The following is a 108,982-nucleotide window of genomic DNA, read 5'->3' on the forward strand; positions in this document are numbered from 1 at the left end:
GAAACAGAAGTTCAGCAAGATCATGCCGCGCGTTGATGTCGCGCGGATCGCGAACTGCTTGCAGGATCGACAAAACAAGCCGCACTCGGGCCTCCTCTGCTACGAGAAAGCCTCTCAAGAATCCTTCTTTTGCGGCTTGGCAATAGCCAATCAACTTATCTGCGATTCCCCTGCCCTTGATGGGGAGGTCGCGCCGCAGGCGCGGGCGGGGTGCTGCGCCAACCTACGCCGCTTTCGCCACCCCATCCAACTCGCGCAGCACATCCGCCGACAGCTCCAGCTCCGCTGCCGCAAGGTTCTCGCGCAGATGCCCGACCGACGACGTGCCCGGGATCAAAAGGACGTTGGGCGAACGCTGCAACAACCACGCCAGCGCAACCTGCATCGGCGTCGCGCCGAGCCGCTCGGCCACGCCGGACAGCGTCGACGATTGCAACGGGCTGAAGCCGCCAAGCGGAAAGAACGGCACATAGGCGATGCCATGGCGCGCCAGTTCACCGATCAGCGCGTCGTCGTTGCGATGCGCCAGATTGTACTGGTTCTGCACACAGACGATGTCGCAAATCTTGCGGCCTTCCTGGATTTGCGCTCGGGTGACGTTGCTCAAGCCGATATTGCGCACCAGGCCCTTGCGCTGAAGCTCGGCGAGCTTGGTGATCTGCGCCTCGATGGAGCCCTCCGCTGGACCATGCATCCCGAACATGATGCGCAGATTGACGACGTCCATCACCTCGCGGCCAAGATTGCGAAGATTATCATGTACGGCCTGTTCGAGCTCATCGGCTGTGAAGGCCGGCAGCCAGGAAGCATCTTCGCCACGACGGGCGCCGATCTTTGTGACGATGGTGAGGTCGTCGGGGTAGGGCGATAGCGCCTCGCGGATCAGCTTGTTGGTGACGTGCGGGCCATAGTAATCGCTGGTGTCGATATGGTTCACGCCTTGCGCTATCGCTTCGCGCAGCACGGCGATGGCCGCGTCATGGTCTTTCGGCGGACCGAACACTCCTTTGCCTGCGAGCTGCATGGCGCCGTAGCCGAGGCGGCGGACCGACCGCTCGCCGAGTTTATAGGTGCCGGATTTGTTTACGCTGGACATCGGGTTCTCCTTCATTGTCGGCGAGGGAGATAAGACATAGCCGCTGTTCCGATAACCAGCTATATTCGGCACAGCTTGTACGAAATTTAGGACAATGGCGGCCGAACTCAACGATCTCCAGGCATTCATGGCCGTGGCCCGCGCCGGCGGCTTTCGCGAAGCAGCTCGCGCCACGGCCGGCAGCGCGTCAGCCCTCAGCGAAGCCATCCGCCGTCTGGAAACCCAACTCGGTGTTAGGCTCTTCAACCGCACCACGCGCAGCGTTGCTTTGACCGAGGCTGGTGCCAGCCTGCTGGCGCGGCTCGGCCCCGCATTGGGCGAGGTAGAAGCTGCGCTCGATGTGGTGAACGGCTTTCGCGACCGGCCCGCCGGAACGTTGCGTCTCAACGTGCCGATAAGCGCCTCGCGGCTGGTGCTGCCCAAAATCGTTCCGGGATTTCTCGCGGCCTATCCCGCCATTCGCCTGGAGGTGATCGCCGAGGAGAACTTTGTCGATGTGCTGGTGGCCGGCTGCGACGCCGGAATCCGCTATGACGAGCGGCTGGAGCAGGACATGATCGCGGTGCCGATCGGACCGCGCGCGCAGCGCTTCACGACCTCCGCCGCGCCGTCCTACCTTGACCGGCACGGTCGGCCGCAGCACCCGCGCGACCTGCTTGGCCATGCCTGCGTGCGCGGCCGCTTTCCGAGCGGGGTCATGACGCCCTGGGAGTTCGAGCGGGACGGCGAGGTGGTGCGGGTCGATCCCACGGGGCCATTGGTCGTCAGCATCGGTGGAGGCGTCGATCTAGCTGTCGATGCGGCGATCGCCGGCGTCGGCATCCTTTGGCTCTTCGAGGACTGGGTGCGCCCGTATTTCGACAGCGGCGTTCTGGAACCGGTGCTCCAGCCCTGGTGGCAAAGCTTCTCGGGGCCGTTTCTTTATTACCCTGGCCGGCGCTTGGTGCCGGCACCGCTGCGCGCCTTCATCGACTACATAAAAACCCCGGCCGGGCACTGGTGACGGAAACAAAAAAGCCGCCCGGAGGCGGCCTTTTCGAAATGCTTGGACTTCGCAGCGCTTAGCGCTTCGAGAACTGGAAGCTGCGGCGGGCCTTGGCCTTGCCGTACTTCTTACGCTCGACCACGCGGCTGTCGCGGGTGAGGAAGCCGCCCTTCTTGAGCACCGAACGCAGGCCCGGCTCGTAATAGGTCAGCGCCTTGGAGATGCCGTGACGCACGGCGCCCGCCTGGCCGGAGAGACCGCCGCCGATGACGGTGGCGACGATGTCGTACTGGCCGGCGCGGTTGGCGGCGACGATCGGCTGGTTGAGAATCATCTGCAGCACGGGACGCGCGAAATAGGTCGCGAATTCCTTGTCGTTGACGATGATCTTGCCGGAGCCTGGCTTCACCCAGACGCGCGCGATCGCGTTCTTGCGCTTGCCAGTGGCATAGGCGCGGCCCGACTTGTCGAGCTTCTGGACGTGGACAGGCGCGGCCGGCTGCGCGGCGGTCGTGACAGTCCCGAGTTCTGCGAGCGAGGAAAGCTCAGCCATTACGAGGCCCTCTTGTTCTTGGAGTTCAGCTTGGCCACGTCGAGCGTGACGGGCTGCTGGGCCGCGTGCGGATGCTCAGTGCCTGCATAGACGCGGAGATTCTTCATCTGGCGGCGGCCAAGCGGGCCGCGCGGGATCATGCGTTCGACAGCCTTCTCGACGACGCGCTCGGGGAAGCGGCCCTCGAGCAGCTGGCGCGCGGTGCGCTCCTTGATGCCGCCGGGATGGCCGGTGTGCCAGTAATAGACCTTGTCGGTGTACTTCTTGCCGGTGAACACCACCTTGTCGGCATTGATGACGATGACATTGTCGCCATCATCGACATGCGGGGTGAAAGTGGGCTTGTGCTTGCCGCGCAGATGGTTGGCGATGACAGTGGCAAGGCGGCCGACGACGAGACCCTCGGCGTCGATCAGCACCCACTTCTTCACCACATCCGCAGGCTTCTGCGAAAAGGTAGCCATGTTTTGCTCTCAGGTTGACCGTCCTGTCCGCGAACGGCAGGAACAGGCGTTTTTTGTTGCTTGAATTGACGGAGAGGCCAAGCCGTCCGGCAATAACAAAACGGCGGCCCTTGCGGCCGCTGTTTCGTGACGGCTTATAGGCGAGGGTGCCGGATGCGTCAAGCCAAGCGGAAACTCTACTGGCGCTGAAAATAAAGCAAAAACAATCAATTGGCGAAACGGTATTATTTTACCTCATCCATTCGCTTCGGCGGGATCGAATAGGTCCCGGTGGCGTGGGCCACCGTGTGCCGGTCGGCCCCGGCGACGATGTCGATGTCGAAGACCATCAGGCTCTTTCCGAGCTTAAGGATACGGCAATGGCCGTCGATCGGTCCGGCCTCGGCCTTGCGCATGAAGTTGATGTTGAGATTGATCGTCACCGAAAGCGCATCCGGCCCGGCATGGCTGAGCACGCACACATGACCGCCAATGTCGGCAAGCGTGAACAGGGCTGGACCCGAGACGGTGCCGCCGGGGCGCAGATGGCGCTGGTCGGCATTGAGCCGCACCGTGCAGCCGCCCGGAAACACTTCCAGCGCCTCATAGAAGGAGAACTGTTCGTTGAGCTGCGGATAGACGTTTGCCATCAGCGCGTTGACTTCGGCCGCGGTCAGCACCGGCTTGAGATTGCTTTGAGCGGGCATGCGCGATTCCTATATACGGGAAGTTCCAGACGGCGCGCCTGGACCAAACGGTGCCACGGAGAAAACACGTCTCGCGGCTGTTCTTCAATCGGCAGCATGTTAGTTCTGTTGCTCCATAACCCGGGACCGCTGATCGAGAGGTTCAAAAATGGCCGAAGTCGTTGCCATCAAGTCCGCCGTCGCCGACGGCCCGGTTCTTGTCAGCCAAGACAAGGGCGTGCTGCGCCTCACCCTTGCAAGCCCGCCGGCCAACGCGCTGTCGCTGGCGACGATGGCGGCGCTGCAGGCCGAGTTCGACCGCGTGAAGGACGACAAATCCGTACGCGTCATGATCCTGGCAGCGTCAGGCAAAGTGTTTTGCGCCGGCCACGACCTCAAGGAAATGACGGCGCACCGCGCCGAACCGGATCGCGGCCGCGCCTTCTTCGAAAAGACCTTTGTCGCCTGCGCAAAGCTGATGCAGACCATCGTTCGCCATCCGAGGCCGGTGATCGCCGAGGTCGACGGTCTGGCTACCGCGGCCGGATTGCAGCTTGTCGCGAGCTGCGACCTCGCCATCGCCTCGCACGAAGCGACCTTCTGCACGCCCGGCGTCAATATCGGCCTGTTCTGCTCGACGCCGATGGTTGCGCTGTCGCGCAACGTCTCGCGCAAGCAGGCGATGGAAATGCTTCTCACCGGCGAGACGATCGATGCGGCGACGGCCAAGGAGTTCGGTCTCGTCAACCGGATCGTGCCGCGCGAATATCTGAATCAGGTTGTCAACAAATACGCGCAAACCGTTGCTTCAAAATCGTCTTTGGTGGTCAAGACCGGCAAGGAGGCGTTCTACACCCAGGCCGAAATGGGGCTGGCCGACGCCTACGCCTATACCGGCCGTGTGATGGTGGAAAACATGCTGGCGCGCGACGCCGAGGAAGGCATCGGCGCCTTCATCGGCAAGCGCAAGCCGGAATGGGCCGACGAATAATTGACCCGAGAATGCAGCGCGCTTTTTCATGATTGAAGGTCCGACGTGGCTGCCCGCAAGCAACTGACGCGGCTGAAAGCGCCCTATCTCAAGCGCATTCTGCTTGAGTCTTCGCGCGTCGCGGATTGGGACGGATATCCATGGAGCCTGCCGATCTTCCGGGATCGCGAGTTCGAGTTCGAATTCACGTCGGCTATCACCATCATCGTTGGCGAGAACGGCACCGGCAAATCGACGCTGCTCGAAGCCATCGGCGCGCTGGCCGGCTATGACGAGGCCGGCGGCGGCAAAGGCTATATGCCCGTCGACCACTCAGGCGCCATCGACAAAAGTGGTGCTGCACTTGCCGCTGCGCTGCGCTGCCATTGGCTGCCGAAGGTCACCGCGGGCTGGTTCTTTCGGGCGGAGTCCTTTTACTCCGTGGCTCGTTATCTTGACCAGGCGGCGCTGGAGTCTGGCGGAGCGCCGCCGGACTTCCTGTCATGGTCGCATGGCGAAGGGTTCATCCGCTTCTTCGAGGAACGCTGCCGACGACAGGGCATCTACATCCTCGACGAGCCCGAAAGCGCGCTCTCGCCGACGCGCCAGATCGAGTTGCTGAAGCTGCTTCAGCGCATGGAGCGGTCCGGCACCGCGCAGGTGATCATGGCGACGCACTCTCCGTTGCTGATGGCCTGCCCGAACGCGCGGCTCTTCCGCATCAGCCGCATCGGCCTCGATCTGATTGATTTTCAGGACACCGATCATTTTCGCATGATGCGTGACTTCTGCAGCGATCCGGCTGCCTTTCTCGCCGATGCGCTGTATGAGGACGAGCCATGAATCACGACGCCTACGACAACAGCTACATTGCCGGCATTCTGAACTCGGTGAAGACCATTGCCATGGTCGGCGCCTCGCCCAACGACGTGCGGCCGAGCTATTTCGTGCTGAAATATCTGCTGGCCAAGGGTTTTTCGGTGTTGCCGATCAATCCCGGTCATGCCGGCAAGCAGATCCTTGGACAGACGGTCTATGCCAGCCTGGCCGACCTGCCGCATCCGGTTGACATGATCGACATTTTTCGCGGCTCGGCCGCTGTCCCTGGCATCGTCGAGCAGGTACTGAAGCTCGATCCGCTGCCGAAGGTCGTTTGGATGCAACTCGGCGTTCGCCATGACGAGGCCGCCGCGCGCGCCGAGGCAGCCGGCATCAAGGTGGTCATGAACCGCTGTCCCAAGATCGAATATGGCAAGCTGTCGGGCGAGATCGGCTGGACCGGCGTCAACTCCGGCGTGCTGTCGTCGAAGAAGCCATTGATGCGCAAGGGTTTCCAGAGTTTTGGCGTGCGCCAGAAATAGACGGACAACCAGGCGCGCAAAATTATTCCGGGGAGAAATGGATTTTCCCGGGCGTTCGCCGCAGATCGCACGCCGAAAGGTATTTTGTTCTTTGCATTCACGACCGCGCTTGGCCAAGAATGCCCGGCGATTTTCGCAAGTTTGAGAGGGAGGCTTCGATGACCCGTACGCCCGGTTTCAACACGCTCGCCGTCCATGCCGGCGCCAAGCCGGACCCGGCGACCGGCGCGCGCGCCACGCCGATCTATCAGACCACCTCCTATGTCTTCGATGACGCCGACCACGCCGCCTCGCTGTTCGGGCTGAAGGCCTTCGGCAACATCTACACCCGCATCATGAACCCCACGCAGGCTGTTCTCGAGGAGCGTCTCGCCGCGCTCGAAGGTGGAACGGCCGCGCTGGCCGTCGCCTCCGGCCACGCCGCCCAGGTCATCGTCTTCCACAATCTGATGCGGCCGGGTGACAATTTCGTATCTGCCACAAAGCTTTATGGCGGCTCCATCAACCAATTCGGCCACGCCTTCAAGAATTATGGCTGGGAGGTCCGCTGGGCCGATACCAACGATCCATCGACCTTTGAGAGCCAAATCGACGACAACACCAGGGCGATCTTCATCGAAAGTCTCGCCAATCCGGGCGGCATCTTCGTCGACATCGAGAAGATCGGCGACATCGCTCGCAGGCACGGCCTGCCGCTGATCGTCGACAACACGCTGGCCTCGCCCTATCTCGTGCGGCCGATCGAGCATGGCGCCGATATCGTGGTGCATTCGCTCACCAAGTTCATCGGCGGCCACGGCAATTCGATCGGCGGCGCCATCGTCGACGGCGGCACCTTCGATTGGTCGAAGTCGGGCAAATACCCGATGCTGTCGGAGCCTCGCCCTGAATATGGCGGCCTCGTCCTGCACGAGACTTTCGGCAACTTCGCCTTTGCCATTGCCGCGCGCGTGCTCGGCCTGCGCGACCTCGGCCCGGCGATCTCGCCCTTCAACGCCTTCCTGATCCTGACCGGCCTGGAAACCTTGCCGCTCAGGATGCAGCGTCATTGCGACAACGCAGCGAGCGTCGCCGCCTGGCTTTCCAACCATCCGAAAGTCGCCTGGGTGAACTATCCCGGACTGCCGAGCGACAAGAACAATGCGCTGCAGAAGAAATACTCGCCGCAGGGTGCCGGCGCCGTTTTCACCTTTGGCCTCAAGGCCGGCTACGAGGCCGGCGTCAAGTTCGTCGAGGCGCTGGAACTGTTCTCGCACCTCGCCAATGTTGGCGACACCAAGTCGCTGGTCATTCACCCGGCTTCGACCACGCACCGGCAACTGTCCGACGAGCAGAAGGTAAAGGCCGGTGCCGGCCCGGACACGGTCCGCCTGTCGATCGGCATCGAGGACGTCAACGACATCGTCGCCGACCTCGAACAGGCGCTGAGCAAGGTCTGAGCGCGATGTCCGCCTTTCTCGCGGTTGATCCCGAAACTGTCGAGCCGGAGGCCGGCGCGCCGGCCCCGGACCGCTTGATCTCCGGCGATCCGAAATTCCGCACCTGGAATGTCGAGGAGCGGGACGGCAGCCTTTATGCCGGCATCTGGGAAGCGACGCCGGGCAAGTGGCGCATCGTCTATGACGAATGGGAATTCTGCCACATCCTGTCCGGCGTCTCGGTGATCGCCGAAGACGGCGGCGACGCGCGCACGGTCAAGGCCGGCGACAGTTTTGTGCTGCGGCCGGGTTTCAAGGGAACCTGGGAAGTGCTGGAGACGACGCGGAAGGAATATGTGATCAAGCTGTGAAGCGCGCTTGCCGGCGGTTAGAGCAGCCGGTCGACATCCGCATCGGAGAAACCGAATCCGGCCATCAGATCGCGGTGCCAGCGGCTTCCAAGCAGGTCGCCCAGACCGTCATCGACACGCCGCCTCAACGCGTCGTTGCCTTTGGCAACCGCAAACGCGCCGGTGGCGGGCAACCGTTCGGACGCGGGAACGTCAATGACATCGGCCAGCGCAGCCGGTCGCCGCGCGATGTAGCCGCGATGCGCCATGGCAACGCTGGCATAGGCCTGCACCCTGCCGGTAGCCACCGCCTGCGCTGCCTCGGCCTGCGTGGCGAACACACTGATCCGCTCCGGCGGCACGCCATTCTCAAGGGCCGTCCGATGCTGGATCTGGTTCGATATCACGCCAAGCCTCGCGGAAGGGTGGCCTGCAAGAGAGCGATAGCCCTCAAGGTCGAGCGGGTTGCCCTTGGCAACCATCAAGCCGTCCGGCAGCGACCAGATCGGGCGACTGAAGTCCACCAGCTTGCTGCGCTCTTCGGAGATGAACAGGCCGGTGGTCATGTTCCAGCGGCCGTCGGCCAGTCCCGGCAGCAACTCGGCGAATTCGGTCTCGACGGGCGTGAAAGCCGTCGTTTGGGACATCGCGAAGATCTTCTCGGCCAGCATCGCGTCGCAGCCGCCGACTTTCCCGGATGCATCGGTGAAGCAGAAGGGCGGTTCCTGCAGAAAGGCGAATCTCATTTTCAGATCTTCGGATTATTGCGGTTCAGAAGCGCACCGAGAGCGCTTCCAATCCATGAAAATGATAGGTGTCGCGGAAGCGCGGCTCTTCCGTCAGGCCTAGATCCGGCAGCCGGTCGAACAGCGTCTTCAGCGACACCTGCAACTCCAGCCTGGCCAGCGGCGCGCCGATGCAGAAGTGGATGCCGGCGCCGAACGACACGTTCTTTTGGTCGGTTCGCGCCGGGTTGAATGTGGCCGGTCCGGCGAAAGCCAGCGGGTCGTGATTGGCCATGCCGAGCAGCAGCGCCACCGTCTCGCCGGGCTTGAGCAAAATGCCCGGAGCAGCTTCCATCTCTTCATAGGCATAGCGCAGGAACATGTGCAGCGGCGCATCGTAGCGCAGGCATTCCTCGACCGTGGCGGCATTGGCCTCCGGTGTTGCGAAGAAGCGGCGCGCATCGCCGCCCTGCGCGAGGATCGTTCTCACGGCATTTCCGGTCTGATGCACGGTCGCCTCGTGGCCGGCATTGAGCAAGAGGATCGCCGAGGAAACCAGCTCGTCCTCCGAGAGCTTCTGGCCGTTGTCCTGGGCCTCGATCAGCAGCGAAAGCAGATCGTCGCCGGGTCTCTTGCGCCGCTCGGCGACATAGCCGCGCAGGAACGCCGCGAAATCGCGCGCGGCGCGGTTGGCCGTCTCCTCGGTCTCGCGCGTGCGGCCGTGCATGTACATGGCGACCATCTGATGCGACCAGTCGAGCAGTTGCGGCCCCATCTCGACCGGAACGCCGAGCATCTCGGCGATGATGGTGATCGGCAAGGGCGAGGCGTAAGCGGGCAGAACATCGGCGGAGCCCGGCTCGAAGCGGTCGATCAGCTCATTGGCCAGAGCCTCGATGCGCGGCCGCAGCCGCTCGACCTGGCGCGAGACAAAGGCTCGATTGACCAAAGTTCTCAGCCTAGTATGCACCGGCGGCTCGAGCTCAAGCATCGAATTGGCTTCGATGGCGTCGAAGGCTGTCAGGTGCGAACGGTCGTCGCCAACCCCGCGGCTGTCGGGAATGCCGGCCGGGTTCTGGCGGCCGAAGCGACGATCGCGAAGCAGGCGGTTGACGTCGTCGAAGCCGCCGAAACACCAAAAACCGTAATTCTCCCAGAAGAAGGCGTTCGAAGCGCCGTGCAAGAAGGCGTAGGCCTCATACGGGTTCTGCACAAAGGCAGGTTCATGCGGGTCGAGGCGCAGTCGGCGGCTGACGGGATCGAACGTGAGATAGGGTGGCATCATGTTCGACCAATAGCGCGCCTTGCCGGCCCGATGCCAGACCGCATCGCCGAGCCGGTCGTGCCGATATATTGAGCCAGGCTAGCCGCTGGAGAGGAAGAGCGGGGTGGCGCGCCATGGCTCCGGCGGAGCGCTTCAGCGTCCCGTTTTCAGGATACCGGCCACCTTGGTGGCTATCGCGGCATCGAGCGCCTGCCAGTTCCCGAGCAACTCGCGCGGGAAGCGGTAGGTGAGGCTGAGATCGTCGCCGACCTGGATGTCGCGCTCGCAGGGGGCGAGCGATTCCTCGGCAGTTGGGCCGCTCAGGCAGCGGGCGACGAACGGGTCTTTGCCGGGGCGCTCGGCGACCGCCAGGACCTCGTTGAGATAGCCCGATTTCTCGGTGAAGCCGTAGAGCCTTGTACCGCCCGGGCCGGGCGTGCCCGGCGTGACGATCAGGGCGCTGTAGATTGGGGCGAAACGGCCGCTCATGTCGCGCGACATCATCCGCGGCTCGAATGACAGGAAGATGATCTTCCTGGTCGTGACGTGGTTGAAGTCGTCGCGCGCGGCGGTGCTGTAGCCGTCCATTTCGGGATAGCGCAGATAAAGGTCGAAGCGCGAGGCGATGCCGTCGCGCCTGGCCTGGTCGAAGCGGATGAAGTTGGCCGGCACACTGATCACATTGTTGCCCATGACGACCTGGCGCACGGTCGTGTCGTCGGTATAGCCGGCCATGGCGATCGACCGGCCGAGCCATTTGCCGCCGAGACTGATAGCCACTGAAAGCAGGGCGAGCGCCGCGAAGACGTAGAAGACCCGCTTCATCAAGGTCGAGTCGACAACCTCGAATTCCTCCGCGGCGGCTGCCTCTCTCATCGCGATTCCCCGATCCGCTCACCTGTCCTCAGGTGGCACAACTGGCGCGGCATGGCTCTTGCAGCGCGTCGGCACGACTGTGCGGTCTCATGGTAAACGGTTGGTAAAGATGGATCTCATGCTGCTCCCTCTCTACGCTTTTGCGGTCGGCCTGACGGCTTGCGGCCTCGCCGGCTCGGCGATGGAAATCGTCTGCGGCCGCCGGCTGGCCTTCGCCGATCCCTATGTCACGCCTGCCCATATTGTGCGCTCGCTCGCGGTGACCGCCTGCGCCGGCCCGTTCATGCTCACCAATGATGCTCTGGCTGCGCGGCGCGAGGGGCGCATCGGCACGCTTGCGCTGCTTTCCTGCGGCTGCACGGCGATTGCGTGGGCACTGGCGCTCGGGATCGTGCTGATCACCATTGCTTCCTGGGCAACGGGTCTCCTAAGCTCCGCCGAATTCTCGGCTTGAGACGAATCGGAGAAAAGATGCCGATCTATGCGATCGACGGGAAGGCGCCCCGGTTCGAGGACGCTGAAACCAATTGGGTGGCGCCCGACGCCACGCTGATCGGCGATATCGCGATAGGCCGCAATGCCGGCTTCTGGTTCGGCGTCGTCATCCGCGGCGACGGTGAACCGATCACCATCGGCGCCGACACCAATGTGCAGGAACATACGGTCATGCACACCGACCCGGGCTATCCGCTCACCATCGGGCAGGGCTGCACGATCGGCCATCGCGCCCTGCTGCATGGCTGTACGGTCGGCGACAACAGCCTGATCGGCATGGGCGCCATCGTGCTCAACGGCGCGAGGATCGGCAAGAATTCGCTGGTCGGTGCCGGCGCTTTGGTGACGGAAAACAAGGCTTTCCCGGACAATTCGCTGATCGTCGGCTCGCCCGCCAAGGTGATAAGGGTGCTGGATGACGCGGCAATCGAGAGGCTGCGGGTATCGGCCGCGCACTATGTCGCCAACGGCAGGCGCTTCAAGGCCGGATTGAAGGAGCTCTGAGAGCGGTTCGGTCTGCCGTTTCGCCTGCGGCCTATTAATTGCGTCTGGACATCGCCTCACGCAGCAGCGACGCGCCCGCTTCGAAACCGGCGTGGTCTGCACCTTCCAGGGCGGTTTCATAATCATCGATGCGCGTCCTGAGCGACGGATCCGCGCCCGACGCCAGCAGCAGGCGGATTGCCTCGGCGTCGCGCAGCGCCACGGCGTAATGCAGAGGCGTCCAGTCGTTGACCCCGCGCATGTTCGGGTCGGCGCCCTGCTCGAGCAGGATTTGGATAAGCTGCAGCCTGTCCGGCCGCTCGGTGGATAGCGCGGCGATGATCGACGGGAAGCCGGCGGGATCCTCGTAATTCGGATTCGAGCCTGCATCAAGCAGCGTGGCGATGAAGCCGGTCGGGCTCCAATAGATCGCATATTCCAACGGATGGCCGAGGCCGAGCTCGAACGGCATCCTCTCGTCGTACCATCGTGCGGAGCCGCCCAGCGCCTTGCCAAGCCCCTCGAAATCGCCCGCCTTGAAGGCGTCGTCTATCGCCTTGAACAGCTTGGCGCGCTCATAGCGGTCGTCAGGGATTTCCAGCATCGCCGTCCATCCAAAAATAAACGGCGATATTGCTCCGGTCTGCCGCTACGAGAAAGGCCCGCAGGCGGCGGCAAAAAAAGCGGAGCCGGCCCGGGGACAGGGCCGGCTCCTAAAACCCGGTCGTTGGGGACGGGGAGGGTGGGGACTCGACCGGGCTTTTTCTAGGCACGCCATATGAATGCGGCGTGCTTAATCTCTTCGTGTGTGCCGTTGCCCAAAAGCCCTGCGCATCTTGGGGCAGCATGCATTGGGGTCCTAGCGGACGCTGGCGACCGCGTCCTCGCGGCCGTCGTTGATCGAAACCCAAACGCCTGAATTCTCCGTCGATTGACGTTTGAGGTAGGTGTAGACCGTGTCGTTCCAGGCGAGCACTTTCGGCTCGAGATTGTCGAGGATGAACTCGCCGAGGCTGGTGCGCACCGTCAGCACCGCGTGGCCGTCGCCGTTCGGCTGGCGCACGACCGTCATCAAAAGGTCGCCCGCGGGGACACCGGCGGCCATCAATTCGCGGCGCTTCTCCAGCGCGTAGTCCTCGCAGTCGCCGAAACCGTTGTCGGGATAGGCCCAGTATTCCTCGACCCCGTAGATCTCCATATCGGTACGTGGCTTGACGCGGGTGTTGACCGAATTGTTGACCTTGATCATCGTCGCCCACAGCTTGCGGGTCAGCTCGACAGGAGACCCATTCGGCGTCGTCTTATTGCATTCGATGGGGATACGCTGGCAGAGTTCATAATGGCCGACGGGCTGGGTGGTGCGGCCACCCGTATGCATGAACAGCGGTCCCGCGCTTGCCGTGCCCCAGGCGGAAAGCTGCATCGCCATTGCCAAGAGCAACAGCTTGCCCCTCGTCATTTTCATTATGGTAGTCTCCCCGTTTGAGAGAGACTGTCCCACGTTGGGATTTATTTGACGCAAAAACCGGAAGTAGAGATTGAGTAAAACGCCCGTAGATTAAATATAAAATTTGAACTATCTCGACTGCGGATTGTTGAGAATTTAAACCGGCCGCCGCACCCGGATCACGTGGCGTCTCGACATGCCGCCCGGCTGCTAGAAGGCCCTGATCCGGCCAACAAAAAACCGGCCGCTGGAGGCCGGTTGGATGCATGTCCGCATCTAAGCGGTCAGGACCGCGGCGCGTTGAATTCCGAATCCAAGGTTTCCGGCCGCTGGATGACGGCGAACTCAATGGCGACGCCGTCCTCGAAGTGACGCACGACCTGGCCGCGCATCGTTCCCAGCATGACCTGCACGCCGATTGCTGGTTTGACGTCGATCTCGATCGCCGCGCCCGAGAGCGACAGGTCGATGATGCGGCACTGATACTGTCGCCCGTCGGTGAGCTGCAGCACGCTCATCGGATTGCGCGGCGCGACGCGCTCGTGGCGGCGGTCTTCCGGCAGGTCGAGCTCATGCTTGTTCGCAAGCCAGGTGAGCTGCGCGGCGAGCTTGTCCTTCTTGCGGTCCGAAGCGATGACGGTCATGGCGAAACCGTCCTGCGAGGTGCGCGTCACGATGCCTTCGATGCGACCGATGTGATCGATATAGGCAATGACCTTTTCCCCCGGCATGCCGACGCGATCGGTGCGCAAGGCGACATTGCCTGGCGACATGTCTATCACCTGGCACGCGTGTTCCGTGCGGTCCTCGAGCATGAAGCGTCCGTAGATTTTCACCCGGACACGCTGAAAATTGCGCCGCTCCACACGGGCCGGCGCAAATTCCGCCGCTGACCTCATGACTGCCTACACCCCGTTGGCATTCCGCGCGACGTGCGAGGAATTTCACCGGAAAAGCTACAGCAAAGCAGGTTAACAAACGGGAAAAAGCCGGCCCAAATGGGCTGGGGGCGGCCCCGCACGCAAGGCAAAGGCCTGGACCAGATCGGGGCAAAATCTCGCGATCCGCTCTACTCGTTGCGCCCGCCGTCGAAGACGACGAGATGCCGTATCCGGCGTACGCGGCCGAGCGCCGAAATGGTCTCGGGCGCGTCGAACTCCGTCGGCACGAGCGACGGAACATCGATCGCCGGCCGGTTCTTCAGGAACATCGGGTCCTTGTCGGGATCGATGACCCGGATCGCGTCGATCAGGGCGTCGGCGAGCGGGTCGGCACCAAGCCAGAACGGCCGATCCGCGGCGCTGACGATGCCGAGGCAGCGAGGGCTCTCGACGCCGCCATCGAGCGGCAGCGCCAGCAGCTCGAACTTGCTGGAACGACCGTTTCGGCTGAATCCTTCATAAGTCAGAAGCAGCACCGATTTCTGGTCGAAGACGCCGTGGATGAGACGCGACATAAGCCGCTGGTCCTTCTCGCGCCAGAGCGAGGGGAAGGAGAACCCTTTGAGCTCGCGGCCGTAATAGGCGCAGAGCCTGGTGCCGGCCAGCCGGAACACGGCCTCTCCGCGTGTGTCGCGCTCCAGGATGAACGTATCGGCCAGGAGCGTCTTGATGTCCGCCGGCTCCACTTCCGAGCGTTTCGGAGCAGGGCGGCCATCACGCAGCCGGTTCCAATATTGGAACAGCGCGATTGATCCGTTCTGATTCATTTCCATTCCGCTCCGGCAATCTGTCTTTCTTGTTGTCCCATCGGCGAACAGACAGGGCGCCCTCCGATGACTTTCATGCGGTGCGGAGCAGGATGCGTGCCAGCATCGTTAACATTTGTTCACGTCTCGGGGCCGTTAAGGTTAACAAGTGGTTTACGTTGCACGCCGACGGGGCCTGTGGCACATCAAAAACCACTCCAAAACGGTCGTTTCAGCAGCGATCGGCAGCACTTCAGTCAGTTTTCGGGGAGCAGGGGACTCGACCGGCCGTTCAGGGAAACCTGGACGGCTTTCTTTTGATTCGCGTCGCCGATCCAGGCCCTATCCGATTCAGCTTGGGGCGATTCGCGATTTGTGATTCGATCAGGCGTGAACTACATGCTCGGCCGAAATCGAGTCACCAGCCAGCTGCGAAGAGCGCCATGAGCGAGCCGGTAACACCGACCGAATCCGAATTGCAACCAGACGACGAAGCGCCGGAGCCGCGCCGCGAGCCGGTGTTCAACTTGCCGCCGGTTGTGCTGGCGGTGATGGGGATCTGCGCGATCGTCTTCCTGCTGGAGCGATATGTGCTGAACGACGACCAGCAAATGACGCTGCTCTACGACGGAGCCTTCATTCCGGTGCTCTACACCGGTCAATACGGCTTCGACTGGTTTCTGTTCACGCGCCCCTTCACCTACGCCTTCATGCATGGGGGCCTCGCCCACATTGCCGTCAACATGGTCTGGCTTGCCGCTTTCGGCTCACCGCTCGCCAATCGTTTCGGCGCGGCCCGGTTTGCGGTGTTCTACGCCGTAACCGGGCTGGCTTCGGTCGCGCTGTTCTGGGCCATGCACCCTTATGGCGAGATGCCGCTGGTCGGCGCTTCCGGCGCGATCTCGGGCATGATGGGAGCGGCGGCGCGCTACGGGTTCCGGATCGATCGCTCGTCAGGCCAGGCGGCCTTCGCCGGCGAGCCGTTGCCGATCGCAATCGTGCTGCGTTCGCGCGGCGTCATGACGTTCCTCGGCGTCTGGATGGTGATCAACCTCGCGACCGGCCTTCTCGGCTTTGCGCCGGGGATCGAAGGACAGATCGCCTGGGAAGCCCATATCGGCGGCTTTGTCGCAGGCTTTTTCGGCGTGCGTTTTTTCGATCGGCCCCAGCCGTCCGAGTAGCCCTGCGGCGCACTTGAAATGCAACCAATCACGGCGCACCATGTTCACCGGAACGTGAATGCCGGTCAGGGCAGGAGCCGGCGGGCAAGGCACAGGAGGACGCCATGACTGTGAAGGCAATTCTTGAGCAAAAAGGCCATGACGTGTTCACACTCGGGCCTAATGAAAAGCTGAGCGAAGCCATTCGCATCCTGACCGAGCATAGGATCGGCGCGCTGGTCATCACCAATGGCGACCGCAAGATCGTCGGCATCCTTTCCGAGCGCGACATCGTGCGAGTGCTGGCCAGGGAGGGCGCGGCCGCGCTCGATATTCCGGTCCGATCGGCCATGACGCCGAAGGTCAAGATCTGCAACGAGAACCACACGGTCAACGAGGTCATGGAGATCATGACGAAGGGTCGCTTCCGCCACCTGCCGGTGGAGAAGGACGGGATGCTCGACGGCATCGTGTCGATCGGCGATGTGGTCAAGCGCCGGATCGAGGATGTTGAGCGCGAGGCTGAGGAGATCCGAGCCTACATCGCCACCGCCTGATACAGGCGGAAAGGAGCCGCCAGCACAGCCCGTGGGCTTACAAGCGCAAGCTGCCTGGAGGCCTGCGCGCGGCTTTGGACTTGTCTCAAGGAACGGTTTGCACTAGCGAGTGATGCGATTTTCGCAACGCGATAAGCAAAATCGCGCCAGCCACAAATGCGACCCATAGGCCTCCATGAGTATCATCGATACCCGCACGCCCGACCCGAAACGCCTGATCTCCGGCGCCACCGGCGACTGGGAAATCATCATCGGGCTCGAAGTGCATGCGCAAGTGACGTCCGAGGCAAAGCTGTTCTCCGGCGCCTCGACCTCTTTCGGCGCGGCGCCCAACGCCAATGTCAGCCTGGTCGACGCGGCGATGCCCGGCATGCTGCCGGTGCTCAACGAGGAATGCGTCAGGCAGGCGATCCGCACCGGGCTGGGCTTGAAGGCCGCGATCAACCAGAAGTCGGTCTTCGATCGGAAGAACTATTTCTACCCGGATCTGCCGCAGGGCTATCAGATCTCGCAGTACAAGCAGCCGATCGTCGGCGAAGGCAAGGTGATCGTCTCGGTCGGGCCGGACCGGCAGGGCGAGTTCGAGGACATCGAGGTCGGCATCGAGCGCCTGCATCTGGAGCAGGATGCCGGCAAGTCTATGCACGACCAGCATCCGACAATGTCCTATGTCGACCTCAACCGGTCCGGCGTTGCGCTGATGGAGATCGTCTCCAAGCCGGACATGCGCTCCGCCGACGAGGCCAAGGCCTATGTCAGCAAGCTGCGCACCATCATGCGCTATCTCGGCACCTGCGACGGCAACATGGACGAGGGTTCGCTGCGCGCCGACGTCAATGTCTCGGTGCGCCGCCCGGGCGGCGCCTTCGGCACGCGCTGCGAGATCAAGAACGTCAACTCGATCCGCTTCATCGGCCAGGCCATCGAGTCCGAAGCGCGCCGTCAGATCGCCATTCTCGAAGACGGCGGCGCGATCGAGCAGGAGACGCGCCTGTTCGACCCCAATAAGGGCGAGACGCGCTCGATGCGCTCCAAGGAAGAGGCGCATGACTACCGCTATTTCCCCGACCCCGACCTTCTGCCGCTGGAATTCGACCAGGCCTATGTCGATGATCTGGCACAGCATCTGCCGGAACTCCCGGACGAGAAGAAGGCGCGGCTGATCGGCTCGCTCGGCCTATCGCCCTACGACGCCTCGGTGCTGGTGTCGGAAAAGCCGATCGCCGACTACTTCGAGAAGGTGGCCTTGGGGCGCGACGGCAAGCTTGCCGCCAACTGGGTTATCAACGACCTGCTGGGCGCTCTCAACAAGGCTGGCAAAGATATTGAAAACGCTCCGGTTTCGCCTGAGCAGCTCGGTACCGTCGTCGACCTGATCAAGGAAGGCACGATCTCCGGCAAGATCGCCAAGGATCTGTTCGAGATCGTCTGGAACGAGGGCGGCGATCCGCGCCAGCTGGTCGAAAGCCGCGGCATGAAGCAGGTGACAGACACCGGCGCCATCGAGAAGGCGGTCGACGAGGTCATCGCCGCCAATCCGGACAAGGCCGAGCAGGCGCGCGCCAAGCCGACCATGGCCGGCTGGTTCGTCGGCCAGGTGATGAAGGCGACCGGCGGCAAGGCGAACCCGCAGGCGGTCAACGAGCTGGTCAAGGCCAAGCTCGGCATCGAATAGAGCGATGTTCGTCCGCACCGCCAGCGAGCGCGATCTTGTTGCGATCCGCGCGCTGCTGGTCGAAACGTGGCATGCGACCTATGACGCCATTTACGGCGCCGAGCATGTAACGGCGATCACCGACGACTGGCATTCTCTTGCTTCGCTCAAGGCGCAGCTGGCCCGGCCGAATTCCGAATTCCTGGTCGCTGACGATGGCAAGCGGCTTGGCGGCATGGCTTTCGCGGCCGCCACCACCGACCCGAAGATCGTCCTTCTGAACCAGCTCTACGTATCTCCGGATTGTCAGCGGCAAAGGATCGGCCAGGCGCTGCTCGACGAAGTCGAGGCCAGTTTTCCGGAGATGCGGACGCTGCGTCTGGAGGTCGAGGAGGCGAATGCGGCGGCGATCGCCTTCTACGAGGCGAACGGATTTCGGACGGCAGGCAGGACAGCGGATTGCGGCGGCAGTTCCGGATGGCCCGCGCTCATCCTGGAGAAGCGGCTCGGCTAAAGCGCCGGCGGAGCGGCTGGGACTTCCACATTGTCGATCAACCTGGTGGTGCCGAGCCAGGCCGCCGCGAGCAGGCGGCCGTCGCGGTCCCGTCGCCAGGGCGCGAGCGTTGCGGCCTCCCGCGCGGCGACGTAGTCGACCTTCCGAAAGCCCGCGCTGACGAGCGCTTCCGCAGCCGCATTCACCGCACGTGCCTGATCCGCGCCGGACGCGAGTTCGGCCGCGGTCTGACGCAGAACCACGTTGAATTTGCGCGCGATCTCGAGCTCGGCCGCGCCGAGATAGGCGTTGCGCGACGACATGGCGAGGCCGTGGGAATCACGCACGGTCGGCGCGCCGACGATCTCGACCGGCAGATCGAGATCACGGCACAGCTGCCTGACAACGCAAAGCTGCTGGTAGTCCTTCTCACCGAACACGGCACAGTCGGGCGCTGCCTGCAGGAAAAGCTTGGCCACGACAGTGGCGACGCCGTCGAAGAAGGCAGGCCGAAAATCCGTCTCCAGGCCGGAGGAGGGGCCTCCGACCGAGATTTTGGTGGCGAAGCCGGCCGGGTACATTTCCGCCACGCCTGGCGTGAAGGCCAGATGCACGCCTGCTTCCCGCAGTTGGTCGAGATCGCGGGCCAATTGGCGCGGATATTTGTCCAGGTCCTCGGTCGGCGCGAACTGGGTCGGATTGACGAAGACGGAGACGACGCAGCGCTCCGCCTTTTCGAGCGCGATCCTGACCAGCGAGATGTGGCCGTCATGCAGCGCGCCCATGGTCGGCACCATGGCGATCTTGAGGCCAGCCCGGCGCCAATCCCGGATCTGCGCGCGAAGGGCCGCAACGCTCTCGACGACGATTGGCCCGCTCATGCCTGGTCCTTACCCGATGCCGCCGAAAAAACGTGGTCAGGTCCGGGAAATGCGCGGCTGCGCACCTCGTCGGCGTAACGCGCCGCCGCATCCGCAATGGTGTCGCGCAGCTTTGCGTATTCCTTGACGAATTTCGGCACGCGGTTGACGGTCATGCCGATCATGTCGTCTACCACCAGGATCTGGCCGTCGCAGTCGCCGCTGGCGCCGATGCCGATGGTCGGGATCGCGATATGACGGGTGAGGTCCGAAGCCACCGCCTCGACCGTGCCCTCGATGACGACCGAGAAGGCGCCGGCCTTTTCAACCGCTTCGGCGTCGCGAAAAAGGGCGGCGACGTTTTCCCTGCTCCTGCCCTTGATCTTGTAGCCGCCCTCCTTGTCCACCGACTGCGGCTGCAGGCCGATATGGCCCATGACCGGGATGCCTTCCGCGACGATTGCAGCGATCTGCGCGGCCATGTCGACCCCGCCCTCGAGCTTCACTGCCTGGCAGCCCGTCTCGCCGATGATGAGCCTTGCCGAGGCAACGGCTTGCGCCACCGAGTCCTCGTAGCTGCCTGCCGGCATGTCGACCACCACACAGGCCTTCGCCGAGCCGCGCATCACCGCTTGTCCATGCGCGATCATCATCTCCAGCGAAGCGCCGAGCGTCGTGGCATGGCCATGCAGCACCATGGCGACGCTGTCGCCGACCAGAAGCAGGTCGACATGCGGATCGAGCATGCGCGCAATCGGATAGGTATAGGCGGTGAGACACACGATCGGCACGCCGCCCTTGCGACGGCGAATGTCTTCGGCGCCGATCCGATTGCCGGTGGATCGTTCTGGGGCCAATCGTCACCTCCCTCAACCGGCACGGGCCGGCCGCCAGCTTTGCCGGGCGTGCGAGCTTTAGAAACTGCGCAAACGCTTGGCAAGCCGAGGTGGCGATATCTCCACGCGTGTATCGATTTAGCGCACGAAGCATTTACATCGCAGGCTGGGCAAAACCCTTGCCTTCGCGTTGACCTGACGCCATAAGCAGGAAACGGCGCGGCCGCTGCCGCAACGAGGATCTGGATGAAGACTTTCCTGCTGCAGTTTTTCACCTGGTGGAACAGCCAGACACTTGGCACGCGCTTCCACACCTGGCGCTTCGGCAACAAGGTCGGCGAGGACGAGGTCGGCAACGTCTATTACGAGGGCGGCATCGATTCGGAAGGTCGCACCCGCCGCTGGGTCATCTATCGTGACTATTCCGAAGCCTCGAAGATCCCTCCGGGCTGGCATGGCTGGATGCATCATCGCGTCGACACGCCTCCGTCGAGCGAGAGCTATAAGGCTCGTGATTGGCAGAAGCCGCACCGGCCCAACCTTACAGGAACGCCGAGCGCCTATCGCCCGCAAGGTTCCATTCTGACCAACCAGCATCGTCCGCAGGTCACCGGCGACTACGACGCTTGGACGCCCGGTTCGTAAACGCGTTTTCGGTCTTTTGTCGCCACAATTGGCGTTTAGCTGCTTGCTGATAGCGCAGCCCTGACTAGCCTTGGGCGATTGAGAGAATCCCCGGGCGCAACCACCGGTATCCCTGCATGAACTCTTTCGGCCGACTCTCGACGGGACTGTTCGCGGCAGCGTCCGTTCTGGCTGCCTCGACGGCAGGGTTCGCCGCCGCGCAGACACCGGCGGCACCGGCGGTTTCCGACCGCATCACCAATCCGGTCGCCGAATTCGCCGGCATCGACAAGATCACCGGCCGCATCATCACCTTCGACGTCTATATCGACGAGACGGTGCAGTTCGGCGCCCTGCAGGTGACGCCGCGCGTCTGCTACTCTCGGCCCGAGACCGAACAGCCGAAGACCGATTCCTTCGTCGAGGTCGACGAGATCACGCTCGATCGCAAGATCCGCCGTATCTTTACCGGCTGGATGTTCGCCGAAAGCCCCGGTCTCAACGCGGTCGAGCACGCCGTCTATGACGTCTGGCTGAAGGGCTGCAAGCAAAAATCGGACGTGCCGCCGCCGACCGCCGCCAAGGCCGATACGGGCAAGCCGAAGACGAATACCGCCAAGCCGAAGCCGTCTGCCGAGGCAGCGCCTGAGCCGTCGGACGCGGCGCCCGCGCCGGATGGCGCCGACACCACAGACACGAACTGATCTCGGAACTCTCGGAACCCTCTTTTTCGCAATCCGTTGGATAAACGGTGATGGCGACGGGAGATTTCCATGGCAACGATCAGGCCGATCACTGCCAGCAAGAAAGAGCTTCTCGATATCGAGAAAGGCTTCTGGACTGGCGATTCCGCCTATTTCGCGGCCCACGCCGATGTGGATTGCCTCGTCGCCTTTCCGGAGATGGCGCAGGCGATGACCAATGCCGATCTGGCCAAGACCGCCACCAAGCCCAATCGCTGGCGCGATCTCGACATTCGGCTGAAAGGCATGGTCGAACCCGGCAGCGATATCGTCATGCTAACCTACGAGGCGCGCGCGACGCGGGAAAACGGCGAGCCCTATGCCGCTCTCGTCAGCACCGGCTATGTTCATCGCGCCGATGGCTGGAAGATGATGTTTCATTCCCAGACGCCAATCGAAACTGCGAGCGGGTGACCGCTTACCTCAGGGATAAAAGACCGCGTCGCCCTTCAGGGCCTCGGCCAGCATTTTTTCGTAGCGGCTGCGCGGCACGTCGATGGCGCCGAAGCGCTTCAGGTGCTCGGTGGTGAACTGCGTGTCGAGCAGCGCGAAACGGCGTTCGTTCAGCCGCTCGACCAGATAATAGAGGCAAGTCTTCGAGGCGTCGGTTTCCCGGGCGAACATGCTTTCGCCGAAGAAGACGCGCCCGAGTGACACCCCATAGAGACCGCCGGCCAGCCGGCCCTCGCGCCACGCCTCGACGGAATGGCAGTGGCCCAGCCGATAGAGCTCGACATAGGCTTCGCGGATCGGGGCGTTGATCCAGGTCGAGCGGCGCTCGTCGCGCCTTTCCGCGCAGCCGTCGATCGTCGCCTCGAAGTCGAAATCGTAGCGGATGTCGAAAGGGTGCCTGCGGATCGTCTTCTTCAGACTGCGCGGCGTGTGGAATCCGTCGAGCGGGATGATGCCGCGCGTCTCCGGCCGCACCCAGAACACTTCCGGGTCGGTGGCGCTCTCTGCCATCGGGAACACGCCCGAGGCATAGGCTTTCAGCAGCAGGTCGGTCGGGATGCGGTAGCCGGGCGCGTAGGGACGAGTCATTGCGCCATTATAACCGCAAGATCCTATTCCTCCTTGGCCAAATATTTCTCAAGCCAGTGGATGTCGTAATCGCCGTTGGCGATATCCGGATTTCCGACGAGGTCGCGGAACAGCGGCAGCGTCGTCTTGATGCCGTCGACAACGAATTCGTCGAGCGCCCGGCGCAGCCGCATCATGCATTCGACGCGGTTGCGGCCATGCACGATCAGTTTGCCGATCAGGCTGTCGTAATAGGGCGGGATCCGGTAGCCGGAATAGACGCCGGAATCGACGCGGATGCCGAGGCCGCCCGGCGTGTGGAAATGCGTGATCGTACCGGGCGACGGCGTGAACGTGCGCGGATCCTCGGCGTTGATGCGGCACTCGATGGCGTGGCCGTTGAACTTGATGTCTTCCTGCTTGACCGACAGTCCGCCGCCGGAGGCGACACGGATCTGTTCATGCACGAGGTCGATGCCGGTGATCGCTTCGGTCACCGGATGCTCGACCTGCAGGCGTGTGTTCATCTCGATGAAATAGAATTCACCGTTCTCGTAGAGGAATTCGATCGTGCCGGCGCCGGAATAGCCAAGATCGGCGATCGCCTTGGCGCAGATGCCGCCGATGCGCGCACGTTCCTCGGCGTTGAGAGCGGGGGAGTTCGCTTCCTCCCACACCTTCTGGTGGCGGCGTTGCAGCGAGCAGTCGCGCTCGCCGAAATGCACGCCGCGGCCGGCGCCGTCGCCGAACACCTGCAATTCGATATGGCGCGGCTTTTCCAGATATTTCTCGATGTAAACGGCGTCGTCGCCGAAGGCAGCGCCGGCTTCTGATCTGGCGGTCTGCAGCGCCACTTCGAGGTCGGCTTCGGTGCGGGCGACCTTCATGCCGCGGCCGCCGCCGCCGGCCGAAGCCTTGATGATCACCGGATAGCCGATCGCGGCGGCAATGCGCTTTGCTTCCTTCTCGTCGCTGATCGCGCCGTCCGAACCAGGCACCACCGGGATGCCGAGGCGCTTTGCCGTGCGCTTGGCTTCGATCTTGTCGCCCATGATGCGGATATGGTCGCCCGAAGGGCCGATGAAGGTGATGTTATGGGCGGCGAGGATATCGGCGAACTTGGCGTTTTCCGACAGGAAGCCGTAGCCCGGGTGCACGGCATCGGCGCCGGTGATCTCGCAAGCGGCGACGATCTGGTGAATGTTGAGATAGCTTTCGCGCGACGGCGGCGGGCCGATGCAGACGCTTTCGTCGGCAAGCCGCACATGCATGGCGTCGGAATCGGCCGTCGAATGGACCACCACCGTCTGGATGCCGAGCTCCTTGCAGGCGCGCAGCACCCGAAGCGCGATTTCGCCGCGATTGGCGATGAGGATTTTTTGGAACATCTGCCCGCTGTTCCCGGCTCTACTCGATGACCACGAGCGGCATGCCGTATTCGACCGGCTGGGCGTCCTCGATCAGGATCGCCGTCACCGTGCCGGCGCGCGGCGAGGGAATCTGGTTCATTGTCTTCATCGCTTCGATGATGAGCAGCGTCTGGCCTTCCTTCACCTTCTGGCCGATCTCGATGAACGCCTTGGCGTCGGGCGAGGGCGCCAGGTAGGCGGTGCCGACCATCGGCGAGGGCACGGCGTTCTTGGAAGGATCGGCTGCCGTCGCGGGCGCGGCCGCTGCCGCCTGAGCCGGCCCGGCAACCGCCGTGGACGGCATAGGAAGCGGAGCAGCGACCGCGTGGACGGCCTGCGATTGACGCGACACGCGCACTTTCAGGTCGCCGAGCTCGACCTCGATCTCGGTCAGGTTGGTGTCGTTCAGTATGCCCGCCAGGTCGCGGATCAGCTGCTGGTCAACACCGTTCTTCTTTATCGACATTTTCGAGCCTTCTGTTTGGGAGCCGGTCACAGGCGCGCCGCCAGTGCCTGCAGCGCAAGCGTGTAGCCGAGTGGCCCGAACCCGCAGATCATGCCGACGGCGACCGGCGCGACCATGGAGACGTGGCGGAAAGGCTCCCTCGCGTGGATATTGGAAAGATGGACCTCAGCGACGGGCAGCGGCGCGATGGCGCGGATGGCGTCGTGAATGGCAATCGAGGTATGGCTGTAGGCCCCGGGATTGATGACGATGCCTGCGGCCTTTTCACCGGCTTCCTGGATCCAGTCGACGAGATCACCTTCGTGATTGGACTGACGAAAATCGATCTCGAGCCCGAGCGCCGTGCCGGCGGCCTTGCAATCCTCGGCGATGGCGGCAAGCGTCTTGCCGCCATAGATCCCCGGCTCGCGCTTGCCGAGTGCATTGAGATTGGGACCGTTCAGGACGAAAATCGTTTTCAAATATGCCGACCTCTTCGGCGCCGGCCTCAAGCCGGCGCGCCGGACCTCTATAATGGGCATATCCGCCCGCGAAAAGAGCGCAAGTACGTTCTTTCGCTGTCCACAACAGGCGGAAAACCGCCTGTTGTCGCGACTCGCAATCGCTTAGAGCATGATCCCGAAAACTGTGCAGCGGTTTTCGGAAAAGACCATGCCCAAACCTAGAGCGCGCTCTTGGCCTGCTCGATCTTCTCCGCCAGAACCTGCTGTCCGAGCGCGCCGAACACCACCTCATTTCCGACCACATAGGACGGCGTGCCGGTGATCGACAGCTTGGTGGCGAGATCGTAGGTGCGCGAGAGCGCTTCGTTGATGCTCGGATCCTTCATCTTCTCGCGCAGCTTCGCCTCGTCGGCACCGAGCGAAACAGCGACCTTCATGGCGGTGGATTCGGTGGCACGGCCCTGGCTGCCGAGCAGCGCAGTGTGGAACTCGCTGTACTTCTCCGGCATCATCAGATGGAAGGCCATCGAGACCACGCTGGCCTTTTGCGAATCCGGGCTGAGGATTGGAAACTCCTTGAGCACGAAGCGCAGGTCCGGATCGGCCTTGGTCAGCGCCTTCATGTCCTCAATGGCGCGTTTGCAGAAGCCGCAATTGTAGTCGTAGAACTCGACGATGGTGACTTTGCCCTTAGGGTTGCCGACCACGCCGTCGAAGGTGGAGTTGAAGATCTCGTCCTTCGCGTCCTTGATGACGCCGAGTGCGGCGAGCCGCTGCTCTTCCTTCTGCTTGGCCTCGAGCGCGTCCTGGACCTCGAGCAGGACCTCGGGGTTTTTCAACAGATAGTCGCGGATGATGCCTTCGACCTCCTTGCGGTCGATCTTACTGTCCGCCGAGGCCATCTGGATGGCTTGCGTCGTGTCGGCCCTAGCGGCCTGCGGGCTTCCTGCCACGAAGCCGAATGCCAGCATGCCGAGCGCCACCGCCACGCCGGCGCTGCCGAGCAGGATTGCCTTGTTCATGATCAGTTCCTTCTGCCTGTCCCGGTCCAACCTGGTCGCCGCGCGCGCCCGGGAGGTTCACTTGAGTTTGTTAGATGGCGTGTAGTTTATGATATCCTGCGCGCGAAGCCAGCGGGGCTCGCCGCGCTTCAATTTCTGTTGAGCGCGCATGGCGAAGATCTTCGCGTTCTTATAGTCGGCCGAATAGAAATGGCCCTCCGCCGTCGCAAGGTCGGCGGCCGGGATTTGCCCCAATTCGCCATAGGCTTGAGCCAGATAGCGGTAGGCTACGGAGTTTTCCTTGTCGCGCCCGATCCCGTTGTTGAGCTGCGCCACCGCTTTGTTGATTGAGTCCGGCGTGCCGACCGCCATCAGCGCCTGGCCGAGCGAGACCAGCAGCAAGCCGGACCGCGCCGCGTCGAGGCTCGCCGCTTTGGCATAGGCATCCGCGGCGTCCTTGGGCCTGTTGGCCTTCATCAGGATGTCGCCGCGAAGTTCCTGGAAATAGGGGTTTTTCGGCTGTTCCTTGATCAGCGCCGCGGTTTTCGTCAGCGCGGTGCCAGGGTTGCCGTAGAGATAGGTCTGCTGCGCGTCGCCGTAGCGCGAGGCCAGACTGGTCGGGTTCTTGCGCATCAGCCGCGCCACCGCCGCCTGGCCTTGCATATAGGCCGCGATCTTGATGCGCATCATGTCATGCCGCTGCTGCAGCGCCGGCGCGTCGACCTGGCTGACATAAGGGCTCGCCTTGACCAGCACCTCGAGATTGGCGATGCGCTCCCGGGGCATCGGATGGCTGATCCGGTAAGGATCGAGCTGGGTGCCCGACAGCGAAAGCGCGCTCTGGAATCGCCCGAAGGTCTTCAGCATGCCCATGCCGGACTGGCCGGTGGCATTCAGGTAGGTGATCGCCGAGCGGTCGGCGGTGATTTCTTCGCCCCGCTGATAGGCAAGGATGCTGCGCTGCGCCATCTCGCCGCCGCCGGCCGCGACGCCCATGCCGGCGCCGGCAAGGCCGCGGCTGTTGGTGGTGGCGCCGGCCACGATCGCGCCCGCCCCGAGCAGCGTGGCGATGATGGCCATGGTCTTGGCGCGATCGAGTTGATCGCGCAGCTTCTGCTGGTGGCCGCCGGCAATATGGCCGGCCTCGTGCGCGATGACGCCGATGATCTCGTTCGGCGTCTCGGCCGTCACCAGCGCGCCGGTGTTGATGAACAGGCGGCGGCCGGTCACGAACGCATTGAAGCTCTGGTCGTTGACGAGAACGATGTCGATCCCGTCATTGGCGAGGCCCGCCGCCTTGAAGATCGGTCGGGCATAGTCGCGCACCAGCGCCTCGATCTCGGCGTCGCGCACCACCGGCACGCCTTGCGCGAAGGCGCTCAGCGAAGTGGACACCGCGACGGCGGCGGCAAGCAGGAGCGTCGCAAATCCGCGCGCGGTTCGCCCTATTGCGGTCGATCTATCCATCATCGTTCGGGTCGGCTCAACATGACAGGTCCACTGGTAGACGAGCGGGCGAAGGATGAAAAGTCGGCGCCAATAACTTCCTGCGCGCTTGTGATCCCCACACCAATCGGGCATTTGTGCGGCGCTGCCGTCGAACTCCCGGCAGTTCCAGGGCAAGCGAGCGATGGTTTGCCTGTGGATTTGCCAACCAAAGGCAGGCTGAAGAGTCAGATGGTCGTTTCGCTTTCACGCCGCGGCGAGGTCGAGCCGTTCCACGCCATGGATATTCTGGCTGAGGCCAACCGGCTGAAGGCGACCGGGATTCCCGTGGTGTCGATGGCGGTCGGCCAGCCGTCGGACCCGGCGCCGGTCGGCGTCCGCGAAGCCGCCGCTCTCGCGCTGAAGCACGGCCGCATCGGCTACACCGATGCTCTGGGCCTGGCGGAGCTGCGCAAGGCGATCGCCGCGCACTATAGCGAGCATTACGGAATCGATGTCGCGCCCGCCCGTATCGCCGTCACTACCGGCTCGTCGGCCGCCTTCAACCTGGCTTTCCTGGCGATGTTCGATCCCGGCGACCGCGTCGCCATCGCCGCGCCCGGCTATCCGGCCTACCGCAACATCATGGCCGCGCTTGGCATCGAGATCGTCGAGATCGAGCTTGGCTCGGACGCCTATCTGCATGCCGACCACCTGAAGAGCGCACACCCCGAGAAGCCGTTGAAAGGCGTGCTGTTTGCCAGTCCAGCCAATCCGACCGGCGCGGTCATTCCAGCCGACGAGCTTTCCGCGTTGGTGAAGACCGCAGGCGAGCTTGGCATCGCGGTGATCTCGGACGAAATCTACCACCGGCTGGCCTATGCCGCGCCCGATGTCACTGCACTTGCCTGTGGCGCCGGCGTGACGGTGATCAACTCCTTCTCGAAATACTATTGCATGACCGGCTGGCGCATCGGCTGGATGGTGCTGCCGGAGGAACTGGTGCGGCCGGTCGAGCGCATCGCGCAGAGCCTTTACATCTCGCCGCCGGAACTGTCGCAGGTCGCGGCGATCGAGGCCTTCAATGCCACGCAAGAGCTCGAAGCGGTGAAGGCGCGTTATGCCTGGAACCGCGACCTGCTGATGAAGCGTCTGCCGGAGCTGGGCTTCCCGCTCGCAGCGCCCATGGACGGCGCGTTCTACGCCTTCTGCGATGTCACGCGGCACACCAATGACAGCATGGCCTTCGCGCGCAAGATGCTGGCCGAGGCGCATGTGGCGGCCACGCCCGGCCGTGATTTCGATCCGCTCCAGGGCCATCGCACCATGCGCTTTTCCTATGCCGGCAGCCATGACGACATGGTCGAGGCGCTGGCGCGCATCGAAAGTTGGCTGAAATAGACGCTATGCCCGAGCTTGAACAGGCGCTGGCGGAAGTGGCCGCCGAAATGACCGAGCGCAGCGATCGCGGCGATGTCGCCACCTATATCCCGCAGCTCGGCAAGATCGATCCGAAGAAATTCGGCATTGCCGCCGTGACCAATGACGGGCGCATCATCCTTGCCGGCGATGCCGATCAGCCCTTTTCGATCCAGAGCGTCTCGAAGGTGTTCACGCTGACCCTGGCGCTGGGCAAGGTCGGCGATGCGTTGTGGCAGCGTGTCGGCCGCGAGCCGTCGGGCAATCCGTTCAACTCGATCGTCCAGCTCGAGCATGAGAGCGGCATTCCGCGCAATCCGTTCATCAACGCTGGCGCCATCGTCGTATCCGACATCCTGCTTGCCGGCCACCAGCCGCGCGAGGCGATCGGCGAGATCCTGCGCTTCGTCCAATTCCTGGCCGACGACGACACGATCATCATCGACCGCGAGGTCGCGGCCTCGGAACGCGCTACCGGCTACCGCAACTTCGCTCTGGCCAATTACATGAAGTCCTTTGGCAATCTCGACCATGAGCCGGAGCTGGCGCTGGGCGTCTACTTCCATCATTGCGCCATCGCCATGAGCTGCCGGCAGCTCGCCATGGCCGGCCGCTTCCTCGCCAATGGCGGTCGGAACCCGGCGACCGGGCTGTCGGTAGTGTCGACCGAGCGTGCGCGCCGCATCGGCGCGCTGATGCTGACCTGCGGCCACTATGACGGCTCCGGCGATTTCGCCTTCCGTGTCGGCATTCCGGGTAAGAGTGGCGTCGGCGGCGGTATTCTTGGCATCGTGCCGGGCGTCGCCTCGCTCGCCGTCTGGTCCCCCGGCCTCAACGAGAACGGCAATTCCAAGCTCGGCTCCATAGCGCTTGAGAAGCTCGCCAGGATGATGAACTGGTCGATCTTCGCGCCTTAGCAGGTGCTGGGGCGCAAGATTGGAAGGCCAGAAAACGAAAATCCCGCGCCGGGCGGTACGGGATCTTCTGTTTAACAACTAAGCCTAATGAGCTGACAGAGCTTAGAAAAAACCCTTCCGCTGCCACCAGCCGGCACGCTTCGGCTTTTCTTCGGTCTTGGCTTCCTCGCTGACGTTGGACGAAACGACGGGGACAGCCGGCGTGTCGATCGACTGCGGTTTGCGCCGCGTTGGATGGGCATTGACGGATGCTTCAGCCTCGCTCGGAGCAGCAGCGGCCGCTGCCAGCTCCGGTTCGGCCGCCACAGGTTCAGCGGGAAGTTCCGCCGCCGGCTCGGGCGCTTTTTCGGAGACGGTTTCCTCGGCGGCCTTCTTCGATCGCGACGCACGTCGCTTCTTCGGCTTCTCGGTCTCCGCGACATCGTCATTGTCGGGCGAGGGTGCGGCCTGCTCTTCCGCTGCAGCGACCGGCGGCGCGCCTTCCGGAGCTTCGACTTCCGCTTCTTCGCCTTCGAAACCATCGCCGGCATCGGCATCGGCAGGGATTTCGCCTTCCTCGCGGCGATTGCGCTTGCCGCCGCGCTTGCCGCGACGGCGCTTCTTGCCCTGCCCCTCTTCGGCTGCTTCCGCCCCGGCCGGTGCTTCAGCCGTTACCTCGGCTGTCGCTTCGCCTGCAATCGTGCCGGCGTCCGCAGGTGCAGGGGCCGAAACGGCATCGCCATGGCCTTGATGCTCGCGGTCGCGATCCTTGCCGCCGCGCCGCCGACGGCGTTTGCGGCGCTTGCGGCCGCCTTCGCCGTCCTCGGACCGCTGCGGATGCTGTCCCTGCTGTGGATGGCGCGGCTGTTCGGCCTGAATCGATACCTCTTCTTCCTCCTCGACGACGATCTCGTCCTCGGGCTCTTCCGGCTCGACATAGGTCGGAAGGCTGCGCACCTCGACGAAGCCTTCCGGCTTCTCAGCCACCGCGCCGCGGAAGATCGCGTAGTGTTGCGCGCCCAGCGTCTCGTCGGCTTCGAGCGTGATGGTCAGGCCGAAGCGGGCCTCGAGCTCGACCAGATTGGCGCGCTTGTGGTTGAGCACGTAAAGCGCGGTCGCCGCCGGCGTGCGCACCGTGATGTGACTGCGCGAATCCTTGAGCAGGAATTCTTCGATCGCCCGCACCACCATCAGCGCCACCGAGGAGTCCGATCTCACATGGCCCGTGCCGCCGCAATGCGGGCAGGGCTTCATCGTCGATTCCAGCACGCTGGCACGGATGCGCTGGCGCGACATCTCCATCAGGCCGAAATGCGAGATGCGACCGACCTGGATGCGGGCGCGATCGTTCTTGAGGTGATCCTTCAGCCGCTTCTCGACCGCGCGGTTGTTGCGGTTCTCCTCCATGTCGATGAAGTCGATGACGATCAGGCCGGCAAGGTCGCGCAGCCTGAGCTGCCGCGCGACTTCCTCGGCGGCCTCCAGATTGGTGTGGAGCGCGGTGTCCTCGATCGAATGCTCCTTGGTGGAGCGGCCGGAGTTGACGTCGATCGAGACCAGCGCCTCGGTCTGGTTGATGATGATGTAGCCGCCGCTCTTCAGCGTCACTTGCGGCTGCAGCATCCGGTCGAGCTGCGCCTCGATGCCGTTGCGCACGAAGATCGGCGTGGTGTCGCGGTAGGGCTGAACCACCTTGGCATGGCTCGGCATCAGCATCCGCATGAAGTCCTTGGCCTCGCGGTAGCCGTCCTCGCCGGAGACCAGGATCTCGTCGATATCCTTGTTGTACAGGTCGCGGACCGAGCGCTTGATCAGGCTGCCTTCCTCATAGACCAGGGCAGGGGCCGTGGACTGCAGCGTGAGATTGCGGACATTCTCCCAAAGCCGCATCAAATATTCATAGTCGCGCTTGATCTCGGCCTTGGTGCGGCTTTCGCCGGCGGTGCGCAGGATGACTCCCATGCCCTGCGGCACCTCGAGATCGGCGACGACCTCCTTCAGCCGTTTGCGGTCCTGGGCATTGGTGATCTTGCGCGAGATGCCGCCGCCGCGCGCCGTGTTCGGCATCAAGACCGAATAGCGGCCGGCGAGCGACAGATAGGTGGTCAGCGCCGCGCCCTTGTTGCCGCGCTCTTCCTTGACGACCTGGACCAGCAGGATCTGGCGCCGCTTGATGACTTCCTGGATCTTGTACTGGCGGCGCACCGGCTTGCGGCGGTTGCGGACCTCTTCAAGCGCATCCTCGGCGCCGACCGATTCGATTTCGTGTTCGTCCGAATGCGCGGACGAAACCTCTTCGAGCATGCCGCGATCATCGTCGCTTGGAGCGGCTTCCTCGGCCGGAGCGACCTCGCTGGTGGATTCGGCCGGCACCGGTTCCGAAATCACATCCGCATCGATGCTCGCGGCGATCGAAGTGGGGCCGCCCTCGGAAGGCTGGCGATTCTCGCTGTCGGTCGCATCGGCTTCTTCGGTGTCGCTGCCGGCTTCGGGGGCCTTGTTCTCCTCTTCGCCGGCTGCCTCGGCTACGGTCTCAACGGTTTCGGAGCCTTCGGTGGCTTCGGTCGAGGTATCGGCCGCATCGCCGGGCTCATCAGCGGAAGCGCTGGAAGCTGCGACCTCATCGGCGCTTTCGCCGCCTTCGTCGGCACCGGCAGCATCGGAACCGCGCTTTTGCTCGGCCCGGTCGCGGTTCTTGCCGCCGCGCCGGCGGTTGCGGCGGCCGCCGCGATCGCGCGCCTGCTGTTCCTCGCCGGTCTCGGCCTCCTCGTCCTCTTCGTCGTCCGCCTCCTGCGCTTCGGCGCGCAGCAGGGCCTGACGGTCGGCGACCGGGATCTGGTAATAGTCGGGGTGAATTTCACTGAAGGCGAGAAAACCGTGACGGTTGCCGCCATATTCGACAAAGGCTGCCTGAAGGGAAGGTTCGACGCGGGTTACGCGGGCGAGATAGATGTTTCCTTTGAGCTGCTTCTTGTCCTGGGATTCAAAGTCGAATTCTTCGATGCGGTTACCGCGAACGACAACAACGCGTGTTTCCTCCGGGTGGGAGGCGTCTATCAGCATCTTGTTGGGCATTATTTCGTTTCCTCCCGGCAGCCATCAGCCGCAGCTGGCGAGGCAGACCCCGCCGCTGTGTGCCTGGATTTGTGTGGCTGCCGGATAATTGAATGTCCGCCGGCCGGAGCTTGAGCGCGATGGCGGTGCCGCCCGCAGCCACAATGGCGCGGTTCGATGCGGACCTTTCCATGATTGCGCTTGAAGCCATCGGCACCCAGCAGAACCTTTTGAACCAAAGCCCGGGCTTGGCCGGACCAGCTTGTTTGCTCGCACAGAGCCGGCGCGGGAGATCCCGGCCGTTTTCATCGCGCAAGCGATTCCCCCGCCACGGGAGCACGCCTGCGAAAATCGTCGCGATCATCTGAAACCCGGAAGCGCCTTGCACATCTTACCCTGGCGGGAAGCTGCAGGGCGGGCGGTTCCAGGATTGCAGTGATCCAATGTCGCTTTTATGATTTGGCGGGTTGGAAGGCAACCCCGATTTCGGATGCCGGCAAAAAGCGCTTCCGCAGGGGAAGGTGGCGCTCCACCTGCTGCATGAAAGGCTTGGTTAACCTTCTCTGGATACCAATCGTTAATCGGGTTGGCCGCCAGACAGGCCGTTCTGCCAAACAGGCCGGCGCGAGGCGCCTAACGGGGAGCGACTGGAATAGAGATGGGACTGGCAGGCACCGCAGACAAGGAGCGTGGCGCCGCCGGATATCTGCGGCTCATGGCAAGGACTGTTTTCCTGCTGGTGATCCTGCTTGGCGCGACCGCCGCCTCGCGGGCCGACGGGTTGCTTGGCGCCACCGGCTACAAGATGGCCGGCGACGCGACCAAGATGCGCATCGTCGTGACCTTCGACCGAGAACCGGACGTGAAGTGGTTCCTGCTGCGCGGTCCCAGCCGCCTTGTCGTCGACCTGCCGCGCACGCGATTCGCCCTCAACGCCAAGGACGTGAAGCCGCGCGGGCTGGTGCGCGCCGTTCGCTACGGCGATCAGGGCAAAGGCTCGCGGCTGATCCTGACCGGCAAGGGACCGTTTGCCGTCGACAAGCTCGAGGTGCTGAAGAATGACGATGGCAGCGGCTATCGCGTCGCCATCGACATGTCGGCCGCATCGGAAAGAGAATTCGACGAGGCTTTGGCCAACCAATCGCTGACGACCGGCTCGACCGTTTCTACCGACAAGGGCGGCCGTGTCGGCACAGGGCCGATTTCGGCGCCTGGGCACCGCTTCACAGTGGTCATCGATCCGGGTCATGGCGGCGTCGACGGCGGCGCGGAGAGCGCCGGCGGCACGGTCGAGAAGAACGTCACGCTCGCCTTTGCGACCGAACTACGTGACAAGCTGGCCGCGGTCGGCAGCTATGATGTCTATATGACACGGGACAGTGACGTGTACCTGCCGCTCGACGAGCGCGTGCGCATCGCCCGCCAGCACGAAGCCGATCTCTTGATCTCCATCCATGCCGATACGATCGCCGTCAGAGGTCTCCGCGGCGCCACGGTCTACACGCTCTCGGACAAGGCTTCCGATCCCGAGGCTCAGGCGCTCGCCGATCGTGAAAACTTCTCCGACCAGTTCGCCGGCCTAAAGATCGAGGACGACAATAAGGAGGTCACCGACATCCTGATCGACCTGATCCGCCGCGAGACCCACGGCTTTTCGATGAGCTTTGCGCACACGCTGGTCGGCCAGTTGTCGACCAGCGTCGGTCTGATCAATAATCCGCAGCGCTCGGCCGGCTTCAAGGTGCTGAAGGCGCCCGACGTGCCCTCGGTTCTGGTCGAGCTTGGTTACCTCTCCAACAGCAAGGACGAGGCGCAATTGCTCAGCGCCGACTGGCGCGGCAAGGCGGCTCAGAGCATAACCAATGCCGTTGCCCTGTTTGCCGCAGCGAAAGCGGGAGCCAGGGCTGGGGGCTGACGGGGACCGAACCCGCCCACAACCTTGAGCCGTCCTACAACCGCAAGCAGCGTTGCGCGACGACAACACGTGGCGTTATTATTTGACGGACGGAGTTCCTGAAACTTCGTGCTGCCGTATTTTGTCCACATGGTCGCGACAATGGGTTTCCATTGCGGATTGGGACCGCCCCTGAAGCTTGCGCGACTGTCGGCTTCGTTTAGGAAATCCCGGACCTCGGACTGGAGCGGGCATGATTCGTCTCATCGGCTATTTCTTCGGCATCGGCACGACGCTGGCGCTGCTGGTCGCTGCGGGCCTTGCCATCTACATCGGCCATCTGACGAAGGATCTGCCCGACTACGAGGTTCTGGCCAAATATGAGCCGCCGGTGACGACGCGCATCCATGCCTCGGATGGCTCGCTGATGGCCGAATATGCTCGCGAGCGGCGCCTTTACCTGCCGATCCAGGCGATCCCGGACCGCGTCAAGGCTGCCTTCATGTCGGCCGAGGACAAGAACTTCTATAACCATCCCGGCATCGACATCACCGGCCTCGGCCGCGCCATCATCGTCAATCTGCAGAACTTCGGCTCGGGCAGGCGTCAGGTCGGCGCCTCGACGATCACGCAGCAGGTTGCAAAGAACTTCCTGCTGACCTCCGACCAGACCTATGAGCGCAAGATCAAGGAGATGATCCTGGCCTTCCGCATCGAGCAGGCCTATTCGAAGGACCGCATCCTCGAGCTCTATCTCAACGAGATCTTCTTCGGCTTCGGCGCCTATGGCGTTGCCGGCGCTGCGCTGACCTATTTCGACAAGTCGGTCAACGAACTCACCGTCGCTGAAGCCGCTTACCTTGCTTCGCTGCCCAAGGGCCCCAACAACTATCATCCCTTCAAGCATGCCGACCGGGCGATCGAGCGCCGCAATTGGGTCATCGACCAGATGGTCGAGAACGGCTACGTCACGCGCGAGGAGGGCGACAAGGCCAAGGCCGAGCCGCTCGGCGTGAAGCCGCGCCGCAACGGCTCCTACCTGTTCGCGGGCGAGTATTTCACCGAGGAGGTGCGCCGCCAGATCATCGCCCGCTACGGCGAGAATGCGCTCTATGAGGGCGGCCTGTCGGTGCGCACCACGCTCGATCCGAAAATCCAGCTCATCGCCCGCAAGGCGATGCAGAACGGATTGCTGAAATACGACACGCTGCGCGGCTATCGCGGACCGGTGACCCATATCGACGTTTCCGGCGACTGGGGCGTGCCGCTCGGCGCGGTCAAGGGGCTGGAGGACGTGCCGGAGTGGACGCTCGCCGTCGTGCTCGACAGTTCTGCCGACGGGCTGACGATCGGCATTCAGCCGGCGCGTCAGGTCTCCGGCGACCTCGTCAAGGACCGCGTCGAGGGCACCGTCAGCAAGGACGACATGGGCTTCGCCATGCGCCATTTCGTCAACGGCAAGTCCGTCAGGGCGAAATCTCCGGCGGAAGTGCTTGAACCCGGCGACGTCATCTTCGTGCAGAAGAACGAGGGCTCCGACAACGCCTATAGCCTGCGCCAGGTGCCCGAGGTCGAAGGCGGCCTGGTTGCCATGGATCCGCATACCGGGCGTGTGTTGGCCATGGTCGGCGGCTTCTCCTACGCGCAGTCGGAGTTCAACCGCGCTACCCAGGCGATGCGCCAGCCGGGCTCCTCGTTCAAGCCGATCGTCTATTCGGCGGCGCTCGACAACGGCTACACGCCGGCTTCCGTGATCATGGACGGGCCGATCACCATCCAGAGCGGCAACACGACCTGGACGCCGAAGAACTATGACGGCACGGCCGCCGGCCCGGCCACCTTGCGCTCGGGCATCGAGAAGTCGCGCAACTTGATGACGGTGCGGCTGGCCAACGACATGGGCATGAAGCTGGTCGTCGAATATGCCGAGCGCTTCGGCGTCTACGATCATCTTGCGCCCTATCTGCCGATGGCTCTAGGCTCCGGCGAGACGACGGTCATGCGCATGGTGTCGGCCTATTCGATCATGGCCAATGGCGGCAAGTCGATCAAACCGTCGCTGATCGACCGCATCCAGGATCGCTACGGCAAGACCGTGTTCAAGCAGGACGAACGCGGCTGCGAGGGCTGCAACGCCGCCGAATGGAAGAACCAGCCCGAGCCGGAACTGGTCGACAATTCCGAGCAGGTGCTCGATCCGATGACCGCCTACCAGATCACCTCCATGATGGAGGGCGTGGTGCAGCGCGGCACCGGCGCCACCATCGCCGAGCTCGGCCGCCATATCGCCGGCAAGACCGGAACCACCAATGATGAGAAGGACGCCTGGTTCATCGGCTTCACGCCGAACCTCGTCGTCGGCCTCTATATGGGCTACGATACGCCGCGCGGCCTGGGCAAGGGGGCCACGGGTGGTGGCCTCGCCGCGCCGATCTTCAAGGACTTCATGCGCGTCGCGCTCGACGGCACGCCCAATGTCGACTTCCAGGTTCCGGAAGGCATGAAGCTGATCGCCATCAACCGCAAGACCGGCATGCGCGCGGCCGAAGGCGACCCCAACACCATCATCGAGGCGTTCAAGCCCGGCACCGGCCCGGCCGACAGCTATTGGGTCATCGGCATGGGCGCGGACGGCTCCAATGGTGCCGGCGGCGCGCTGTCGCCGCAGGCCAATCAGGCCATCCAGGACGGTGGCGGCGGCCTTTACTGACTTCCCCAGGTTTCGAATGGGCCGGCAGCTTAACGCCGGCCCATTTCGCTTTACAGGCGGCGGTGCCGTGCCTATGTATCGCGCCGATTCCAAAAAACGACAAGAACAGGACAGAACGAAGAGCCATGCGCGCGGAAACGCAGAACATTGTCGACGAGATCAGGCAGGCGATAACCCTGCTGAGGAGGCATCTTTGACTGGGATCCGGCCCTCAAGCGGCTTGAATATCTGAACTCGCGCGCGGAGGATTCCAGCCTCTGGAACGACCCCGCGGAAGCGCAGAAGCTGATGCGGGAGCGCCAGAGCCTCGATGAGGGAATCGCGGCGGTCAAAGGCCTGACCCAGGCGCTCGAGGACAATATCGGCCTGATCGAACTCGGCGAGGAAGAGGGCGACGAGGGCGTCGTCGCGGAAGCCGAAGCGGCGCTGCGTTCGATGCAGGGCGAGGCCAAGGCCCGTCAGGTCGAGACCCTGCTGTCGGGCGAGGCGGACGCCAACGACACTTATCTTGAAATCCATGCCGGAGCCGGCGGCACCGAGAGCCAGGACTGGGCGTCGATGCTCTTGCGCATGTACACGCGCTGGGCCGAGCGGCGCCGCTTCAAGGTCGAGGTGCTGGAAGTCCATGAAGGCGAAGAGGCCGGCATCAAGTCGGCCACCGTGCTTATCAAGGGGCACAACGCCTATGGCTGGCTGAAGACGGAATCCGGCGTTCACCGCCTGGTGCGCATCTCGCCTTACGACAGCAATGCGCGCCGCCATACCTCCTTCGCCAGCGTCTGGGTCTATCCCGTCATCGACGACACGATCGAGATCAACGTTTCGGAATCCGACGTGCGCATCGACACCTACCGTTCGTCCGGGTCGGGCGGCCAGCACGTCAACACCACCGACTCGGCGGTGCGTATCACCCACCTCGCGACCGGCATCGCAGTTGCTTGCCAAGCCGAACGCTCGCAGCACAAAAACCGGGCCAAGGCCTGGGAGATGCTGCGCTCGCGGCTCTACGAGGAAGAGCTGAAAAAGCGCGAGGCCGTGGCGAACGCCACCGAGGCGTCGAAGAGCGATATCGGCTGGGGCCACCAGATCCGTTCTTACGTCCTCCAGCCCTATCAGCTGGTGAAGGATCTGCGCACCGGCGTCGAAAACACCAGCCCGTCAAGCGTGCTCGACGGCGATCTCGACGAATTCATGGAGGCCTCGCTGTCGCATCGCATCGAGGGCGGTGCAGGTGAGGCGGTGGCGGACCTCGACTAGGTATTCCGAAAACTTTCCGCCGGGTGGCGGCTGGCAGGGGGTGAGACCTTGGCAAATCCGGAAAAGGCAGGTGCTCGTACGCTTGCCGGGCAATGCTTCTGCGGCACCGTCCGCTACGAGGTGACCGATGAATTCGCCTACGCGGTGAATTGCCATTGCTCGAACTGCCGCCGTACCACAGGGTCGGCTTCAAGCCCATTGCCGGCATCGCGCGCGACAAGTTTCATCTCACCGCGGGCGACGACAGGCTGCTGATCTATGGCGATGCCGGCGGCCACGACGCGCATTGCGGGCAGTGCGGCTCCCTGCTCTACTCCTTGGTGCGGGAGGGTGCCTACGTCCATGTTGCCATGGGGACCCTGACGGGCGATCCGAGCATTCGCCCAAGTGCACATATCTTCGTCGGTTCCAAGGCGCAATGGTTCACGATTACGGACGACCTGCCGCAATATCGTGAACATGTCACCGGCTGACGGTCGGAACTTCCGTCGGCAGAATTTCGTTCTTAGGCACCCCTGGTCGCAGGCTTGTCGTAGTTATTGTTAACCAAGTCGGCGCACCCTTTTCTGCGGCCGCTGCTGAACCCCGGTGCGATTCCGAGGGCACGCCCAGTTCTTGCGCCGGCCAAGGAATCAGCCCAGCATTTGGGCTGGGTATAGAAGCATGTATGGCCGGACGCGGCATATCTGCGACTGACGATCCGGCCACTGGGAAGACACGTTCCGGGAACGGGCAAGCGACAAAACGCTTGATGCTCGAAAGGAACGCTTCGATGTCTGCTGCCAAGTCAAGATCGGCCCGAGCCGTTCGCCCGGCCGGCCGGCTCCTGTTTTCCCTGTTCGCCACCTTCGGGACCATGATGCTGACCGCTACTGCCGTCGCGCACGACGCCAAACCTACGGCGGTGCTTCCGCAGGCCTGGAGCTATCCCTTTGCCTGCTGCGCCAACTACGACTGCAAGGAGGTGCCACAGACATCGATCGGCGAGCGGCCGGAAGGCTATGTAATAAAAGGCACCGGCGAGGTGGTCGCCTACAGCGACAAGCGGGTCAAGGATTCGCCTGATGGCGAATATCACTGGTGCGCGCACCAGGCCGGATTGGACGCCGGCAAGACCATCTGCCTGTTCGTGCCGCCGCCCTCTTACTAGGATTGCCGCGGCCAGGCAGTGCCGAAAGCAGGTGAGCTCTCGACCGGGCGCTGCCGCGCCTGTTGACGGTCGGTTGTCAGGACCACTTCTTTATGTTGGCTTGCTGCCACAGAAGTTCCGCGGCGTCTTCCGCACGGAACTGTGCGGGGCGGGCGGACAACGGAGAGATCCATGATCATCAAGGGAAGCTGCCACTGCAAGGCCACGACTTTCGAAGTCTCCGAAGCGCCGCAGACGGTGACGCAATGCACGTGCTCATTCTGCTCCAAGCGCGGGTCGCTCTGGGCCTATTACGTCCCGTCGCAATTCAAGCTCACCAGCCCGCCTAAGAACGTCTCCTTCTACCGCTGGGGCTCGAAAACCATAAAGCATGGTTTCTGCTCGACCTGCGGCTGCGGCACCTTCACCGAAACGCCGGACTGGTCGACGGGCCAGCCCGACTTCGACAACCCGAGGATCAGCGTCAACTCTCGCCTGTTCGACGACTTCGACTTGGACAGGGTCGAAGTGGTGGTGATCGACGGCAAGAACCTCTGGTAGCTTTGCCGTTCCGCTTTTTGCCGCAATTCATGGTACAACGCGTGCGGAAGGGCTGATTTGGCGCGGCTGCAACGGCCGCGATTTGGAGAGGGACAATCTTATGAAGAAGACCGTGCTCGTCGCCGTGGCGACGGCTGTGCTCGTGAGCGCCTGCACCACCACCGATCCGTATACCGGCGACCAGAAGATCTCCAACACCGCGGCCGGCGCCGGCCTCGGCGCGTTGGCGGGTGCCAGCCTTGGTCTGCTGGCCGGCGGCAACGACCGCCGCAACGCGCTGATCGGTGCGGGCATCGGCGCCCTTGCCGGCGGCGCGATCGGCGCGACGATGGACCAGAACGAGGCCGAGCTTCGCCGTCAGCTGCGGGGCACCGGCGTCAGTGTCACCCGCAGCGGCGACCAGATCATTCTCAACATGCCGTCCGACATCACCTTCAACGTCGACCAGGATGCGGTGAAGCCGGGCTTTTATCCGGTGCTGAACTCGGTGGCGCTGGTGCTGAACAAGTTCCGCCAGACGACCGTCGACGTCTTCGGCCACACCGACTCGACCGGCGGCGACGAGCACAATTTCGACCTGTCGCAGCGCCGTGCGCTGGCCGTCGCCAACTACCTGTCGGGCCAGGGCGTCGATTCCCGCCGCTTCGCCGTCACCGGCTTCGGCAAGACACGTCCGGTTGCTTCCAACGCGACGGCTGCCGGTCGCGCCCAGAACCGTCGCGTCGAGATCCAGCTGTCGCCGCTGACCTGATAGAAGCTGCTGCCAGGAGAACTACTCTACTATGCAAAACGGCCCCGCGAGGGCCGTTTTGTTTTTGACCTCGAGATGGGAAAAGGCGTCGGGGCCTTAGCTAGTTCTAATTGATGCCTTTCCATCGCCTTGGAAAGGACTAGCATCGACGCTGTCCAGCGGGGACGAGGCGGTACAACCGGCCGCGCAATCAGCATTTTTCCGCCTCGGTCTTGCACGGCCAGTTCAAGAATCTGGGAGGAATGCATGACAAGAACGACTCGCCTTGGGCGCTGCGGCGTCCTCGTTTTAACTGGCCTCTTGGGCGCATGGGTTGGAGCCGCCACGGCCCGGGCCGAAGACGCCAACAAGGCCGACATCGAAGCTCTGAAAAAATCGCTGGCCAAATATGAGGACTACACGGCCGCCGTTCGCGACCTCTATCTGTCGACCGTCGGCTGCGTCTATTACTCGGGCGAGAAGATTCCGGGCACGATGGAATATCCGAAGGGCGCCATGGGCATCCATTTCGTCAACGTTCCGAGCGTCGGCCAGAAGCTCGACCCGATGAAGCCCAACGTGCTCATTTACGAACCGACCAAGAAAGGCTTGAAGCTGGTCGCCGTAGAATGGCTGGTGCCCTTGACGCCGGATGTCAAGGAACCACCGAGCCTATTCGGCCAGAAATTCATGGGTCCGATGGAGGGGCATTATCCGCTCATCCCGAAGGAGTTCGTCCATTACGATCTTCACGCCTGGCTGTTCAGGGACAATCCGAACGGCATGTTCAGCCCGACGAACCCGAAGGTGAAATGCAGCGACGCCGAGTTTCCGATGCTGGAGAAGCCGACCAAGATGATGCCCGGGCCGATGTAAGCGGCAGCAGGACAATCCCGGCAAAGCGCTTGTATCCTTCGAGCGAAACGGCAGTAGAGGAACGGCCCCATTCGGGGCCGCCTCGTTGTTGCCGACGCGGTATTGAGGTCAGACCTTCGCGACGATGCGCATGAAGGCGGGCACGTCATCGCCGAAGCCGACGGTCGCGTCGTCCTCTTCATGACGGTGGCGGCCAGGGCGGTTGTGGTCGCGCTGAGGACGGGAAGCCCCGCGCTGCTCGTTGCGGTTGTCGGAACCCTTGCGGTCGTTCTCGGAACGGATCGCATCCTTGCGGGCGCGGCGCTCGGCAATATCGGCAATCTCGGCCACCGGCTGCTCTTCGCGTGCTGTCTCCGGCGTCTCGTCGTCGCTGTGCCTGGCGTGGCGGTCCGCGCCTTTCTTGCGCTCGCCACGGCCCTTGCGGTCCTCGTCCTTGCGACCGGCGCGCCGCGGCGCGCCGCGGCCACGGCGAGGCGCTTCTTCGCCTTCGCTCTCGGCGACCGTCGACAGGTCGCCGTCATGCCATTCGATCTTGGTGCCAATCAGCTTTTCGATGGCGTCGACATATTTGGTGTCGGAGCGCGTCGCGATGGTGAAGGATTTTCCCGAGCGGCCGGCCCGGCCGGTGCGCCCGATACGGTGGACATAATCCTCTGCATGAATCGGCACGTCGTAGTTGAAGACGTGGCTGACGTCTGGAATATCGAGGCCGCGGGCGGCGACGTCCGAGGCGACGAGGTAACGCAGCTTGCCATCGCGGAAATTGGCAAGCATCTGCATGCGGGCGCGCTGATCCATGTCGCCATGCAGCGCGCCGGCGTCGAAATCATGCTTCAGCAGCGAGCGGAAAAGCTCCGATACTTCGACCTTGCGGTTGCAGAAGATGATGGCGTTCTTCAGATCGGACTCTTCGGCCCGCATGAGATTGCGAAGCGTCTCGCGCTTGTCCCACGGCTTGGAGCCTGACTTCACCAGGCGCTGCGTGATGCTGGTCGCGGTGGAAGCGGCTCTGGATACCTCGACGCGCACCGGCGCATGCAGGAATTTTTCGGTGAGCTTGGTGATTTCCGGCGGCATGGTCGCCGAGAAGAACAGCGTCTGGCGCGTGAACGGGATCATCTCGCAGATGCGCTCGATATCGGGGATGAAGCCCATATCGAGCATCCGGTCGGCCTCGTCGATGACGAGGATCTCCACGCCGTTGAGCAAGAGCTTGCCGCGCTCGCGGTGGTCGAGCAGCCGGCCGGGCGTGGCGATCAGCACATCGGCGCCGCGCTCCAGCTTCTTGTCCTGCTCCTCGAAGGAGACGCCGCCGATCAGCAGCGCGATGTTGAGCTTGTGGTTCTTGCCGTATTTGACGAAGTTTTCCTCGACCTGGGCGGCGAGCTCGCGTGTCGGCTCGAGGATCAGCGTGCGCGGCATGCGGGCACGCGCACGGCCCTTTTCCAGCCGGGTCAGCATCGGCAGCACGAAGGAAGCGGTCTTGCCGGTGCCTGTCTGGGCAATGCCCAGCACATCCTTGCCGAGCAGCGCATGCGGAATGGCGCCGGACTGGATCGGGGTAGGCTTGGTGTAGCCGGCATCGGTGACTGCGGAGAGGACCTTCGGCGACAGGCCGAGGTCTGTGAACGTCAACGCTTCTTGAGCGGTCTGAGTGTCTGCGGACAAGTTGTGGCTGTCTTTGGCTGGTTCGGGAAAAATCGCAACACGCGTTGCGGCGGGCGCCGCGCGCCTGCAAGATCGGGTTGCAGTTAGGCGCAAGTCCGCGATTTGTCAACAGAAACGGCCGGGAATCCGGCGGATTGTGAACACGTAACCTTAATTGCGATGCTTAATCGGGGTTATTGTCTTCTACCGGCTCAATAGCGGAATTGCTCGGCAAGAATACGCTCGTTCCATGAATGATTGGGATCGAACAGCAACGTCGCCGTCGCGGTCGGCGATTCCCGCACCGTGACAGAGGCGATCGCTTTGACCTCGGTGTGGTCGGCGGCTGCGTTCACCGGGCGCTTTTCCGATTCCAATATGTCGAAGCGCACGATCGCTTTGTTGGAGAGCAGCGCGCCGCGCCAGCGCCGGGGCCGGAAGGGGCTGACCGGCGTCAGCGCCAAAAGCGGCGCGTCGAGCGGAAGGATCGGCCCGTGCGCCGACAGATTGTAGGCTGTCGAACCAGCGGGCGTCGCGATCATGACGCCGTCGCAGTTCAATTCCTCCAGCCGCACCTGCTCGTCGACGGTGATGCGTATTTTCGCCGTCTGATAGGACTGGCGCCAAAGCGCCACTTCGTTGATCGCCAGCGCCGAGATCATTTCGCCCTCGTGAGTCACCGCCTGCATCTCCAGCGGGCGGATCGTCTCGGATACGGCTTTCGAAATGCGTTCATCGAGGCCGCCGGCGCGATATTCGTTCATCAGGAAGCCGATGGTGCCACGGTTCATCCCGTAGACCTTCTTGCCCGTGCTCATCGTGTCGCGCAGCGTCTGCAGCAGGAAGCCGTCACCGCCGAGCGCGATGATGATCTCCGCCTCGGCGACAGGTATTTGCCCATAGCGCGCCGACAAGGTTTCCAGCGCCGCGCGGGCGTCGTCGGTGTCGGAAGAGACGAAGGCGAAACGGCTGGTTTCTTTGCTCATGGATCCCGAACGGCGACCGCTACCGCCTGCCGGTCGCGCAGGCGACGGCGTAGCATGCGCCGACCGCATCTGCAAAGGGCGGTGCGCCCCGCCATGCGGATAGGCGTTGGCGCTCGCGCTTCGTGACAGCCATGCAACGAATGTGATGGCTGCAATGGTTAAGACCAGGGTTAAACACTCGTAAAGCCGGATCGATCATGTTAGCCGGCAGTGGATGGGTTGGCGGGGGCTGGCCAGTCGAGAGACCTATCTATTGCCAGTGACGCGTCTGATCATAGTCTTCCTGATGATGGGAAGTTTCGCCCTCATGTTCGCCGAGCTTGTGCGCCACTCGGAGGAGATGAGCCAGCGGCCGCATCCGACGGCCTCCCGCTGCGGCGACGCCGCCGGGATGCCCTGTCCGCAAAGGGCGCTTTAAAGCGCTAGCGGTTCTGCAGCAGGTGACAGCCCGCCTGCCGCTTCTGCGCAAGATACTCGTCGATCAACTGGCGGTAGCGCACCTTGCCGAAGCTCGGGAAATGGCCGCCATGCACGACCGAGACGTCGAGGTCGCGCATGGCAAGCAGCGTCTCGACATAGTCGCCGATATCGGAGTGGTAGACGTCGTCGATCAGCGGCCCGTCATAGACGATGTCGCCGGACAAGAGGATGCGGGTCTTTCGCTCGTAGAGCGCGATTCCGCCGGGTGAGTGGCCAGGCGTGTGGATGACCTCGAAGGCACGATCGCCGAGATCGACAACGTCGCCATGCTCAAGCAGCCGGTTGGCCGGCGCAGGCGGGATGCGGTAGCTGGCCGTATCCCATCCGTCGGGCATGCCGTCGAACATATCGTCAGTCGCGTAGCGGTCGGCGACCGTCCGCTCGTTGCGCGGATCGGCGAGGATCTGGGCTTCAGCCGAATGCACGCAGCGATCCGGAAATTCGTGGTGGCAGCCGATGTGGTCGAAATGCGTGTGGCTGGCGACGCAGACAAGCTTGCGTTCGGTGACCAGCGGCACATGGCGCCGCAGGCTGAAATGGCCGAGGCCGGTATCGAACAAAAGATCGCCGTCGCGGCCGCGCACATGCCAGATGTTGCAGCGGAAGAACGGCTTTATCCATGGCTCATGGATGAGCGTGACGTCGTCGCTCATGCGGATGCTCTCGTACCAGTCCGGAGCCTCGATGACCGGAAGCATGCTCATTGGATCAGTCCGCCAGCAGGATGATGTCTTGAGCGTCGCATGAAACCGCGACCGTGTCGCCGGCCTGGACGGTCGCGGGAGCTGGTGCCTTGGCGATGAACTGCAATGCAGGATCCTGCGCCGAGGTGGCGAGCACCCGCTTGAAGCTCCCTTGGAAGACGACGTCGCTCACTCTGGCGGTGCCGAGCGCAACGTCGCCTTTCGCTCCCGCAAGGATGAGGTGCTCGGGCCGGATGGCAAGCGCCACAGCCGCGCCAGCCGGCGCCGTGCCGGGCAGCGAGATCGGCCCGAGCCTGGTCGCCACTGCGAAGCGTCCATCCTGTGTTTCGCCGGCTTTGCCGGCAAGAATCGTGCTTTCGCCCATGAAGGTCGCCGAGAAGCGAGTCTTCGGCCGCGCATAGACCCGCTCGGGCGGTCCTTCGTCCTCGATGCGCCCGTCATTCATCACCACGCAATGGTCAGCCAGGGCCATCGCTTCTTCCTGGTCGTGCGTGACATGGACGAATGCGGTGCCGACCCGCTTCTGGATCGCTTTCAACTCGTCCTGCATCTGCCGGCGCAGCTTAAGATCCAGCGCGCCGAGCGGCTCGTCGAGCAACAGCACCGCCGGCTCGATGACCAGCGCGCGCGCCAGCGCCACGCGCTGGCGCTGGCCACCGGAGAGCTGGTGCGGCTTCTTGTCGAAGGAGTCTGCAAGCCCGACGAGGGCGAGCGCTTCGCGCGCCTTTGCCATCCGCGTCGCGCCATCGACGCCCTGCATGCGCAGCCCGAAGCCGACATTCTTACCGACGCTCATATGCGGGAACAGCGCGTAGTCCTGGAAGACGGTCGTCGTCGGGCGCTTGGCCGGCGGCACGGCGGTGCAATCCGCGCCGCGAATGAACACCTTGCCTTCGCTGGGGGTGACGAAGCCGCCAAGGATCGAAAGCAGCGTCGTCTTGCCGGAGCCGGACGGGCCGAGGAGGATCGTGTAGCTGCCGGGCTCGATCGCGAGCGAGACGTTCTTCAAAACGCGAAGGTGGCCGAAACGATGCGAGACGTTGCGGATGTCGACCAATGGGGCGCTCATGCCGGCTTTCTCCGCAGCAGGGTCAATTCGAACAGCACCACGAGCACAATGGAAACCGCAAAGACCAGCGAGCCGACCGCATTGGTCTTGGGATTGAGGCCGGAGCGCAAGAGGTTCCAGATCTCGACCGGGAGCGTCGTCTCGAATCGGGTGAGCAGGAAGGAGATGACGAACTCGTCCCAGGAGAAGGTCATCGACAGGAAGAAGCCGGCGAAGATCGCCGGCGCCATGACCGGCACCGTGATCATCAGCAGCACCTTCCATTCGGGAGCGCCGAGGTCGCGCGCGGCGCGCTCGATGTTGATCTGGTGGTCGCCCATCTGGCTGTAGATGACGGCGAAGCAGAGCGGCAGGTTGATTACCACATGACCGATGCCGGCGGCGATGAGCGATTTCGGCACGCCGGCCCGGTTGAACAGCACCAGCAGCCCCATGCCGATGATCAGATAGCTGACGGTGAGCGGCAGCGTGATCAGCCCGCGCAGCAGGGCCGAGCCCGGCAGCACGAAGCGCGCGAAACCCCAGGCGGAAAGGAAGCCGAGCGTGACGGATGCGAGCGAGGACAGCACCGCCACCAGCAGCGAATTGACCAGCGCGGACGTCAGCCGCGCATCGGACAGCACCGCCTGGTACCAGCGCAGCGACGGGCCGGTGAAAGGCGGGATGGGGAAAGAGGTCGCCTGCAGCGAGAACAGTATCAGCACGACCACCGGCAGGAAGATGAAGCCGTAGACGGCGATCGCGTAGAGCCAGGCAGCGAGGCGAACGGCAGCACGCATGGTCAAGCCCGCTCGATCTTCAGCCAGCGGGCGCAGGCGAGATAGGCGACGGTGACGACGGCCATCAGGATGATCGAAAGCGCCGAGGCCAGCGGAAAATCGCCGCGCCGGCCGATCTGCATCATGACCAGCTGCGGCATGACCAGCTCGTTGTTGCCGCCGAGGATCTGCGGCGTGATGTAGTCGCCGATGCAGAGTACGAAGGTGAGGAAAGCCCCGACCATGATACCGGGCAGGGTCAGCGGCAGCACGACATGCAGGAAGGTCCGCACCGGCCCGGCACCGAGGTCGGCGGCCGCCTTGCGATAGCTCGGGCTGAGTTGTTTCAGATTGGCGAAGATGGTGAGCGTCAGCAGCATGATGAAGAAGTGGACGAAGCCGGTGACGGTAGCGAACCGAGTGTTCGCAAGCTGCAGCGGCTCCGCGACTAAGCCGGTGCCGGTGAGCGCCCGATTGATGACGCCGTTCTGCGCCAGCACGAGCAGCCAGGAATAGGAGCGCACGACGTAAGACGTCCAGAACGGCAGCACGGCGAGCATCAGTGCCAATCGCTGCCAGCGCTCCGGTACTTGTTCGGCGAGGATCCAGGCGAATGGGTAGGCGAGCACGATCGAAATCACGGTGACGTTTGCGGTCACCTGCAGCGAGTTCACCATCGCCCGCCAGTAGGATGGATCGGTGAAGAACTGGCTGTAATTGGCCAAAGTGAAGCCGCCGCCTTCATGCGCCGTCAGGCTCGACAATCCCATGGCGACGAAGGGCAGCACGAAGAACAGAAGCGTCCACGCCAGCGCCGGCGTGACCAGCGCCCAGGGCAGGGCACGCGGGCTACCTCCGGAACCGCTCATCGGCCGATTACTGCGCCTGCAGCATTTCGGTCCACATGTCCTGCATCTTCTTGTCGAGATCGGCGTTCGGCGCCGGATAGGCCTGGGCGCGGGCGAGGAAGCCGGGCTGCTCGTCGAAGCGCAGGATCTTCTTCTGCTCCTCGGTGAGCGCTGCCTTCTTGTTGGACGGCATGCCCCAGTAGCAGGAGGAGGTGGCAAGGCGCGCCTGGCCTTCCGGGCTCAGAATGTACTGGATGAATTTTAGCGCCATGTCCTTGTTCTTGGATTCCTTGAACATGGCGAGCGACTGCGACCACAGCACCGCGCCTTCCTTGGGGATCGAGAAGTCGAGCGCCGGGTTTTCCTTGGCGAGCCCCGCAGTCACCCACTCGCCGCCGCCGACAAGGACGTCCACCTCGCCGGTCGCAAGCGCGGTCTGGCTGGCGGTGACTTCGCCGACCAGCTTGGCGTTGGCCTTCATCTTGAGCAGCTCGGCTTTGAGAGCGGGCAGGTCTGCCTCGGAGAGGTCGGCGGTCTTCTTGCCGATGGCCAGAGCCGCCATGCCGATGACCGGCAGGTAATAGTCGTAGATCGCGATCTTGCCCTTGTATTTGTCGCTGGTCAGCGAAGCCAGCGACTGCATGTCGGCCGGATCGACCTTGGTCTTGTTGAAGCCGATCGTGTTGTAGCCGAACTTTTCGGTGATGCCGTAGCGCTTGCCGTCGACCACGGTGGACTTGTCCATCTTCACCTCCGGAAAGAGGTCGGCGAAAGGCAACTTGTCCTCCGGCAGCGGCTCGAACAGGCCTTTCTCGACACCGCGCGGCACGTCGATGGAATCAATCACCATCACGTCCCAATCGCCCGGCTGCGACTGATCGACGATCGCGAGCCCTGCGCCTGTGCCCTCGAATTCCTTGACGTTGACCTTGACGTTGTTGGCCTCCTCGAAGGGCTGCAGCAGCGCCGGATCGGAGTGGTCGCACCAGATCAGCGCGTTGAGATCGGCGGCCTGAGCGCCGCCAGCGGCGAGCAGTGCCACAGCAGCGCAGGCGGCTCCGAGACGGGACTTCAGGCTGGAAAGCGGATTCCGGACAGTCATCGAGTGTTCTCCCTGCCTTGCTGGCTTGTTGAGGAAAAGTTGAACCAATTCTAAAATTGAGTCAATTATGATTTTGTGGCAGAGAGGCCGATATGAGCGGATTGCGCGCACGGCAGAAGGCGGACAGGCACCGCCGCATCATCGATGCGGCGACGGAGCTTTTCCGTGAGGCCGGCTATGAAGGCGCCAAGATCGAGGCCATAGCTGCGCAGGCAGAGGTCTCGATCGGCACAATCTACAATTACTACCAGAACAAGGGTGACATCCTCGGCGCCATCGTGGCTATGGAGGTCAACGAGGTGCTGAATGCTGGGCAAGGCGTGGTCGGCAGCCCGCCGGCCGATGTCGGCGACGCGCTCGACAGGCTGATCGGCATCTATATCGAGCACTCGCTGAATTACCTCAGCAAGGAGATGTGGCGGCAGGCGATGGCAATCTCGACCCAATTGCCCGACAGCCCTTTCGGCCAGGCCTATACCGCGCTCGACCGCGCCTTGACCGAACAGATCCGGGCGCTGATCGCCCGCCTGCAGGAGATCGGCCTGGTGCGGTCAGACATCGATGGCCCGGCGGTGGGCGAGTTGATCTTCAACAACATGAACATGATGTTCATCGAGTTCGTGAAGCGCGACGAGGCGAAAATCCCGGAGCTGCGCGCGGCGATAAGGCGGCAGAACCGGATCTTGGTGGCTGCGATCGGCGTATAGAAGATCAAGAGCGAGCAGGTAGAGGGCTTTCAGCAAAGCGCCGCGGCCGAATTACTCAGTGACGGTTGATCAGCCACAGAATGGTCGAGAGAACGACACTGATCAGTATTCCCGTGGTGATGGGAACGTAGAGCCTGAAATTCTCGCGCTCGATCACGATATCACCGGGCAACCTGCCGAGGCCGATCCTGGTCACCCATGGCCACAGCAGGCCAGCGGCAACTATGCTGAGGCCAATGACGATCAGAGTTCGCGACATGGCAGCACCTGCCGGAAATAGCGCATTGCCAGAATATAGTGATGCTCGAAAGCTGGCAGAGCGAAGGATGGTGCCCCCGGCAGGGATCGAACCCGCGACCTTCGGTTTACAAAACCGCTGCTCTACCAGCTGAGCTACAAGGGCACGGCGCTCCGGTAGCACATTTCGTGCGCCAGTAAAGACAAAACTCCGTTTTGAGTTGCTAATGGACCGCTTGGCTTAGCCGGCATGCTGAAAAGCGGCGCGCCGCTTCCTATCTCTCTCTCGGGTGCAATCGCGTCGAACGGGGTGTCGCATGATCAGATTCGTCATCATCCTGCCGCTCATCGTCGTGACCTCGCTTCTCCTGATGAAGGCCGTCAGCGATCTGAAGAAGGCCAACATCGACTGGACGGGCGTCACCACGATCATCGGCTTCATCGTGCTCGCCTTCTGGCTGCGGCACGTCACGGGAATGGGGTGAGGAGAGTGAATGGTGAATGGTGAAAGGCGGCGTTTTCTGGACCATTGGCTATTCACCATCCACTATTTACCCAATCCATCGAACCTTTTGCCGCCGCTCCGCCACAACTGATCGCCAGAGGCGAATGGTCGCCTCGATCAAGGATAAGGGCAGTTCCGAAAGATTTGAGCCGCTTCCGGCCACTCAAAAAAATCAGAAAAAAACTTCGAACCTTTTCCGCGCTGCAACGACAGATGATCAAGAGGCGGATGGATCGCCTCGGTCAGGAAACCAAGGAGATCATCATGTTCAAGCGCACGCTCGTTTCGACCCTTATCGCCACCTCTGTTGCCGCCGGCACGCTGGCCGGCACCGTCCAGCCTTCGGCCGCTCACGACCATCATCACCGCCGCGAGCTCGGCATCGGCATCGCCGCCGGCGTGGGCGGCTTCGTCCTGGGCAACCTGCTCGCCCAGCAGCCGCGTACGGTCTATGTCGAGGATGGCTACCACGGTTCCTGGCATGTTCGCCGCTGCATGGCCCGCTATGCCAGCTACGATCCGGGCTCGAACACCTACATCGGCTACGACGGCTATCCGCATTACTGCCGCCTCTGAGAGCAATTCCAGGAAAAGCGCATAGCGGTTTTCCGTCCGGAATTGCGTAAAACAAATAAAACAGAGGAGAGCCACCGTCTCGCAACCGGAAAGGGGGCTTCGCGGCCCCTTTTTCGCCTGGTGCTAGGAGGTCTTGGCCTCGATCGCCAATCCCGCGCTGCGGCAGGCGCCGGCAACAGCAAGCCCGGCATTCGGCGATTCACCGCTCATCGCGACAAGTTCGAAGCTGTTTCCAGCATCCGGGTAGACCTTGGCAATGAAGGTTTTGCCGTCGCTGGAGCCGCCGGCTGAGCGCTTGTCGTCGACAAAGCCGCAAACCACGATCTCCTGGCGGCCGTTCAACGTCCGCTCACCGGCAAGCATCGCCCCGAACTTCGCCGAGACTGGATCCTTCAAGTGCTGGCGGACGCCGGCGGTAATGATCTCCTCGAGGGCGAGCGAGATCGGTATGGAATCGACGCGCTGCCGGTTCGAGTCCGGCACCGGTGTCGTGGCGGCGCATCCGCAAAGTGAAGCGGCGAGCAAGAGTTGAACCGTTTTCAGCATCCCCGCCCTTTCGCATGCATTCGAACGTCGCGGCAAGATGGCAGGGCCTATCAGCCGACGGTGTACAGCGATACGTTTAGTCTGGCCCGCTTCGAGATAGCGGCCAAGAGCGCGCTGCCCGGCGCATGACGCCGGGGTCATGCGCAAACAAAAGCTGTCGTAGTCAGTAGGCTTTCACGCCGCCAATCATCTTCGTCACCTCGGCCGCGGCTTCGCGCACCAGCGGGCCGATCTCCGCCAGGCGCTCCGGCGTGACCCGCACCGTCGGGCCGGACACGGAAACGCCGCCGATCGGCTCGCCGAACTCGTTGAAGATGGCGGCGGCGACGCAGCGCATGCCGGGATGGCGTTCCTCGTCGTCGACCGACCAGCCGCGATGCTTGATGGTCGCCAGATCGTGAGCCAGCGCCGAGATGTCGGACAGCGTCTTGTCGGTGTAGCGTTGCAGGCCGGCCTTGCGCAGGATGGCGGCGACCCGCTCCGGCTCGAGATGCGCCAGCACCGCCTTGCCGATGCCCGACGCATGGAAGGAACTGCGCGTGCCCGGCCGGAAGAAGGCGCGGATCGCCTGATGCGTCTCGACCTGACTTACGAAAACCACGCAATCGTCTTCGGCGACGCCCAGATTGGCGGTCTCGCCGGTCTTTTCCATCAGTTCCTGCATGACGATGCGGGCGCGGTCGACCAGCTTGCGGCGGCGCAGGAAGGCGGCGCCCATGCGGTAGGTCTCGACGCCGATCGACCAGAGCTGGTCGGTCGAGTCGAACTCGACCATGCCGTGGTTCTCCAGCGTCGTCAGCATGCGGTAGGCCGTTGAGGCGGCGATGCCGCTGCGCGCCGCGATCTCGCTCAAGGACAAGCCGCTGGCGTCCGCGACGATCGCCAGGATGCGCAGCGCGCGGTCGAGCGACTGCACCGAAGCCGCTTCCTGCGGGCCGTTGAAGGCACGCGGACGGCCGCGTTGGCGTTTTTCTGTGGTTTCCATGCACGCATTCTCCGCAATTTCGCGCGGAGCACAATGAAAAAGTTTTTCACTGGCTGCCGTAGCGATTTTCTGGAAAGGAAAAGATCAGTGAATTCAGCAATGTACAACAGTGTTCTAGAAATGAAAAAATATTCTGAAAAAATTGAAAAATCGAGAATGCGCTGGCATTCTGAAGCCAACCAACGAAGTGGAGGCTGAACATGGCCAGGATGCGCGCTATCGACGCGGCGGTTCTCGTTCTAGAAAAGGAAGGCATCACCAATGCCTTCGGCGTGCCGGGCGCGGCGATCAACCCGCTCTATTCGGCGCTGAAGGCGCGCGGTACCATCCGCCACGTTCTCGCGCGCCATGTCGAGGGCGCCTCGCACATGGCTGAAGGGTTTACCCGCGCCAAGGCCGGCAATATCGGGCTCTGCATCGGCACCTCAGGTCCGGCCGGCACCGATATGATCACCGGGCTCTATTCCGCCTCGGCGGATTCCATTCCCATCCTCTGCATCACCGGGCAGGCGCCGCGCGCTCGCCTCAACAAGGAGGATTTCCAGGCCGTCGACATCGCTTCGATCGCAGCACCCGTCGCCAAATGGGCCGTCACCGTCATGGAACCCTATCTGGTGCCGATGGCGCTGCAGAAGGCGTTCCACCTGATGCGCTCCTCGCGACCGGGCCCGGTGCTGATCGACCTGCCGCTCGATGTGCAGCTTGCCGAGATCGAATTCGACATCGAGGCCTATGAGCCGCTGGTTCCCTTCAGGCCGGCAATGACGCGCGCCCAGGCCGAAAAGGCTTTGGCGATGCTCAACCAGGCGCAAAAGCCGCTGATCGTCGCCGGCGGCGGCATTATCAACGCCGATGCTTCCGATTTGCTGATCGAGTTCGCCGAAGTCACCGGCGTGCCGGTCATTCCGACGTTGATGGGCTGGGGCGCGATCCCCGACGATCACCGGCTGATGGCCGGCATGTGCGGCCTGCAAACCTCGCACCGTTACGGCAACGCGACAATGCTTGAGGCCGACTTCGTCTTTGGCATCGGCAACCGCTGGGCCAATCGCCACACCGGGTCGGTCGACGTGTACACGAAGGGCAAGAAATTCATCCATGTCGACATCGAGCCCACTCAGATCGGCCGCGTCTTCGCGCCGGATCTCGGCATCGTCTCGGATGCGGGCGCGGCGCTGAAGATGCTGCTCGACGTCGCCACCGAGTGGCGTACGGCCGGCAAGCTGCGCGACTGGTCGGGCTGGGCGAAGGAATGCCAGCAGCGCAAGAAAACCATGAAGCGCAAGACGCATTTCGAGCAGGTGCCGCTGAAGCCGCAGCGCGTCTACGAGGAGATGAACAAGGCGTTTGCCCGGGACACGACTTACGTGACCACGATCGGCCTGTCGCAGATCGCCGGCGCGCAATTCCTGCATGTCTACAAGCCGCGCAACTGGATCAATTGCGGCCAGGCAGGCCCGCTCGGCTGGACGCTGCCGGCCGCGCTCGGCGTGCGCGCCGCCGATCCCGATCGCGCCATCGTCGCGCTCTCCGGCGACTACGACTTCCAGTTCATGATCGAAGAGCTGGCGGTCGGCGCGCAGCACAAGCTGCCTTACATCCACGTCGTCGTGAACAACGCCTATCTCGGGCTGATCCGCCAGGCGCAGCGCGGCTTCTCGATGGACTACGAGGTGAGCCTCGCCTTCGAGAACGTCAACCGGGCAAACGATCCCGAGGCCGGCTACGGCGTCGACCATGTCGCGGTCGCCGAGGCGATGGGCTGCAAGGCGGTTCGCGTGCGCAAGCCGGAAGAGTTCGCCGGCGCCTTCAAAGAGGCTGAGCGGCTGATGAAGGAACACCAGGTCCCGGTCGTTCTCGAATTCATCCTTGAACGTGTCACCAACATTTCCATGGGCACCGAAATCGACAAGATCACCGAATTCGAGGAGCTTGCCGAAAGCCACGAGGATGCGCCGACGGCGATCGTGATGCTCGATTGAGGTCCGGCGGAAAGAAGGAGCAAAAAGAATGCCGCGTTTTTCAGCCAATCTTTCGATGCTCTTCGGGGAGCACGAATTCCTAGATCGTTTCGATGCCGCTGCCCGCGCCGGCTTCAAGGGCGTCGAATATATCGGGCCGTACGACCATGCGCCGGACGTTGTTGCCGCTCGCCTCAAGAAGAACGGCCTGACGCAGGTTCTCTTCAACCTGCCGGCCGGCGACTGGGCAAAGGGCGAGCGCGGCATTGCCGTGCTGCCCGACCGCGTGCCTGAATTTCGCCAGGGCGTCGCCAAGGCGATCACTTATGCGCACGCGGTTGGCTGCGAGCAGGTCAACTGCCTCGCCGGCATCGCGCCGCAGGGTGCCGATCGCACTGCTTTGGAAAACGTCTTTGCCGAAAATCTCGCTTTCGCGGCCGAAAAGCTGGAGCAGGCCAGCATCAAGCTGCTGATCGAGCCGATCAACACTCGCGACATTCCGGGCTTCTTCCTGAATTATACCGATCAGGCGCTGGCGCTGATCGACCGCATCGGCTCGAAGAACCTGTTCCTGCAATACGACATTTATCACATGCAGATCATGGAGGGGGATCTCGCCCGTACCATCGAGGCAAACCTTGGCCGCATCGCGCATATCCAGCTTGCGGACAATCCCGGCCGTCACGAGCCGGGGACGGGCGAGATCAATTATCCCTTCCTCTACGACCATATCGACCGGCTCGGCTATTCCGGCTGGATCGGCGCCGAATACAAACCGAAGGCCGGCACGGAGGTGGGACTCGGCTGGTTCCGGCAGTTCGCCGGGCAGGGGAGTGCGGCGGCTTAGGCGCTTCTCAACCAGCCTCGGCGCTGCCCCTCACCCTTACCCTCTCCCCGTGAAAAACGGGGGAGAGGGGGGTCGCCAGCGCTGGAGCTTGTCCTCCTTCTCCCCATCCTTCACAGGGAGAAGGTGCCGGCAGGCGGATGAGGGGCGGCGCCAGCCTTCGATCCATTCGGACAAAGATCTTCAGGAGACCGCAAAATGGAAACCATCGGCTTCATTGGCCTCGGCATCATGGGCGCGCCGATGGCGGGGCATCTGCTCGACGCCGGCTACCCGGTCATCGCCAGTGACCATCGCTCGAAGCCGCCAGCCGCTCTCGCGGCCAAGGGGCTGAAGACCGTCACCGGCCACGATGCGGTGGCCAGCGCCGCCGGCATCATCATCACCATGGTGCCCGACACGCCGCAGGTGGCGGATGTGCTGTTCGGCGAAAACGGCGTCGCTTCAGCTCTGTCGAAAGGCAAGCTCGTCATCGACATGAGCTCGATCTCGCCGATCGCCACCAAGGACTTCGCCAAGAAAATCAACGATCTCGGCTGCGACTATCTCGACGCGCCGGTATCCGGCGGCGAGGTCGGCGCCAAGGCAGCCTCGCTTACCATCATGGTTGGCGGCGAGGAAGAGGCGTTCGAGCGCGCCAGGCCGGTGTTCGAGAAGATGGGCAAGAACATCACGCTGGTCGGCCCGAACGGCGTCGGCCAGACCACCAAGGTCGCCAACCAGATCGTCGTGGCGCTCACCATCGAGGCGATCGGCGAAGCCCTGGTCTTCGCCTCGAAGGCCGGCGCCGATCCTGCAAAGGTTCGCCAAGCCCTGATGGGCGGTCTCGCCGCCTCGCGCATCCTCGAAGTGCATGGCGAGCGCATGATTAAGCGCACCTTCGCGCCCGGTTTCCGCATCGAACTGCACCAGAAGGACCTCAACCTCGCGCTGGAAGGCGCCAAGGCGCTCGGCGTTGCGCTCCCCAACACCTCGACGACGCAGCAACTGTTCAATTCCTGCGCCGCCAATGGTGGGGCGAAGGAGGATCACTCGGCGCTGGTCAGGGCGCTGGAGCGGATGGCGGGCCACGAAGTGGCCTAGAAGCGAATAGCGAATGGGGAGTAGCGAATAGGGATTGCAGGCCGACGGGCCGCCGTGTTTCGGCTATTCGCTATTCGCTATTCGCTATTCGCTATTCGCTATGAATTTTCGCGCCGCATAAAGGCTCACCGCCGCGGCATTCGACACGTTGAGCGAGCGGATGGCGCCGGGCATGTCCAGGCGGGCAAGCGCCGTCACCGTCTCGCGCGTCTTCTGGCGCAGGCCCTTGCCCTCCGCCCCCAGAACCAGCGCAATTTTTCCTCCGGCGAAGCTCTTTTCCAGCTCCGCCGATCCCTCGGAATCGAGCCCGATCGTCTGGAAGCCGGCATCGTGCAGTTGACCCAGCGCGTCGGCGAGGTTTTTCACCTCGATCTGGTCGATGTGCTCCAGCGCGCCCGAGGCCGATTTCGCCAGCACGCCCGATTCCTGCGGGCTGTGGCGGGCCGTCGTGATCAGCGCGCCGGCGCCGAAAGCCACCGCCGAGCGCAGGATAGCGCCGACATTGTGCGGGTCGGTGACCTGGTCGAGCACCAGCACCAGCTTTGTGTCGCCGAGCGTGTCAAGGCGCTTGGGTTTAAGCGGTTCCGCCTCGATCAGCACGCCCTGATGCACGGCGTCCGAGCCGGTGATTTTGTCGATATCTTTCGGCTCGACCAACTCGGCCTTGAAGGGCAGGGCGGCAAGATCGCCGATCGCCAGACGCTCGGCGGCATTGCGGGTCACCAGCATTCTTTTGATCTTGCGTCGCGGATTGTCGAGTGCGGCCCGCACCGTGTGCAGGCCGTAAAGCCGCACCAGTCCGTCGGCGGGGCCTTCGCCCGGCGGCACCGGTTGGCGCGGCCGGAATGCCGGCGCGCCGCCCGCCTTCTGGTCGCGATGCGCGCGCCTCAGCTTGGCGTAGTGGGTATCCTTCGGGGTGCCCGGTTTGCTGCTTTTGTTGTCGCTCATGCCGGCCTCTATAACCGTCCCGGCCGGCTAAGGATACGGGCTGCGGCGACGAATGCCGAACATCCTCGAAAAACCCTGGCCGCGCCGGTTGACACCCACCGGCCTTGCCGCCATAAGGCGCATCGCTGATTTCGGAGAAGATCCTTACTCGGGCTCCGGGTCGGCTGAAATGCCTCGTTGCATGGCTCCGGCGGCAGACTGGAGAGGTGCCCGAGTGGTTAAAGGGGACGGACTGTAAATCCGTTGGCTTAGCCTACGTTGGTTCGAATCCAACCCTCTCCACCACTGCCGGCCCGGAAGCCCTGAAACGAAAAGCACCGGAAGTGTGCCACTGTTTTCCGATGCTAGCGCAGGCGGGTATAGCTCAGTGGTAGAGCAGCAGCCTTCCAAGCTGAATATGCGGGTTCGATTCCCGCTACCCGCTCCAGATTTTCTTCGTCGTAGGCCTCAAACGAAAAACGCCGAGCACCCGTGGCGCGCGGCGTGTTCGATCGGCCTTGTGCTTAGCTGTTGAAAGCCGATGTCACCTGATGTTGCGGCGGCACTTGGCCGTTCGGCGTCAGTTTGTCGACAACCCCGGGCAGCGCCGTGGACAATTGCCGCAGCAGCTCCTGCTCGTTCATGCCGGTCCGTTGCGCGATCTCGCGGATCACCGCCGGCCCCAGCGCCGAGCCGAGATCGTTGGCGTTGATCGGCTGGTTCTGGCCGGTGCCGACCCAGGAATCGGCAACGTTGCCGTGGCCGGAGTCTCGCAGTCTGTCGAGCAGCCCGCCCAGTCCGCCGAGCAGGCCGCCATCGGCGGAGGTTCCAGCGGGAGTTGGGGCGGGGGCCTGACCGTCGGCCGGCTGTTCCTCGCTTCTGCCGCTCAGCATCTTGCCGACCAGCAGTGCGCCGAGCGCGATCATCAGGGGCTTGGTGATGTTGCCGCCGGGAACGGCGTTGTCAAAAAGGCCCATCATGGATCTCCTATCAACCAAGTCCACCCGTCGCCAGAATGGCGCAGCCGGGGGGATTTTCAAGCTGTCTTGAGCTTTTCACGATCATATGAAAATGATTGGCACCGGGGGGAATTGGAGGGAAGAAATGGGCATCATCAGCTGGATCATTCTCGGCGCGATCGCCGGCTTCATCGGCAGCAAGATCGTCAACAAGACCGGTCAGGGCTTGATCATGGACATCGTGCTCGGCATCGTCGGCGCTATCGTCGGTGGCGTGATCTTCAGCGCCTTCGGCGCATCGGGCGTCACCGGCCTCAACATCTGGAGCCTGATTGTCGCCGTCATCGGCTCGGTCGTCGTGCTCTGGGCCTATCACCAGTTCTCCGGCAGGCGCACGCTGTAGAACGGTCGAACGATCGGCGAAACCACGGCTCGATCGCCGTGGTGGGATCGTCAGCCGAGCGCTGGTCGTCGAACGCGACCGCGCTGCGTATTGGCATTGGATGGCGTGGGGCGGAACGGCGATGGCGGTCCAGATTCAAGGCCTTCCAGTCACCTATTATCCAATCCCGAAAAGCGGCACCAGCAGCGTCAAATATGCGCTGATGGCGCTCGGCGGCAAGGAAGCCACTCTGCTTGACCCGGACAACGACGTCCACAGTCAAATTGCAACCAATTGGGCCGATCCGTTCGAGCCGGTCTATGACGGCCTCAGCGGTAAATTCACGATCGTTCGTGATCCGCTGGAGCGGCTGCTCTCGGCTTATTCCAGCAGGATATTGGACACCGATGTCCTACGGTCACGCTCGCCCAACCTTGAGTTGCTCGAGAGCTTTGGGCTGCCGACCAACCCGGATCCCGATACCTTCATCCTCAACATCGAAAAATACTGCGCGTGCTCAGGGGACATCCACTTTCACGTCGCCTCGCCACGCCGCTTCATCGGTTCCAGCCTGTTCCTGTTCGAGCACGTCTTCAAATTCGAGGACATGGACAAGGTCGGCGCCTTCCTGTCCACGGTCAGCGGCAAGACAGTCTCTATGCCGCGGCTGCAGGCAGCCCGGGGCAAGGTCAGTCCCTCGGATCTTTCCCCCGCGGCGTTCAGAAGGGCGATGCGCTTCTGCCGCTACGACTACGGTTTCCTTGTCGACTATTACGATCCGGCACGATGGGGAGGCATCCCCCAAGGCGATCCCGATGAGACGTCCTCGCTGCATGTCGCCGGCGATCTGACCGCTTTTCGCAACGGCCGTCTGGTCTACCCGCGCACGCTGCGCAACCTCGTCGGATTCCTTGCCAAACGCCCGTTGAAGAAAAGGGTGGGGCTGTAGCGTTCAGCTTTTCAGTCCGGACGACCTCAGGCCACAACGCTCAAGCGCCTCCTTCGCTCGTCTAGCGAGACAATGGCGAGGCCGCTGCCGATCACCAGGAGAATGCCGCAGACGGCGAGCGCGTTGGGCAGCTGCCCGAACACCAAAAGGCCGGAAATCACCGCCCAGACGGTGAAGCAATAATAGAAGGGCGCCACCGCGCTTGTCGGTCCGACGCGATAGGCCATGAAGATGAAGAAGTGACCGAAGATCAGGAACAGGCCGGCGCCGGCAAGCAAAAGGAGATGACGGCCCTCCGGCATCACCCACCGTTCCGAGACAAGGTGTGCGACACCTGCGCCGAGCAGCACGACAACCACGGCGGAGATGGCGACGATCATGCCGGGCACCTCGGCGCCCACCTTACGTCCGGCGAGGTCGCGCGCCGCGGCCAGGGCCGCGTTGCCCAGCGCCAGCAAGGCATAGATGGAAATGCCCTGCATCGTCGGTTGCGCCACCATGACGGCGCCGACAAAGCCGAGGCTAATCAGCGCCATTCGCGCGGCGCCGATCTTCTCGCCGAATAGGAGCGAGGACCCGACCAGCACGATGAGCGGCGTGATCTGCCCGAGCGCCGTCGAATCGGCGATCGGCATGTTGGCCAACGCCACGACGTAGCAAAGGATCGCCGCCAGCTCGCAAAGGTTCCGGCGCAGCACCTTGCGTTCGAACAGCAGCGGGATCTGCCTGCCATAGCCCAGCATGAAAAGCAGCGGCATGCCCCACAGTGTGGCGGCCGCGCCACGTAGCAGCAGCACCTCATAAGGCGGCAGCCCTGCGGTCGCGAGCTTCATCATCGTGTCATTGACGAGGTAGGAGCCCGTCGAGACGATCATGAACAGCGGACCGCGGATATTTGCCGGAATGAATTGCATTGGCTGAAGAAATCAGAGCCGGATCGGGGCGGCAATGGGCCAGTTCCGGCCGATCGGGCGTCTACCCGCGCGAAACTTGTCGATGAGCTAGCCGAGGCAAGACGCGCGGATTTGAATTCGCCTGTCGCGATCCTATATGCGCGCCATACCCCTGAAATCAGATCATTGGTTCGGCTCGAGCGAGACAACGCTCAACCACAAGGCACTTGTGTTTTGCGGCCGTTGTCGCTAATCGCCCCGCATTCGACTGAACTGAAGGTCAAGGCCGCCCAAGGAAAGAGACTATGGCAAAAGGTAAATTCGAGCGCACCAAGCCGCATGTGAACATTGGCACGATCGGCCACGTCGATCATGGCAAGACGTCGCTGACGGCGGCGATCACGAAGTATTTTGGCGAATACAAGCGCTATGACCAGATCGACGCGGCGCCGGAAGAGAAGGCGCGCGGCATCACCATCTCGACGGCGCATGTCGAGTACGAGACGGCCAACCGTCACTATGCCCATGTCGACTGCCCCGGCCACGCCGACTATGTGAAGAACATGATCACCGGCGCCGCGCAGATGGACGGCGCGATCCTGGTGGTTTCGGCCGCCGACGGCCCGATGCCGCAGACCCGCGAGCACATCCTTTTGGCCCGTCAGGTCGGCGTGCCCTCGATCGTGGTGTTCCTGAACAAGGTCGACCAGGTCGACGACGCCGAGCTGCTCGAGCTGGTCGAGCTCGAGGTTCGCGAGCTGCTGACCAAGAACGAGTTCCCCGGCGACGACATTCCGATCGTCAAGGGCTCGGCTCTGGCTGCGCTGGAAGATTCGAACAAGACCATCGGCGAGGACGCCATCCGCGAGCTGATGGCGCAGGTCGACGCCTATATCCCGACGCCGGTCCGTCCGCTGGACAAGCCGTTCCTGATGCCGATCGAGGACGTGTTCTCGATCTCGGGCCGCGGCACGGTCGTGACCGGCCGCGTCGAGCGCGGCGTGGTCAAGGTCGGCGAGGAATTGGAGATCGTCGGCATCCGTCCGACGGCCAAGACCACCTGCACGGGCGTGGAGATGTTCCGCAAGCTGCTCGACCAGGGCCAGGCCGGCGACAACATCGGCGCGCTCTTGCGCGGCATCGACCGCGAGGGTGTCGAGCGCGGCCAGGTTCTGGCCAAGCCGGGCTCGGTGAAGCCGCACAAGAAGTTCGTGGCCGAAGCCTACATCCTGACCAAGGACGAGGGCGGCCGTCACACGCCGTTCTTCACCAACTACCGTCCGCAGTTCTACTTCCGCACCACCGACGTGACCGGCATCGTGACGCTGCCGGCCGGCACCGAGATGGTGATGCCCGGCGACAACATCACCGTCGACGTCGAGCTGATCGTGCCGATCGCGATGGAAGAGAAGCTGCGCTTCGCCATCCGTGAAGGCGGCCGCACCGTCGGTGCCGGCATCGTCGTCACCATCAAAGAATGATCGATCCGGCACTTGCCGGCTCGACAAGGAAAGGGCGGTCTTCGGGCCGCCCTTTTTCGTTTACTTGCACAGTGCAGCATAAATGCAGCACGGTTGCTTCGAAGCTATTGCATGCACCACTGCCGCAATTATTATCGATTGCGGCAGGGGGCGTCGCCAATCATGATTTCGGGGCATCATTTAAACTGCACATCAAGATGGTTTCGCATACTGGTTCGCCGGGCACCGGTGCTTGCTATTGTGGTGGTGGCCTTTGCAGCAAAGGCCGATGACGTCCTCATACGGGCATGGCCCGATACGTTCATTTTGAACGGCCCGTCTTCCGACGGCTTTTCGGACATGCGGTTCATCTTTGCGCGTAGCAGTGCAGTCGGCTGTAAGACCAATTGTCCGGAATGGATTTCAGCGGAAGGCGCCATCACTGCCGACACGCCGGCTCTGCTCAAGCGAGTGCTGAAAAAGCTCGGCACCCGCAAACTGCCGATCATTGTCAATTCCCCTGGCGGCGATGTCGACGCCGCACTTCAACTTGGTCGCATCATACGGAAGAACGGACTCGACATCGCGATCGGCAAGACCGAGTTTTCCGATTGTTGGCCGGGAACGGAGGGCTGCGGGGCCAGCTTCGGCAAGGGCGTTGCCTATTTCGGCGTGGCGTCTGATGGCGGCGCCATGTGCAACTCTGCATGTCCCCTGATGTTCGCAGGTGGCGTTCGCCGCGTAGCCGGTGGCTGGGCCTATCTGGGTGTTCATCAGATCACCACCACTTGGTTCCCCTCCACAAGGCATTTTCGAACCACCTATAAAACCATTCGGGGCAAAAGATATCAGGTCACAACGGAGACCGTCACCGAAGGCCGAAGCTACAAGACCTATAAGATGAGCAAGGGGTTCGCGCGGAAAATCTCGGCCTATTTGGCAGAGATGGGCGTGGGGCAGGGTGTCCTCGACAAAATGAAAGCCACGCCGGCGAGCGACATTCAGCGGATCACCCTCCACGACATGCTAACGATGAAACTGGCCACCAGCACAGACACCGTGGAGCTGTTCACCGGAGTGATCCTGTGCATGGGTGACAAACCGGCTCCGAATTGCCGGGAAATAGCGGAGGATGCCCGGCCGGCCGCTGTAACGACGGCAAAGCCGGCACCTTCTCGACAGGCGGAAGCTCCATCTTCCAAGCCAGCCACAGCCCCGACTGCCGTGCCGTTTCGAGGAGCGGCAGGAAATGCCGCGCCGGAGATGCGTTTCGTGGTCGTTCGCGGCAGCGATCCGCTCTGCGATCCCGACTGCCCGGAATGGATTTCGGCGGAAGGCGCGATCACCCCTCGAACCCCGCAAAAACTTCGCCAGTTGCTCGCCGCGCTCGACAACCCGCGACTTCCCATTGTGATCAGCTCACGAGGCGGCGACTTGTTCGGCGCCTTGGCCGCAGGGCGGCTTATCCACGAACGCAAGCTAGACGTCGTCGTCGCCCGCACCAATATCCTGGGTTGCAACCCGCCCGGGGCGGGCTGTCTTGACGACAATGGCGCCTATGTCGGGCTGATCAGCCAATTCGGAGTGGAGTGCGATTCAGCCTGCGCACTCATGCTCGCCGGCGGCGCCAGGCGGCTGGTCGACCCCAAGGCGCGGCTCAGCGTGTCCTCGATGGGACAGAAGCGGATTGTCAAAGCCTATTTGGACGAGATGGCGATCAGCCCAGGCCTGTTCGCAGCGATAGATCAGAGTTCGGTCGAGCGTCAGCTTGAACCCGATGTAATGCTCAAGGTCGGGCTGGTGACCGGGCCGGACACGTCGGACACGCTGACTGGCCCCGCCATTTGCAGGTCCTCGCCAAAGCCAGACAATTGCCGGCTCCCGCCCTCCGCCAACGCCCAGGCAAAGATGCCGCCAGAACTTTAGCGTTGTCGCGCCGAAGGTCGAGGCAGCAGCCGTCAGGCTGGCATTGCTCGCACCCTCTTCAATTCTATTGCAAGCATCGTCGCCGTAACTAGTATGGGTTGGACCGAGGGCTTGGCAGGCGTGATTTCCGCGTTCCTTTCAAAGGGTATTTCGTGGCCGCTAGGGCTGGTTCGGCTCGGGCTGGCCATCGCTATTGGGCTTACCGCGTTTGCCGCCGCAGCGAAGGAAACGCCGCCGGATTACGGCCCTGCCATGCGCTTCGTCGTGGTGCGCAGCAGCGCGCCAGGCTGCGAGCCGAACTGCCCGGAATGGATTTCTGCCGAAGGCAGCATCGAGGCCGGCACGCCGGCGCGGTTCAAGCGCCTCTTGAAGACGCTCGGCGGCCGGCAACTGCCGATCGTCGTCAATTCTCCTGGAGGCAATGTCGACGCCGCGCTCCAACTCGGCCGTATGATCCGTAAGAACAAGCTCGACATCGCCGTGGGCACTACGGGGTTTTCCGGCTGCTCGCCCGAAATGAAGAACTGCCGGGACAATGACAGTAAGAACACGCCGTATTCCGGCATCGCCTACGACAGCGGCGCCATGTGCAATTCCGCATGTCCCCTGATGTTTGCCGGCGGCGTCCGCCGTGTGGTCGGCGAGTGGGCTTTTCTCGGTGTTCATCAGATCACCACGACATATCACAGGGAAAAGCTGCTCTACCGCACCACCTACAGAATTGTGAACGGCAAGAAGAAGGTCCTCAGCACCAAGGTCGTCAGCCGCAAGAATGCCGGCAGCTACAAGACCTACGAGATGAGCAAGGCGGTCGAGAAACGGCTGTCCGGCTATCTGAAAGAAATGGGTATCGGGCAGGGCGTGCTGGACGTGATGAAGGCGACGCCGGCAAGCGACATAAGGCAGATCGAGCCCGACGATATGCTGGAGATGAAGCTCGTCACCAGCCTCGATTCCCTCGACCTGATGACCGAAGCAGCCATATGCCGGCGCGATCCGGTGCCAACGAGCTGCCACGAGATACCGGCCAATGGCAAGGCCAAGCCGGCCGAGGTGGCGACGGTCGCGGCCAAACCGGCCGACAGCCAGCCGGCGGAGGCAGCATCACCGCCAAAGCCGCAGCAGGAAATGCGTTTCGTCCTCGTTCGCGGCAGCAATCCGCTCTGCAACCCCGACTGTCCGGAATGGATTTCGGCGGAGGGAACGATCGTTGCCGGCACGCCCGACAGGCTGCGCGAGCTGCTGGACAAGGTCGGCGGGCGCAGGCTGCCCATCGTCCTCAACTCACAGGGCGGCGATGTCCAGGGCGCGCTCGCCGCCGGCCGGCTGATCCGCGAGCGCAGATTGGATGTTGCGGTCGCCCGGACGGATTTTCTCGATTGCGATCCCGGCACGGCAGGGTGCGTCTCCAAGGACAACCTTCATAATGGTCTCACCGTTGAAGCCGGCGCCGAATGCGATACAGCCTGCGTGCTGATGATCGCCGGCGGCACCAGGCGCTTGGTAGGCGCCGATACGCGTTTCCTGGTGCATTCCATGGGCATGGAAGACAAGGTCCGGTCGTATCTCGAGGAGATGGCGATCGGCTCGGGCTTGTTCGTCGCGATGCAGTCGGCCCAATCCGCCAAGCACAGGGAGCTTAGCCAGGACGAATTGGCGGGGTTCGGGCTCACCACCAGCCGCCAGTCGGTAGACGCTCTGACGGGCGCCACTATCTGCAAATCTTCGCCAAAACCCGATAACTGCCGGGTTCTGCCGTCCGCCAACGCCGAAGCGGAATCGCCGGCCAAGCTTTAGCAGCATTCGGCGCCATGCCAGCACTGGCCATGGAGGCAGGTTGAGCCGGCTCCGAGCTTCCCGCTATCCTTATAGGCTCAAACGTAGGAGGACCGGAGATGAGCGAGGGCGTCCCGACTTTGTTCGAATGGGCCGGCGGCAGCGAGGCGCTCAACCGGCTGACGCAGATCTTTTACAACAGAGTGACCTTGGACCCGATCGTCGGTCCGGTGTTCAGGCACATGTCGCCGGACCATCCGGCGCATGTCGCCGCCTTCATCGGCGAGGTTTTCGGCGGGCCGAAGACCTACAGCGAAAGGCATGGTGGCCACCGCGAGATGGTCATGCATCATCTCGGCAGGCATCTGAGCGAGGAGCAGCGCCGGCGTTGGATCAACCTCCTGGCGGATGCGGCGGACGAATCGGGCCTGCCGGGCGATCCCGAGTTCCGTTCCGCCTTCATGGGCTATATCGAATGGGGATCGCGACTGGCCAAGATGAATTCCAATCTCGGCGAGACTTGCGACCCTGAGACCGAGCCAATGCCAAGCTGGGGCTGGGGCGTGCCGGGCGGGCCTTACAAGCCGCCGGCCGGGAAATCGTAGCCGAAGATGCTGGGTTTCTGCAAAATTCCGAAAAGATGACGCCGCAAAGACACCGCAGGGTCGTTGCATCAATGTGAGACGACCTTGCATGCTGATTGCCCATCTCCCATCGGGCTATATTCTGGGACGGCTCGCGCGAAGACGGCGACGGGAGGCATCCGATGTGGTGGCTGCCGCAATGCTCGGCAGCATCATCCCTGACATCGACATGCTCTATTTTTACCTGATCGATGGCGGTCGCACGCACCATCATGCCTACATCACGCATTGGCCGTTGTTCTGGGCCACGATCGGGACGGTAGGCGTGTCGGTCGGTCGGTTGTTGGGGTCGCGGCGTCTGCCGTCGATCGCCATCTTCTTAGCCGGAGCCATGTTGCATATGGCGCTCGACACGGTGGCATCGCCGATCATGTGGTTGGCGCCGTTCAGTGATCGCCCGTTTGAGCTCGTGGCGGTTCCGGCCAGCCATGGGAACTGGGTCCTGAGCTTCGTTCTGCATTGGACTTTCTCGCTTGAACTCGTGATCTGCGCATGGGCCCTGGGGCTTGGATGGCTGCGATCGGCGCTTCCGGCCGACGCGTCTCAAAAGGGCTCTTGAGTTCTCATCGGCTTTGTGAAATAGCAGCGCCCGTATACGGGCATAGCTCAGTTGGTAGAGCGGCGGTCTCCAAAACCGCAGGTCGTAGGTTCGAGCCCTGCTGCCCGTGCCACCTCCCATGGCAGACTGAAGGTGGGCGCGCTCCGCCGTTGAAAACCCGGGGGCGGCTTGCCATATAGCGAAAACTGGGGCATAAGGCCCCGCATAGCCGGGACGGAACGACTGGATGGTTCCGAGGCGGCGCTAAAACATAAAGCGGAACACTTGCCACTTGCGTGGACCAAGAATCGGTTTTATGTAGACTGAACAGACACGCGACGCGTGGAGCTGGGAAGCCGGCTTTACGCGTCTGATTTGCGTGGGCGAAATGGTGGTGCTGATTCGGCGCCGGCACGAAGTCCAGGCGGCACGTCCCGGCCAGCGGGATCATCCAGGAGACCCGGCCAACGGGTCTTGAAGACAGGCGGCAGATGGCTTCGAAAACCACAAACCCTTTCACATTTCTCCAGCAGGTTCGCGCGGAGACGGCCAAGGTGACATGGCCCTCGCGCCGCGAGACCATGATCTCGACGGTGATGGTCCTGGTTTTTGCGCTCATCGCCATGATCTTCTTCTTCACCGCCGACATAGCCATGGGCTATGCGATCGAGTGGATTCTGGGCCTCGGACATTAAGTTCGGCGATTACGGAGAGGTCGTGAAATGACGCGGTGGTACATCGTCCACGCTTATTCGAACTTCGAGAAGAAGGTCGCCGAGGACATCGAGAACAAGGCCAAGCAGAAGGGCCTGTCGGGCGAGATCGAGCAGATCGTGGTGCCGACGGAGAAGGTCGTCGAGATACGCCGCGGCCGCAAGGTCGATGCGGAGCGCAAGTTCTTCCCCGGTTATGTGCTCTTGAAGGCCAACCTGACGGACGCCGTATTCTCGCTGGTCAAGAACACGCCGAAGGTCACCGGCTTCCTCGGAGACTCCAAGCCCGTGCCGATCACCGAGGCCGAGGCGCAACGCATCCTGAACCAGGTTCAGGAAGGCGTCGAGCGTCCGAAGCCGTCGGTCACCTTCGAGATCGGCGAGGCGATCCGCGTCTCGGACGGTCCGTTCGCGTCGTTCAACGGCTTCGTCCAGGAAGTGGACGAGGAGCGGGCGCGCCTCAAGGTGGAAGTTTCGATCTTCGGGCGCGCGGTGCCCGTCGATCTCGAATTCGGACAGGTCGAAAAGGGCTGATCCGAAGGTCCCCGTCCGACAGGCGAAGGGATCGGCGGCGCGAAGGAATGGCGCTGCCATGAACGGGTGGGAGGCGAATGCGGCTTAGCCGGCCGCTGGAACCGCACCACCAGACTGCAACCGCCGGTTTTCCCGGCATGAGATAAAGGCAGGAATAGAGATGGCTAAGAAAGTTGCAGGCCAGCTCAAGCTCCAGGTTGCCGCGGGCTCGGCCACGCCGTCGCCCCCGATCGGCCCGGCGCTAGGTCAGCGCGGCATAAACATCATGGAGTTCTGCAAGGCGTTCAACGCGCAGACCCAGGAACTGGAGAAGGGCTCGCCCATCCCGGTCGTCATCACCTACTACCAGGACAAGTCGTTCACCTTCGTCATGAAGACGCCGCCGGTGAGCTACTTCCTGAAGAAGGCCGCCAACCTGAAGTCTGGTTCGAAAGAGCCGGGCAAGGTCAAGGCCGGCACGATCTCGCGCGACAAGGTGCGCCAGATCGCCGAGCAGAAGATGAAGGACCTGAACGCAAACGACGTCGAAGCGGCCATGCGCATGGTCGAGGGCTCCGCCCGCTCGATGGGCCTGGAAGTGGTGGGCTAAGATCATGGCAAAGATTGCAAAGCGTGTTGCCAAGAGCCGTGAAGGCATCGACCCGAACAAGGCCTATGCGCTCTCTGAGGCGCTGCAGCTGCTGAAGGACCGGTCCACGGTGAAGTTCGACGAGACGGTCGAGGTCGCGATGAATCTCGGCGTCGATCCGCGCCATGCCGACCAGATGGTCCGCGGCGTTGTCAACCTGCCGAACGGCACTGGCCGGTCGGTGCGCGTCGCCGTGTTCGCGCGCGGCGACAAGGCCGAGGAGGCCAAGGCGGCCGGCGCCGATATCGTTGGCGCCGAGGACCTGGTCGACATCGTCCAGAAGGGCACGATCGATTTCGATCGCTGCATCGCCACCCCGGACATGATGCCGCTGGTCGGCCGTCTGGGTAAGGTGCTCGGCCCGCGCGGCATGATGCCGAACCCGAAGGTCGGCACCGTGACCCCCGATGTCGCGGCCGCCGTCAAGGCCTCGAAGGGCGGCGCCGTCGAGTTCCGCGTCGAGAAGGCCGGCATCGTCCAGGCCGGCGTCGGCAAGGTCTCGTTCGACGTCAAGGCGCTGGAAGAGAATGTGCGGGCCTTCGCCGATGCGGTGAACAAGGCCAAGCCCGCCGGCGCCAAGGGCAACTACGTCAAGAAGGTGTCGGTCACCTCGACGATGGGTCCCGGCCTCAAGCTCGACATCGCGACGCTCGCCGCGTCGTAAATGTCGCCTGACCGGCTTCTGGCCGGTCGCAAAAGAATTCCGGACCGCCGATCCGTCGGCGGCCCGGTAACCCGGAGGCTGAAAGGTTTCCGGATATCCTGTCCGAGATTGCAGGCGGCCGGCCTTGGTTCAAAAGGGGGCCTTAATTCATGTGGGCCTGCATGAGACGGGTGAAGACCCGACAAAGGAGCGAAAAGCTCCAATGAAAGGTTCGAACCGTGTTTGCCTTTTGTCAGCACATCAACCGGCTTTGCCGGCGGATGTGGCGAAAGGGGGCAGGATCCTCGAGCGCCGTTCGGGAGATCCGTTTGTGGATGGCCCGGCCGGCAAAAGGCAACCCGACTTCTGACCTCGTGAATGGGGCAGGGGTCAACTGGAGATAGGCAGTGGACAGAGCGGAAAAACGCGAACTCGTCACGGGCCTGAACGAAGCGTTCTCGAACGCGGGTTCAGTCGTCGTGGCCCACTACGCCGGTATCACCGTCGCGCAAATGAACGACCTTCGGTCGAAGATGCGCGCCGCCGGTGGCACCGTCAAAGTCGCGAAGAACCGTCTCGCCAAGATCGCTCTTCAGGGCACGGACTCCGCATCGATCGTCGATCTGTTCAAGGGACAGACGCTGATCGCTTATTCGGAGGATCCGGTTGCGGCGCCGAAGATCGCGTCCGAGTTCGCCAAGGGGAATGACAAGCTGATCATTCTCGGCGGCGCAATGGGCTCGACCTCGCTCAACGCCGACGGTGTCAAGGCACTCGCCACGATGCCGTCGCTCGACGAGCTGCGCGCCAAGCTGGTTGGCATGATCGCCACGCCGGCAACCCGGATCGCCCAGATCGTCAATGCGCCCGCGGCTTCGGTCGCGCGCGTCATCGGCGCTTACGCCCGGAAGGACGAGGCGGCATGAGGCCGTTCCTCGCTGTCAACAACACACGTTCGAACCAAGTAAAGGAATACACAAATGGCTGATCTGGCAAAGATCGTAGACGACCTTTCGAAGCTGACCGTCCTCGAGGCGGCCGAGCTGTCGAAGCTCCTGGAAGAGAAGTGGGGCGTTTCGGCTGCTGCTCCGGTGGCGGTTGCCGCTGCTGGCGGTGGCGCTGCCGCTGCTGCTGCTCCGGCTGAAGAGAAGACGGAATTCGACGTCGTTCTCGCCGACGCCGGCGCCCAGAAGATCAACGTCATCAAGGAAGTCCGCGCCATCACCGGCCTTGGCCTCAAGGAAGCCAAGGACCTCGTCGAGGCGGCTCCGAAGCCGGTCAAGGAAGGCGTTTCCAAGGCCGATGCTGACAAGTTCAAGGCTCAGCTGGAAGCAGCTGGCGCCAAGGTCGAGCTGAAGTAAGCCTTATGGTTGAGGGCGGACGGCCTCGCGCCGGCCGCCCCCTCCCTTGACGAAAGGGAGGCTTCGTTGCGCGAGACATTTGAAAACCTCTTTCCTGAGGGCCGGAAGCGGCCTTCAGGAAACGGGTTTTCTCCCGTTTTTACCGGCAGCCCCCAAGCAATTGGAAGGGCGGCCGGAAAACAGACAGGGGCGGCCGGCGAGCGGCCCATTGGTGCAAGGCGAACCGCGGCGAGGTTCGCCCCGAGTTTTGAGCTAAGGAGCGACGATGGCCCAGACCCAGACTTTCAATGGCCGCAGACGCGTACGCAAGTTCTTCGGGAAGATCCCGGAAGTTGCGGAGATGCCGAACCTCATCGAGGTTCAGAAGGCATCCTATGACCAGTTCCTGATGGTGGACGAGCCCAAGGGTGGGCGTCCGGACGAGGGGCTGCAGGCTGTTTTCAAGTCGGTCTTCCCGATCTCCGATTTTTCCGGCTCCTCGATGCTGGAATTCGTGAAGTATGAGTTCGAAGGACCGAAATTCGACGTCGACGAATGCCGTCAGCGCGACCTGACCTATGCTGCGCCGCTGAAGGTGACGCTGCGCCTCATCGTGTTCGATATCGATGAGGATACCGGCGCGAAGTCGATCAAGGACATCAAGGAGCAGGACGTCTATATGGGCGACATGCCGCTCATGACGTCGAACGGCACCTTCATCGTCAACGGCACCGAGCGCGTCATCGTCTCGCAGATGCACCGTTCGCCGGGCGTCTTCTTCGACCACGACAAGGGCAAGTCGCACTCGTCGGGCAAGCTTCTGTTTGCCGCGCGCGTCATCCCCTATCGCGGCTCGTGGCTCGACATCGAGTTCGATTCCAAGGACGTGGTCCACGCCCGCATCGACCGCCGCCGCAAGATTCCGGTGACGTCGCTGCTGATGGCGCTCGGCATGGACGGCGAAGAGATCCTGTCGACCTTCTACAACAAGATCACCTACAAGCGCGCCGGCGACCACTGGCGCATCCCGTTCAATGTCGAGCGCTTCCGCGGCCTCAAGGCTGTCGGCGACCTGGTCGACGCCGACACGGGCGAGATCGTCGTCGAGGCCGGCAAGAAGATCACCGCCCGCCAGGCCCGCCAGCTCGGCGAAAAGGGTCTCAAGGCGATCAAGGCGACCGACGAGGACCTGCTCGGCAACTACCTGGCCGAGGACATCGTCAACTACGCCACCGGCGAGATCTTTCTCGAGGCCGGCGACGAGATCGACGAGAAGACGCTGAAGGTGCTGCTCGGCACCGGCGAGGACGAGATCCAGATCCTGGACATCGACCACGTCAATGTCGGCGCCTACATCCGCAACACGCTCGCCGTCGACAAGAACGAGAGCCGCCAGGACGCGCTGTTCGACATCTACCGCGTCATGCGTCCGGGCGAGCCGCCGACGCTCGAGACCGCCGAAGCCATGTTCAACTCGCTGTTCTTCGACAGCGAGCGCTATGACCTGTCGGCTGTCGGCCGCGTCAAGATGAACATGCGCCTCGAGCTCAAGGCCGAGGACACCGTGCGCGTGCTGCGCAAGGAAGATATCCTGGCCGTGGTCAAGACGCTGGTCGAGCTGCGCGACGGCAAGGGCGAGATCGACGACATCGACAATCTCGGTAACCGCCGCGTCCGCTCGGTCGGCGAGCTGATGGAGAACCAGTACCGCGTCGGTCTGCTGCGCATGGAGCGCGCGATCAAGGAGCGTATGTCCTCGATCGAGATCGACACGGTCATGCCGCAGGACCTGATCAACGCCAAGCCGGCGGCCGCCGCCGTGCGCGAGTTCTTCGGCTCCTCGCAGCTCTCGCAGTTCATGGACCAGACCAACCCGCTGTCGGAGATCACCCACAAGCGTCGCCTGTCGGCGCTTGGACCGGGCGGTCTGACCCGCGAGCGCGCCGGCTTCGAGGTGCGCGACGTGCATCCGACGCATTACGGCCGCATCTGCCCGATCGAGACGCCGGAAGGCCCGAATATCGGTCTGATCAACTCGCTCGCCACCTTCGCGCGCGTCAACAAGTACGGCTTCATCGAGAGCCCGTACCGCAAGATCGTCAACGGCAAGCTGACCAATGAAGTCGTCTATCTGTCGGCGATGGAGGAGGCCAAGCACCACGTCGCGCAGGCCAACGCCGAGCTCGATAAGAACGGCAGCTTTGTCGACGAGTTCGTCATCTGCCGCAACGCCGGCGAGGTGATGATGGCGCCGCGCGAGAACGTCGACCTGATGGACGTGTCGCCGAAGCAGATGGTGTCGGTGGCCGCGGCCCTCATCCCGTTCCTCGAGAACGACGACGCCAACCGCGCGCTGATGGGCTCGAACATGCAGCGTCAGGCCGTGCCGCTGGTGCGCGCCGAGGCGCCGTTCGTCGGCACCGGCATGGAGCCGGTCGTGGCCCGTGACTCAGGCGCCGCCATCGGTGCCCGCCGCGGCGGCGTGGTCGACCAGGTGGACGCCACCCGTATCGTTATCCGCGCCACCGAAGATCTCGACCCGGGCAAGTCCGGCGTCGACATCTACCGGCTGATGAAGTTCCAGCGTTCGAACCAGAACACCTGCATCAACCAGCGTCCGCTGGTGCGTGTCGGCGACCGGGTGAACAAGGGCGACATCATCGCCGACGGTCCTTCGACCGAGCTCGGCGATCTGGCGCTCGGCCGCAACGTGCTGGTCGCGTTCATGCCGTGGAACGGCTACAACTACGAGGACTCGATCCTGCTCTCCGAGCGCATCGTGGCCGACGACGTCTTCACCTCGATCCACATTGAGGAGTTCGAGGTTATGGCCCGCGACACCAAGCTCGGACCGGAGGAGATCACGCGCGACATTCCGAACGTCTCGGAAGAAGCGCTGAAGAACCTCGACGAGGCCGGCATCGTCTATATCGGCGCGGAAGTGCAGCCGGGCGACATCCTGGTCGGCAAGATCACGCCGAAGGGCGAAAGCCCGATGACGCCGGAAGAGAAGCTCCTGCGCGCCATCTTCGGCGAAAAGGCCTCGGACGTTCGCGACACCTCTATGCGCATGCCTCCGGGTACCTTCGGCACGGTCGTCGAAGTGCGCGTCTTCAACCGCCACGGCGTGGAGAAGGACGAGCGCGCCATGGCGATCGAGCGCGAGGAGATCGAGCGTCTGGCCAAGGACCGCGACGACGAGCAGGCGATCCTCGACCGCAACGTCTATTCGCGCCTGTCGGACATGCTGGTCGGCAAGGAAGCGATTGCCGGACCGAAGGGCTTCAAGAAGGGCTCGAAGCTGTCGAAGGACACGCTCGACGAGTATCCGCGCTCGCAGTGGTGGCAGTTCGCCGTGGAGAACGAAAAGCTCCAGAGCGAGCTGGAAGCCCTGCGCGGCCAGTACGACGACTCCAAGAAGGCGCTAGAGCAGCGCTTCATGGACAAGGTCGAGAAGGTGCAGCGCGGCGACGAGATGCCTCCGGGCGTCATGAAGATGGTCAAGGTCTTCGTGGCGGTGAAGCGCAAGATGCAGCCGGGCGACAAGATGGCCGGCCGTCACGGCAACAAGGGCGTGGTGTCGCGCATCGTTCCGGTCGAGGACATGCCTTTCCTCGAGGACGGCACGCATGCCGATATCGTGCTCAACCCGCTGGGTGTGCCGAGCCGCATGAATGTCGGCCAGATCCTGGAAACGCATCTGGGCTGGGCCTGCGCCGGCATGGGCAGGAAGATCGGCGAGCTGATCGACGCCTACAAGGCTGGCGGCGACATCAAGCCGCTGCGCAAGACGCTGGAAAGCTTCATGCCTTCCAACGACCGCAACGAGCCGGTCCGCGACTATGACGACGAGAGCATCATTCGCCTGAGCGAGCAGATGCGCCGCGGCGTCTCCATCGCGACTCCGGTGTTCGACGGCGCGCACGAAGCCGACATCAACACCATGCTGCAGCAGGCGGGCCTGCACACCAGCGGTCAGTCGCAGCTCTATGACGGCCGCACCGGCGAGCCGTTCGATCGCAAGGTGACGATGGGCTACATCTATATGCTCAAGCTTCACCACCTGGTGGACGACAAGATCCACGCGCGCTCGATCGGTCCGTACTCGCTCGTCACCCAGCAGCCGCTGGGCGGCAAGGCGCAGTTCGGCGGCCAGCGCTTCGGCGAAATGGAGGTCTGGGCGCTGGAAGCCTACGGCGCCGCTTATACGTTGCAGGAGATGCTGACGGTGAAGTCGGACGACGTTGCCGGACGCACCAAGGTCTACGAGGCGATCGTGCGCGGCGACGATACGTTCGAAGCCGGCATTCCCGAGAGCTTCAACGTTCTCGTCAAGGAGATGCGCTCCCTCGGCCTCAATGTCGAACTGGAGAACACCAAGTTCGAAGACGCTGCCGTGCGGCTGCCCGATGCTGCCGAATAGGGGCGCGGCCGAACAAGGGTAATGGCGCGTCGCGAAACAACGTGGCGCGCCCCACAAATTCTCGGCCGGTCAGGCCGGCCAGTCTGCGGGCATTCGGCCCGCGCTCGATGCAAGGGGTTTTCGAGGACCCCGAAAAGGAGAACGGCATGAACCAAGAGGTCATGAATCTCTTCAACCCTCAGGCGCCTGCGCAGGTGTTCGATTCCATCCGGATCTCGCTCGCCAGCCCTGAGAAGATTCTGTCCTGGTCGTTCGGTGAGATCAAAAAGCCGGAGACCATCAACTACCGCACCTTCAAGCCGGAGCGTGACGGTCTGTTCTGCGCGCGCATTTTTGGTCCGATCAAGGACTACGAGTGCCTGTGCGGCAAGTACAAGCGCATGAAGTACAAGGGCGTCATCTGCGAAAAGTGCGGCGTCGAAGTCACGCTGTCGCGCGTCCGCCGCGAGCGCATGGGCCATATCGAGCTCGCCGCCCCCGTCGCCCATATCTGGTTCCTGAAGTCGTTGCCTTCGCGCATCGGCACGCTGCTCGACATGACGCTGAAGGATATCGAGCGCGTCCTCTACTTCGAGAACTACATCGTCACCGAGCCTGGCCTCACCGCGCTGAAGGAGCACCAACTGCTCAGCGAGGAAGAGTACATGCTCGCCGTCGACGAGTATGGCGAGGACTCTTTCACCGCCATGATCGGCGCCGAGGCCATCCATGACCTGTTGGCCGGCATGGATCTGGAGAAGATCGCCGGCGATCTGCGCTCGGAGCTGGCTTCGACCTCGTCCGAGCTCAAGCAGAAGAAGCTTCTGAAGCGGCTCAAGGTCGTCGAGAACTTCATGGAATCCGGCAACCGTCCGGAATGGATGATCATGAAGGTCGTCCCGGTGATCCCGCCGGACCTGCGCCCGCTGGTCCCGCTGGACGGCGGCCGCTTCGCCACGTCCGACCTCAACGACCTCTATCGCCGCGTCATCAACCGCAACAATCGTTTGAAGCGGCTGATCGAGCTGCGCGCGCCCGGCATCATCGTGCGCAATGAAAAGCGCATGCTGCAGGAGGCCGTCGACGCGCTGTTCGACAACGGCCGCCGCGGCCGCGTCATCACCGGCGCCAACAAGCGTCCGCTGAAGTCGCTGTCCGACATGCTCAAGGGCAAGCAGGGTCGGTTCCGCCAGAACCTGCTCGGCAAGCGTGTCGACTATTCTGGCCGCTCGGTCATTGTGACCGGTCCGGAACTCAAGCTGCATCAGTGCGGCCTGCCGAAGAAGATGGCGCTGGAGCTGTTCAAGCCCTTCATCTACGCCCGCCTCGATGCCAAGGGTTTCTCCTCGACCGTCAAGCAGGCGAAGAAGCTGGTCGAGAAGGAGCGTCCGGAGGTCTGGGATATCCTCGACGAGGTCATCCGCGAGCATCCGGTGCTCTTGAACCGCGCGCCGACGCTGCACCGCCTCGGCATCCAGGCGTTCGAGCCGATCCTGATCGAAGGCAAGGCGATCCAACTGCATCCGCTGGTCTGCACGGCCTTCAATGCCGACTTCGACGGCGACCAGATGGCGGTCCATGTGCCGCTGTCCCTGGAAGCGCAGCTCGAAGCGCGCGTGCTGATGATGTCGACCAACAACATCCTGCACCCGGCCTCCGGCGCGCCGATCATCGTGCCGTCGCAGGACATGGTTCTCGGTCTCTACTATCTGTCGATCGTCAACCAGAACGAGCCGGGCGAAGGCATGGTGTTCGCCGACATGGGCGAGCTCCAGCATGCGCTGGAGACCAAGGCGGTGACCCTGCACGCCAAGATCAAGGGCCGCTTCCGCACCGTCGATGCCGAAGGCAAGACGGTGTCGAAGATCTATGAAACCACGCCCGGCCGCATGATCATCGGCGAGCTTCTGCCGAAGAACGTCAACGTGCCGTACGACATCGCCAACCAGGAGATGACCAAGAAGAACATCTCCAAGATGATCGACACCGTCTACCGCCACTGCGGCCAGAAGGAGACGGTCATCTTCTGCGACCGCATCATGGCTCTCGGCTTCGCGCATGCCTGCCGCGCCGGCATTTCGTTCGGCAAGGACGACATGGTGATTCCGGACACCAAGCTGAAGCTGGTCTCCGATACCGAGGCTTTGGCCAAGGAGTACGAGCAGCAGTACAATGACGGCCTGATCACGCAGGGCGAGAAGTACAACAAGGTGGTCGACGCCTGGGCCAAGTGCTCGGAGAAGGTCGCCGACGAGATGATGGCCCGCATCAAGGCCGTCGAGTTCGAGGAAAACGGCCGTCAGAAGCCGATGAACTCGATCTATATGATGTCGCATTCGGGTGCGCGCGGTTCGCCTACCCAGATGCGCCAGCTCGCCGGCATGCGCGGCCTGATGGCCAAGCCTTCGGGCGAGATCATCGAGACGCCGATCATCTCGAACTTCAAGGAAGGCCTCACCGTGCTCGAGTACTTCAACTCGACCCACGGCGCCCGCAAGGGTCTGGCCGACACCGCCTTGAAGACGGCGAACTCGGGGTACCTAACCCGCCGTCTGGTCGACGTGGCGCAGGACTGCATCGTGAATTCGCTGGATTGCGGCACCGACAAGGGCCTCACCATGCAGCCGATCGTCGATGCCGGCCAGATCGTCGCCTCGGTCGGTCAGCGCGTGCTCGGCCGCACGGCGCTCGACGACATCAACCACCCGGTCTCCGGCGAAGTGCTGGTCAAGGCCGGCAAGCTGATGGACGAGCGTGACGTGGAGCAGATCGAGAAGGCCGGCGTCCAGTCGGTCCGCATCCGCTCGGCGCTGACCTGCGAGGTCAGGACCGGAGTCTGCGCGGTCTGCTACGGTCGCGATCTTGCCCGCGGCACGCCCGTCAACCAGGGCGAGGCCGTCGGCGTCATCGCGGCGCAGTCGATCGGCGAGCCGGGCACCCAGCTCACCATGCGCACCTTCCACATGGGCGGCACCGCGCAGGTGGTGGATTCTTCGTTCCTTGAAGCCTCCTATGAGGGCAAGGTCGAGATCCGCAACCGCAACGTGGTGCGCAACTCCGAAGGCCAGCAGATGGTGATGGGCCGCAACATGGCGGTTCTGATCCTCGACGAGGCCGGCAAGGAACGCGCCACGCACCGCGTCGCCTACGGCTCGCGCATCTTCGTGGATGACGGCGACAAGGTGAAGCGCGGGCAGCGCATCGCCGAGTGGGATCCTTACACCCGCCCGATCCTCACCGAAATCGAGGGCAAGGTGGCGTTCGAGGATCTGGTCGACGGCATCTCCGTGCAGGAGACGGCCGACGAGTCGACCGGCATCACCAAGCGTGAGGTCATCGACTGGCGTTCGACGCCGCGCGGCAGCGACCTGAAGCCGGCGATCGTCGTGCAGGACGCCAAGGGCAAGGTGGGCAAGCTGTCGAAGGGCGGCGATGCACGCTTCCTGCTCTCGGTCGAGGCCATTCTCTCGGTCGAGCCGGGCGCGCATGTCCGTCCGGGCGACGTGCTTGCGCGTATCCCGATGGAAAGCGCCAAGACCAAGGACATCACCGGCGGTCTGCCGCGGGTGGCCGAACTGTTCGAGGCTCGCCGTCCGAAGGATCACGCCATCATCGCCGAGATCGATGGCACGGTCCGCTTCGGCCGCGACTACAAGAACAAGCGCCGCATCATCATCGAGCCGCACGACTCGACGCTGGAGCCGGTCGAGTACCTGATCCCGAAGGGCAAGCCGTTCCATCTGCAGGACGGCGACGTCATCGAGAAGGGCGACTACATCCTCGACGGCAACCCGGCGCCGCATGACATCCTGGCGATCAAGGGCGTGGAGGCGCTTGCGTCCTACCTCGTCAACGAGATCCAGGAGGTCTACCGCCTGCAGGGCGTGTCGATCAACGACAAGCACATCGAGGTGATCGTTCGCCAGATGCTGCAGAAGGTCGAGATCACCACGCAGGGCGACTCGACCTACATTCCGGGCGACCACGTCGACGTGATCGAGCTGGAAGAGGTCAACGAGCGGTTGATCGAGGACGGCAAGAAGCCGGCCGAAGGTCAGCCGGTGCTGCTCGGCATCACCAAGGCCTCGCTGCAGACGCCGTCCTTCATCTCGGCCGCATCCTTCCAGGAGACGACGAGGGTGCTGACGGAAGCTGCGGTCGCCGGTAAGACCGACATGCTGCAGGGTCTGAAGGAGAACGTCATCGTCGGCCGCTTGATCCCGGCCGGTACGGGCGGCACGATGAGCCAAATAAGGCGCATCGCCACCTCGCGCGACGAGCTCATCATCGACGAGCGCCGCAAGGCCTCCGGTGTGGAGGTCGCCGAGCCGATGCTGACCAACATGGTCAACGCCGCGCAGTAAGCGCGGATGCAATGAGAGAAAGAAAAGGGGCCCGCGTGGCCCCTTTTTTCATTCGGGTTATGAACGAGGAAAAGCCATGAGCGCCAGGACCTGGACAGCTGTCGACGACTACATCGTCTCCTCTCTTTTCGATGCGGATCCCGCGCTAGACGCCGTGCTTGCGGCCAACCGCGAGCAGGGCCTGCCGGCGATCGACGTCTCGGCCGCGCAGGGCAAATTGCTTTCGCTTCTGGTGCGGATTCGCGGCGCAAGGAAGGTGCTCGAGATCGGCACGCTCGGTGGTTACTCGACCATCTGGATGGCAAGGGGCCTGCCTGCCGATGGCAGAGTAGTGACGCTGGAGCTTGAGCCGCACCATGCCAAGGTCGCGCGTTCGAACTTCGAGCGGGCAGGGGTTTCCGACAAGGTGGATCTGCGGCTCGGGCCAGCTCTTCAATCGCTAGCAGCCTTGGTCAGCGAAAATGCCGGTCCGTTCGACCTGATCTTCATCGACGCCGATAAGCCGAACAACCCGAATTATCTCAGCTGGGCCATGCGGCTGTCGCGCTCCGGAACGGTCATCGTTTGCGACAACGTCATCCGCGACGGCGCCGTGCTGAAGGATGACGGCCGCGACGAATACGTCGTCGGTGCCCGAGCAGCGCTCTCATTCATCGGGCAGGAGAAGCGGCTGGACGGCACCGCCATCCAGACCGTCGGCGCCAAGGGCTATGACGGATTTGCGATAGCGATCGTGGACTGACGCCGGCGCTGCAGGGGGCTTGCTGTTAATCGAAGAAAGGCTCGACCACATTGCGCTTGCCGAGCATGAAGGCGTCGGCGACGTGCTGGAGCGGGGCCAGGTCGACGTCGCAGATGCCGGCGCGGACAATCTCGGCGAAACGCTTGTAGAGCATCGGATATTCGGCTTCCGGCTCGTCATGGATGATCTTGCCGTCGACGGCGAGCTTTGCGCCGCCGCCCGAAAGCACCATCTTGCCCTCGTCGGTCTCGGCCAGGATGTCCCAGCTCTGCGGACCGGTCTGCAGCCAGTCGAGTTCCATCGTCACCGGGAGCCCGTTCGAGGTGCGGAAGGTGACATGCGCCGCGACCGGCGAGGCGCGGTTCTCGGGGAAGTCGAGCACGGCCGAGGTGATGAACATCGGCGGCAAGATGTGGGTAGCGATCGATAGCGCGTTGATGCCGGGATCGAACACGCCGAAACCGCCCGGCGCCCAGATCCATTCCTGGTTCGGGTGCCAGCGGCGCACGTCTTCCTTCCAGTTGATCGCCGCCGAGTCGATTCTGGCCGAAGCCAGGAGGGCGCGCGCGGCCTCGACCGCCGGCGCGTAGCGCGAATGCCAGCTGGCGAAAAGCGAAACGCCTTTCTTCGCGGCAATCGCCTTCAGGTGCTCGACCTCGCTGACGGTGGCGCCCGGCGGCTTCTCCATGAAGACGTGCTTTCCGGCGTCGAGCGCGGTCCGCGCGGCGTCATAGCGGAACTGCGGCGGCATGCAGAGCGAGACGGCTTCCAGGCCCGGCTCGGCCTCGAGCATCGCCTCGATCGTCGGATAGTTCGGGATGCCGTCCACCTTGCCATGGCGGCTGGCGGCGGCCGCAAGCTGATAACTGCTGTCCTTGGCCAGTGCCGGAAGATGCTGGTCGCGGACGATCTTTCCCACGCCGACGATACCGATCCTGATGGGGTTGCTGGTCATTGGGACTCCGAGGGATGGAAGAAGTAGGTGTTCTTAGGCAGGACAACGGTGCCCGGCAAGCCTGGACGAAATCGCAATCTCGCGATCCCTCACGGGATCAGCTCGGCTCGTCGAAGGTAACGATCGAGACTTCGCCCTCCAGCGCGCCCTGATAGGCGGACAGATGCGGCTCTTCGTCGGGGGTGCCTTCCATGTCGCCGATCTGGTCGAGCTCGGCTTCGGCGAATCCTTCGGCGGCGAGCGATTCGAGCGCGCGGCGGACGGCAGAATCATCGTCGGGCGCGACCAGCATCACATGCACGCCTTCCGGCTTGCCGCCTTTTCGCCGCCACACCCGGCCGGTGATGATGGTGACCGGGCGCTCCTCGTTGTCGTTCACGGGCTGATTCCTCCGGAAGCGGGGAGTTTTGCCATTCATGCCGCCTTATTTGCACGAAGCCGGCCGAGATGACAGGCGAAAGCGGGTCACTTTCTTCCTCGCTCTTGAAAAAAGACGCAAGAAAATTACATGCGTTTTCCGCATGGCTGCCAAGCTCCGGATCGGGCGCAATATTTGCCGTTCCGGGGTTGACGGATAGGGGGCTTGCGAGTAGAAGCCGCCACGTCAGAACCGATGTGAGACTTGCTTTTCCGAGGCGACGCGCCTTGGAGTTTGCCTCAAACAGGGTTCGTTTTACGAGCGAAAAGACATCTCCGGCGCGCATGAAGCGGCTTCCGCTTCCTCTGCAATTTGTTCGGGCAGGACCGCGAGGCGCGGTGTGTTGCCCGAATTCGCGTATGGAAATGACGCTTTGAGCGGCCCTGACAGGGCAAGACACGGAATTGAGAGACAAGAGGGTTTAATGCCTACCGTCAACCAGCTGATCCGCAAGCCGCGCCTGGCGCCGGTGAAGCGCAACAAGGTCCCGGCCATGCAGCAGAACCCGCAGAAGCGGGGCGTCTGCACGCGCGTCTACACGACGACGCCGAAGAAGCCGAACTCGGCGCTGCGCAAGGTGGCCAAGATCCGTCTGACCAATGGTTTCGAAGTGATCGGCTACATCCCGGGCGAAGGCCATAACCTTCAGGAGCACTCGGTGGTCATGATCCGTGGCGGCCGCGTCAAGGATCTGCCGGGCGTCCGCTATCACATCATCCGCGGCGTGCTCGACACCCAGGGTGTGAAGAACCGCAAGCAGCGCCGTTCGAAATACGGTGCCAAGCGTCCGAAGTAAGGGTTTCCGGCTTCGGCGCTTTTTTTGACTGCGCCGTGCCACGAGATTGAGAGACAAGAGCCATGTCCCGTCGTCACAGTGCAGAAAAGCGTGAGATCAATCCGGACCCCAAGTTCGGCGATCTGGTCGTCACCAAGTTCATGAACGCCGTCATGTATGACGGCAAGAAGTCGGTCGCCGAGACCATCGTCTACGGCGCGCTGGACCAGGTCCAGGCCAAGACCAAGCAGGAGCCGGTCGCTGTCTTCCACCAGGCGCTCGACAATGTCGCGCCGCATGTGGAAGTGCGTTCGCGTCGCGTCGGCGGCGCCACCTACCAGGTTCCGGTGGACGTGCGCCCCGAGCGCCGCCAGGCGCTGGCCATCCGCTGGCTGATCGCCGCCGCACGCAACCGCAACGAGACTACGATGGTCGACCGCCTCTCGGGCGAGCTGATGGACGCGGCCAACAACCGCGGCACGGCCGTCAAGAAGCGTGAAGACACCCACAAGATGGCGGAAGCCAACCGCGCCTTCGCGCACTACCGCTGGTAAAGCGCGAACGAGACTGAGAGGCACCTCCCATGGCCCGCGAATACAAAATCGAAGACTACCGCAATTTCGGTATCATGGCGCATATCGACGCCGGCAAGACGACGACGACCGAGCGCGTCCTGTACTACACGGGCAAGTCGCACAAGATCGGCGAAGTCCATGACGGCGCTGCCACCATGGACTGGATGGAGCAGGAGCAGGAACGCGGCATCACCATCACCTCGGCCGCGACCACGACCTTCTGGAAGGGTCGTGACGGCAAGATGCGCCGCTTCAACATCATCGACACTCCCGGACACGTCGACTTCACCATCGAGGTCGAGCGCTCGCTGCGCGTGCTCGACGGCGCCATCGCGCTGCTCGATGCCAACGCCGGCGTCGAGCCGCAGACCGAGACCGTGTGGCGCCAGGCCGACAAGTACCACGTGCCGCGCATGATCTTCTGCAACAAGATGGACAAGATCGGCGCCGACTTCTACCGCTCGGTGGAAATGATCGGCTCGCGCCTCGGCGCGCAGGCCGTCGTCATGCAGCTGCCGATCGGCGCCGAGACCGAGTTCAAGGGCGTCGTCGACCTCGTCGAAATGAACGCGCTGGTCTGGCGCGACGAGACACTGGGCGCTGCCTGGGACGTCGTCGGGATCCCGGCCGACCTCAAGGACAAGGCCGCTCAGTATCGCGAGAAGATGATCGAGGCCGCCGTCGAGATGGACGAGACCGCGCTCGAGAATTACCTCGAAGGCAACATGCCGTCGAACGACGAGATCCGTGCGCTGATCCGCAAGGGCACCATCGCGGTCAAGTTCTTCCCGATGTTCTGCGGCTCGGCCTTCAAGAACAAGGGCGTGCAGCCGCTGCTGGACGCCGTTGTCGAATACCTGCCGTCGCCGATCGACGTGCCGGCCATCAAGGGTGTCGACGCCAAGACCGACGCCGAGATCGAGCGTCATGCCGACGACAACGAGCCGCTGTCGATGCTGGCGTTCAAGATCATGAACGACCCGTTCGTCGGCTCGCTGACCTTCGCTCGCATCTATTCGGGCAAGCTCACCAAGGGCACCTCGCTCGACAACACCGTGAAGGGCAAGAAGGAGCGCATCGGCCGCATGCTGCAGATGCATGCGAATTCGCGCGCCGATATCGAGGAAGCCTATGCCGGCGACATCGTCGCGCTGGCCGGCCTCAAGGACACGACGACCGGCGACACGCTCTGCGATCCGCTGCATCCGGTCATCCTCGAGCGCATGGAATTCCCCGATCCGGTCATCCAGATCGCCATCGAGCCGAAGACCAAGAACGACCAGGAAAAGATGGGCCTCGCGCTGCATCGCCTGGCGGCCGAGGATCCGTCCTTCCGCGTCAAGACCGACGAGGAAAGCGGTCAGACCATCATCGCCGGCATGGGCGAGCTGCATCTCGACATCATCGTCGACCGCATGCGCCGCGAGTTCAAGGTGGAAGCCAATGTCGGCGCTCCGCAGGTGGCCTATCGCGAGACGATCACCCGGACCCACGAGCAGGACTACACGCACAAGAAGCAGACGGGCGGCACCGGCCAGTTCGCTCGCGTCAAGATCGTGTTCGAGCCGAACACCGAGAGCGAAGAGTTCCTGTTCGAGTCCAAGATCGTCGGCGGTGCGGTGCCGAAGGAATACATCCCGGGCGTCGAGAAGGGCATCCAGAGCGTCATGGGTTCCGGCCCGTTTGCTGGTTTCCCGATGATCGGTGTCAAGGCGACGCTGATCGACGGCGCCTTCCACGACGTCGACTCCTCGGTGCTGGCGTTCGAAATTGCCTCCCGCGCCTGCTTCAAGGAAGCGGCCCCGAGGCTCGGCGTGCAGCTGCTGGAGCCGATCATGAAGGTCGAGGTCGTGACGCCGGAAGACTATGTCGGCGGCGTTATCGGTGACCTCAACGGCCGTCGCGGCCAGATCCAAGGCCAGGAAGCCCGTGGCGTGGCAGTCGTCATCAACGCGATGGTGCCTTTGGCCAACATGTTCAAGTACGTCGACAATCTGCGTTCGATGTCGCAGGGCCGCGCCCAGTACACGATGCAGTTCGACCACTATGAGCCGGTCCCTACGGCGGTGGCCCAGGAAGTCCAGAAAAAGTACGCGTGAGAATGCCTGTGCCACCGGAACCGCGGCTCTTACGCGTTTCCGGTTCGGCTGGAGCGAATATCAATTTCCCCGAGCGGGATGAGTAAAGACGGAGAAATACAGTGGCAAAAGGTAAATTCGAGCGCACCAAGCCGCATGTGAACATTGGCACGATCGGCCACGTCGATCATGGCAAGACGTCGCTGACGGCGGCGATCACGAAGTATTTTGGCGAATACAAGCGCTATGACCAGATCGACGCGGCGCCGGAAGAGAAGGCGCGCGGCATCACCATCTCGACGGCGCATGTCGAGTATGAGACGGCCAACCGTCACTATGCCCATGTCGACTGCCCCGGCCACGCCGACTATGTGAAGAACATGATCACCGGCGCCGCGCAGATGGACGGCGCGATCCTGGTGGTTTCGGCCGCCGACGGCCCGATGCCGCAGACCCGCGAGCACATCCTTTTGGCCCGTCAGGTCGGCGTGCCCTCGATCGTGGTGTTCCTGAACAAGGTCGACCAGGTCGACGACGCCGAGCTGCTCGAGCTGGTCGAGCTCGAGGTTCGCGAACTGCTGACCAAGAACGAGTTCCCCGGCGACGACATTCCGATCGTCAAGGGCTCGGCTCTGGCTGCGCTGGAAGATTCGAACAAGACCATCGGCGAGGACGCCATCCGCGAGCTGATGGCGCAGGTCGACGCCTATATCCCGACGCCGGTCCGTCCGCTGGACAAGCCGTTCCTGATGCCGATCGAGGACGTGTTCTCGATCTCGGGCCGCGGCACGGTCGTGACCGGCCGCGTCGAGCGCGGCGTGGTCAAGGTCGGCGAGGAATTGGAGATCGTCGGCATCCGTCCGACGGCCAAGACCACCTGCACGGGCGTGGAGATGTTCCGCAAGCTGCTCGACCAGGGCCAGGCCGGCGACAACATCGGCGCGCTGTTGCGCGGCATCGACCGCGAGGGTGTCGAGCGCGGCCAGGTTCTGGCCAAGCCGGGCTCGGTGAAGCCGCACAAGAAGTTCGTGGCCGAAGCCTACATCCTGACCAAGGACGAGGGCGGCCGTCACACGCCGTTCTTCACCAACTACCGTCCGCAGTTCTACTTCCGCACCACCGACGTGACCGGCATCGTGACGCTGCCGGCCGGCACCGAGATGGTGATGCCCGGCGACAACATCACCGTCGACGTCGAGCTGATCGTGCCGATCGCCATGGAAGAGAAGCTGCGCTTCGCCATCCGTGAAGGCGGCCGCACCGTCGGTGCCGGCATCGTCGTCACCATCAAAGAATAATTGGACGAAACGGATCTGTCGCGGGCGCGGGGCTGCCCGCGCCGCGCCAGAACAAGGAATTGACGCATGAACGGACAGAATATCCGCATCCGCCTTAAGGCGTTTGACCACCGGGTGCTCGACGCCTCGACGCGCGAAATCGTGTCGACCGCCAAGCGCACCGGCGCCAACGTCCGCGGCCCCATTCCGCTGCCGACGCGGATCGAAAAGTTCACGGTCAACCGGTCGCCTCACGTCGACAAGAAGAGCCGCGAGCAGTTCGAGATGCGCACCCACAAGCGGCTGCTCGACATCGTCGATCCGACCCCGCAGACGGTCGATGCTCTGATGAAGCTCGATCTGGCCGCCGGTGTCGACGTCGAGATCAAGCTCTAAGGAACAAGAGGGCGGGGCGACCCGGAACTCTGAAGGAACCAAGAGGCGTGGAGGGGCGTCAGCCCCGACAGGGAACTCTAAAGGAATTGAACCGATGCGTTCAGGTGTGATTGCAAAGAAGGTGGGAATGACCCGCATCTATAACGATGCCGGGGAACACGTTCCCGTCACCGTTCTCCAGATGGAGAACTGCCAGGTCGTGGCGCAGCGCACGCAGGAGAAGAACGGCTACACAGCCGTCCAGCTCGGCGTTGGCCTTGCCAAGGTGAAGAACACGTCGAAGGCGATGCGCGGCCATTTCGCTGCCGCCTCCGTCGAGCCGAAAGCGAAGCTCGCCGAGTTCCGCGTCTCCGCCGACAACATGATCGACGTCGGCGCCGAGCTCACCGTCGAGCACTTCGTCGCTGGCCAGAAGGTCGACGTGACGGGCACCTCGACCGGCAAGGGTTTCCAGGGCGTGATCAAGCGGCACAACATGGGTGGCGGCCGCGCCACGCACGGTAACTCGGTCTCGCACCGCACGCACGGCTCGACCGGTCAGCGCCAGGACCCCGGTAAGGTGTTCAAGGGCAAGAAGATGGCCGGCCACATGGGCGACGTCCGCGTCACCACCCAGAATGTCGAGGTCGTCTCGACCGATGCCGACCGCGGCCTGATCCTGATCCGCGGCGCCGTCCCGGGAGTGAAGGGCGCCTGGATCCTGGTCCGTGACGCGGCCAAGGTTGCGCTGCCGGCCAACGCGCCGAAGCCAGCCGCGATCCGTGCCGCTGCCGCCAAGAACGATGCCCCGACCAATGAGGGAGCGGAATAATGGACCTCAAGATCACAACCCTCGGCGGCAAGGACGCCGGCAAGGTAAAGCTCTCCGAGGAGATCTTCGGCCTTGACCCGCGTGAGGACATCCTGCAGCGCGTCGTGCGCTGGCAGCTGGCCAAGAAGCAGCAGGGCACGCACAAGGCCAAGGGCCGCGCCGAGATCGCGCGCACCGGCGCCAAGATGTACAAGCAGAAGGGTACGGGCCGCGCCCGTCACCATTCGGCTCGCGCTCCGCAGTTCCGCGGCGGTGGCAAGGCGCACGGCCCGGTCGTGCGCAGCCATGAGCACGAGCTGCCGAAGAAGGTGCGCGCGCTGGGCCTGAAGCACGCTCTCTCGGCCAAGGCCAAGAGCGCTTCGCTGATCATCGTCGACGAGCTGAAGCTGGCCGAAGCCAAGACCAAGGCGCTGGTGGCGAGCCTCGAGACGCTCGGGCTCACCAATGCCCTGGTGATCGGCGGCGCCGAGCTTGACCAGAACTTCAAGCTGGCGGCGACCAACATTCCCAACATCGACGTGCTGCCGATCCAGGGCATCAACGTCTACGACATTCTGCGCCGCGGCACGCTGGTCCTTTCGAAGGCCGCCGTCGAGGCTCTCGAGGAGCGCTTCAAATGACCGACCTCCGTCACTACGACGTGATCGTCTCGCCGGCGATCACCGAAAAGTCGACCATGGCTTCCGAGCAGAACCAGGTCGTCTTCAATGTCGCCAAGAAGGCGTCGAAGCCGGAAATCAAGGCCGCCGTGGAAGCTCTCTTCGGCGTCAAGGTTACGGCCGTGAACACGCTCGTCCGAAAGGGCAAGATCAAGCGCTTCCGCGGCACGGTTGGCCGCCAGGGCGACGTCAAGAAGGCGGTTGTGACGCTGGCCGACGGCCAGTCGATCGACGTCGCGACGGGTCTCTGAGCAAGGCCGCGAGGACAGGACAATGGCACTCAAGAAATTCAACCCGGTAACGCCGAGCACCCGTCAGCTGGTCATCGTCGACCGCTCGGGCCTCTACAAGGGCAAGCCCGTCAAGGGCCTGACCGAAGGCCTGACCAAGTCGGGCGGCCGCAATAATTACGGCCGCATCACCGCCCGCTTCATCGGCGGCGGTCACAAGCGTTCGTACCGCATCATCGACTTCAAGCGTAAGAAGTACGACGTCGTCGGCACGGTCGAGCGCATCGAATACGATCCGAACCGCACCGCCTTCATCGCGCTGATCAAGTATGACGACGGCGAGCTGTCCTACATCCTGGCGCCGCAGCGTCTGGCCGCCGGCGACAAGATCGTGGCCGGCGAAGCGGTCGACGTGAAGCCGGGCAACGCGATGCCGCTGGCTTCGATGCCGGTCGGCACGATCGTCCACAATATCGAGCTGAAGCCGGGCAAGGGCGGCCAGGTCGCCCGTTCGGCCGGCGGTTACGCCCAGCTCGTCGGCCGCGACCAGGGCATGGCGATCCTGCGCCTCAACTCGGGCGAGCAGCGCGTCGTGCACGGTTCCTGCATGGCCACCGTCGGCGCCGTGTCGAACCCCGATCACGGCAACATCAACGACGGCAAGGCCGGCCGCACGGTGTGGCGCGGCAAGCGCCCGCACAATCGCGGCGTGGCCATGAACCCGGTCGATCATCCGCACGGTGGTGGCGAAGGCCGCACCTCGGGTGGCCGTCACCCGGTTTCGCCCTGGGGCAAGCCGACCAAGGGCAAGAAGACGCGGTCCAACAAGGCGACCGACAAGTTCATCGTGCGCTCGCGCCATCAGCGCAAGAGCTAAGAAGAGGTAACGCCAAGTGACTCGTTCGATTTGGAAAGGCCCCTTCATCGACGGCTACCTTCTCAAGAAGGTGGACAAGGTTCGTGAAGGCGGTCGCAATGAGGTGATCAAGATGTGGAGCCGTCGCTCCACCATCCTGCCGCAGTTCGTCGGCTTCACCTTCGGTGTCTACAACGGCCAGAAGCACGTTCCCGTCTCCGTGAACGAGGACATGGTCGGCCACAAGTTCGGTGAATTCGCTCCGACCCGGACCTATTACGGTCATGGCGCGGATAAGAAGGCGAAGAGGAAATAATCATGGGCAAGGCCAAAGCTCCGCGCAGGCTTGCTGACAACGAGGCGCGCGCCGTTCTGCGCACCATCCGTATCAGCCCGCAGAAGCTGAACCTGGTTGCCGCGCTGATCCGCGGCAAGAAGGTCGCGACAGCGCTTTCCGACCTCGAATTCTCGGCCAAGCGGATTTCCGGCACGGTCAAGAAGACCCTGGAGTCGGCGATCGCCAACGCGGAAAACAACCACGACCTCGATGTCGATGCGCTGATCGTATCGGAAGCCTATGTCGGCAAGTCGATCGTCATGAAGCGTTTCCACGCGCGTGGCCGTGGTCGCGCCAGCCGTATCGAAAAGCCGTTCTCGCACCTCACGATCGTCGTTCGTGAAGTCGAGGAAAAAGGGGAGGCCGCATAATGGGCCAGAAAGTCAATCCGATCGGGCTGCGTCTCGGCATCAACCGCACCTGGGATTCGCGCTGGTTCGCGAACACCGGCGAATACGGTCAGCTGCTGCATGAAGACATCAAGATCCGTAAGTATCTTGAGAAGGAACTCAAGCAGGCCGCGATCTCCAAGGTCGTGATCGAGCGTCCGCACAAGAAGTGCCGCGTCACCATCCATGCCGCGCGTCCGGGCCTGATCATCGGCAAGAAGGGCGCCGACATCGAGAAGCTCCGCAGGAAGCTGATGGAGATGACGAAGTCCGAGACGCACCTCAACATCGTTGAAGTGCGCAAGCCGGAAATCGACGCCACGCTGATCGCCCAGTCGATCGCCCAGCAGCTCGAACGCCGCATTGCGTTCCGTCGCGCCATGAAGCGCGCCGTTCAGTCTGCCATGCGTCTCGGCGCCGAAGGCATACGCATCAACTGCTCCGGCCGTCTCGGCGGCGCTGAAATCGCGCGCATGGAGTGGTACCGCGAAGGCCGCGTGCCGCTCCACACGCTGCGCGCCGATGTCGACTACGGCACGGCCGAGGCGAACACGGCGTACGGCATCTGCGGTGTCAAGGTGTGGGTGTTCAAGGGCGAGATCCTCGAGCACGACCCGATGGCGTCGGAGCGTCGCGCCACGGAAGGCGATCACGGCGGTCAGACCGGCGAGCGTGAGCGCGGTCGCCGTCGCGAGAACGCCTGAGAAATTTGAGAATTTGGAGTTAGAACGATGCTGCAGCCAAAGCGCACAAAGTTCCGCAAGCAGTTCAAGGGCCGTATCCACGGTACCGCCAAGGGCGGCACCAATCTGGATTTCGGCGGTTTCGGGCTGAAGGCGCTTGAGCCGAACCGCGTCACCGCGCGCGAGATCGAGGCGGCCCGCCGCGCGATCACCCGCGAGATGAAGCGCGCCGGCCGCGTCTGGATCCGGGTGTTCCCGGATCTGCCGGTCACCTCGAAGCCGACCGAAGTGCGCATGGGTAAGGGCAAGGGCGCCGTCGACTACTGGGCGGCGCGCGTCAAGCCTGGCCGCATCATGTTCGAGATCGACGGCGTCAGCGAAGAAACCGCGCGTGAGGCGCTGCGTCTCGGCGCCGCCAAGCTCTCGGTCAAGACGCGCTTCGTGCAGCGCATCGCAGAATAAGGACAGGCGATCATGAAAGCCGAAGACATCCGGACCAAGACCCAGGATCAGCTGGCCGACGACCTGGCCGCCCTCAAGAAGGAGCAGTTCAACCTGCGCTTCCAGAAGGCCACCGGCCAGCTCGAGAAGACCGCACGCGTGAAGCAGGTCCGCAGGGACATCGCGCGCATCAAGACCATCGCCGCGGAAAAAGCCGCGGCCAAGAAGGCTTAAGGACGAGAACCATGCCAAAGCGCATCCTGCAGGGCACCGTCGTCAGCGACAAGAACGAGAAGACGGTCGTCGTCAAGGTCGAGCGGCGCTTCACGCATCCCGTGATGAAGAAGACCGTGCGCCTGACCAAGAAGTACAAGGCGCATGACGAGAATAACGCCCATAAGGTCGGCGACCAGGTGTTCATCCAGGAATCGAAGCCGATCTCCAAGGACAAGCGCTGGGTCGTCATCACCGCGGATCAGGCTTGATCCGGGCGAACGAAACGAATTTTGGACAGACCGGGGAGGGGTGAAAGCCCGTCCCGTTAGAAAAGAAGAAGGCGGCCAGTCATGATTCAGATGCAAACAAACCTCGACGTCGCGGACAATTCCGGCGCCCGTCGTGTCATGTGCATCAAGGTGCTGGGCGGTTCGAAGCGGAAGTATGCCTCCGTCGGCGACATCATCGTGGTGTCGATCAAGGAAGCCATCCCGCGCGGCCGCGTTAAGAAGGGCGACGTGATGAAGGCGGTCGTGGTTCGCACGGCCAAGGACATCCGCCGTCCGGACGGCAGCGTGATCCGTTTCGACAAGAACGCGGCCGTTCTCGTCGACAACAAGAAAGAGCCGATCGGCACGCGTATCTTCGGGCCGGTTCCGCGCGAGCTTCGCGCCAAGAACCACATGAAGATCATCTCGCTCGCGCCTGAAGTGCTGTAAGGAGCCGGACCCATGCAAAAGATCAGAAAAGGCGACAAGGTCGTCGTGCTTGCCGGCAAGGACAAGGGCCGTTCGGGCGAAGTCCTGTCGGTGCAGCCGAAGGAAGACACCGCGCTGGTCCGCGGCGTGAACCTCATTCGCCGTCACCAGAAGCAGACCCAGTCCCAAGAGGGCGGGATCATCACCAAGGAAGCGCCGATCCACCTGTCGAACATCGCGCTGGCCGACCCCAAGGACGGCAAGCCGACCCGCGTCGGCTTCGCCATCCAGAAGGACGGCAAGAAGGTGCGCGTCGCCAAGCGTTCGGGAGAAGTCATCAATGGCTAAGGCTGAAACCAAGCAGGCAGCTGCCAAGAACGAGCCGCGCCTCAAGAAGGTCTATCAGGAGACCATCCGCAAGGCGCTGCAGGAGCAGTTCGGCTACGACAACGAGATGCAGGTTCCGCGCATCGACAAGATCGTGCTGAACATGGGCGTCGGTGAGGCGACCGGCGATTCCAAGAAGCCCTCGGTCGCGGCCGACGACCTCGCGCTGATCGCCGGCCAGAAGGCTGTCGTCACCCGCGCCCGCAACTCGATCGCGGGCTTCAAGGTGCGCGAGAACATGCCGATCGGCGCCAAGGTCACGCTGCGCAAGGAACGCATGTACGAGTTCCTCGACCGCCTCGTGAACATCGCGCTGCCGCGCGTTCGCGACTTCCGCGGACTGAACCCGAAGAGCTTTGACGGCCGTGGCAACTACGCCATGGGCATCAAGGAGCACATCGTGTTCCCGGAGATCAACTACGACAAGGTTGATCAGGTCTGGGGCATGGACGTCATCGTTTGTACGACGGCGAAGACGGATGACGAGGCCAGAGCGCTGCTCAAGGCCTTCAACTTCCCCTTCCGCCAGTAACGGCAGCGAAAAAGGAAAAATCTGAAATGGCAAAGACCAGCTCAGTCGAGAAGAACAACCGGCGCCGCAAGCTTGCCGGTCAGTACGCCGCCAAGCGCAAGGCGCTCAAGGACATCGTCATGGACCAGTCCAAGCCGATGGAAGAGCGTTTCCGCGCCCAGTTGAAGCTTTCGGCGCTGCCGCGCAACTCGGCCAAGATCCGCATCCGCAACCGCTGCGAAGTGACGGGGCGTCCGCGCGCCTACTATCGCAAGCTCAAGCTTTCGCGCATCGCGCTTCGCGATCTGGGCAACAACGGCCAGATCCCGGGCCTGGTCAAGTCGAGCTGGTAAGGAGACACTGAGATGTCATTGAGCGATCCTCTCGGCGATATGCTGACCCGCATCCGCAACGCCTATGGCCGCAAGAAGTCGAGCGTCTCGACCCCGGCCTCGCGTCTGCGCGCCCGCGTCCTCGAAGTGCTGAAGTCGGAAGGCTATATCCGCGACTACAGCCAGACCGACTTCGAGAACGGCAAGTCGGAAATCGAGATCGAACTGAAGTATTTCGACGGCGCTCCGGTCGTGCGCGAAATCGAGCGCGTCTCGAAGCCCGGCCGCCGCGTCTATGTCTCGGCCAAGTCGATCCCGCATGTCGCGAACGGCCTCGGCATCGCCATCCTTTCGACGCCGAAGGGCGTCATGGCCGATCACGAAGCGCGCGAGCAGAATGTCGGCGGCGAGATCCTCTGCCAGATTTTCTAAGGGTGAATGGTCAATGGTGAATAGTGAATGGTGAGACTGCACGGGACTTTTGACCGCGCCGTTCGCCATTTCACCATTCACCATTCACCATTCACAGCAGTAAAGGAAGAGGAGACAACAATGTCTCGTATCGGAAAGAAACCCGTTTCGCTGCCGCAGGGCGTCTCCGCGACCGTCAACGGCCAGACCGTGACGGCCAAGGGCCCCAAGGGCGAGCTGAAGTTCGTGGTCAACGACGAAGTGCTGGTCAAGATGGAAGGCGCCGAGATTTCGGTCGAGCCGCGCGACCAGACCAAGACCGCCCGCGCCAAGTGGGGCATGTCGCGCACGCAGATCGTCAACATCCTGCAGGGCGTCAAGGACGGCTTCGAGAAGAAGCTCGAGATCACCGGCGTCGGCTATCGCGCCGCCATGCAGGGCAAGAACCTGCAGCTGGCGCTCGGCTTCAGCCACGACGTGGTCTATGAGACGCCGCAGGGCATCACGATCTCCGTGCCGAAGCCGACCGAAATCACGATCTCCGGCATCGACAAGCAGCAGGTCGGCCAGGTCGCGGCCGAGATCCGCGAGTATCGCGGTCCCGAACCCTACAAGGGCAAGGGCGTGCGCTATGCCGACGAGCGGATTGTCCGCAAGGAAGGCAAGAAGAAGTAAGACTTTTGATCGCCGCGGGGCGCGACCGCGGGAGGCTTGGCCTACCGCACACGGTTGCCCCCGTTTTCTGAAGGCAAGGAACAGAATCATGGCTAGCCCCAAAGAAACAACCCAGCGCCGCGCGCAGCGCGTGCGCCGCCAGCTCAAGAAGGTCGCCGGGGAGCGGCCGCGGCTTTCGGTGCATCGCACCTCGAAGCACATATACGTCCAGGTCATCGACGACGCGAAGGGCCACACGCTGGCCGCCGCCTCGACGCTGGAGAAGGAGCTGAAGGGCTCGCTCAAGACCGGCGCCGACAGCGCCGCTGCTGCCGCGGTCGGCAAGCTGATCGCCGAGCGCGCGTCGAAGGCCGGCGTCAAGGAAGTCGTCTTCGATCGTGGCCCGTACATCTATCACGGCCGCGTCAAGGCGCTGGCCGAGGCTGCCCGCGAAGGCGGTCTGAGCTTCTAATGCATGATCCCGAAAAGTTGCAGACTTTTCGGACAAGATCATGCAAAGGAGAAATTCACCGCCGGTGTCGATAGAGGCGCCGGCAAACAGCAACCCGTGCTTCCGGAAAAGAACAAGGACTAGGATATGGCACAGGAACGTAGGGAAGGCGGCCGCGGCCGCGAGCGTGAACGCGAAGAGCGCGACGACGGCATGGTGGACAAGCTTGTCCACATCAACCGCGTCGCCAAGGTGGTGAAGGGCGGCCGTCGCTTCGGCTTTGCCGCGCTCGTCGTCGTCGGCGACCAGAAGGGCCGCGTCGGCTTCGGCCACGGCAAGGCGCGCGAAGTGCCGGAGGCGATCCGCAAGGCGACCGAGTCGGCCAAGCGCGACATGATCTTCGTGCCGCTGCGTTCGGGCCGCACGCTGCATCACGACGTCGAGGGCCGCTGGGGCGCCGGACGCGTTCTGCTGCGCGCCGCCAAGCAGGGTACCGGCATCATCGCTGGCGGCCCGATGCGCGCCGTCTTCGAGACGCTCGGCATGCATGACGTGGTCGCCAAGTCGATGGGTTCGTCGAACCCCTACAACATGGTTCGCGCCACCTTCGACGCGCTGAAGAGCCAGATGCATCCGAAGGATGTGGCTGCTGCGCGCGGCATCAAGTACTCGACCCTTCAGGCCCGCCGCGGCACCGCCGTCGCGGCCGAAGAATAGTCGACGCTGACCAGGGATTTCGACCATGGCCAAGAAAGCTACCAAGACCATCACCGTCGAGCAGATCGGTTCGCCGATCCGCCGGCCGAAGGAGCAGCGCGCGACGCTGGTCGGCCTCGGCCTCAACAAGATGCACAAGCGGCGCACGCTGGAAGACACCCCTTCGGTGCGCGGCATGATCGCCGCCGTCCAGCACCTCGTCCGCGTTGTGGACGAGGCCTGAACGGAAGCGCAGGAGACAGAAACATGAAACTCAACGATCTGCGTGACAAGGACGGCGCCACGCACTCCAGGAAGCGCCTCGGTCGCGGCATCGGCTCCGGCTCTGGCAAGACCGCCGGTCGCGGCGTCAAGGGCCAGAAGGCACGCTCGGGCGTTGCCATCAACGGCTTCGAGGGCGGCCAGATGCCGCTTTACCGGCGCCTGCCGAAGCGCGGCTTCAACAACCTGTTCGCCAAGAGCTTCACCGTCGTGTCGCTTGCCCGCATCCAGGCTGCGGTCGATGCCAAGAAGCTCGACGCGAAGGAGACCGTGACGGCTGAGACCCTGATCGCTGCCGGCGTCATCCGCCGCGCCAAGGACGGCGTGCGCGTGCTCTCCGACGGCGAGCTCAAGGCCAAGCTCAGCTTCGACGTCGCCGGCGCCTCCAAAGCTGCGATCGAGAAGATCGAGAAGGCGGGCGGTTCGGTGAAGCTGCCGGAAGCGGCCGCCGCCGAGTAACGGCGATTTGAAGCGCGGCCGGCGGGTATGGTTTCATTTTTGCCGCCCGTCCGCGCTTTGATCTGATCAATTAGGCGGCCGCGTCAACGCGGCCGCTTGCATGTTGACGGTCCGGAGCTTATCTCGTGAGCTTCGGTGACACGCGCCGCCTGAGCTGCGGGCATCGAGCGCGACATAGAAATCAATGAAGTAGAGCATGATGTCTTCCGAAAACCGCTTCACACTTTTCGGCATCATGCTCTAGCGGAGAAAATCAGGCATGGCTTCGGCTGCTGAACAACTAGCCTCCAATCTGAATTTTGCGGCCTTCGCCAAGGCCGAGGATCTGAAGAAGCGCATCTGGTTCACCGTCGGCGCGCTGCTCGTCTACCGCCTCGGCACCTACATCCCGCTTCCCGGCATCAATCCCGACGCTTTCGCCCAGGCCTTCTCCTCGCAGAGCAAGGGCGTGCTCGGCATGTTCAACATGTTTGCCGGCGGCGCCGTGCAGCGCATGGCGATCTTCGCGCTCGGCATCATGCCCTACATCTCCGCCTCCATCATCATGCAGCTGATGACCTCGGTCATCCCATCGCTGGAAGCGCTGAAGAAGGAAGGCGAGCAGGGCCGCAAGATCATCAACCAGTACACGCGCTACGGCACCGTGCTGCTGGCCTTGGTGCAGGCCTACGGCATTTCGGTCGGGCTGGAGGGCGGCAACGGTATCGTCACCGATCCCGGCATGTTCTTCCGCATCTCGACCGTCGTCACGCTTGTCGGCGGCACCATGTTCCTGATGTGGCTCGGCGAGCAGATCACCGCGCGCGGCATCGGCAACGGCATTTCGCTGATCATCTTCTCGGGCATCGTCGCCGGTCTGCCGCACGCCATTTCAGGCACGCTGGAACTCGGCCGCACCGGTGCGCTGTCCACGAGCCTGATTCTCGCGATCATCGTGCTCGCCGTCGTCGTCATCGGCGTCATCGTCTTCTTCGAGCGCGCTCAGCGCCGCCTGCTCATCCAGTATCCGAAGCGGCAGGTCGGCAACCGCATGTTCCAGGGCGATACCTCGCATTTGCCGCTGAAGCTCAACACCTCGGGCGTCATCCCGCCGATCTTCGCCTCCTCGCTGCTGCTGCTGCCGGCAACGGTTGCCGGCTTCTCGCAGACCACCAACCTGCCTGCCTGGGCGAGCACGGTTCTTGCGGCGCTGGGCCACGGCCAGCCGCTCTATATGGCGTTCTATGCGGCGATGATCATTTTCTTCGCCTTCTTCTACACGGCGATCGTCTTCAACCCGAAGGACACGGCCGACCAGCTCAAGAAGCATTCCGGCTTCATCCCGGGCTATCGTCCGGGCGAGCGCACCGCCGAATATATCGACTATGTTCTGACGCGTATCACCGTCATCGGCGCCATCTACCTGGTGCTGGTGTGTCTGCTGCCTGAGTTCCTGATTTCAGCGACTGGCGTACCTTTCTATCTCGGTGGCACATCGCTTCTGATCGTGGTCAGTGTCACGCTCGACACGGTGGCGCAGATTCAGGGTCACCTGATCGCGCACCAGTATGAGGGCCTGATCAAGAAGTCGAAGTTGCGCGGGGGTAAGAGGAGCAGATGAGGCTGATATTGCTTGGGCCGCCAGGAGCGGGCAAGGGGACGCAAGCACAGAGACTGGTAGAAAAACACGGCATACCCCAGCTTTCGACGGGAGACATGCTGCGTGCCGCCGTCCAGGCCGGAACCGAAGTCGGCAAGCGGGCCAAGGCGGTGATGGATGCCGGCGAGCTGGTGTCGGACGCGATCGTCAATGCGATCGTCGCCGAGCGGATCGACCAGCCCGACTGCGCCAGGGGCTTCATCCTCGACGGTTATCCGCGCACGCTGGTGCAGGCCGATGCCGTCGAAGCCATGCTCGCCGAGCGCAACATCGCGCTCGACAGCGTCATCGAGCTCGTCGTCGACGACAAGGCGCTGGTCGGGCGCATCGTCAAGCGGGCCGAGGATGCCAAGGCGGCCAGCCAGCCGGTGCGCAAGGACGACAACCCGGCGGTGTTCGAGGAGCGCCTGCGAGAATATTACAAGAAGACGGCGCCGCTGACCGGCTACTACTATGCCAAAGGCAGGCTGATTAGCGTTGACGGCATGGCCAGCATCGACGCGGTGACCGCGGAGATCGAGAAGGTGCTCACGGCGGCGGTGAGCTAGGCCGCTCCGGCAAGCAAAGATTGCGCTTGACTGGAAGAAGCCATTGGGGTATGGCGGCCCGTCTTCCTATCAGGCATGGACTTTGCTTGCCCGCAAGGGCAGGGCATCCGTTTTGAACCAGGAAACTCCCGCAAGGGCCGGCCTCCACCGGACGCGGGGCAACTTAGATAGCGCCGGGCCTGCCTTTTTGAAGGATGGCCGGCCCAAATGGAGATGAAAGAACATGGCTCGTATAGCCGGCGTCAACATTCCGACCAACAAGCGCGTCGTCATTGCGCTTCAGTACATTCACGGCATCGGCAAGAAGTTTGCCCAGGAGATCGTCGACAAGGTCGGCATCCCGGCAGACCGCCGCGTCAACCAGCTGACCGACGCGGAAGTGCTGCAGATCCGCGAGACGATCGACCGCGACTACCAGGTCGAAGGCGACCTGCGCCGCGAGGTCTCGATGAACATCAAGCGGCTGATGGACCTCGGCTGCTACCGCGGGCTGCGTCACCGCCGCTCGCTGCCGGTCCGCGGCCAGCGCACGCATACCAATGCGCGCACCCGCAAGGGCCCGGCCAAGGCGATCGCCGGCAAGAAGAAGTAATTAGGGGAATAAGGGAGTAGGGGAGTAAGGCAGTAGGGAATAGTCCGAAATCGGATCGTTCATTTCCCACTCCCTTACTGCCCTATTCCCCTACTCCCTTACGAAGGTGGAGCCGCTGGCGTTACGGCGGTGTAGAGATCAACTGAAAGGACTACCATGGCCAAGGAAGCCGCTCGTGTTCGCCGTCGCGAACGCAAGAACATCTCGTCGGGCGTTGCCCACGTCAATTCGACCTTCAACAACACGATGATCACCATCACCGACGCGCAGGGCAATTCGATCGCCTGGTCGTCGGCCGGCGCCCAGGGCTTCAAGGGTTCGCGCAAGTCGACCCCGTTCGCCGCCCAGATGGCCGCCGAGGACGTCGCCAAGAAGGCCCAGGAACACGGCATGCGCATGCTCGAGGTCGAGGTCTGCGGACCCGGCTCCGGCCGTGAATCGGCGCTGCGCGCCCTGCAGGCCGCCGGCTTCACGATCACCTCGATCCGCGATGTGACGCCGATCCCGCACAATGGCTGCCGTCCGCGCAAGAAGCGCCGCGTCTAATATTTTTGAACGCCGCGTGAGCGCCAAGGCGCTCCTCCGCGGCAATTCCAGGCTGCCCGCCACGATTGGATGGTGGCGGGTCAAAGGAAGGAAGACACCATGATCCAGAAAAACTGGCAGGAACTGATCAAGCCGAACAAGATCGAGTTCTCGTCGAAGAAGAAGACGCTGACCACGCTCGTGGCCGAGCCGCTCGAGCGCGGCTTCGGCCTCACGCTCGGCAACGCGCTGCGGCGCGTGCTTCTGTCTTCGCTGCGCGGCGCGGCCGTCACCGCCGTGCAGATCGACGGCGTGCTGCATGAGTTCTCGTCCATCGCCGGCGTGCGCGAGGACGTGACCGACATCGTGCTCAACATCAAGGAAATCGCCATCCGCATGGAAGGCGATGGTCCCAAGCGCATGGTCGTGCGCAAGCAGGGTCCGGGCGCCGTCCTTGCCGGCGACATCCAGACCGTCGGCGACGTCGAGATCCTCAACCCCGACCACGTGATCTGCACGCTGGACGAGGGTGCGGAGATCCGCATGGAGTTCACCGTCGACACCGGCAAGGGCTATGTGCCGGCTGAGCGCAACCGCGCCGAGGACGCGCCGATCGGCTTGATCCCGGTCGACAGCCTCTACTCGCCAGTCAAGAAGGTCTCCTACAAGGTCGAGAACACCCGCGAGGGCCAGGTTCTCGACTATGACAAGCTGACCATGACCATCGAGACCGACGGTTCGATCTCGGGCGAGGACGCCGTGGCTTTCGCGGCCCGCATCCTGCAGGACCAGCTCAGCCTGTTCGTCAACTTCGACGAGCCGCAGAAGGAAGTCGCCACCGAGGCCGTCACCGAGCTGGCCTTCAACCCGGCGCTGCTCAAGAAGGTCGACGAGCTCGAGCTTTCGGTGCGTTCGGCCAACTGCCTGAAGAACGACAACATCGTCTATATCGGCGACCTGATCCAGAAGACGGAAGCCGAGATGCTGCGCACTCCGAATTTCGGCCGCAAGTCGCTGAACGAGATCAAGGAAGTGCTGGCGGCGATGGGTCTGCACCTCGGCATGGAAGTGCCGGATTGGCCCCCGGAAAACATCGAAGACCTCGCCAAGCGTTACGAAGATCAATATTGAGCATGAATTCCAAGGATCGGCGGCGCGAGCCGCTCGATCCGACGGTCATGCGGAAAACCATCAGAGGCCGTGGCCTCTTGAACAACTAAAGAAGGAAAAGAGCCATGCGCCACGGTTTCAAAGGCCGTCGCTTCGCCCGCAGCGTGAGCCACCGCAAGTCGATGTTCGCCAACCTCGCCGTGTCTCTGATCGAGCACGAGCAGATCGTCACCACCCTGCCGAAGGCGAAGGACCTGCGTCCGATCGTCGAGAAGCTGGTGACGCTCGGCAAGCGCGGCGACCTGCACGCCCGCCGCCAGGTGATCGCGCAGATCGGCAATGAAGGCGTCGTCAAGCGCCTGTTCGAAACCATCGCACCGCGCTACGCCAGCCGCAACGGCGGCTACCTGCGCATCATGAAGGCGGGCTTCCGCCACGGCGACAATGCCGCCATGGCGGTCATCGAGTTCGTCGACCGCGACACCTCGGCCAAGGGCGCCGCCGACCGCGCGCGTCTCGAGGCCGAAGGCGGCGAAGAGGAAGCCGCGGCCGCATAAGGCCAGGTTTTCAGCGAATGAATTCAAGGGGCCTTCGGGGCCCCTTTTTCGTTCTGAAACCAGCGAGCAGGGCGAGCGGATTTTCGTTCTCGTTCTCACGCTTTTGCGCGACAAGCATCGTATTTCCGTGCATTAGCCTTTCATTCTGCACAATCGTCGGGACAATGGCGCCTGATCTGGAGGATTCGGAATGCACCTCAAACGGCTGTTTCTTATTGCGGTTTGCACGCTTGCCGCTTTCGCCGCGGCTCCTAGCGTCAGACAGGCATTCGCAGAAGATGCCGCCAAGCCGGCCGACCCTGGCCTTTCCGACGTGCTGACCGATCTCTTGCATGGCGTCGAGGGCGAGAACTCCACTTCCGGGCCCGACAAGCGCGTGCCGTTCGGCCGCGAGGAGGTGCAGCTTTCGTTTGCGCCGCTGGTCAAGCAGACGGCGCCGGCCGTGGTCAACGTCTATGCCTCGCAGACCGCAAAGGTGACCTCGCCGTTCGAGGGCGATCCCTTCTTCGAGGAGTTCTTCGGCCGCGCGCAGCCGCGCGCGCAGTCTTCGCTCGGTTCCGGCGTGCTGGTCGATCCGAGCGGCGTGATCGTCACCAACTACCATGTCATCAAGGATGCCGACGAGGTGAAGGTCGCGACGGCCGACGGGCGCGAGTTCACATCCAAGGTGATGCTGAAGGACGAGACACTGGATCTTGCCGTGCTCAAGATTTCCGCCGACAAGCCGTTCCCGGTGATCGCCATCGGCGATTCCGACGCGCTTGAGGTCGGCGACCTGGTGCTCGCCATCGGCAATCCCTTCGGCGTCGGCCAGACGACCACCAGCGGCATCGTTTCGGCGCTTGCCCGCAGCCATATCGGCGTTTCCGACTCCGGCTATTTCATCCAGACCGATGCCGCCATCAATCCCGGCAATTCCGGCGGCGCGCTGATCAACATGGGCGGCCAACTGGTCGGCATCAACACGGCTATCTATAGCCGCAGCGGCGGCTCGATCGGTATCGGTTTCGCCATTCCGTCGAACATGGTCAGGGCTTTCGCCGACGCCGCCAAGGCCGGCCTGGATTTCTTCGAGCGGCCCTATATCGGCGCCGAGTTTGAAGCCGTGACACCGCAGATCGCGGAATCGCTCGGCATGGAAAAGCCGACCGGCGCGTTGGTCTCGTCGGTCGATGCGGCCGGACCGGCCGGCAAGGCGGGGCTCAAGCCGGGCGACGTCGTGCTGTCGCTCAACAACACGCCGGTCGAAAGCATCGAGGCGCTGGACTACCGCATGGCGACGCTGTCGATCGGTACGAAGGCGACCTTCGCCGTACTGAGCAAGGGCCAGCAGGCAACGCTCGAGATTGCGCTGGAGCGCGCCCCCGAAGGCGCGAAGGCGAGCGAGGTCACGCTGCATGGCCGCAGCCCCTTCGCCGGCGCCAAGGTGGCAGAGCTTTCGCCGCGCCTTGCCCAGCGTCTCGGGCTGCGCACCGACATGAAGGGGGTCACCGTGGTCGACATCAACCGCGATTCACCGGCCGCCGATTTCGGCTTCCAACCGGGCGATATCGTGCGCGAAGTGAACGGCACCAGCATCGATAAGGCGGCGACGCTGGCACAGATTGCGCAGCAGGACACGCGGTGGTGGCGGTTTACCGTCGAGCGCGGTGGGCAGATACTGCGCCAAGTGTTGCGTTACTGAGCAGGCTCTGGAAAAGGGGCCGCGTTCCAACCAAATAAAAGTGCATGGCCGATCTGTTCAGCGTCGATGAACCGGAGAAGGCGCCGCCTGGCCGGCCGCTGGCTGACCGGTTGCGCCCGAAGACCCTTGGCGAGGTCGTTGGCCAGGAGCACTTGACCGGCCCGGATGGCGCGCTGACGCGGCTGATCAATTCCGGCACGCTCGGCTCGATGATTTTCTGGGGCCCGCCCGGCACCGGCAAGACGACGGTGGCGCGGTTGCTCGCCGGCGAAACCCACCTCGCCTTCGAGCAGATATCGGCGGTGTTTTCCGGCGTCGCCGACCTGAAGAAAGTGTTCGAGGCAGCAAAATTGCGCCGGACCAATGGCCGCCAGACGCTGCTCTTCGTCGACGAGATCCATCGCTTCAACCGCGCCCAGCAGGACGGTTTTTTGCCGGTCATGGAAGACGGCACGGTGGTGCTGGTCGGCGCCACGACGGAGAACCCATCCTTCGAGCTGAACGCGGCGCTTCTGTCCCGCGCGCGGGTGCTCGTCTTCCGCTCGCTGGACGAGGAGAGCATCGCCAAGCTGCTGGAGCGGGCCGAGGCGACCGAGGGCAGGGCGCTGCCGCTCGACGACGAGGCGCGGGCCATGCTGATCCGCATGAGCGATGGCGACGGTCGTGCCTCGCTGACGCTCGCCGAGGAGGTCTGGCGCGCCGCCAAGCCGGGCGAGGTGTTTGGGCCCGAAGGCCTGCAGCGCGTCATCCAGCGTCGCGCGCCGATCTACGACAAGGGCCAGGACGGCCACTACAACCTGATCTCGGCGCTGCATAAATCGGTACGCGGCTCGGATCCGGACGCCGCGCTGTATTACCTCGCCCGCATGTTCGATGCCGGTGAGGATCCGCTCTATCTCGGCCGCCGGCTGGTGCGCATGGCGGTGGAAGATATCGGGCTTGCCGATCCGCAGGCCCTGGTCGTCGCCAATGCCGCAAAGGACGCCTACGATTATCTCGGCTCGCCCGAGGGCGAACTCGCCTTCGCCGAGGCCACCGTCTATCTCGCCACCGCGCCCAAGTCGAACGCCGTCTACACCGCCTTCAAGGCGGCGACACAAGCGGCCAAGGAATTCGGCTCGCTGCTGCCGCCCAAGCACATCCTCAACGCGCCAACCAAGCTGATGAAGGAAGAGGATTACGGCGCCGGCTACCGCTACGACCACGACGAGCCGGATGCCTTTTCCGGCCAGGACTATTTCCCGGAAAAGATGGGCCGCCGCACTTTCTACGATCCGCCCGAGCGCGGCTTCGAGCGCGAGGTCAAGAAGCGGTTGGAATACTGGGCAAAGCTGCGCAAAGAGCGGGAATAGCCGCTTCCGCGGCTCGGCGAGCCCGGGTGCTTCGCGGCGAAGTTTCGTCGGCATGACAGCAAAGTCGAGATGCTGGCGCGATCGTGAGCGGGCAAACCTGTTCCAGATTGTGCCGCGTCATGAAAAATCCTATGAAGGCGCACGGCTGGCGGGGGTCGCCGTGATTTGGCTCATGCGAACAGGATCGCGCTCCCAAGCGAAAGACAATGACAAAGCAAACCCGTAAGACTCTTCGTCAGGCTGCTATCGCAGTCCCGCTTCTCGCGCTTGCCTTTTATTTTATCCCGATCCTGACCACGATCTGGATCGTCTGCGGTCTGATCGACGTGATGCGCAATGCAAACAAGGATCTGTCGTTGTTCCGCGGCTATTTCCTCGGCAACGGCATCTTCACCTGGCTGCTGTCGCCATTCAACCTTTTGGTCGACCTGCTTTGCTATCGGAACCCGGGCGTATGGAAGCTGGAGCAGTTCCCCGCAGACTATCAGCGCGAGGTCAACGAGGTTCTCGACGTCTTCAAGGCTCGCAAGGACGAGATCATCGCCGATATCGACGCCAATTTCGGCACCGGTCGGCGCGGCATGTATGTCTATCAGTGGTATGGCAAGCACAAGATCGACAACGTCGCGGAATTCAACAAGGATTTCAAATACATCAAGACCATCGCGGTCTCAGTCTTCAGAGGCAAGGAATCGACTTCCTGGCATTTCGGGCCGCTGCGGCTCAGCCTGCGCATCCTCTACAATCTGTTGCCGGTCAAGGCTGAGATTTTCGTCGAGTGCAACGGCGCCAGGAACTACTGGCACGACAACCCGCTTTACATTTTCGACGACACGCTGCTGCACCGTTCGGTGAACGAATATGACGGACGCCGCTACTGCGTGTTCATGGATATCATCCGTCCATCGCCATTCCCCGGCCTGATTGCCAACCTTCTCGCCATCGTCTCGGTCAGCGTCGAGCGCGTCAATTCCATGTTCTACAAGAACTGGAAGATGATCGGCTCGTCCAAGGCCAAGAAGGCGGCCGCAAACTGAGGCGTCCGCGCCCGCGGCTGCGCAACGGTCTTTGGCGCGATCTTTGTCCGTTGTTGGGTCTTTGGCTCGCAACCTCTCTGCCTTAGTGCTATGGCGCCGCTTTCAACCGGAAAAGCGTAACCATGGCAGGTGTCGAACAAATCACGGTGGAGACCGGCGAAGCGGGCATGCGGCTCGACCGCTGGTTCAAGGTCCATTATCCGGGCCTCGGCTTCGGTCACCTGCAAAAGCTCTTGCGCTCGGGCCAGGTCCGCGTTGATGGCGGCCGCGTGAAGGCCGACACGCGCGTCGAGCCCGGGCAGACCGTGCGCATTCCGCCGCTCGAAGTCGACAAGAAGGGCGACGCCGCGCTCACCGGCCATTCGATCCGCAACCAGGGCGATGCCGATGTGCTGGCCAAGATGCTGCTGCACGAGGACCCGAAAGTCTTCGTCTTCAACAAGCCTGCCGGGCTTGCCGTGCAAGGCGGCTCCGGCGTCACGCGCAATGTCGACGACATGCTGGAGGCCTGGCGCAACCAGAAGGGCGAGAAGCCGCGCCTCGTCCATCGCCTCGACCGTGACACTTCCGGTGTGCTGGTCGTTGCCCGCACCCGCCTTGCCGCGATGAAGCTGTCGGAAGCGTTCCGGGCGCGCGAGACGAAGAAAACCTATTGGGCCTTGGTCAAGGGCGTGCCGCCGAAGCGCGAGGACAAGATCTCGACCTGGCTGGTCAAGGAGGCGACGCCGGACGGCGACCGCGTGCGCATCGCCAAGCATGGCGAGAAGGGCGCCGACCATGCCGTTTCCTATTACCGCGTCGTCGAGCAGGCGGCGCAGTCGCTGTCCTGGCTGGAAATGGAACCCTATACCGGCCGCACCCACCAGCTTCGCGTCCATGCCGCCCATATCGGCTGCCCGATCATCGGCGATCCCAAATATTTCGAGGCCGACACCAATTGGGAGTTTCCCGGCGGCATCCAGAACCGCCTTCATCTTCACGCGCGCCGCATCGTTATCCCGCATCCAGACCAGGGGGTCATCGATGTTACCGCGCCGATGCCGCCGCATATGCGCCAAAGCTGGAACTTGCTCGGCTTCGATGAGCAGAGCGCGGAGGACGACAATTGAGCGGTGCTGCCGATACATTCGGCCGACGCGACGCGGTCGACATGACCGCGGCCGCCATGATGGTCGGGCTGACATTGTCCTGGGGCCTGAACTACGTCGCCGCCAAGGTCTCCTATGCCGGCTACGATCCGGTCTTCGTATCGATCGCGCGCTCGATCATCGGCGGGCTGTGCGTTCTCGGCTGGTGCCGGTTGCGCGGCATCAAGCTGTTTGAAGCGGATGGGACGCTCAGCGCCGGTATTGTCGTCGGCGTGCTCTTCGGCGTCGAGTTCCTGTTTCTCTATATCGGGCTGGAATACACGACCGTCGCTCGCAACACGCTCCTGGTCAACACCATGCCGTTCTGGGTCCTGATCGGCGGCCATTTTTTGCTCGGCGAGCGCATCAACGTGCGCAAGCTTGGGGGCCTCGTGCTTGCCTTCTGCGGCCTTCTGGCCGTGTTCTCAGACGGCATCTTCGGCGGCAATGACGCGACGCTGACGGGCGATCTGCTCAGTCTTGGCTCGGGCATCCTGTGGGCGTTGACCAGCATCGTCATCAAGCGATCGAAGCTGGTCGAGACCAGCGCCGAGAAGCTTCTGCTCTATCAACTCGCGGGCGCCGCCGTCGTCGGTGCCCTTGTGATGCCGTTCGCCGGCCCGCCGATCCGCGAAATCGCTGCATTGCCGACACTGGCATTGATGTTCCAGTCTTTCTATATCGTCGCTTTCACCTATGTTTTGTGGTTCTGGCTGCTCACGCGTTATCCGGCGGCAGGCCTGTCCAGCTTCGCCTTCCTGTCGCCGGTGTTCGGTGTTCTGTGCGGCGCCGTGCTTTTGGGCGAGCCGCTGACGATCAGGATCTTCCTGGCGCTCGGCCTGATTGCGGCCGGGCTGATCATCGTCAATCGGCCGTCGCGCAAGCAGGTTCCAGCGTAAGGAGTTCGAGATGCGCGACATCCTCAACGACCTCGAAGAGGGAAAGCAGCTTTCAGATCCCGATCCGGTGCGCCGCGCCCAGATCCAGATGAAGACGCCGCTGCCGAAGCGTTTCTACAAGGCGGTTTCGGTCGTGCCGGTCGAAGGCGGTTTTGCCGTCCATCTGGACGGCAAGCCGGTCCGCACGCCGGGAAAGGCGCTGCTGGTGTTGCCGACCGAAAGAGCGGCGGCTTTGGTCGCTGACGAATTTTCCGCCCAGCGCGAGATCATCGACCCTGTGACCATGCCGGTGATGCGCCTTGCCAACACGGCACTCGACGGTGTGGCCAGCGACCCGCAAGCGGTGCTGGAGGATGTCCTGCGCTTCGCTTCGTCGGACCTGCTTTGCTACCGAGCCGATGGCCCGCAGGGGCTGGTAGACCGTCAGAACAGGCTCTGGGATACGGTTCTCGATTGGGCAAGAAGCAACCTCGGCGTGCGCTTCAACCTCGCCGAAGGTGTCATCCATGTCGAGCAGCCGCGCGAGACGATCGCCGTCCTTGGCGCTCATCTTGCCCAGCGCGTCGAGCCGCTGCGTCTGGCCGCGATCCACGTCATGACCTCGCTGACCGGCTCAGCGCTGCTGGCGCTTGCCGTCGACTTCGGCGAGCTCGACGGCGAGGAGGCCTGGGCCGCCGGCCATGTCGACGAAGACTGGCAGATCGAGCACTGGGGCCAGGATGCCGAAGCCGTCGCGCGCCGCTCCGCCCGCAAGCGCGACATGATGGCGGCAGTCAGCCTGCTTGAGGCGCTCAAAGCCTGAGCTCCGCTTCGCATTGCATCTAATACCAAAGTCATAATCCCATCGTCGCGGTGCCTTTTGGGGGCGCTTTCTGCCATTTTTTCCCTCGTTGGCCGCGTTTTTTGAGTCCGCGTTCGGAGGAATTGCGGACGGTGGCGCGCAGCCATCGAGGACAGACGGGATCCACGGGAGGATATATCAATGGCAATGGCATCGACCGCCGGCGGAAAAAGCCGCGGC

120 protein-coding genes, 4 tRNA genes and 1 pseudogene (1 of these 125 cut by a window edge) are annotated in these 108,982 nt (G+C 63.1%); 89 read left to right on the forward strand and 36 right to left on the reverse strand.

Translation table 11 applies throughout. The features are described 5' to 3' along the window. Positions 1–223 precede the first annotated feature (223 nt). Entirely contained in the window at positions 224–1,096 is an 873-nt protein-coding gene (locus A9K71_RS01465; protein WP_066989878.1) for an aldo/keto reductase family oxidoreductase, read from the reverse strand. 94 nt (positions 1,097–1,190) lie between these two features. On the opposite strand from A9K71_RS01465, the gene A9K71_RS01470 reads away from it, so the two are divergent. Then, entirely contained in the window at positions 1,191–2,099 is a 909-nt protein-coding gene (locus A9K71_RS01470) for a LysR family transcriptional regulator (protein WP_066989445.1), read from the forward strand. A 58-nt stretch (positions 2,100–2,157) separates the two neighbouring features. Here A9K71_RS01470 and rpsI read toward each other — a convergent pair whose 3' ends face one another. From rpsI to A9K71_RS01485, 3 genes are all read right to left on the reverse strand, one after another. Beyond that, positions 2,158–2,634, reverse strand: a complete 477-nt coding sequence (gene rpsI / locus A9K71_RS01475) for a 30S ribosomal protein S9 (RefSeq protein ID WP_066989448.1) — start codon at positions 2,632–2,634, stop codon at positions 2,158–2,160. Continuing rightward, complete coding sequence (gene rplM, locus A9K71_RS01480) at positions 2,634–3,098, reverse strand: 50S ribosomal protein L13 (protein WP_066989450.1); 465 nt, start codon at positions 3,096–3,098, stop codon at positions 2,634–2,636. The genes rpsI and rplM overlap by 1 nt, the downstream gene beginning before the upstream one ends. Positions 3,099–3,322: 224 nt before the next feature. Continuing rightward, positions 3,323–3,784 (reverse strand): PaaI family thioesterase, encoded by a 462-nt coding sequence (locus A9K71_RS01485; RefSeq protein ID WP_066989453.1) that lies wholly within the window; start codon positions 3,782–3,784, stop codon positions 3,323–3,325. Positions 3,785–3,932: 148 nt separating this feature from the next. Between A9K71_RS01485 and A9K71_RS01490 the strand changes: the two genes are divergently transcribed. The 5 genes from A9K71_RS01490 (at position 3,933) to A9K71_RS01510 (ending at position 7,883) form a co-directional block, all read left to right on the forward strand. Next, the gene (locus tag A9K71_RS01490; protein ID WP_066989455.1) at positions 3,933–4,754 is read left to right on the forward strand and encodes an enoyl-CoA hydratase; all 822 of its coding nucleotides are present in this window, start codon (positions 3,933–3,935) and stop codon (positions 4,752–4,754) included. Positions 4,755–4,799: 45 nt separating this feature from the next. Then, complete coding sequence (locus tag A9K71_RS01495; RefSeq protein ID WP_066989457.1) at positions 4,800–5,576, forward strand: AAA family ATPase; 777 nt, start codon at positions 4,800–4,802, stop codon at positions 5,574–5,576. Beyond that, complete coding sequence (locus A9K71_RS01500; RefSeq protein ID WP_066989458.1) at positions 5,573–6,094, forward strand: CoA-binding protein; 522 nt, start codon at positions 5,573–5,575, stop codon at positions 6,092–6,094. The genes A9K71_RS01495 and A9K71_RS01500 overlap by 4 nt, the downstream gene beginning before the upstream one ends. A gap of 158 nt (positions 6,095–6,252) precedes the next feature. Continuing rightward, positions 6,253–7,533 (forward strand): O-acetylhomoserine aminocarboxypropyltransferase, encoded by a 1,281-nt coding sequence (locus tag A9K71_RS01505; protein WP_066989881.1) that lies wholly within the window; start codon positions 6,253–6,255, stop codon positions 7,531–7,533. A 5-nt stretch (positions 7,534–7,538) separates the two neighbouring features. Beyond that, positions 7,539–7,883 carry a cupin domain-containing protein gene (locus A9K71_RS01510; protein ID WP_066989461.1) on the forward strand — a complete coding sequence of 115 codons (345 nt, stop codon included), beginning with the start codon at positions 7,539–7,541 and terminating at the stop codon, positions 7,881–7,883. 17 nt (positions 7,884–7,900) lie between these two features. Here A9K71_RS01510 and A9K71_RS01515 read toward each other — a convergent pair whose 3' ends face one another. The 3 genes from A9K71_RS01515 to A9K71_RS01525 form a co-directional block, all read right to left on the reverse strand. After that, a complete protein-coding gene (locus A9K71_RS01515) occupies positions 7,901–8,608 on the reverse strand; it encodes a transporter substrate-binding domain-containing protein (RefSeq protein WP_082980293.1) in 708 nt (235 codons plus the stop codon). Positions 8,609–8,633: 25 nt separating this feature from the next. Continuing rightward, positions 8,634–9,872, reverse strand: coding sequence for a cytochrome P450 (locus A9K71_RS01520; protein WP_066989463.1), 1,239 nt, complete (start codon positions 9,870–9,872; stop codon positions 8,634–8,636). 132 nt (positions 9,873–10,004) lie between these two features. Continuing rightward, on the reverse strand, positions 10,005–10,727 hold the full coding sequence (locus tag A9K71_RS01525; RefSeq protein ID WP_066989466.1) for a hypothetical protein: 723 nt from the start codon (positions 10,725–10,727) through the stop codon (positions 10,005–10,007). Positions 10,728–10,836: 109 nt separating this feature from the next. On the opposite strand from A9K71_RS01525, the gene A9K71_RS01530 reads away from it, so the two are divergent. Next, complete coding sequence (locus A9K71_RS01530) at positions 10,837–11,181, forward strand: hypothetical protein (protein WP_066989468.1); 345 nt, start codon at positions 10,837–10,839, stop codon at positions 11,179–11,181. 17 nt (positions 11,182–11,198) lie between these two features. Next, positions 11,199–11,726 (forward strand): gamma carbonic anhydrase family protein, encoded by a 528-nt coding sequence (locus tag A9K71_RS01535; protein ID WP_066989470.1) that lies wholly within the window; start codon positions 11,199–11,201, stop codon positions 11,724–11,726. A gap of 34 nt (positions 11,727–11,760) precedes the next feature. Here the strand turns inward: A9K71_RS01535 and A9K71_RS01540 are convergent, their stop codons facing one another. The 4 genes from A9K71_RS01540 to A9K71_RS01555 all read right to left on the reverse strand — a co-directional run bounded on the left by A9K71_RS01540 (position 11,761) and on the right by A9K71_RS01555 (position 14,860). Continuing rightward, positions 11,761–12,309, reverse strand: coding sequence for an ankyrin repeat domain-containing protein (locus A9K71_RS01540; protein WP_066989472.1), 549 nt, complete (start codon positions 12,307–12,309; stop codon positions 11,761–11,763). Positions 12,310–12,564: 255 nt separating this feature from the next. Then, positions 12,565–13,170 (reverse strand): transglutaminase-like cysteine peptidase, encoded by a 606-nt coding sequence (locus A9K71_RS01545; protein ID WP_066989474.1) that lies wholly within the window; start codon positions 13,168–13,170, stop codon positions 12,565–12,567. 266 nt (positions 13,171–13,436) lie between these two features. Next, positions 13,437–14,051 carry a PilZ domain-containing protein gene (locus A9K71_RS01550; RefSeq protein ID WP_066989476.1) on the reverse strand — a complete coding sequence of 205 codons (615 nt, stop codon included), beginning with the start codon at positions 14,049–14,051 and terminating at the stop codon, positions 13,437–13,439. 170 nt (positions 14,052–14,221) lie between these two features. Further along, complete coding sequence (locus A9K71_RS01555) at positions 14,222–14,860, reverse strand: PAS domain-containing protein (RefSeq protein ID WP_066989886.1); 639 nt, start codon at positions 14,858–14,860, stop codon at positions 14,222–14,224. Between the two features lie 422 nt (positions 14,861–15,282). Here A9K71_RS01555 and A9K71_RS01560 point away from each other — a divergent pair, with 422 nt between their 5' ends. From A9K71_RS01560 to A9K71_RS01575, 4 genes are all read left to right on the forward strand, one after another. Beyond that, positions 15,283–16,020, forward strand: a complete 738-nt coding sequence (locus tag A9K71_RS01560) for a rhomboid family intramembrane serine protease (RefSeq protein ID WP_066989478.1) — start codon at positions 15,283–15,285, stop codon at positions 16,018–16,020. A gap of 104 nt (positions 16,021–16,124) precedes the next feature. Then, positions 16,125–16,556 (forward strand): CBS domain-containing protein, encoded by a 432-nt coding sequence (locus tag A9K71_RS01565; protein WP_066989480.1) that lies wholly within the window; start codon positions 16,125–16,127, stop codon positions 16,554–16,556. Between the two features lie 175 nt (positions 16,557–16,731). Further along, the gene (gene gatB, locus A9K71_RS01570) at positions 16,732–18,231 is read left to right on the forward strand and encodes an Asp-tRNA(Asn)/Glu-tRNA(Gln) amidotransferase subunit GatB (RefSeq protein ID WP_066989482.1); all 1,500 of its coding nucleotides are present in this window, start codon (positions 16,732–16,734) and stop codon (positions 18,229–18,231) included. A gap of 4 nt (positions 18,232–18,235) precedes the next feature. Beyond that, positions 18,236–18,724: a GNAT family N-acetyltransferase gene (locus A9K71_RS01575; RefSeq protein WP_066989484.1), complete on the forward strand. Its 489-nt coding sequence runs from the start codon at positions 18,236–18,238 to the stop codon at positions 18,722–18,724. Here A9K71_RS01575 and panC read toward each other — a convergent pair. After that, positions 18,721–19,584, reverse strand: coding sequence for a pantoate--beta-alanine ligase (gene panC / locus A9K71_RS01580; RefSeq protein ID WP_066989486.1), 864 nt, complete (start codon positions 19,582–19,584; stop codon positions 18,721–18,723). The two genes, A9K71_RS01575 and panC, sit on opposite strands and share 4 nt — an antisense overlap. Continuing rightward, entirely contained in the window at positions 19,581–20,420 is an 840-nt protein-coding gene (panB, locus tag A9K71_RS01585; RefSeq protein WP_066989489.1) for a 3-methyl-2-oxobutanoate hydroxymethyltransferase, read from the reverse strand. Before panB ends, panC begins: the two co-directional genes overlap by 4 nt. A 225-nt stretch (positions 20,421–20,645) precedes the next feature. On the opposite strand from panB, the gene A9K71_RS01590 reads away from it, so the two are divergent. The 3 genes from A9K71_RS01590 to A9K71_RS01600 all read left to right on the forward strand — a co-directional run bounded on the left by A9K71_RS01590 (position 20,646) and on the right by A9K71_RS01600 (position 22,180). After that, entirely contained in the window at positions 20,646–21,044 is a 399-nt protein-coding gene (locus A9K71_RS01590) for an NADH:ubiquinone oxidoreductase subunit NDUFA12 (protein ID WP_066989491.1), read from the forward strand. A 116-nt stretch (positions 21,045–21,160) separates the two neighbouring features. Then, positions 21,161–21,727 carry a DUF2155 domain-containing protein gene (locus tag A9K71_RS01595; protein ID WP_066989493.1) on the forward strand — a complete coding sequence of 189 codons (567 nt, stop codon included), beginning with the start codon at positions 21,161–21,163 and terminating at the stop codon, positions 21,725–21,727. Between the two features lie 69 nt (positions 21,728–21,796). Continuing rightward, a complete protein-coding gene (locus A9K71_RS01600) occupies positions 21,797–22,180 on the forward strand; it encodes a hypothetical protein (RefSeq protein ID WP_066989496.1) in 384 nt (127 codons plus the stop codon). Positions 22,181–22,189: 9 nt separating this feature from the next. On the opposite strand, the gene aat is transcribed toward A9K71_RS01600, so the two are convergent. The 6 genes from aat to A9K71_RS01630 all read right to left on the reverse strand — a co-directional run bounded on the left by aat (position 22,190) and on the right by A9K71_RS01630 (position 27,575). Continuing rightward, entirely contained in the window at positions 22,190–22,807 is a 618-nt protein-coding gene (gene aat, locus A9K71_RS01605; protein WP_066989498.1) for a leucyl/phenylalanyl-tRNA--protein transferase, read from the reverse strand. A 23-nt stretch (positions 22,808–22,830) separates the two neighbouring features. After that, complete coding sequence (accC, locus tag A9K71_RS01610) at positions 22,831–24,174, reverse strand: acetyl-CoA carboxylase biotin carboxylase subunit (RefSeq protein WP_066989500.1); 1,344 nt, start codon at positions 24,172–24,174, stop codon at positions 22,831–22,833. Positions 24,175–24,193: 19 nt separating this feature from the next. Continuing rightward, a complete protein-coding gene (gene accB, locus A9K71_RS01615) occupies positions 24,194–24,661 on the reverse strand; it encodes an acetyl-CoA carboxylase biotin carboxyl carrier protein (RefSeq protein ID WP_066989502.1) in 468 nt (155 codons plus the stop codon). A 26-nt stretch (positions 24,662–24,687) separates the two neighbouring features. Continuing rightward, on the reverse strand, positions 24,688–25,122 hold the full coding sequence (aroQ, locus tag A9K71_RS01620) for a type II 3-dehydroquinate dehydratase (RefSeq protein ID WP_066989889.1): 435 nt from the start codon (positions 25,120–25,122) through the stop codon (positions 24,688–24,690). Positions 25,123–25,322: 200 nt separating this feature from the next. Further along, the gene (locus tag A9K71_RS01625) at positions 25,323–26,126 is read right to left on the reverse strand and encodes a DsbA family protein (protein WP_066989892.1); all 804 of its coding nucleotides are present in this window, start codon (positions 26,124–26,126) and stop codon (positions 25,323–25,325) included. 57 nt (positions 26,127–26,183) lie between these two features. Further along, positions 26,184–27,575, reverse strand: a complete 1,392-nt coding sequence (locus A9K71_RS01630) for a M48 family metalloprotease (RefSeq protein ID WP_082980294.1) — start codon at positions 27,573–27,575, stop codon at positions 26,184–26,186. Positions 27,576–27,782: 207 nt separating this feature from the next. On the opposite strand from A9K71_RS01630, the gene A9K71_RS01635 reads away from it, so the two are divergent. Further along, on the forward strand, positions 27,783–28,931 hold the full coding sequence (locus A9K71_RS01635; RefSeq protein ID WP_066989505.1) for an aminotransferase class I/II-fold pyridoxal phosphate-dependent enzyme: 1,149 nt from the start codon (positions 27,783–27,785) through the stop codon (positions 28,929–28,931). A gap of 5 nt (positions 28,932–28,936) precedes the next feature. Then, positions 28,937–29,866, forward strand: coding sequence for a glutaminase (locus tag A9K71_RS01640; RefSeq protein ID WP_066989507.1), 930 nt, complete (start codon positions 28,937–28,939; stop codon positions 29,864–29,866). A gap of 102 nt (positions 29,867–29,968) precedes the next feature. On the opposite strand, the gene A9K71_RS01645 is transcribed toward A9K71_RS01640, so the two are convergent. After that, on the reverse strand, positions 29,969–32,920 hold the full coding sequence (locus A9K71_RS01645; protein ID WP_066989509.1) for an Rne/Rng family ribonuclease: 2,952 nt from the start codon (positions 32,918–32,920) through the stop codon (positions 29,969–29,971). A 637-nt stretch (positions 32,921–33,557) separates the two neighbouring features. On the opposite strand from A9K71_RS01645, the gene A9K71_RS01655 reads away from it, so the two are divergent. From A9K71_RS01655 to A9K71_RS01690, 8 genes and pseudogenes are all read left to right on the forward strand, one after another. Next, positions 33,558–34,814 (forward strand): N-acetylmuramoyl-L-alanine amidase, encoded by a 1,257-nt coding sequence (locus A9K71_RS01655; RefSeq protein ID WP_066989514.1) that lies wholly within the window; start codon positions 33,558–33,560, stop codon positions 34,812–34,814. 232 nt (positions 34,815–35,046) lie between these two features. Further along, complete coding sequence (locus tag A9K71_RS01660; RefSeq protein WP_066989516.1) at positions 35,047–37,503, forward strand: penicillin-binding protein 1A; 2,457 nt, start codon at positions 35,047–35,049, stop codon at positions 37,501–37,503. A 125-nt stretch (positions 37,504–37,628) separates the two neighbouring features. Next, positions 37,629–38,760 (forward strand): peptide chain release factor 2 gene (gene prfB / locus A9K71_RS01665; RefSeq protein ID WP_127246966.1). Its coding sequence is split into 2 segments (ribosomal slippage): positions 37,629–37,694 and positions 37,696–38,760, totalling 1,131 coding nucleotides; the frame shifts between segments, so codons are not numbered across the junction. Between the two features lie 48 nt (positions 38,761–38,808). Continuing rightward, a pseudogene (locus A9K71_RS01670) lies at positions 38,809–39,233 on the forward strand (GFA family protein). Positions 39,234–39,532: 299 nt separating this feature from the next. After that, the gene (locus A9K71_RS01675) at positions 39,533–39,910 is read left to right on the forward strand and encodes a hypothetical protein (RefSeq protein WP_066989898.1); all 378 of its coding nucleotides are present in this window, start codon (positions 39,533–39,535) and stop codon (positions 39,908–39,910) included. 171 nt (positions 39,911–40,081) lie between these two features. Then, on the forward strand, positions 40,082–40,450 hold the full coding sequence (locus tag A9K71_RS01680; RefSeq protein WP_066989521.1) for a GFA family protein: 369 nt from the start codon (positions 40,082–40,084) through the stop codon (positions 40,448–40,450). 100 nt (positions 40,451–40,550) lie between these two features. Next, positions 40,551–41,201 carry an OmpA family protein gene (locus A9K71_RS01685; RefSeq protein ID WP_066989523.1) on the forward strand — a complete coding sequence of 217 codons (651 nt, stop codon included), beginning with the start codon at positions 40,551–40,553 and terminating at the stop codon, positions 41,199–41,201. A gap of 246 nt (positions 41,202–41,447) precedes the next feature. After that, complete coding sequence (locus A9K71_RS01690; RefSeq protein ID WP_066989524.1) at positions 41,448–42,056, forward strand: hypothetical protein; 609 nt, start codon at positions 41,448–41,450, stop codon at positions 42,054–42,056. A 108-nt stretch (positions 42,057–42,164) separates the two neighbouring features. On the opposite strand, the gene A9K71_RS01695 is transcribed toward A9K71_RS01690, so the two are convergent. The 7 genes from A9K71_RS01695 to A9K71_RS01730 form a co-directional block, all read right to left on the reverse strand. Next, entirely contained in the window at positions 42,165–43,724 is a 1,560-nt protein-coding gene (locus A9K71_RS01695) for a DEAD/DEAH box helicase (RefSeq protein ID WP_066989526.1), read from the reverse strand. Positions 43,725–43,915: 191 nt separating this feature from the next. Beyond that, positions 43,916–44,689 (reverse strand): NAD kinase, encoded by a 774-nt coding sequence (locus tag A9K71_RS01700; RefSeq protein ID WP_066989528.1) that lies wholly within the window; start codon positions 44,687–44,689, stop codon positions 43,916–43,918. 422 nt (positions 44,690–45,111) lie between these two features. Further along, positions 45,112–45,873 carry an MBL fold metallo-hydrolase gene (locus tag A9K71_RS01710; protein ID WP_066989531.1) on the reverse strand — a complete coding sequence of 254 codons (762 nt, stop codon included), beginning with the start codon at positions 45,871–45,873 and terminating at the stop codon, positions 45,112–45,114. 4 nt (positions 45,874–45,877) lie between these two features. Next, positions 45,878–46,942 (reverse strand): ABC transporter ATP-binding protein, encoded by a 1,065-nt coding sequence (locus A9K71_RS01715; protein WP_066989534.1) that lies wholly within the window; start codon positions 46,940–46,942, stop codon positions 45,878–45,880. Further along, on the reverse strand, positions 46,939–47,721 hold the full coding sequence (locus A9K71_RS01720) for an ABC transporter permease (RefSeq protein WP_066989536.1): 783 nt from the start codon (positions 47,719–47,721) through the stop codon (positions 46,939–46,941). Before A9K71_RS01720 ends, A9K71_RS01715 begins: the two co-directional genes overlap by 4 nt. Before the next feature lie 2 nt (positions 47,722–47,723). Then, on the reverse strand, positions 47,724–48,569 hold the full coding sequence (locus tag A9K71_RS01725; RefSeq protein ID WP_066989538.1) for an ABC transporter permease: 846 nt from the start codon (positions 48,567–48,569) through the stop codon (positions 47,724–47,726). Between the two features lie 7 nt (positions 48,570–48,576). Then, positions 48,577–49,650 carry a spermidine/putrescine ABC transporter substrate-binding protein gene (locus tag A9K71_RS01730; protein ID WP_066989540.1) on the reverse strand — a complete coding sequence of 358 codons (1,074 nt, stop codon included), beginning with the start codon at positions 49,648–49,650 and terminating at the stop codon, positions 48,577–48,579. A 92-nt stretch (positions 49,651–49,742) separates the two neighbouring features. On the opposite strand from A9K71_RS01730, the gene A9K71_RS01735 reads away from it, so the two are divergent. Further along, positions 49,743–50,357, forward strand: a complete 615-nt coding sequence (locus A9K71_RS01735) for a TetR/AcrR family transcriptional regulator (protein ID WP_066989542.1) — start codon at positions 49,743–49,745, stop codon at positions 50,355–50,357. A 55-nt stretch (positions 50,358–50,412) separates the two neighbouring features. On the opposite strand, the gene A9K71_RS01740 is transcribed toward A9K71_RS01735, so the two are convergent. Then, positions 50,413–50,616: a DUF2905 domain-containing protein gene (locus A9K71_RS01740; protein WP_066989544.1), complete on the reverse strand. Its 204-nt coding sequence runs from the start codon at positions 50,614–50,616 to the stop codon at positions 50,413–50,415. Between the two features lie 68 nt (positions 50,617–50,684). Further along, positions 50,685–50,760 (reverse strand) — tRNA-Thr (locus A9K71_RS01745). A 151-nt stretch (positions 50,761–50,911) separates the two neighbouring features. Between A9K71_RS01745 and A9K71_RS29740 the strand changes: the two genes are divergently transcribed. Next, positions 50,912–51,079, forward strand: coding sequence for a hypothetical protein (locus A9K71_RS29740; protein ID WP_082980297.1), 168 nt, complete (start codon positions 50,912–50,914; stop codon positions 51,077–51,079). A 284-nt stretch (positions 51,080–51,363) separates the two neighbouring features. After that, positions 51,364–51,675, forward strand: coding sequence for a BA14K family protein (locus A9K71_RS01750; RefSeq protein WP_066989901.1), 312 nt, complete (start codon positions 51,364–51,366; stop codon positions 51,673–51,675). A gap of 123 nt (positions 51,676–51,798) precedes the next feature. Here the strand turns inward: A9K71_RS01750 and A9K71_RS01755 are convergent, their stop codons facing one another. After that, a complete protein-coding gene (locus A9K71_RS01755; RefSeq protein WP_245299510.1) occupies positions 51,799–52,362 on the reverse strand; it encodes a hypothetical protein in 564 nt (187 codons plus the stop codon). A gap of 22 nt (positions 52,363–52,384) precedes the next feature. Beyond that, on the reverse strand, positions 52,385–53,206 hold the full coding sequence (bhcR, locus tag A9K71_RS01760) for an HTH-type transcriptional regulator BhcR (RefSeq protein ID WP_066989549.1): 822 nt from the start codon (positions 53,204–53,206) through the stop codon (positions 52,385–52,387). Between the two features lie 33 nt (positions 53,207–53,239). Between bhcR and A9K71_RS31100 the strand changes: the two genes are divergently transcribed. The 4 genes from A9K71_RS31100 (at position 53,240) to A9K71_RS01775 (ending at position 57,094) form a co-directional block, all read left to right on the forward strand. Next, on the forward strand, positions 53,240–53,404 hold the full coding sequence (locus A9K71_RS31100; protein WP_156752566.1) for a hypothetical protein: 165 nt from the start codon (positions 53,240–53,242) through the stop codon (positions 53,402–53,404). Between the two features lie 2 nt (positions 53,405–53,406). Beyond that, on the forward strand, positions 53,407–55,188 hold the full coding sequence (gcl, locus tag A9K71_RS01765) for a glyoxylate carboligase (RefSeq protein WP_066989551.1): 1,782 nt from the start codon (positions 53,407–53,409) through the stop codon (positions 55,186–55,188). Positions 55,189–55,216: 28 nt separating this feature from the next. Beyond that, complete coding sequence (gene otnI, locus A9K71_RS01770; protein ID WP_066989553.1) at positions 55,217–56,014, forward strand: 2-oxo-tetronate isomerase; 798 nt, start codon at positions 55,217–55,219, stop codon at positions 56,012–56,014. A 195-nt stretch (positions 56,015–56,209) separates the two neighbouring features. Beyond that, positions 56,210–57,094 carry a 2-hydroxy-3-oxopropionate reductase gene (locus A9K71_RS01775; RefSeq protein ID WP_066989555.1) on the forward strand — a complete coding sequence of 295 codons (885 nt, stop codon included), beginning with the start codon at positions 56,210–56,212 and terminating at the stop codon, positions 57,092–57,094. A gap of 84 nt (positions 57,095–57,178) precedes the next feature. On the opposite strand, the gene A9K71_RS01780 is transcribed toward A9K71_RS01775, so the two are convergent. After that, positions 57,179–58,042 (reverse strand): RNA methyltransferase, encoded by an 864-nt coding sequence (locus A9K71_RS01780; protein WP_066989557.1) that lies wholly within the window; start codon positions 58,040–58,042, stop codon positions 57,179–57,181. A 200-nt stretch (positions 58,043–58,242) separates the two neighbouring features. On the opposite strand from A9K71_RS01780, the gene A9K71_RS01785 reads away from it, so the two are divergent. Continuing rightward, a tRNA-Tyr gene (locus tag A9K71_RS01785) sits at positions 58,243–58,327 on the forward strand. A 68-nt stretch (positions 58,328–58,395) separates the two neighbouring features. Further along, positions 58,396–58,469: transfer RNA gene (locus tag A9K71_RS01790), tRNA-Gly, on the forward strand. A 76-nt stretch (positions 58,470–58,545) separates the two neighbouring features. Here the strand turns inward: A9K71_RS01790 and A9K71_RS01795 are convergent. Then, positions 58,546–58,998: a YidB family protein gene (locus tag A9K71_RS01795; protein WP_066989902.1), complete on the reverse strand. Its 453-nt coding sequence runs from the start codon at positions 58,996–58,998 to the stop codon at positions 58,546–58,548. 127 nt (positions 58,999–59,125) lie between these two features. Here A9K71_RS01795 and A9K71_RS01800 point away from each other — a divergent pair, with 127 nt between their 5' ends. Both A9K71_RS01800 and A9K71_RS01805 read left to right on the forward strand, forming a co-directional pair. After that, positions 59,126–59,383, forward strand: coding sequence for a GlsB/YeaQ/YmgE family stress response membrane protein (locus tag A9K71_RS01800; RefSeq protein ID WP_066989559.1), 258 nt, complete (start codon positions 59,126–59,128; stop codon positions 59,381–59,383). Positions 59,384–59,504: 121 nt separating this feature from the next. After that, the gene (locus tag A9K71_RS01805) at positions 59,505–60,311 is read left to right on the forward strand and encodes a sulfotransferase family 2 domain-containing protein (protein WP_066989561.1); all 807 of its coding nucleotides are present in this window, start codon (positions 59,505–59,507) and stop codon (positions 60,309–60,311) included. Positions 60,312–60,337: 26 nt separating this feature from the next. Here the strand turns inward: A9K71_RS01805 and A9K71_RS01810 are convergent, their stop codons facing one another. After that, the gene (locus tag A9K71_RS01810; RefSeq protein ID WP_066989563.1) at positions 60,338–61,225 is read right to left on the reverse strand and encodes a DMT family transporter; all 888 of its coding nucleotides are present in this window, start codon (positions 61,223–61,225) and stop codon (positions 60,338–60,340) included. Between the two features lie 284 nt (positions 61,226–61,509). Here A9K71_RS01810 and tuf (A9K71_RS01815) point away from each other — a divergent pair, with 284 nt between their 5' ends. From tuf (A9K71_RS01815) to A9K71_RS01885, 15 genes are all read left to right on the forward strand, one after another. Further along, positions 61,510–62,685, forward strand: a complete 1,176-nt coding sequence (tuf, locus tag A9K71_RS01815) for an elongation factor Tu (RefSeq protein WP_066989565.1) — start codon at positions 61,510–61,512, stop codon at positions 62,683–62,685. A gap of 111 nt (positions 62,686–62,796) precedes the next feature. Beyond that, a complete protein-coding gene (locus tag A9K71_RS01820) occupies positions 62,797–64,590 on the forward strand; it encodes a hypothetical protein (RefSeq protein WP_245299504.1) in 1,794 nt (597 codons plus the stop codon). Positions 64,591–64,842: 252 nt separating this feature from the next. After that, a complete protein-coding gene (locus A9K71_RS01825; RefSeq protein WP_156752573.1) occupies positions 64,843–66,387 on the forward strand; it encodes a hypothetical protein in 1,545 nt (514 codons plus the stop codon). Between the two features lie 98 nt (positions 66,388–66,485). After that, complete coding sequence (locus A9K71_RS01830) at positions 66,486–66,971, forward strand: group II truncated hemoglobin (protein ID WP_066989569.1); 486 nt, start codon at positions 66,486–66,488, stop codon at positions 66,969–66,971. An 88-nt stretch (positions 66,972–67,059) separates the two neighbouring features. Continuing rightward, the gene (locus A9K71_RS01835) at positions 67,060–67,569 is read left to right on the forward strand and encodes a metal-dependent hydrolase (RefSeq protein ID WP_066989571.1); all 510 of its coding nucleotides are present in this window, start codon (positions 67,060–67,062) and stop codon (positions 67,567–67,569) included. A gap of 36 nt (positions 67,570–67,605) precedes the next feature. After that, positions 67,606–67,681, forward strand: a tRNA-Trp gene (locus tag A9K71_RS01840). A gap of 358 nt (positions 67,682–68,039) precedes the next feature. Continuing rightward, positions 68,040–68,243, forward strand: a complete 204-nt coding sequence (secE, locus tag A9K71_RS01845) for a preprotein translocase subunit SecE (protein WP_066989573.1) — start codon at positions 68,040–68,042, stop codon at positions 68,241–68,243. Positions 68,244–68,270: 27 nt separating this feature from the next. After that, positions 68,271–68,795 (forward strand): transcription termination/antitermination protein NusG, encoded by a 525-nt coding sequence (gene nusG / locus A9K71_RS01850; protein WP_066989575.1) that lies wholly within the window; start codon positions 68,271–68,273, stop codon positions 68,793–68,795. A 160-nt stretch (positions 68,796–68,955) separates the two neighbouring features. After that, entirely contained in the window at positions 68,956–69,384 is a 429-nt protein-coding gene (rplK, locus tag A9K71_RS01855) for a 50S ribosomal protein L11 (protein ID WP_059189557.1), read from the forward strand. Between the two features lie 4 nt (positions 69,385–69,388). Continuing rightward, positions 69,389–70,087: a 50S ribosomal protein L1 gene (rplA, locus tag A9K71_RS01860; RefSeq protein ID WP_066989577.1), complete on the forward strand. Its 699-nt coding sequence runs from the start codon at positions 69,389–69,391 to the stop codon at positions 70,085–70,087. A 386-nt stretch (positions 70,088–70,473) separates the two neighbouring features. Then, entirely contained in the window at positions 70,474–70,992 is a 519-nt protein-coding gene (gene rplJ, locus A9K71_RS01865) for a 50S ribosomal protein L10 (RefSeq protein ID WP_066989579.1), read from the forward strand. Positions 70,993–71,046: 54 nt separating this feature from the next. Next, the gene (gene rplL, locus A9K71_RS01870; RefSeq protein ID WP_066989581.1) at positions 71,047–71,427 is read left to right on the forward strand and encodes a 50S ribosomal protein L7/L12; all 381 of its coding nucleotides are present in this window, start codon (positions 71,047–71,049) and stop codon (positions 71,425–71,427) included. Positions 71,428–71,692: 265 nt separating this feature from the next. Continuing rightward, positions 71,693–75,829, forward strand: coding sequence for a DNA-directed RNA polymerase subunit beta (gene rpoB, locus A9K71_RS01875; protein WP_066989583.1), 4,137 nt, complete (start codon positions 71,693–71,695; stop codon positions 75,827–75,829). A 146-nt stretch (positions 75,830–75,975) separates the two neighbouring features. Next, the gene (rpoC, locus tag A9K71_RS01880) at positions 75,976–80,172 is read left to right on the forward strand and encodes a DNA-directed RNA polymerase subunit beta' (protein WP_066989905.1); all 4,197 of its coding nucleotides are present in this window, start codon (positions 75,976–75,978) and stop codon (positions 80,170–80,172) included. A gap of 76 nt (positions 80,173–80,248) precedes the next feature. Continuing rightward, on the forward strand, positions 80,249–80,914 hold the full coding sequence (locus A9K71_RS01885; protein ID WP_066989585.1) for an O-methyltransferase: 666 nt from the start codon (positions 80,249–80,251) through the stop codon (positions 80,912–80,914). 25 nt (positions 80,915–80,939) lie between these two features. Here the strand turns inward: A9K71_RS01885 and A9K71_RS01890 are convergent, their stop codons facing one another. Continuing rightward, entirely contained in the window at positions 80,940–81,869 is a 930-nt protein-coding gene (locus A9K71_RS01890; RefSeq protein WP_066989586.1) for a Gfo/Idh/MocA family oxidoreductase, read from the reverse strand. A gap of 97 nt (positions 81,870–81,966) precedes the next feature. Beyond that, a complete protein-coding gene (locus A9K71_RS01895; protein WP_066989908.1) occupies positions 81,967–82,248 on the reverse strand; it encodes a transcriptional regulator in 282 nt (93 codons plus the stop codon). A gap of 463 nt (positions 82,249–82,711) precedes the next feature. On the opposite strand from A9K71_RS01895, the gene rpsL reads away from it, so the two are divergent. From rpsL to A9K71_RS02085, 38 genes are all read left to right on the forward strand, one after another. Next, on the forward strand, positions 82,712–83,083 hold the full coding sequence (rpsL, locus tag A9K71_RS01900) for a 30S ribosomal protein S12 (protein WP_006202128.1): 372 nt from the start codon (positions 82,712–82,714) through the stop codon (positions 83,081–83,083). A 62-nt stretch (positions 83,084–83,145) separates the two neighbouring features. Next, the gene (gene rpsG / locus A9K71_RS01905) at positions 83,146–83,616 is read left to right on the forward strand and encodes a 30S ribosomal protein S7 (RefSeq protein WP_041003106.1); all 471 of its coding nucleotides are present in this window, start codon (positions 83,146–83,148) and stop codon (positions 83,614–83,616) included. A 29-nt stretch (positions 83,617–83,645) separates the two neighbouring features. Next, positions 83,646–85,736 carry an elongation factor G gene (gene fusA / locus A9K71_RS01910; protein ID WP_066989588.1) on the forward strand — a complete coding sequence of 697 codons (2,091 nt, stop codon included), beginning with the start codon at positions 83,646–83,648 and terminating at the stop codon, positions 85,734–85,736. A gap of 101 nt (positions 85,737–85,837) precedes the next feature. After that, positions 85,838–87,013, forward strand: a complete 1,176-nt coding sequence (gene tuf / locus A9K71_RS01915) for an elongation factor Tu (RefSeq protein WP_066989565.1) — start codon at positions 85,838–85,840, stop codon at positions 87,011–87,013. Positions 87,014–87,079: 66 nt separating this feature from the next. Beyond that, complete coding sequence (rpsJ, locus tag A9K71_RS01920; protein ID WP_006205468.1) at positions 87,080–87,388, forward strand: 30S ribosomal protein S10; 309 nt, start codon at positions 87,080–87,082, stop codon at positions 87,386–87,388. Between the two features lie 94 nt (positions 87,389–87,482). After that, a complete protein-coding gene (gene rplC, locus A9K71_RS01925) occupies positions 87,483–88,199 on the forward strand; it encodes a 50S ribosomal protein L3 (RefSeq protein ID WP_066989590.1) in 717 nt (238 codons plus the stop codon). Next, positions 88,199–88,819, forward strand: a complete 621-nt coding sequence (rplD, locus tag A9K71_RS01930) for a 50S ribosomal protein L4 (protein WP_066989592.1) — start codon at positions 88,199–88,201, stop codon at positions 88,817–88,819. The genes rplC and rplD overlap by 1 nt, the downstream gene beginning before the upstream one ends. Next, complete coding sequence (locus A9K71_RS01935) at positions 88,816–89,109, forward strand: 50S ribosomal protein L23 (protein ID WP_040983033.1); 294 nt, start codon at positions 88,816–88,818, stop codon at positions 89,107–89,109. The genes rplD and A9K71_RS01935 overlap by 4 nt, the downstream gene beginning before the upstream one ends. Positions 89,110–89,131: 22 nt before the next feature. Next, positions 89,132–89,965 carry a 50S ribosomal protein L2 gene (gene rplB / locus A9K71_RS01940; protein WP_040970375.1) on the forward strand — a complete coding sequence of 278 codons (834 nt, stop codon included), beginning with the start codon at positions 89,132–89,134 and terminating at the stop codon, positions 89,963–89,965. Positions 89,966–89,981: 16 nt separating this feature from the next. Then, on the forward strand, positions 89,982–90,260 hold the full coding sequence (gene rpsS / locus A9K71_RS01945; protein WP_006205463.1) for a 30S ribosomal protein S19: 279 nt from the start codon (positions 89,982–89,984) through the stop codon (positions 90,258–90,260). 2 nt (positions 90,261–90,262) lie between these two features. Then, positions 90,263–90,652 (forward strand): 50S ribosomal protein L22, encoded by a 390-nt coding sequence (gene rplV, locus A9K71_RS01950; protein ID WP_066989594.1) that lies wholly within the window; start codon positions 90,263–90,265, stop codon positions 90,650–90,652. Continuing rightward, positions 90,652–91,374, forward strand: coding sequence for a 30S ribosomal protein S3 (gene rpsC / locus A9K71_RS01955; RefSeq protein ID WP_066989596.1), 723 nt, complete (start codon positions 90,652–90,654; stop codon positions 91,372–91,374). Before rplV ends, rpsC begins: the two co-directional genes overlap by 1 nt. Before the next feature lie 27 nt (positions 91,375–91,401). Next, a complete protein-coding gene (gene rplP / locus A9K71_RS01960) occupies positions 91,402–91,815 on the forward strand; it encodes a 50S ribosomal protein L16 (RefSeq protein WP_027170364.1) in 414 nt (137 codons plus the stop codon). Between the two features lie 12 nt (positions 91,816–91,827). Continuing rightward, the gene (rpmC, locus tag A9K71_RS01965; protein ID WP_040970379.1) at positions 91,828–92,028 is read left to right on the forward strand and encodes a 50S ribosomal protein L29; all 201 of its coding nucleotides are present in this window, start codon (positions 91,828–91,830) and stop codon (positions 92,026–92,028) included. A gap of 11 nt (positions 92,029–92,039) precedes the next feature. Then, positions 92,040–92,279 carry a 30S ribosomal protein S17 gene (gene rpsQ, locus A9K71_RS01970; RefSeq protein WP_040970380.1) on the forward strand — a complete coding sequence of 80 codons (240 nt, stop codon included), beginning with the start codon at positions 92,040–92,042 and terminating at the stop codon, positions 92,277–92,279. Between the two features lie 81 nt (positions 92,280–92,360). After that, on the forward strand, positions 92,361–92,729 hold the full coding sequence (gene rplN, locus A9K71_RS01975) for a 50S ribosomal protein L14 (RefSeq protein WP_006205457.1): 369 nt from the start codon (positions 92,361–92,363) through the stop codon (positions 92,727–92,729). 12 nt (positions 92,730–92,741) lie between these two features. After that, positions 92,742–93,056: a 50S ribosomal protein L24 gene (gene rplX, locus A9K71_RS01980; protein WP_059188493.1), complete on the forward strand. Its 315-nt coding sequence runs from the start codon at positions 92,742–92,744 to the stop codon at positions 93,054–93,056. Next, entirely contained in the window at positions 93,049–93,627 is a 579-nt protein-coding gene (rplE, locus tag A9K71_RS01985; protein WP_066989598.1) for a 50S ribosomal protein L5, read from the forward strand. Before rplX ends, rplE begins: the two co-directional genes overlap by 8 nt. A 26-nt stretch (positions 93,628–93,653) precedes the next feature. Further along, positions 93,654–93,959 (forward strand): 30S ribosomal protein S14, encoded by a 306-nt coding sequence (gene rpsN, locus A9K71_RS01990; RefSeq protein ID WP_059188495.1) that lies wholly within the window; start codon positions 93,654–93,656, stop codon positions 93,957–93,959. Between the two features lie 12 nt (positions 93,960–93,971). Further along, complete coding sequence (gene rpsH, locus A9K71_RS01995) at positions 93,972–94,370, forward strand: 30S ribosomal protein S8 (RefSeq protein ID WP_066989600.1); 399 nt, start codon at positions 93,972–93,974, stop codon at positions 94,368–94,370. Positions 94,371–94,490: 120 nt separating this feature from the next. After that, positions 94,491–95,024, forward strand: a complete 534-nt coding sequence (gene rplF / locus A9K71_RS02000; RefSeq protein ID WP_066989602.1) for a 50S ribosomal protein L6 — start codon at positions 94,491–94,493, stop codon at positions 95,022–95,024. Positions 95,025–95,112: 88 nt separating this feature from the next. Beyond that, a complete protein-coding gene (gene rplR, locus A9K71_RS02005; protein WP_066989604.1) occupies positions 95,113–95,475 on the forward strand; it encodes a 50S ribosomal protein L18 in 363 nt (120 codons plus the stop codon). A gap of 126 nt (positions 95,476–95,601) precedes the next feature. Next, complete coding sequence (rpsE, locus tag A9K71_RS02010) at positions 95,602–96,171, forward strand: 30S ribosomal protein S5 (protein WP_027046810.1); 570 nt, start codon at positions 95,602–95,604, stop codon at positions 96,169–96,171. 25 nt (positions 96,172–96,196) lie between these two features. Continuing rightward, positions 96,197–96,394 (forward strand): 50S ribosomal protein L30, encoded by a 198-nt coding sequence (rpmD, locus tag A9K71_RS02015; RefSeq protein WP_027170355.1) that lies wholly within the window; start codon positions 96,197–96,199, stop codon positions 96,392–96,394. A 23-nt stretch (positions 96,395–96,417) separates the two neighbouring features. Beyond that, the gene (gene rplO / locus A9K71_RS02020) at positions 96,418–96,891 is read left to right on the forward strand and encodes a 50S ribosomal protein L15 (protein WP_066989606.1); all 474 of its coding nucleotides are present in this window, start codon (positions 96,418–96,420) and stop codon (positions 96,889–96,891) included. Between the two features lie 259 nt (positions 96,892–97,150). Then, a complete protein-coding gene (gene secY / locus A9K71_RS02025; protein ID WP_066989608.1) occupies positions 97,151–98,491 on the forward strand; it encodes a preprotein translocase subunit SecY in 1,341 nt (446 codons plus the stop codon). Then, a complete protein-coding gene (locus tag A9K71_RS02030; protein ID WP_066989610.1) occupies positions 98,488–99,078 on the forward strand; it encodes an adenylate kinase in 591 nt (196 codons plus the stop codon). Before secY ends, A9K71_RS02030 begins: the two co-directional genes overlap by 4 nt. Before the next feature lie 223 nt (positions 99,079–99,301). Next, positions 99,302–99,670 carry a 30S ribosomal protein S13 gene (rpsM, locus tag A9K71_RS02035; RefSeq protein ID WP_027170351.1) on the forward strand — a complete coding sequence of 123 codons (369 nt, stop codon included), beginning with the start codon at positions 99,302–99,304 and terminating at the stop codon, positions 99,668–99,670. Positions 99,671–99,826: 156 nt separating this feature from the next. Continuing rightward, entirely contained in the window at positions 99,827–100,216 is a 390-nt protein-coding gene (rpsK, locus tag A9K71_RS02040; protein WP_006205444.1) for a 30S ribosomal protein S11, read from the forward strand. 99 nt (positions 100,217–100,315) lie between these two features. Continuing rightward, on the forward strand, positions 100,316–101,326 hold the full coding sequence (locus A9K71_RS02045; protein WP_059188661.1) for a DNA-directed RNA polymerase subunit alpha: 1,011 nt from the start codon (positions 100,316–100,318) through the stop codon (positions 101,324–101,326). Between the two features lie 104 nt (positions 101,327–101,430). Then, entirely contained in the window at positions 101,431–101,862 is a 432-nt protein-coding gene (gene rplQ, locus A9K71_RS02050) for a 50S ribosomal protein L17 (RefSeq protein ID WP_066989613.1), read from the forward strand. Positions 101,863–102,052: 190 nt separating this feature from the next. Beyond that, positions 102,053–103,546 (forward strand): DegQ family serine endoprotease, encoded by a 1,494-nt coding sequence (locus A9K71_RS02055; RefSeq protein WP_066989615.1) that lies wholly within the window; start codon positions 102,053–102,055, stop codon positions 103,544–103,546. A 44-nt stretch (positions 103,547–103,590) separates the two neighbouring features. Next, positions 103,591–104,898, forward strand: coding sequence for a replication-associated recombination protein A (locus tag A9K71_RS02060; protein WP_066989617.1), 1,308 nt, complete (start codon positions 103,591–103,593; stop codon positions 104,896–104,898). A gap of 206 nt (positions 104,899–105,104) precedes the next feature. Next, entirely contained in the window at positions 105,105–105,935 is an 831-nt protein-coding gene (locus A9K71_RS02065; RefSeq protein WP_066989619.1) for an aspartyl/asparaginyl beta-hydroxylase domain-containing protein, read from the forward strand. A gap of 122 nt (positions 105,936–106,057) precedes the next feature. Then, positions 106,058–107,044 (forward strand): RluA family pseudouridine synthase, encoded by a 987-nt coding sequence (locus A9K71_RS02070; RefSeq protein ID WP_066989621.1) that lies wholly within the window; start codon positions 106,058–106,060, stop codon positions 107,042–107,044. Positions 107,045–107,085: 41 nt separating this feature from the next. Next, positions 107,086–107,961: a DMT family transporter gene (locus tag A9K71_RS02075; protein WP_066989911.1), complete on the forward strand. Its 876-nt coding sequence runs from the start codon at positions 107,086–107,088 to the stop codon at positions 107,959–107,961. 10 nt (positions 107,962–107,971) lie between these two features. After that, on the forward strand, positions 107,972–108,763 hold the full coding sequence (locus A9K71_RS02080) for an ATP12 family chaperone protein (RefSeq protein ID WP_066989623.1): 792 nt from the start codon (positions 107,972–107,974) through the stop codon (positions 108,761–108,763). Between the two features lie 180 nt (positions 108,764–108,943). Continuing rightward, positions 108,944–108,982 carry the beginning of an MFS transporter gene (locus A9K71_RS02085; RefSeq protein WP_066989625.1) on the forward strand. Its footprint extends 1,851 nt past the window's final position, so 39 of the gene's 1,890 nt are visible here — the first part of the coding sequence; it begins with the start codon at positions 108,944–108,946; the stop codon falls past the right edge of the window.

The organism is Mesorhizobium sp. WSM3873 (assembly GCF_001672445.1).
GTDB lineage: Bacteria > Pseudomonadota > Alphaproteobacteria > Rhizobiales > Rhizobiaceae > Mesorhizobium.

Excerpts from the sequence above, each read along its gene's own strand:
- A9K71_RS01465 (WP_066989878.1), bottom strand. The coding sequence starts at position 1,096 with ATGTCCAGCGTAAACAAATCCGGCACCTATAAACTCGGCGAGCGGTCG.
- A9K71_RS01470 (WP_066989445.1), top strand. The coding sequence starts at position 1,191 with ATGGCGGCCGAACTCAACGATCTCCAGGCATTCATGGCCGTGGCCCGC.
- rpsI (WP_066989448.1), bottom strand. The coding sequence starts at position 2,634 with ATGGCTGAGCTTTCCTCGCTCGCAGAACTCGGGACTGTCACGACCGCC.
- rplM (WP_066989450.1), bottom strand. The coding sequence starts at position 3,098 with ATGGCTACCTTTTCGCAGAAGCCTGCGGATGTGGTGAAGAAGTGGGTG.
- A9K71_RS01485 (WP_066989453.1), bottom strand. The coding sequence starts at position 3,784 with ATGCCCGCTCAAAGCAATCTCAAGCCGGTGCTGACCGCGGCCGAAGTC.
- A9K71_RS01490 (WP_066989455.1), top strand. The coding sequence starts at position 3,933 with ATGGCCGAAGTCGTTGCCATCAAGTCCGCCGTCGCCGACGGCCCGGTT.
- A9K71_RS01500 (WP_066989458.1), top strand. The coding sequence starts at position 5,573 with ATGAATCACGACGCCTACGACAACAGCTACATTGCCGGCATTCTGAAC.
- A9K71_RS01505 (WP_066989881.1), top strand. The coding sequence starts at position 6,253 with ATGACCCGTACGCCCGGTTTCAACACGCTCGCCGTCCATGCCGGCGCC.
- A9K71_RS01510 (WP_066989461.1), top strand. The coding sequence starts at position 7,539 with ATGTCCGCCTTTCTCGCGGTTGATCCCGAAACTGTCGAGCCGGAGGCC.
- A9K71_RS01515 (WP_082980293.1), bottom strand. The coding sequence starts at position 8,608 with ATGAGATTCGCCTTTCTGCAGGAACCGCCCTTCTGCTTCACCGATGCA.
- A9K71_RS01520 (WP_066989463.1), bottom strand. The coding sequence starts at position 9,872 with ATGATGCCACCCTATCTCACGTTCGATCCCGTCAGCCGCCGACTGCGC.
- A9K71_RS01525 (WP_066989466.1), bottom strand. The coding sequence starts at position 10,727 with ATGAGAGAGGCAGCCGCCGCGGAGGAATTCGAGGTTGTCGACTCGACC.
- A9K71_RS01530 (WP_066989468.1), top strand. The coding sequence starts at position 10,837 with ATGGATCTCATGCTGCTCCCTCTCTACGCTTTTGCGGTCGGCCTGACG.
- A9K71_RS01535 (WP_066989470.1), top strand. The coding sequence starts at position 11,199 with ATGCCGATCTATGCGATCGACGGGAAGGCGCCCCGGTTCGAGGACGCT.
- A9K71_RS01540 (WP_066989472.1), bottom strand. The coding sequence starts at position 12,309 with ATGCTGGAAATCCCTGACGACCGCTATGAGCGCGCCAAGCTGTTCAAG.
- A9K71_RS01545 (WP_066989474.1), bottom strand. The coding sequence starts at position 13,170 with ATGAAAATGACGAGGGGCAAGCTGTTGCTCTTGGCAATGGCGATGCAG.
- A9K71_RS01550 (WP_066989476.1), bottom strand. The coding sequence starts at position 14,051 with ATGAGGTCAGCGGCGGAATTTGCGCCGGCCCGTGTGGAGCGGCGCAAT.
- A9K71_RS01555 (WP_066989886.1), bottom strand. The coding sequence starts at position 14,860 with ATGAATCAGAACGGATCAATCGCGCTGTTCCAATATTGGAACCGGCTG.
- A9K71_RS01560 (WP_066989478.1), top strand. The coding sequence starts at position 15,283 with ATGAGCGAGCCGGTAACACCGACCGAATCCGAATTGCAACCAGACGAC.
- A9K71_RS01565 (WP_066989480.1), top strand. The coding sequence starts at position 16,125 with ATGACTGTGAAGGCAATTCTTGAGCAAAAAGGCCATGACGTGTTCACA.
- gatB (WP_066989482.1), top strand. The coding sequence starts at position 16,732 with ATGAGTATCATCGATACCCGCACGCCCGACCCGAAACGCCTGATCTCC.
- A9K71_RS01575 (WP_066989484.1), top strand. The coding sequence starts at position 18,236 with ATGTTCGTCCGCACCGCCAGCGAGCGCGATCTTGTTGCGATCCGCGCG.
- panC (WP_066989486.1), bottom strand. The coding sequence starts at position 19,584 with ATGAGCGGGCCAATCGTCGTCGAGAGCGTTGCGGCCCTTCGCGCGCAG.
- A9K71_RS01590 (WP_066989491.1), top strand. The coding sequence starts at position 20,646 with ATGAAGACTTTCCTGCTGCAGTTTTTCACCTGGTGGAACAGCCAGACA.
- A9K71_RS01595 (WP_066989493.1), top strand. The coding sequence starts at position 21,161 with ATGAACTCTTTCGGCCGACTCTCGACGGGACTGTTCGCGGCAGCGTCC.
- A9K71_RS01600 (WP_066989496.1), top strand. The coding sequence starts at position 21,797 with ATGGCAACGATCAGGCCGATCACTGCCAGCAAGAAAGAGCTTCTCGAT.
- aat (WP_066989498.1), bottom strand. The coding sequence starts at position 22,807 with ATGACTCGTCCCTACGCGCCCGGCTACCGCATCCCGACCGACCTGCTG.
- accC (WP_066989500.1), bottom strand. The coding sequence starts at position 24,174 with ATGTTCCAAAAAATCCTCATCGCCAATCGCGGCGAAATCGCGCTTCGG.
- accB (WP_066989502.1), bottom strand. The coding sequence starts at position 24,661 with ATGTCGATAAAGAAGAACGGTGTTGACCAGCAGCTGATCCGCGACCTG.
- A9K71_RS01625 (WP_066989892.1), bottom strand. The coding sequence starts at position 26,126 with ATGAACAAGGCAATCCTGCTCGGCAGCGCCGGCGTGGCGGTGGCGCTC.
- A9K71_RS01630 (WP_082980294.1), bottom strand. The coding sequence starts at position 27,575 with ATGATGGATAGATCGACCGCAATAGGGCGAACCGCGCGCGGATTTGCG.
- A9K71_RS01635 (WP_066989505.1), top strand. The coding sequence starts at position 27,783 with ATGGTCGTTTCGCTTTCACGCCGCGGCGAGGTCGAGCCGTTCCACGCC.
- A9K71_RS01640 (WP_066989507.1), top strand. The coding sequence starts at position 28,937 with ATGCCCGAGCTTGAACAGGCGCTGGCGGAAGTGGCCGCCGAAATGACC.
- A9K71_RS01645 (WP_066989509.1), bottom strand. The coding sequence starts at position 32,920 with ATGCCCAACAAGATGCTGATAGACGCCTCCCACCCGGAGGAAACACGC.
- A9K71_RS01655 (WP_066989514.1), top strand. The coding sequence starts at position 33,558 with ATGGGACTGGCAGGCACCGCAGACAAGGAGCGTGGCGCCGCCGGATAT.
- A9K71_RS01660 (WP_066989516.1), top strand. The coding sequence starts at position 35,047 with ATGATTCGTCTCATCGGCTATTTCTTCGGCATCGGCACGACGCTGGCG.
- A9K71_RS01675 (WP_066989898.1), top strand. The coding sequence starts at position 39,533 with ATGTCTGCTGCCAAGTCAAGATCGGCCCGAGCCGTTCGCCCGGCCGGC.
- A9K71_RS01680 (WP_066989521.1), top strand. The coding sequence starts at position 40,082 with ATGATCATCAAGGGAAGCTGCCACTGCAAGGCCACGACTTTCGAAGTC.
- A9K71_RS01685 (WP_066989523.1), top strand. The coding sequence starts at position 40,551 with ATGAAGAAGACCGTGCTCGTCGCCGTGGCGACGGCTGTGCTCGTGAGC.
- A9K71_RS01690 (WP_066989524.1), top strand. The coding sequence starts at position 41,448 with ATGACAAGAACGACTCGCCTTGGGCGCTGCGGCGTCCTCGTTTTAACT.
- A9K71_RS01700 (WP_066989528.1), bottom strand. The coding sequence starts at position 44,689 with ATGAGCAAAGAAACCAGCCGTTTCGCCTTCGTCTCTTCCGACACCGAC.
- A9K71_RS01710 (WP_066989531.1), bottom strand. The coding sequence starts at position 45,873 with ATGAGCATGCTTCCGGTCATCGAGGCTCCGGACTGGTACGAGAGCATC.
- A9K71_RS01715 (WP_066989534.1), bottom strand. The coding sequence starts at position 46,942 with ATGAGCGCCCCATTGGTCGACATCCGCAACGTCTCGCATCGTTTCGGC.
- A9K71_RS01720 (WP_066989536.1), bottom strand. The coding sequence starts at position 47,721 with ATGCGTGCTGCCGTTCGCCTCGCTGCCTGGCTCTACGCGATCGCCGTC.
- A9K71_RS01725 (WP_066989538.1), bottom strand. The coding sequence starts at position 48,569 with ATGAGCGGTTCCGGAGGTAGCCCGCGTGCCCTGCCCTGGGCGCTGGTC.
- A9K71_RS01730 (WP_066989540.1), bottom strand. The coding sequence starts at position 49,650 with ATGACTGTCCGGAATCCGCTTTCCAGCCTGAAGTCCCGTCTCGGAGCC.
- A9K71_RS01735 (WP_066989542.1), top strand. The coding sequence starts at position 49,743 with ATGAGCGGATTGCGCGCACGGCAGAAGGCGGACAGGCACCGCCGCATC.
- A9K71_RS01740 (WP_066989544.1), bottom strand. The coding sequence starts at position 50,616 with ATGTCGCGAACTCTGATCGTCATTGGCCTCAGCATAGTTGCCGCTGGC.
- A9K71_RS29740 (WP_082980297.1), top strand. The coding sequence starts at position 50,912 with ATGATCAGATTCGTCATCATCCTGCCGCTCATCGTCGTGACCTCGCTT.
- A9K71_RS01750 (WP_066989901.1), top strand. The coding sequence starts at position 51,364 with ATGTTCAAGCGCACGCTCGTTTCGACCCTTATCGCCACCTCTGTTGCC.
- A9K71_RS01755 (WP_245299510.1), bottom strand. The coding sequence starts at position 52,362 with ATGACCCCGGCGTCATGCGCCGGGCAGCGCGCTCTTGGCCGCTATCTC.
- bhcR (WP_066989549.1), bottom strand. The coding sequence starts at position 53,206 with ATGGAAACCACAGAAAAACGCCAACGCGGCCGTCCGCGTGCCTTCAAC.
- A9K71_RS31100 (WP_156752566.1), top strand. The coding sequence starts at position 53,240 with ATGAAAAAGTTTTTCACTGGCTGCCGTAGCGATTTTCTGGAAAGGAAA.
- gcl (WP_066989551.1), top strand. The coding sequence starts at position 53,407 with ATGGCCAGGATGCGCGCTATCGACGCGGCGGTTCTCGTTCTAGAAAAG.
- otnI (WP_066989553.1), top strand. The coding sequence starts at position 55,217 with ATGCCGCGTTTTTCAGCCAATCTTTCGATGCTCTTCGGGGAGCACGAA.
- A9K71_RS01775 (WP_066989555.1), top strand. The coding sequence starts at position 56,210 with ATGGAAACCATCGGCTTCATTGGCCTCGGCATCATGGGCGCGCCGATG.
- A9K71_RS01780 (WP_066989557.1), bottom strand. The coding sequence starts at position 58,042 with ATGAGCGACAACAAAAGCAGCAAACCGGGCACCCCGAAGGATACCCAC.
- A9K71_RS01795 (WP_066989902.1), bottom strand. The coding sequence starts at position 58,998 with ATGGGCCTTTTTGACAACGCCGTTCCCGGCGGCAACATCACCAAGCCC.
- A9K71_RS01800 (WP_066989559.1), top strand. The coding sequence starts at position 59,126 with ATGGGCATCATCAGCTGGATCATTCTCGGCGCGATCGCCGGCTTCATC.
- A9K71_RS01805 (WP_066989561.1), top strand. The coding sequence starts at position 59,505 with ATGGCGGTCCAGATTCAAGGCCTTCCAGTCACCTATTATCCAATCCCG.
- A9K71_RS01810 (WP_066989563.1), bottom strand. The coding sequence starts at position 61,225 with ATGCAATTCATTCCGGCAAATATCCGCGGTCCGCTGTTCATGATCGTC.
- tuf (WP_066989565.1), top strand. The coding sequence starts at position 61,510 with ATGGCAAAAGGTAAATTCGAGCGCACCAAGCCGCATGTGAACATTGGC.
- A9K71_RS01820 (WP_245299504.1), top strand. The coding sequence starts at position 62,797 with ATGCACCACTGCCGCAATTATTATCGATTGCGGCAGGGGGCGTCGCCA.
- A9K71_RS01825 (WP_156752573.1), top strand. The coding sequence starts at position 64,843 with ATGCGCTTCGTCGTGGTGCGCAGCAGCGCGCCAGGCTGCGAGCCGAAC.
- A9K71_RS01830 (WP_066989569.1), top strand. The coding sequence starts at position 66,486 with ATGAGCGAGGGCGTCCCGACTTTGTTCGAATGGGCCGGCGGCAGCGAG.
- A9K71_RS01835 (WP_066989571.1), top strand. The coding sequence starts at position 67,060 with ATGCTGATTGCCCATCTCCCATCGGGCTATATTCTGGGACGGCTCGCG.
- secE (WP_066989573.1), top strand. The coding sequence starts at position 68,040 with ATGGCTTCGAAAACCACAAACCCTTTCACATTTCTCCAGCAGGTTCGC.
- nusG (WP_066989575.1), top strand. The coding sequence starts at position 68,271 with ATGACGCGGTGGTACATCGTCCACGCTTATTCGAACTTCGAGAAGAAG.
- rplK (WP_059189557.1), top strand. The coding sequence starts at position 68,956 with ATGGCTAAGAAAGTTGCAGGCCAGCTCAAGCTCCAGGTTGCCGCGGGC.
- rplA (WP_066989577.1), top strand. The coding sequence starts at position 69,389 with ATGGCAAAGATTGCAAAGCGTGTTGCCAAGAGCCGTGAAGGCATCGAC.
- rplL (WP_066989581.1), top strand. The coding sequence starts at position 71,047 with ATGGCTGATCTGGCAAAGATCGTAGACGACCTTTCGAAGCTGACCGTC.
- rpoB (WP_066989583.1), top strand. The coding sequence starts at position 71,693 with ATGGCCCAGACCCAGACTTTCAATGGCCGCAGACGCGTACGCAAGTTC.
- rpoC (WP_066989905.1), top strand. The coding sequence starts at position 75,976 with ATGAACCAAGAGGTCATGAATCTCTTCAACCCTCAGGCGCCTGCGCAG.
- A9K71_RS01885 (WP_066989585.1), top strand. The coding sequence starts at position 80,249 with ATGAGCGCCAGGACCTGGACAGCTGTCGACGACTACATCGTCTCCTCT.
- A9K71_RS01890 (WP_066989586.1), bottom strand. The coding sequence starts at position 81,869 with ATGACCAGCAACCCCATCAGGATCGGTATCGTCGGCGTGGGAAAGATC.
- rpsL (WP_006202128.1), top strand. The coding sequence starts at position 82,712 with ATGCCTACCGTCAACCAGCTGATCCGCAAGCCGCGCCTGGCGCCGGTG.
- rpsG (WP_041003106.1), top strand. The coding sequence starts at position 83,146 with ATGTCCCGTCGTCACAGTGCAGAAAAGCGTGAGATCAATCCGGACCCC.
- fusA (WP_066989588.1), top strand. The coding sequence starts at position 83,646 with ATGGCCCGCGAATACAAAATCGAAGACTACCGCAATTTCGGTATCATG.
- rpsJ (WP_006205468.1), top strand. The coding sequence starts at position 87,080 with ATGAACGGACAGAATATCCGCATCCGCCTTAAGGCGTTTGACCACCGG.
- rplC (WP_066989590.1), top strand. The coding sequence starts at position 87,483 with ATGCGTTCAGGTGTGATTGCAAAGAAGGTGGGAATGACCCGCATCTAT.
- rplD (WP_066989592.1), top strand. The coding sequence starts at position 88,199 with ATGGACCTCAAGATCACAACCCTCGGCGGCAAGGACGCCGGCAAGGTA.
- A9K71_RS01935 (WP_040983033.1), top strand. The coding sequence starts at position 88,816 with ATGACCGACCTCCGTCACTACGACGTGATCGTCTCGCCGGCGATCACC.
- rplB (WP_040970375.1), top strand. The coding sequence starts at position 89,132 with ATGGCACTCAAGAAATTCAACCCGGTAACGCCGAGCACCCGTCAGCTG.
- rplV (WP_066989594.1), top strand. The coding sequence starts at position 90,263 with ATGGGCAAGGCCAAAGCTCCGCGCAGGCTTGCTGACAACGAGGCGCGC.
- rpsC (WP_066989596.1), top strand. The coding sequence starts at position 90,652 with ATGGGCCAGAAAGTCAATCCGATCGGGCTGCGTCTCGGCATCAACCGC.
- rplP (WP_027170364.1), top strand. The coding sequence starts at position 91,402 with ATGCTGCAGCCAAAGCGCACAAAGTTCCGCAAGCAGTTCAAGGGCCGT.
- rpmC (WP_040970379.1), top strand. The coding sequence starts at position 91,828 with ATGAAAGCCGAAGACATCCGGACCAAGACCCAGGATCAGCTGGCCGAC.
- rpsQ (WP_040970380.1), top strand. The coding sequence starts at position 92,040 with ATGCCAAAGCGCATCCTGCAGGGCACCGTCGTCAGCGACAAGAACGAG.
- rplN (WP_006205457.1), top strand. The coding sequence starts at position 92,361 with ATGATTCAGATGCAAACAAACCTCGACGTCGCGGACAATTCCGGCGCC.
- rplX (WP_059188493.1), top strand. The coding sequence starts at position 92,742 with ATGCAAAAGATCAGAAAAGGCGACAAGGTCGTCGTGCTTGCCGGCAAG.
- rplE (WP_066989598.1), top strand. The coding sequence starts at position 93,049 with ATGGCTAAGGCTGAAACCAAGCAGGCAGCTGCCAAGAACGAGCCGCGC.
- rpsN (WP_059188495.1), top strand. The coding sequence starts at position 93,654 with ATGGCAAAGACCAGCTCAGTCGAGAAGAACAACCGGCGCCGCAAGCTT.
- rpsH (WP_066989600.1), top strand. The coding sequence starts at position 93,972 with ATGTCATTGAGCGATCCTCTCGGCGATATGCTGACCCGCATCCGCAAC.
- rplF (WP_066989602.1), top strand. The coding sequence starts at position 94,491 with ATGTCTCGTATCGGAAAGAAACCCGTTTCGCTGCCGCAGGGCGTCTCC.
- rplR (WP_066989604.1), top strand. The coding sequence starts at position 95,113 with ATGGCTAGCCCCAAAGAAACAACCCAGCGCCGCGCGCAGCGCGTGCGC.
- rpsE (WP_027046810.1), top strand. The coding sequence starts at position 95,602 with ATGGCACAGGAACGTAGGGAAGGCGGCCGCGGCCGCGAGCGTGAACGC.
- rpmD (WP_027170355.1), top strand. The coding sequence starts at position 96,197 with ATGGCCAAGAAAGCTACCAAGACCATCACCGTCGAGCAGATCGGTTCG.
- rplO (WP_066989606.1), top strand. The coding sequence starts at position 96,418 with ATGAAACTCAACGATCTGCGTGACAAGGACGGCGCCACGCACTCCAGG.
- secY (WP_066989608.1), top strand. The coding sequence starts at position 97,151 with ATGGCTTCGGCTGCTGAACAACTAGCCTCCAATCTGAATTTTGCGGCC.
- A9K71_RS02030 (WP_066989610.1), top strand. The coding sequence starts at position 98,488 with ATGAGGCTGATATTGCTTGGGCCGCCAGGAGCGGGCAAGGGGACGCAA.
- rpsM (WP_027170351.1), top strand. The coding sequence starts at position 99,302 with ATGGCTCGTATAGCCGGCGTCAACATTCCGACCAACAAGCGCGTCGTC.
- rpsK (WP_006205444.1), top strand. The coding sequence starts at position 99,827 with ATGGCCAAGGAAGCCGCTCGTGTTCGCCGTCGCGAACGCAAGAACATC.
- A9K71_RS02045 (WP_059188661.1), top strand. The coding sequence starts at position 100,316 with ATGATCCAGAAAAACTGGCAGGAACTGATCAAGCCGAACAAGATCGAG.
- rplQ (WP_066989613.1), top strand. The coding sequence starts at position 101,431 with ATGCGCCACGGTTTCAAAGGCCGTCGCTTCGCCCGCAGCGTGAGCCAC.
- A9K71_RS02055 (WP_066989615.1), top strand. The coding sequence starts at position 102,053 with ATGCACCTCAAACGGCTGTTTCTTATTGCGGTTTGCACGCTTGCCGCT.
- A9K71_RS02060 (WP_066989617.1), top strand. The coding sequence starts at position 103,591 with ATGGCCGATCTGTTCAGCGTCGATGAACCGGAGAAGGCGCCGCCTGGC.
- A9K71_RS02065 (WP_066989619.1), top strand. The coding sequence starts at position 105,105 with ATGACAAAGCAAACCCGTAAGACTCTTCGTCAGGCTGCTATCGCAGTC.
- A9K71_RS02070 (WP_066989621.1), top strand. The coding sequence starts at position 106,058 with ATGGCAGGTGTCGAACAAATCACGGTGGAGACCGGCGAAGCGGGCATG.
- A9K71_RS02075 (WP_066989911.1), top strand. The coding sequence starts at position 107,086 with ATGACCGCGGCCGCCATGATGGTCGGGCTGACATTGTCCTGGGGCCTG.
- A9K71_RS02080 (WP_066989623.1), top strand. The coding sequence starts at position 107,972 with ATGCGCGACATCCTCAACGACCTCGAAGAGGGAAAGCAGCTTTCAGAT.